The 98975-nt window shown below is 65.7% G+C and carries 95 protein-coding genes and 1 tRNA gene (1 of these 96 running past the window's edge); 49 read left to right on the top strand and 47 right to left on the bottom strand.

All coding sequences use genetic code 11. The features are described from left to right. Positions 1-28, top strand: partial view of an MFS transporter gene (locus HCZ97_RS05755; protein ID WP_254871372.1) — the final stretch only. 1316 nt of this gene lie to the left of the window's left edge; only the last 28 of its 1344 coding nucleotides appear in the window; the start codon falls outside the window, past its left edge; the stop codon is at positions 26-28. A 75-nt stretch (positions 29-103) separates the two neighbouring features. Beyond that, positions 104-862 (top strand): carboxylesterase, encoded by a 759-nt coding sequence (locus tag HCZ97_RS05760; RefSeq protein ID WP_167687729.1) that lies wholly within the window; start codon positions 104-106, stop codon positions 860-862. 46 nt (positions 863-908) lie between these two features. Here HCZ97_RS05760 and HCZ97_RS05765 read toward each other — a convergent pair whose 3' ends face one another. The 4 genes from HCZ97_RS05765 to fsa all read right to left on the bottom strand — a co-directional run bounded on the left by HCZ97_RS05765 (position 909) and on the right by fsa (position 4242). Then, complete coding sequence (locus tag HCZ97_RS05765; RefSeq protein WP_167687821.1) at positions 909-1616, bottom strand: CDP-alcohol phosphatidyltransferase family protein; 708 nt, start codon at positions 1614-1616, stop codon at positions 909-911. Between the two features lie 102 nt (positions 1617-1718). After that, positions 1719-2651 (bottom strand): tyrosine recombinase XerC, encoded by a 933-nt coding sequence (locus HCZ97_RS05770; protein WP_167687730.1) that lies wholly within the window; start codon positions 2649-2651, stop codon positions 1719-1721. Continuing rightward, positions 2648-3358 (bottom strand): DUF484 family protein, encoded by a 711-nt coding sequence (locus HCZ97_RS05775; protein WP_167687731.1) that lies wholly within the window; start codon positions 3356-3358, stop codon positions 2648-2650. The genes HCZ97_RS05770 and HCZ97_RS05775 overlap by 4 nt, the downstream gene beginning before the upstream one ends. 230 nt (positions 3359-3588) lie before the next feature. Beyond that, positions 3589-4242 (bottom strand): fructose-6-phosphate aldolase, encoded by a 654-nt coding sequence (gene fsa / locus HCZ97_RS05780; RefSeq protein ID WP_167687732.1) that lies wholly within the window; start codon positions 4240-4242, stop codon positions 3589-3591. A gap of 129 nt (positions 4243-4371) precedes the next feature. Between fsa and HCZ97_RS05785 the strand changes: the two genes are divergently transcribed. Continuing rightward, positions 4372-6570, top strand: coding sequence for a primosomal protein N' (locus tag HCZ97_RS05785; RefSeq protein ID WP_175581646.1), 2199 nt, complete (start codon positions 4372-4374; stop codon positions 6568-6570). Between the two features lie 57 nt (positions 6571-6627). Here HCZ97_RS05785 and HCZ97_RS05790 read toward each other — a convergent pair whose 3' ends face one another. Next, the gene (locus tag HCZ97_RS05790) at positions 6628-6924 is read right to left on the bottom strand and encodes a hypothetical protein (protein ID WP_167687733.1); all 297 of its coding nucleotides are present in this window, start codon (positions 6922-6924) and stop codon (positions 6628-6630) included. A gap of 300 nt (positions 6925-7224) precedes the next feature. Between HCZ97_RS05790 and HCZ97_RS05795 the strand changes: the two genes are divergently transcribed. Next, positions 7225-8220, top strand: coding sequence for an META domain-containing protein (locus tag HCZ97_RS05795; RefSeq protein ID WP_167687734.1), 996 nt, complete (start codon positions 7225-7227; stop codon positions 8218-8220). Between the two features lie 29 nt (positions 8221-8249). Here HCZ97_RS05795 and HCZ97_RS05800 read toward each other — a convergent pair whose 3' ends face one another. Beyond that, positions 8250-9464 carry an MFS transporter gene (locus HCZ97_RS05800; RefSeq protein WP_167687735.1) on the bottom strand — a complete coding sequence of 405 codons (1215 nt, stop codon included), beginning with the start codon at positions 9462-9464 and terminating at the stop codon, positions 8250-8252. A gap of 263 nt (positions 9465-9727) precedes the next feature. Between HCZ97_RS05800 and HCZ97_RS05805 the strand changes: the two genes are divergently transcribed. Beyond that, a complete protein-coding gene (locus HCZ97_RS05805; RefSeq protein ID WP_167687736.1) occupies positions 9728-10984 on the top strand; it encodes an MFS transporter in 1257 nt (418 codons plus the stop codon). 99 nt (positions 10985-11083) lie between these two features. Further along, complete coding sequence (locus HCZ97_RS05810) at positions 11084-11956, top strand: 50S ribosomal protein L11 methyltransferase (protein ID WP_167687737.1); 873 nt, start codon at positions 11084-11086, stop codon at positions 11954-11956. Positions 11957-12123: 167 nt separating this feature from the next. On the opposite strand, the gene HCZ97_RS05815 is transcribed toward HCZ97_RS05810, so the two are convergent. Continuing rightward, on the bottom strand, positions 12124-12318 hold the full coding sequence (locus tag HCZ97_RS05815; RefSeq protein WP_167687738.1) for a DUF1127 domain-containing protein: 195 nt from the start codon (positions 12316-12318) through the stop codon (positions 12124-12126). 347 nt (positions 12319-12665) lie between these two features. Between HCZ97_RS05815 and ruvC the strand changes: the two genes are divergently transcribed. From ruvC to HCZ97_RS05890, 15 genes are all read left to right on the top strand, one after another. Then, complete coding sequence (gene ruvC / locus HCZ97_RS05820) at positions 12666-13175, top strand: crossover junction endodeoxyribonuclease RuvC (protein WP_167687739.1); 510 nt, start codon at positions 12666-12668, stop codon at positions 13173-13175. Further along, entirely contained in the window at positions 13172-13843 is a 672-nt protein-coding gene (gene ruvA / locus HCZ97_RS05825; RefSeq protein WP_167687740.1) for a Holliday junction branch migration protein RuvA, read from the top strand. The genes ruvC and ruvA overlap by 4 nt, the downstream gene beginning before the upstream one ends. 120 nt (positions 13844-13963) lie before the next feature. Further along, positions 13964-15001, top strand: a complete 1038-nt coding sequence (gene ruvB / locus HCZ97_RS05830) for a Holliday junction branch migration DNA helicase RuvB (RefSeq protein WP_167687741.1) — start codon at positions 13964-13966, stop codon at positions 14999-15001. Positions 15002-15074: 73 nt separating this feature from the next. Continuing rightward, a complete protein-coding gene (locus tag HCZ97_RS05835) occupies positions 15075-15722 on the top strand; it encodes a hypothetical protein (RefSeq protein ID WP_167687742.1) in 648 nt (215 codons plus the stop codon). 60 nt (positions 15723-15782) lie between these two features. Next, positions 15783-16172, top strand: a complete 390-nt coding sequence (gene ybgC, locus HCZ97_RS05840; RefSeq protein ID WP_167687823.1) for a tol-pal system-associated acyl-CoA thioesterase — start codon at positions 15783-15785, stop codon at positions 16170-16172. Positions 16173-16310: 138 nt separating this feature from the next. Next, entirely contained in the window at positions 16311-17006 is a 696-nt protein-coding gene (tolQ, locus tag HCZ97_RS05845) for a protein TolQ (protein ID WP_167687743.1), read from the top strand. 1 nt (position 17007) lies between these two features. Further along, a complete protein-coding gene (gene tolR, locus HCZ97_RS05850) occupies positions 17008-17517 on the top strand; it encodes a protein TolR (protein WP_167687744.1) in 510 nt (169 codons plus the stop codon). Between the two features lie 7 nt (positions 17518-17524). Continuing rightward, on the top strand, positions 17525-18763 hold the full coding sequence (locus HCZ97_RS05855) for a cell envelope biogenesis protein TolA (RefSeq protein WP_167687745.1): 1239 nt from the start codon (positions 17525-17527) through the stop codon (positions 18761-18763). Further along, on the top strand, positions 18763-20115 hold the full coding sequence (gene tolB, locus HCZ97_RS05860; protein WP_167687746.1) for a Tol-Pal system beta propeller repeat protein TolB: 1353 nt from the start codon (positions 18763-18765) through the stop codon (positions 20113-20115). Before HCZ97_RS05855 ends, tolB begins: the two co-directional genes overlap by 1 nt. Before the next feature lie 80 nt (positions 20116-20195). Then, the gene (pal, locus tag HCZ97_RS05865) at positions 20196-20741 is read left to right on the top strand and encodes a peptidoglycan-associated lipoprotein Pal (protein WP_167687747.1); all 546 of its coding nucleotides are present in this window, start codon (positions 20196-20198) and stop codon (positions 20739-20741) included. 19 nt (positions 20742-20760) lie between these two features. After that, positions 20761-21636: a tol-pal system protein YbgF gene (ybgF, locus tag HCZ97_RS05870; RefSeq protein ID WP_167687748.1), complete on the top strand. Its 876-nt coding sequence runs from the start codon at positions 20761-20763 to the stop codon at positions 21634-21636. Further along, positions 21633-22886 (top strand): tRNA lysidine(34) synthetase TilS, encoded by a 1254-nt coding sequence (tilS, locus tag HCZ97_RS05875; protein WP_167687749.1) that lies wholly within the window; start codon positions 21633-21635, stop codon positions 22884-22886. Before ybgF ends, tilS begins: the two co-directional genes overlap by 4 nt. Before the next feature lie 80 nt (positions 22887-22966). Continuing rightward, positions 22967-24883, top strand: coding sequence for an ATP-dependent zinc metalloprotease FtsH (gene ftsH / locus HCZ97_RS05880; RefSeq protein WP_167687750.1), 1917 nt, complete (start codon positions 22967-22969; stop codon positions 24881-24883). A 130-nt stretch (positions 24884-25013) separates the two neighbouring features. Next, positions 25014-25640 (top strand): MOSC domain-containing protein, encoded by a 627-nt coding sequence (locus HCZ97_RS05885; RefSeq protein ID WP_167687751.1) that lies wholly within the window; start codon positions 25014-25016, stop codon positions 25638-25640. A 316-nt stretch (positions 25641-25956) separates the two neighbouring features. After that, positions 25957-27633, top strand: coding sequence for a formate--tetrahydrofolate ligase (locus HCZ97_RS05890; RefSeq protein WP_167687752.1), 1677 nt, complete (start codon positions 25957-25959; stop codon positions 27631-27633). On the opposite strand, the gene pdeM is transcribed toward HCZ97_RS05890, so the two are convergent. From pdeM to HCZ97_RS05905, 3 genes are read right to left on the bottom strand one after another with little or no spacing between them, the layout of a single operon-like run. Then, entirely contained in the window at positions 27630-28280 is a 651-nt protein-coding gene (pdeM, locus tag HCZ97_RS05895; RefSeq protein WP_167687753.1) for a ligase-associated DNA damage response endonuclease PdeM, read from the bottom strand. The genes HCZ97_RS05890 and pdeM overlap by 4 nt on opposite strands. 31 nt (positions 28281-28311) lie before the next feature. Then, positions 28312-30729, bottom strand: coding sequence for a ligase-associated DNA damage response DEXH box helicase (locus HCZ97_RS05900; protein WP_167687754.1), 2418 nt, complete (start codon positions 30727-30729; stop codon positions 28312-28314). 37 nt (positions 30730-30766) lie between these two features. Beyond that, the gene (locus tag HCZ97_RS05905) at positions 30767-31342 is read right to left on the bottom strand and encodes a MarR family winged helix-turn-helix transcriptional regulator (RefSeq protein WP_167687755.1); all 576 of its coding nucleotides are present in this window, start codon (positions 31340-31342) and stop codon (positions 30767-30769) included. A gap of 185 nt (positions 31343-31527) precedes the next feature. Here HCZ97_RS05905 and HCZ97_RS05910 point away from each other — a divergent pair, with 185 nt between their 5' ends. Then, the gene (locus HCZ97_RS05910) at positions 31528-33069 is read left to right on the top strand and encodes an MDR family MFS transporter (RefSeq protein WP_167687756.1); all 1542 of its coding nucleotides are present in this window, start codon (positions 31528-31530) and stop codon (positions 33067-33069) included. A gap of 90 nt (positions 33070-33159) precedes the next feature. Here HCZ97_RS05910 and HCZ97_RS05915 read toward each other — a convergent pair whose 3' ends face one another. From HCZ97_RS05915 to tldD, 7 genes are all read right to left on the bottom strand, one after another. Continuing rightward, positions 33160-33783: a 3-oxoacid CoA-transferase subunit B gene (locus HCZ97_RS05915; protein WP_167687757.1), complete on the bottom strand. Its 624-nt coding sequence runs from the start codon at positions 33781-33783 to the stop codon at positions 33160-33162. 24 nt (positions 33784-33807) lie between these two features. Next, the gene (locus HCZ97_RS05920; RefSeq protein WP_167687758.1) at positions 33808-34842 is read right to left on the bottom strand and encodes a PAS domain-containing protein; all 1035 of its coding nucleotides are present in this window, start codon (positions 34840-34842) and stop codon (positions 33808-33810) included. Positions 34843-34873: 31 nt separating this feature from the next. Then, on the bottom strand, positions 34874-35572 hold the full coding sequence (locus tag HCZ97_RS05925; RefSeq protein ID WP_167687759.1) for a CoA transferase subunit A: 699 nt from the start codon (positions 35570-35572) through the stop codon (positions 34874-34876). A gap of 123 nt (positions 35573-35695) precedes the next feature. Next, complete coding sequence (locus HCZ97_RS05930; RefSeq protein ID WP_167687760.1) at positions 35696-36280, bottom strand: L,D-transpeptidase; 585 nt, start codon at positions 36278-36280, stop codon at positions 35696-35698. 202 nt (positions 36281-36482) lie between these two features. Continuing rightward, complete coding sequence (gene topA, locus HCZ97_RS05935; RefSeq protein ID WP_167687761.1) at positions 36483-39185, bottom strand: type I DNA topoisomerase; 2703 nt, start codon at positions 39183-39185, stop codon at positions 36483-36485. A 177-nt stretch (positions 39186-39362) separates the two neighbouring features. Continuing rightward, positions 39363-40526, bottom strand: coding sequence for a DNA-processing protein DprA (dprA, locus tag HCZ97_RS05940; RefSeq protein ID WP_167687762.1), 1164 nt, complete (start codon positions 40524-40526; stop codon positions 39363-39365). Between the two features lie 124 nt (positions 40527-40650). Continuing rightward, entirely contained in the window at positions 40651-42072 is a 1422-nt protein-coding gene (gene tldD / locus HCZ97_RS05945; protein ID WP_167687763.1) for a metalloprotease TldD, read from the bottom strand. Between the two features lie 193 nt (positions 42073-42265). On the opposite strand from tldD, the gene coxB reads away from it, so the two are divergent. From coxB to HCZ97_RS05995, 10 genes are all read left to right on the top strand, one after another. Beyond that, positions 42266-43099: a cytochrome c oxidase subunit II gene (gene coxB / locus HCZ97_RS05950; RefSeq protein ID WP_167687764.1), complete on the top strand. Its 834-nt coding sequence runs from the start codon at positions 42266-42268 to the stop codon at positions 43097-43099. 96 nt (positions 43100-43195) lie between these two features. Further along, positions 43196-44134, top strand: coding sequence for a heme o synthase (gene cyoE / locus HCZ97_RS05955; protein ID WP_167687765.1), 939 nt, complete (start codon positions 43196-43198; stop codon positions 44132-44134). Next, positions 44134-44319, top strand: coding sequence for a cytochrome C oxidase assembly protein (locus HCZ97_RS05960; RefSeq protein ID WP_167687766.1), 186 nt, complete (start codon positions 44134-44136; stop codon positions 44317-44319). The genes cyoE and HCZ97_RS05960 overlap by 1 nt, the downstream gene beginning before the upstream one ends. Then, entirely contained in the window at positions 44319-44912 is a 594-nt protein-coding gene (locus HCZ97_RS05965) for a cytochrome c oxidase assembly protein (RefSeq protein ID WP_167687767.1), read from the top strand. The genes HCZ97_RS05960 and HCZ97_RS05965 overlap by 1 nt, the downstream gene beginning before the upstream one ends. A gap of 25 nt (positions 44913-44937) precedes the next feature. Continuing rightward, positions 44938-45738, top strand: coding sequence for a cytochrome c oxidase subunit 3 (locus HCZ97_RS05970; protein ID WP_167687768.1), 801 nt, complete (start codon positions 44938-44940; stop codon positions 45736-45738). Between the two features lie 91 nt (positions 45739-45829). Beyond that, positions 45830-46516: an SURF1 family protein gene (locus tag HCZ97_RS05975; protein ID WP_167687769.1), complete on the top strand. Its 687-nt coding sequence runs from the start codon at positions 45830-45832 to the stop codon at positions 46514-46516. Further along, positions 46513-47901: a threonine synthase gene (gene thrC, locus HCZ97_RS05980; protein WP_167687770.1), complete on the top strand. Its 1389-nt coding sequence runs from the start codon at positions 46513-46515 to the stop codon at positions 47899-47901. The genes HCZ97_RS05975 and thrC overlap by 4 nt, the downstream gene beginning before the upstream one ends. Further along, the gene (locus HCZ97_RS05985; RefSeq protein WP_167687771.1) at positions 47898-49160 is read left to right on the top strand and encodes a pitrilysin family protein; all 1263 of its coding nucleotides are present in this window, start codon (positions 47898-47900) and stop codon (positions 49158-49160) included. The genes thrC and HCZ97_RS05985 overlap by 4 nt, the downstream gene beginning before the upstream one ends. Then, positions 49160-49744: a GNAT family N-acetyltransferase gene (locus tag HCZ97_RS05990; protein ID WP_167687772.1), complete on the top strand. Its 585-nt coding sequence runs from the start codon at positions 49160-49162 to the stop codon at positions 49742-49744. The genes HCZ97_RS05985 and HCZ97_RS05990 overlap by 1 nt, the downstream gene beginning before the upstream one ends. Positions 49745-49894: 150 nt before the next feature. Then, positions 49895-50782, top strand: coding sequence for an MBL fold metallo-hydrolase (locus HCZ97_RS05995; RefSeq protein WP_167687773.1), 888 nt, complete (start codon positions 49895-49897; stop codon positions 50780-50782). A 36-nt stretch (positions 50783-50818) separates the two neighbouring features. Here HCZ97_RS05995 and HCZ97_RS06000 read toward each other — a convergent pair whose 3' ends face one another. Together HCZ97_RS06000 and HCZ97_RS06005 are read right to left on the bottom strand one after the other, a co-directional pair. Then, entirely contained in the window at positions 50819-51577 is a 759-nt protein-coding gene (locus HCZ97_RS06000) for an EcsC family protein (protein ID WP_167687824.1), read from the bottom strand. A gap of 206 nt (positions 51578-51783) precedes the next feature. Beyond that, positions 51784-52269, bottom strand: coding sequence for a GNAT family N-acetyltransferase (locus HCZ97_RS06005; protein ID WP_167687774.1), 486 nt, complete (start codon positions 52267-52269; stop codon positions 51784-51786). A gap of 89 nt (positions 52270-52358) precedes the next feature. Between HCZ97_RS06005 and HCZ97_RS06010 the strand changes: the two genes are divergently transcribed. Next, entirely contained in the window at positions 52359-52964 is a 606-nt protein-coding gene (locus HCZ97_RS06010) for a flavin reductase family protein (protein ID WP_167687775.1), read from the top strand. A gap of 105 nt (positions 52965-53069) precedes the next feature. After that, on the top strand, positions 53070-53717 hold the full coding sequence (locus HCZ97_RS06015) for a CatB-related O-acetyltransferase (protein ID WP_167687776.1): 648 nt from the start codon (positions 53070-53072) through the stop codon (positions 53715-53717). Between the two features lie 97 nt (positions 53718-53814). Here HCZ97_RS06015 and HCZ97_RS06020 read toward each other — a convergent pair whose 3' ends face one another. Beyond that, positions 53815-55443, bottom strand: coding sequence for a SulP family inorganic anion transporter (locus HCZ97_RS06020; RefSeq protein WP_167687777.1), 1629 nt, complete (start codon positions 55441-55443; stop codon positions 53815-53817). Between the two features lie 215 nt (positions 55444-55658). Between HCZ97_RS06020 and HCZ97_RS06025 the strand changes: the two genes are divergently transcribed. From HCZ97_RS06025 to HCZ97_RS06040, 4 genes are all read left to right on the top strand, one after another. Next, positions 55659-56582, top strand: a complete 924-nt coding sequence (locus tag HCZ97_RS06025) for an S-methyl-5'-thioadenosine phosphorylase (RefSeq protein ID WP_167687778.1) — start codon at positions 55659-55661, stop codon at positions 56580-56582. 120 nt (positions 56583-56702) lie between these two features. After that, complete coding sequence (locus HCZ97_RS06030; RefSeq protein ID WP_167687779.1) at positions 56703-57548, top strand: M15 family metallopeptidase; 846 nt, start codon at positions 56703-56705, stop codon at positions 57546-57548. A gap of 45 nt (positions 57549-57593) precedes the next feature. Next, a complete protein-coding gene (locus HCZ97_RS06035; RefSeq protein ID WP_167687780.1) occupies positions 57594-58163 on the top strand; it encodes an adenine phosphoribosyltransferase in 570 nt (189 codons plus the stop codon). A 113-nt stretch (positions 58164-58276) separates the two neighbouring features. Beyond that, positions 58277-58474, top strand: coding sequence for a hypothetical protein (locus HCZ97_RS06040; RefSeq protein WP_167687781.1), 198 nt, complete (start codon positions 58277-58279; stop codon positions 58472-58474). A 6-nt stretch (positions 58475-58480) separates the two neighbouring features. On the opposite strand, the gene HCZ97_RS06045 is transcribed toward HCZ97_RS06040, so the two are convergent. The 9 genes from HCZ97_RS06045 to betI all read right to left on the bottom strand — a co-directional run bounded on the left by HCZ97_RS06045 (position 58481) and on the right by betI (position 70715). Next, positions 58481-59887, bottom strand: a complete 1407-nt coding sequence (locus HCZ97_RS06045) for an FAD-binding oxidoreductase (protein WP_167687782.1) — start codon at positions 59885-59887, stop codon at positions 58481-58483. Further along, complete coding sequence (ptsP, locus tag HCZ97_RS06050; RefSeq protein ID WP_167687783.1) at positions 59884-62130, bottom strand: phosphoenolpyruvate--protein phosphotransferase; 2247 nt, start codon at positions 62128-62130, stop codon at positions 59884-59886. The genes HCZ97_RS06045 and ptsP overlap by 4 nt, the downstream gene beginning before the upstream one ends. Before the next feature lie 507 nt (positions 62131-62637). Further along, complete coding sequence (locus HCZ97_RS06055) at positions 62638-63876, bottom strand: aspartate kinase (RefSeq protein ID WP_167687784.1); 1239 nt, start codon at positions 63874-63876, stop codon at positions 62638-62640. Between the two features lie 238 nt (positions 63877-64114). Beyond that, a complete protein-coding gene (locus HCZ97_RS06060) occupies positions 64115-64534 on the bottom strand; it encodes a DUF1178 family protein (protein ID WP_167687785.1) in 420 nt (139 codons plus the stop codon). A 219-nt stretch (positions 64535-64753) separates the two neighbouring features. After that, positions 64754-65224 (bottom strand): NUDIX hydrolase, encoded by a 471-nt coding sequence (locus HCZ97_RS06065; RefSeq protein WP_254871377.1) that lies wholly within the window; start codon positions 65222-65224, stop codon positions 64754-64756. A gap of 251 nt (positions 65225-65475) precedes the next feature. After that, positions 65476-67149, bottom strand: coding sequence for a choline dehydrogenase (gene betA / locus HCZ97_RS06070; protein WP_167687787.1), 1674 nt, complete (start codon positions 67147-67149; stop codon positions 65476-65478). Continuing rightward, entirely contained in the window at positions 67149-68612 is a 1464-nt protein-coding gene (gene betB, locus HCZ97_RS06075) for a betaine-aldehyde dehydrogenase (protein WP_167687788.1), read from the bottom strand. Before betB ends, betA begins: the two co-directional genes overlap by 1 nt. A gap of 2 nt (positions 68613-68614) precedes the next feature. Then, a complete protein-coding gene (betC, locus tag HCZ97_RS06080; RefSeq protein WP_167687789.1) occupies positions 68615-70132 on the bottom strand; it encodes a choline-sulfatase in 1518 nt (505 codons plus the stop codon). Further along, positions 70125-70715: a transcriptional regulator BetI gene (gene betI / locus HCZ97_RS06085; RefSeq protein WP_167687790.1), complete on the bottom strand. Its 591-nt coding sequence runs from the start codon at positions 70713-70715 to the stop codon at positions 70125-70127. Before betI ends, betC begins: the two co-directional genes overlap by 8 nt. A 125-nt stretch (positions 70716-70840) precedes the next feature. Between betI and choX the strand changes: the two genes are divergently transcribed. The 3 genes from choX (at position 70841) to choV (ending at position 73697) form a co-directional block, all read left to right on the top strand. Continuing rightward, positions 70841-71740 (top strand): choline ABC transporter substrate-binding protein, encoded by a 900-nt coding sequence (gene choX / locus HCZ97_RS06090; RefSeq protein WP_254871379.1) that lies wholly within the window; start codon positions 70841-70843, stop codon positions 71738-71740. Positions 71741-71814: 74 nt separating this feature from the next. Then, entirely contained in the window at positions 71815-72651 is an 837-nt protein-coding gene (gene choW, locus HCZ97_RS06095; protein ID WP_167687792.1) for a choline ABC transporter permease subunit, read from the top strand. Next, entirely contained in the window at positions 72648-73697 is a 1050-nt protein-coding gene (gene choV, locus HCZ97_RS06100) for a choline ABC transporter ATP-binding protein (RefSeq protein ID WP_167687793.1), read from the top strand. The genes choW and choV overlap by 4 nt, the downstream gene beginning before the upstream one ends. Before the next feature lie 373 nt (positions 73698-74070). Here choV and HCZ97_RS06105 read toward each other — a convergent pair whose 3' ends face one another. The 8 genes from HCZ97_RS06105 to HCZ97_RS06140 form a co-directional block, all read right to left on the bottom strand. Further along, entirely contained in the window at positions 74071-74442 is a 372-nt protein-coding gene (locus HCZ97_RS06105) for a hypothetical protein (protein WP_167687794.1), read from the bottom strand. 38 nt (positions 74443-74480) lie between these two features. Beyond that, a complete protein-coding gene (locus tag HCZ97_RS06110) occupies positions 74481-75320 on the bottom strand; it encodes a metallophosphoesterase (protein WP_167687795.1) in 840 nt (279 codons plus the stop codon). After that, on the bottom strand, positions 75317-76333 hold the full coding sequence (locus HCZ97_RS06115) for a diacylglycerol kinase family protein (RefSeq protein ID WP_167687796.1): 1017 nt from the start codon (positions 76331-76333) through the stop codon (positions 75317-75319). Before HCZ97_RS06115 ends, HCZ97_RS06110 begins: the two co-directional genes overlap by 4 nt. A 110-nt stretch (positions 76334-76443) precedes the next feature. After that, a complete protein-coding gene (locus HCZ97_RS06120) occupies positions 76444-77631 on the bottom strand; it encodes a GAK system CofD-like protein (RefSeq protein WP_167687797.1) in 1188 nt (395 codons plus the stop codon). Between the two features lie 383 nt (positions 77632-78014). After that, complete coding sequence (argE, locus tag HCZ97_RS06125) at positions 78015-79232, bottom strand: acetylornithine deacetylase (RefSeq protein ID WP_167687798.1); 1218 nt, start codon at positions 79230-79232, stop codon at positions 78015-78017. Beyond that, the gene (locus HCZ97_RS06130) at positions 79229-80719 is read right to left on the bottom strand and encodes a tripartite tricarboxylate transporter permease (RefSeq protein WP_167687799.1); all 1491 of its coding nucleotides are present in this window, start codon (positions 80717-80719) and stop codon (positions 79229-79231) included. Before HCZ97_RS06130 ends, argE begins: the two co-directional genes overlap by 4 nt. Positions 80720-80731: 12 nt before the next feature. Next, positions 80732-81226 (bottom strand): tripartite tricarboxylate transporter TctB family protein, encoded by a 495-nt coding sequence (locus HCZ97_RS06135; RefSeq protein WP_167687800.1) that lies wholly within the window; start codon positions 81224-81226, stop codon positions 80732-80734. A gap of 122 nt (positions 81227-81348) precedes the next feature. Beyond that, complete coding sequence (locus HCZ97_RS06140) at positions 81349-82320, bottom strand: tripartite tricarboxylate transporter substrate binding protein (RefSeq protein WP_167687801.1); 972 nt, start codon at positions 82318-82320, stop codon at positions 81349-81351. A 119-nt stretch (positions 82321-82439) separates the two neighbouring features. Between HCZ97_RS06140 and HCZ97_RS06145 the strand changes: the two genes are divergently transcribed. Continuing rightward, positions 82440-83351 carry a LysR family transcriptional regulator gene (locus tag HCZ97_RS06145; protein ID WP_167687802.1) on the top strand — a complete coding sequence of 304 codons (912 nt, stop codon included), beginning with the start codon at positions 82440-82442 and terminating at the stop codon, positions 83349-83351. A gap of 341 nt (positions 83352-83692) precedes the next feature. Here the strand turns inward: HCZ97_RS06145 and HCZ97_RS06150 are convergent. Both HCZ97_RS06150 and HCZ97_RS06155 read right to left on the bottom strand, forming a co-directional pair. Beyond that, positions 83693-83766 (bottom strand) — tRNA-Cys (locus HCZ97_RS06150). Positions 83767-83980: 214 nt separating this feature from the next. Next, positions 83981-84916, bottom strand: a complete 936-nt coding sequence (locus HCZ97_RS06155) for a GSCFA domain-containing protein (protein ID WP_167687803.1) — start codon at positions 84914-84916, stop codon at positions 83981-83983. Positions 84917-85179: 263 nt separating this feature from the next. Here HCZ97_RS06155 and HCZ97_RS06160 point away from each other — a divergent pair, with 263 nt between their 5' ends. From HCZ97_RS06160 to HCZ97_RS06170, 3 genes are all read left to right on the top strand, one after another. Next, positions 85180-85833 carry a protein-L-isoaspartate O-methyltransferase gene (locus tag HCZ97_RS06160; protein WP_167687804.1) on the top strand — a complete coding sequence of 218 codons (654 nt, stop codon included), beginning with the start codon at positions 85180-85182 and terminating at the stop codon, positions 85831-85833. Between the two features lie 115 nt (positions 85834-85948). Next, complete coding sequence (locus tag HCZ97_RS06165) at positions 85949-87343, top strand: TolC family outer membrane protein (protein ID WP_368484328.1); 1395 nt, start codon at positions 85949-85951, stop codon at positions 87341-87343. A 69-nt stretch (positions 87344-87412) separates the two neighbouring features. Further along, entirely contained in the window at positions 87413-87820 is a 408-nt protein-coding gene (locus HCZ97_RS06170; protein WP_167687806.1) for a hypothetical protein, read from the top strand. Here the strand turns inward: HCZ97_RS06170 and HCZ97_RS06175 are convergent. Next, entirely contained in the window at positions 87817-89265 is a 1449-nt protein-coding gene (locus tag HCZ97_RS06175; protein WP_167687807.1) for a cobyric acid synthase, read from the bottom strand. The genes HCZ97_RS06170 and HCZ97_RS06175 overlap by 4 nt on opposite strands. Between HCZ97_RS06175 and HCZ97_RS20710 the strand changes: the two genes are divergently transcribed. Continuing rightward, the gene (locus HCZ97_RS20710; RefSeq protein WP_303048696.1) at positions 89264-89398 is read left to right on the top strand and encodes a hypothetical protein; all 135 of its coding nucleotides are present in this window, start codon (positions 89264-89266) and stop codon (positions 89396-89398) included. The genes HCZ97_RS06175 and HCZ97_RS20710 overlap by 2 nt on opposite strands. Here HCZ97_RS20710 and HCZ97_RS06180 read toward each other — a convergent pair. Continuing rightward, positions 89395-89715, bottom strand: a complete 321-nt coding sequence (locus HCZ97_RS06180) for a DUF6280 family protein (RefSeq protein WP_167687808.1) — start codon at positions 89713-89715, stop codon at positions 89395-89397. The genes HCZ97_RS20710 and HCZ97_RS06180 overlap by 4 nt on opposite strands. 237 nt (positions 89716-89952) lie before the next feature. Here HCZ97_RS06180 and efp point away from each other — a divergent pair, with 237 nt between their 5' ends. Beyond that, the gene (gene efp / locus HCZ97_RS06185) at positions 89953-90516 is read left to right on the top strand and encodes an elongation factor P (RefSeq protein WP_167687809.1); all 564 of its coding nucleotides are present in this window, start codon (positions 89953-89955) and stop codon (positions 90514-90516) included. A 488-nt stretch (positions 90517-91004) separates the two neighbouring features. Here the strand turns inward: efp and HCZ97_RS06190 are convergent, their stop codons facing one another. Continuing rightward, entirely contained in the window at positions 91005-91829 is an 825-nt protein-coding gene (locus HCZ97_RS06190; RefSeq protein ID WP_167687810.1) for a fructosamine kinase family protein, read from the bottom strand. A gap of 4 nt (positions 91830-91833) precedes the next feature. Continuing rightward, positions 91834-92595, bottom strand: a complete 762-nt coding sequence (locus HCZ97_RS06195) for a folate-binding protein YgfZ (protein ID WP_167687811.1) — start codon at positions 92593-92595, stop codon at positions 91834-91836. Between the two features lie 68 nt (positions 92596-92663). Between HCZ97_RS06195 and HCZ97_RS06200 the strand changes: the two genes are divergently transcribed. Then, positions 92664-93158: a glycosyltransferase gene (locus tag HCZ97_RS06200; protein WP_167687812.1), complete on the top strand. Its 495-nt coding sequence runs from the start codon at positions 92664-92666 to the stop codon at positions 93156-93158. Here the strand turns inward: HCZ97_RS06200 and HCZ97_RS06205 are convergent. From HCZ97_RS06205 to HCZ97_RS06220, 4 genes are all read right to left on the bottom strand, one after another. Beyond that, positions 93142-95010 (bottom strand): ABC transporter ATP-binding protein, encoded by a 1869-nt coding sequence (locus HCZ97_RS06205; RefSeq protein ID WP_167687825.1) that lies wholly within the window; start codon positions 95008-95010, stop codon positions 93142-93144. The genes HCZ97_RS06200 and HCZ97_RS06205 overlap by 17 nt on opposite strands. A gap of 167 nt (positions 95011-95177) precedes the next feature. Continuing rightward, positions 95178-95876: a tyrosine-protein phosphatase gene (locus tag HCZ97_RS06210; RefSeq protein WP_167687813.1), complete on the bottom strand. Its 699-nt coding sequence runs from the start codon at positions 95874-95876 to the stop codon at positions 95178-95180. A gap of 127 nt (positions 95877-96003) precedes the next feature. Continuing rightward, positions 96004-96456: a thermonuclease family protein gene (locus HCZ97_RS06215; RefSeq protein WP_167687814.1), complete on the bottom strand. Its 453-nt coding sequence runs from the start codon at positions 96454-96456 to the stop codon at positions 96004-96006. Between the two features lie 526 nt (positions 96457-96982). Beyond that, positions 96983-97468, bottom strand: coding sequence for a fasciclin domain-containing protein (locus HCZ97_RS06220; protein ID WP_167687815.1), 486 nt, complete (start codon positions 97466-97468; stop codon positions 96983-96985). Positions 97469-97856: 388 nt separating this feature from the next. Here HCZ97_RS06220 and HCZ97_RS06225 point away from each other — a divergent pair. Continuing rightward, positions 97857-98975 (top strand): alanine--glyoxylate aminotransferase family protein (locus tag HCZ97_RS06225; RefSeq protein ID WP_167687816.1); only part of this gene is annotated, 1119 nt, incomplete at its 3' end.

Below are 98975 nucleotides of genomic sequence, written 5' to 3' on the forward strand. Positions count from 1 at the left end.
GACCCTGCGAGAGGTCGAGTCCGCCTGATATTGCACCCCTTGGCGGCGCATGCCAATCATCGTGCAACGCATGATTGGGACCAGACGCCGGGGGACGCCGCAGATGACAGGACCACAGACGATCACCACGCCGCAGGGCCGCACACTTGCCTACCACCGGACCGAAGGGACAGGGGACGGCCGCCCCGGCGTGGTCTTCCTTGGCGGGTTCAAATCGGACATGGGCGGCACGAAGGCGGTCTTCCTGGAAGACTGGTGCAAGGCCCAGGGCCTGTCCTTCCTGCGCTTTGACTACTCCGGGCACGGCGAAAGCTCCGGCGCCTTCGTGGACGGCTGCATCGGCGACTGGGCAGAGGACGCAGAGGCCGCGATCACCGAGCTGACAGAGGGGCCGCAGATCCTGGTGGGCTCTTCCATGGGCGGCTGGATTTCCCTGCTGATGACCCGGCACCTGCCGGAAAAGGTCGCCGGCCTGGTGACCATCGCCGCCGCGCCCGATTTCACCGAAGACAGCATGTGGGCGGGTTTCGACAAGGCCCAGCGTCTGGCGCTGGAAATGGTGGACCAGGTCTCTCTGCCGTCAGACTACGGAGAGCCCTACATCATCACCAAGCGCCTGATCGAGGATGGCCGCGATCACCTGGTCCTGCGCGACCCTGTGTTGCTGCCCTTCCCGGTGCGGATGCTGCATGGCACGGCCGATGCGGATGTGGAGATGTCCGTCGCCCTGCGCCTGCTGGATAAATCCCGGGGCGAGGATATCCGCCTGACCTTCGTCAAGGACGCCGATCACCGGTTCTCCACCCCAGACTGCCTGGACATGGTGGGCGCGGCCATCACCGAGGTGCTCTCCCGGCTCTAGGGCCGGGCAGGGCCCCCGCGAAGGGGCCCTCGCGCTACGGCTCCCGTCAGGCCGTGCGCGCTTCGGCGCGTTGGGGGATGACCTGCTGGGCGATGCCCACGAAGAGCAGGTAGAAGCTGACCACGATCAGCAGGCTTTCAACCCAGTCGGCCATGGAGAAATTCGTCAGCGTCGCGTAAAGCGCCAGTGCCACCCAGAGCATCGCCAGCGGCAGCGACAGCTTGCGCCAGCGCCGCGTGCGCACCGGGTGGATGAACTTCAGCGGCAGGAACATGGCGACGGTCAGCAGGATGATGACACCCACCATGATCGGCCAGGGCGGCTCCACCGCGAAGAAGACCAGCACCACCATGTTCCAGCACCCCGGAAAGCCAGAGAAGCTGTTGTCCGAGGTCTTCATGCGCGTATCGGCGAAATAGACCGAAGAGGCGAAGGCGATCAGCAGCACGCCGAACCACCCCGTCCATCCCGGCAGCAACCCGGATTGGTAGAGCGCGAACGCGGGGATGAAGACATAGGTCAGGTAATCGATGATCAGGTCCAGCAGCACGCCGTCGATCTGGTTGGCGTATTTCTTGACCTCGAAGCGCCGGGCCAGCGGCCCATCCACCCCGTCGACGGCAAAGGCCACCACCAGCCAGAGGTACATGACCTCCCAGGATTCATTCGCGGCGGCAATGATCGCCAGCATGGAAAAGATGGCGCCGGTGGCCGTCAGGAGGTGGACCGAGAAGGCCTGGATTTGTTGTCTGATCATCCGCCGGATTTACGCACAGCGCCGGGGGGCGCGCAAGGGCTCCGACCGCGGCGTTGCAAACCGGCCACCGGGTTTGGCCCCGCGGGCCAGCCCCTCGGGTCAGCCCCTCGGGTGGGCCTTGCGGTAAACCTCCATCAGCCGGGTGGAATCCACGGCGGTGTAGGTCTGGGTCGTGGACAGGCTGGCATGGCCCAGCAACTCCTGGATGGCGCGCAGGTCTCCGCCGGCGTTCAGCAGGTGGGTGGCAAAGGAATGGCGCAGCGCATGGGGCGTGGCCGAAGAGGGCAGGCCCATCTGCGCGCGCGCCGTCGCCATGGCTTGCTGGATCACGCGCGGGGAGAGCGCGCCGCCCCGGATGCCGCGAAAGATCGGTACACCCCTTTCCATCGGGTAGGGGCAAAGCGCCAGGTATTGCTCCACCGCGACCCGGGCCGGGGCGATCACCGGCACCAGGCGTTCCTTGTTGCCCTTGCCGGTGATGCGGATCATCTCCGCCAGGGGAAGGTCCTCTCCCTTGAGCGACAGCGCCTCCGAGATCCGCAGCCCGCAACCGTAAAGCAGGGTCACCACCGCCACGTCGCGGGCAGAGACCCATTGCCGGCCGTCCTGCTCGCCCACCTGCTTCAGGATCTGGGCGGCATCGGCCTCGGCCAGGGGGCGGGGCAGCTTGCGCTGGTACTTGGGCGTGCGCGCCAGCAGGACGGCGGTGGGATCGAACCCCTCGCGGTCTGCCAGCCAGCGGTAGAAGCTTTTCACCGCCGAAAGCTTGCGCGCCAGGGACCGGGCCGCCACGCCGCTGGCCCGCATATGGGCCATCCAGCTGCGCATGTCGGTGGTATTGACCCGCGCCAGCCGGGCGATGCCCTGGGTCTCGCCCTCGTGCAGGGCCATGAAGGCCAGGAAATCCACGAGGTCGCCGCGATAGGCATCGACCGTCTTGTCGGACCAGTCGTTCAGCGCGCTCTGCCCGCTCAGCCAGCTTTGCAGCGCATCCCGCGCGGCGGGGGAAATCGCCAGCTCCGCGGCGCTCATGTCAGGAAACGGCGCATGCTCCGTTCGACCACGCCGCCGAAGAAGCCCAGCAGCTCCGTGCCCTGGGACGGAGAGAATTGTTCCGGATCGACAGAGCCCAGCACCAGCAGGCCGGGCAGGCGCCCGGTGCCGAAGTCCAGCCGCAAGCAGGCTTCCGAGCGCATCTCATGGGCGCGGAACCCGTAGATCCGGTCCGGGGAGTCGTTGAGGTGGCGCAGCACCACAGAGCGTTCGGCGGAACTGCGCGGGCCTTCCACGTAATCGGCCACGAAGCCGGGCTTCACGATCTTCAGCGCAGAGCCGAGGCGGCGGATGTTGGGATCTTCCTCCTCGTGGCGCACGGTTTCCAGCACCAGCTTGATGAAATCGATGTCCAGGATCTCCAGCACGTCCTTTTCCAGCACGCCCAGGAATTCCGCGAAGCTTTCGGTTTCCAGCAGGCGCAGGATGGCGCGGTGGATCAGGTTGGTGCCCGCGACGTTTTCATAGGCGGCGGCGATGACGGTGCGATGGGCGTCTTCCAGCCGGTCCAGCCGGGCCTCCAGGCGCTCCATGGCGATCCCGCGCAGATCGACGACGTTATTGCCCACCGCGCGGTCATTGGCGGCCATCAGGGCGCCCATCAGGTCCCGGTCATCCAGGATGGTTTCGGGACGGCTCAGGATTTGGCTCCGCAGGCGCGGGTCCAGGTCTGGATTGCTGCTCATGTCTGCCTCTTCGTGCTTTTCCCGCAGTTTAGCAGAGTTTGTTCATGTGCGGCGGGAAAATTTCGGATGGCCGCGCTGGGGGTGTCACTTTTCCGCCACCCGAAGGCAGCGCACCGGCCAGCGGGCGCCGATGCGCGCGCCGTCCGGGCGGCCCTATCAAAAGACCAGCCAGCGCGAACGCAAAAGGCCGGGGTCTCCCCCGGCCTTTCCAGATGTCTTTCTGCGATCGCTTACAGGATCTTGATGCCCGCGCTCTCGATATCGGCCAGGAAGGTGGCCAGGCCCTTGTCGGTCAGCGGGTGGTTGGCCAGCGCCTTGATCACCGCCGGCGGGGCGGTCATCACGTCCGCGCCGATGCGCGCGCAGTCCAGCACGTGGTTGGGCGTGCGGATGGAGGCGGCCAGGATCTCGGTGTCATAGCCGTAGTTGTCGTAGATCGTGCGGATGTCCTCGATCAGCTCCAGCCCGTCCAGGTGGATATCGTCCAGCCGGCCGATGAAGGGGCTGATGAAGGTCGCGCCCGCCTTGGCTGCCAGCAGCGCCTGGTTGCCAGAGAAGCAGAGCGTCACGTTGACCATCGCGCCGCCGTCGGACAGCTCCTTGCAGGCCTTCAGACCGTCGAAGGTCAGCGGCACCTTGACGGCGATGTTGTCCGCGATCTCCAGCAGCTTCTTGCCTTCCTTGACCATCGTCTCCGCATCGGTCGCGGTCACTTCGGCAGAGACCGGGCCGTCGACCAGGTCGCAGATCTCCTTGGTGACTTCCAGGATGTCACGGCCGGATTTCTTGATCAGGGAGGGGTTGGTGGTCACGCCGTCGACCATGCCAAGCGCGTTCAGCTCGGAAATGGCCTCGATATCGGCGGTATCAACGAAGAATTTCATGGGCAGCCTCGCTTGCGCTGGATTTCAGGGTTGGAAGTTCCTTGCCCGGGATTTACCTCATAGTCCGTGGTTCCGAAACCCCATTCCGTTAACGCAATCAGACCGGATCCTTCCCCATTGTCCCCAGCCATGGCCGATATTCCCCCCTGGTTCGCAGAAGGCGAACTGGTCGCGGTGCTGACAACGCAGCCGCTTGACCGCACGCTGGATTACCGCGCGCCCGAAGGCGGCGTGGCGCTGGGGGCCTTCGTGCAGGTGCCGCTGGGCCCGCGCCAGGTGATCGGCGTGGTCTGGGGCACCGGGCAGGGCGGCTTCGACCTGAAGAAGGCCCGCGCCATCACCCGCGTGCTCGACGTGGCCCCGATGCAGGAAGAGATGCAGGACTTCATCGTCCGGGCCGCCGATTACACGCTGACGCCGCTGCCCGCGATGCTGCGGCTGGCCACCCGCGCGCCGGGGCTGTCGGATCCGCCTTCCATGCGCAAAGTCTATCGCCTGGGCGATGCCACGCCGGACCGGCTGACCGATGCCCGCACCCGCGTCCTTGCCGTGCTTGAGGATTTCGGCGGCGCGGCCTTCACGCTCAAGGAACTGGCCGATGCGGCCGGGGTCTCTTCCTCCGTGGTCAAGGGGCTGGCGGCGCAGGATGCCGTGCGCGAAGAGGAAGCGCCCCGCGACACGCCCTATCCGCGCCTTGATCCGGGGCTGCCCGGCAAGCCGCTGACCGAAAGCCAGGCCAGCGCGGCCGAAAGCCTGCGCGCTGGCATCGCCTCTGGCCGCTACGGCACCACGCTGCTGCGGGGCGTCACCGGGTCCGGCAAGACCGAAGTCTACCTTGAGGCCGTCGCGGCCTGCCTGGCGCAGGGCCGCCAGGCGCTGGTCCTTCTGCCTGAGATCGCGCTCTCCGCCGAATTCCTCTCCCGGGTGGAGCGCCGCTTTGGCGCGCGCCCCGCGGAATGGCACTCCGGCGTGACCATGACCGAACGCCGCCGCGCCTGGAAGATGGTCGGGCAGGGCGGCGCGCAGCTGGTGGTGGGCGCGCGCTCTGCGCTGTTCCTGCCGTTTCAGGACCTCGGCCTGATCGTCGTGGATGAAGAACACGACAGCTCCTACAAGCAGGAAGACGGCGTGCTCTACAACGCGCGTGACATGGCGGTGCTGCGCGCCTCTCTGGCGCAGGCGCAGGTGGTGCTGGCCTCTGCCACGCCCAGCCTGGAAACCTGGGTGAACGCCAAGGCCGGCAAATACGCCCGCATCGACATGACCGACCGCTTCGGCGATGCCATCCTGCCCGACATGCGCGCCATCGACATGCGGGACGAGGATCTGCCCCACGGGCGCTGGATCTCTCCCACGCTGAAGCAGGCGGTCCATGCGCGGATGGAGGCCGGCGAACAGGCGCTTCTGTTCCTCAACCGGCGCGGCTTTGCCCCGCTGACGCTCTGCCGGGCCTGCGGGCACCAGCTGGAATGCACCCATTGCTCGGCCCGGCTGGTCGAACATCGCTTCCTCAAGCGCCTGATGTGCCACCAGTGCGGAGAGGAATACCCAATCCCGGATACCTGCCCCTCCTGCGAGGTAGAGGGCAAGCTGGCCGCCATCGGCCCCGGTGTCGAACGGCTGACGGAAGAGGCGATGGAGGTCTTTCCAGAGGCCCGCATCGCCACGCTGTCCTCGGACCTCTTCAGCTCTGCCCGGGCGCTGAAACAGGCGGTGGAAACCATCGCTACCGGCGGCGCCGATATCATCGTGGGCACGCAGCTGGTGGCCAAGGGGCACAATTTCCCGCTGTTGACGCTGGTGGGGGTGATCGATGCGGACCTCGGCCTGCATGGCTCTGACATGCGGGCGGCCGAACGCACCTTCCAGCTGATGCGGCAGGTCTCCGGGCGGGCCGGGCGGGCCGACCGCCCCGGGCAGGCGCTGTTGCAGACCTTCCAGCCCGATCACCCGGTGATCCGCGCGATCCTGTCCGGGGAGGAAGAATCCTTCTGGAACGCCGAAGCCCAGGCCAGGGAAGCCGCCGGGATGCCCCCCTTCGGGCGCATGGCCGGGATCGTGCTGTCCTCGGAGAAAGAGGCAGATGCCTTTGCCGTCGGTGCGGCGCTGGCGCGCAACAACGCGCCGCTCTTGCGGGCGGGGGCGATGGTCTATGGCCCCGCCGCCGCGCCGATTGCCCGGGTGCGCGGCTGGCACCGGGTCCGAATGCTGGTCAAGGCGCCCAAGGGCGTGGCCCTGCAACGGGCGCTGAGCGAATGGATCGACGGGGTGCGCCTGCCGCGCAACTTCCGCCTTTCCGTCGATATCGACCCGCAAAGCTTCTACTAGCGCAGGTGTCTGCCAGGGCAGGCCGTCCGGGCCAGGGTGGGGACGGCCCGCACCGGTTCAGATATAGGCGTCGTCGGTCACCGGCGTGATCTGCCCCACCGTGCCATTGTCATAGGCGATGCAGCGCCAGGGCGTGGCCTGGTTGCCGACCGACAGCAGGACCGCCGAGCCGTTCAGGATCAGGTCCGATCCGGTCACCTCGACCTCTGACGTGCCGGTTCGCGCCTTGACGGCGTTCAGGCAGATCTGCTCCGGCGGCATGGTGGGCGATAGGCTCACCACGGTCGGTTCCTCGCATCCGCTCAGCAAGAAGGCCGCGGCGATGCCGCCCGCCAAGGTAAGTGTCACACGCATGATAATCCCTTCCGGTTTCTGGATCCGGCCCGGGTCCCGGCCCTTGCGGGCGCGTCCTTTCGGTGCCGGATTGGCGCTAAGGCCGGCCACGTTAAGGGGGCCGCTCACCCGATCTTAGCAAGAATTCCCAGCGATGGCAGCGTTTTGGCAGACCCCGGCCAGGATCCCCGCGCCCCTGCCGCCTGCGCAGGCAAACCGGCGCCCGGGCTATCCACGCAATCTGGACGCTGGCGGCCCGCGCCCTATGGTTGCCTTCGCCGCATCCCGCGCGCCTGATGACCCGAAGCAAAGGTTCCCCGCATGACAGCCCGCTCCCGCCCGGGATCCCTTCTTCTGCTCTGCCTGCTCATGGCCCTGCCCAGGGCCGCCACCGCCGGAGAGTGGCGCGTGCTCTCGGTCAATGGCGTCGCGCTTGAAAACGGCCCCGTGCTGAAGATCGCCGCCGATGGCACCACCCAGGGCACCCTTGACTGCAACACCTTCAGCGGCCGCCTTTTCGGCGATTCAGAGGCGCTGAGCATCCCGGTCCCGATGATCCGCGCGCTGAAACGCTGCTCTGGCACCCCGGAGGCTTTGGACCCCGCCGCCGGCCTCGCGGATGTGCTGCAAGGCAGCCTCGACTTCACCCATGATCCGCTTGCCGGGGTGCTGACACTCACCGGGCCTGCGCAGGCGTCGGGGGACAGGGCCGAGGCCACCCTGACCCTGCTCAGCGCAGGAGAGGCCCCCGATCCCCTGCAACGCGCCATCCGCAGCCGGGCGCTGAAATCGGCGCCCCATGTGCAGGTCCGGGACAGCGCCGGCGCGCTCAACATCCGCGATGCGCCCTCGGCGCGCGATTCCGCGGTCGTCGCGCGCGCCTCCAGCGGCCAGATCCTCACCAGCCGGGGCTGCATCGCCGGAGAACGCCGCGACTGGTGCCTTGTCCGCTTTGCGCAGGACCCCGCGCTGGGCGGCTTCGCGGCTGCCGACTTCCTGGAGCCGGCCCCGGCCCGCGCGCGCGCCCTTGCCGAGCTCTTCGATGAGACGGGCCAGATTGCCTGCACCCCCGAAGGCGACCAGCCAGCCGGCCAGACCTGCGATATCGGCATCGCGCGGGACCCGGACGGGACCGGCGCGGTCACGCTCTTCACCCCCGATGGGGAGCCGCTGCACCTTGATCTCTTTGCCGGGGCGCTCAGCCCGGCGGAACCCGACAGCGGGATCCAGATCGATCCCGGCCCCGAGTCCTTGAACATCAGCGCAGGCGGCATGGGCTATACCCTGCCGTTGCAAAGCCTCACGCCCGCCGACTGACGCGGCGCGCCCCCTCCGGGGGACGGCCCCTATCCATCCTGTGCCACGGCCCGCCGCGCGCCCATGTCGCGCGCCAGCACCGGGGACAGGAGCGCCACCAGCACGGCAAAGCCGCCCAGCAGCGCAAAGGCCAGCCGAAGCGAGCCCAGCTCAGAGATCTGTCCGATCACCGGCGGGCCCAGCAGCATCGCGCCATAGCCCAGGGTCGACACGGCCGCGATCGCCTGCCCGGGCGGCACATGCGGATCAGAGGCCGCCCGGCTGAAGGCCAGCGGGATCAGCGCCGCATAGCCCGCGCCCATCAGCACGAAGCCGATGAAGCTGCTCGTGGCCGTGGCCGGGCCGGTCACCAGCAGGATGCCAAGCGCGGCCGTCAGCGCGCTGACCCGCGCCACGGCGACAGGGCCGGCGCGCGTGATGGCCCCGTCGACCACCAGCCGGACAGACACCATGGAGATCGAGAACAGCGCGTAGCCAAGCGCTGCGCGGGCCTCCTCCAGCCCGACGACATCGCGCAGGTAGACCGCGCTCCAATCGGCCATGGCGCCTTCGCCCAGGCCCGATGACAGGGCGATCAGCCCCACCAGGATCAGCGCCCCGCGCGGCAGGGCCAGCACCGGCTGGCGCCTGCGCCGGGCACTCTGCGGCTTGGCGGTCTCTGCACCGGGTTTGACCTCGGGCGCGGTCACGGCGCTGGCAGAGGGGCCGATGAAGGGCCAGGCCAGCCCCAGCCAGACCACCGCGATCACCGCGAAATGCACAGCCACGGACAGGCCCAGGGCGCTGGCCACATAGCCGCCCGCCGCCCCGGCCCCCGCGCCAAAGCTCCACATCGCGTGGATGGAGGACATGGCAGACCGCCCCAGGCGTTTCTCCACGTCAGAGGCCCAGGCGTTCATGGTCACATCCATCGCCCCGTGGCTGGCCCCGAAAAGCATCAGCACAAGGCCCAGCATCCAGACCGAAGGCGCCAGCCCGATGGCCACCAGCGTCACCGCATAGGCCAGCGCACACCAGCGCGTCACCCGCGCCGCGCCCAGCCGGTCGGCCAGACCCCCGGCCTGCGTGAAAGAGGCCAGAGCGCCCAGCCCTATCAGAAGGAACAGCAGGCCCAGCTGGCCATTGTCCAGCCCGTGGCGGGCCATGACCGCCGGAATGCGGGCCGCCCAGGAGCCGATGAAAACCCCGTTCAGGGCAAAGGCGGCCGCAACGCAGCGCCAGGGCGTCAGGAAGGATGCCGTCATGTCTGGCTCCGCTTTGGTGTTTCGGTCCTGGGGTGCAGGTCAGCCCCGCGGTCGTGTCCGGAGGTCCGGCGCAGGGGGCGGCCCCGGGCGCTGCGCTTCCTGCGTGACAGGTCCGGCAGGCCGGGGGCGTCCCACTTGCGCGCTTTAGCGTCTTGGGACATTGCTAGGCCAGACGGCGAACGATCAAAACATGCGACCCGGTTGTTCATTTTTGCAACAATAAAGGCCTGTGCGGATTTTCGACCGCCCGGTACTGACAGATCATGACCAAGTCCACACCCCTGGCCGCGGCGGCCTCCCAGCCGATCTGGCGCCGTCCCGTGGCGCTGCTGGTGCTGATGGCGGCGGCCATGCCGATCTCCTTTGCGACCTGGTCGGCCCTGCTGAACAACTTCGTCATCGAGGCCGCGCAATTCGACGGCCATGACATCGGCTGGCTGCACACGGTGCGCGAGATCCCCGGCTTCCTGTCCTTCGGCGTGGTCTTCGTGCTGATCTTCGTGCGCGAACAGGCGCTTGCGGTGATCTCTCTCTGCCTGCTGGGGATCGCCACGGCGATGACGGCCTATTTCCCCTCGCTCGGCGGGATCCTGACGATCACCTTCCTGTCTTCCGTGGGGTTTCACTACTACGAGACGGTGAACCAGTCGCTCCAGCTGCAATGGCTGAAAAAGGAAGAGGCCCCCCGCATCCTGGGCAAGCTGCTGGCCGTGGGCTCCTTCGCGACGCTGATCAGCTACGGGCTGATCGTGCTGCTCTGGGATTCCCTCGGGCTGACCTACAACACGGTCTTCATGATCGCCGGTGCGGTGACCACCAGCCTGGCGCTGGCCGCCTGGTTCCTCTTCCCGCATTACGAGGCGCCAAATCCGCAGCGCAAGCACCTGGTGCTGCGCAAGCGCTACTGGCTCTATTACCTGCTGCAATTCATGGCCGGGGCGCGGCGGCAGATCTTCGTGGTCTTCGCCGGTTTCATGATGGTCGAACGCTTCGGCTTCGACGTGCACGAGGTCACCTCGCTCTTCATGATCACCCTGCTGTGCAACATGGTCACCGCGCCGATGATCGGTCGCGCCGTGGGGCGCTTCGGGGAACGCAACGTGCTGATCTTCGAATACACCGGGCTTGTCGTGATCTTCTCCCTCTACGGCGGGATCTACATGTTCGGCTGGGGGCTGGCTCTGGCCGCCACGCTCTACGTGATCGACAACCTGTTCTTCTTCCTTGCCATGGCGCTCAAGACCTACTTTCAGAAGATCGCCGATCCCGGGGATATCGCCCCCACTGCCGCCGTGGCCTTCACGATCAACCATATCGCGGCCGTCTTCCTGCCCGCGGCGCTTGGCTACCTCTGGCTGGTCTCGCCGGGCGGGGTCTTCGTGCTGGCGGCCGGCATGGCCGGTGGCTCCCTTGTGCTGGCGCTGCTGATCCCGCGCCACCCCGTCCCGGGGCATGAGACGATCTTTGCCCGTGGCCTGCCCGCGCCCGCCGATCCCGCGCCGAATTCCCCCGCCGAATAAGCCGCGACACACCCCGCCCGCGCGGCCCCGCCACCCGTCCAGCTTGACCTTGGCGGCACTTGCGACTACGCCGCAGGCTCATTCAGCCCGAGGACAGCCATGCCCACTTTCACCGCCTTTACGACGCTCACGGCCAAGACCGATGCGGAAGCGCTCGGCGAGGCGATGGAAAACCTGATGCCCGAACCCTACGGGATCGGCGTCTTCGAAATGGAAGACGGCTCCGGCCTCTGGGAAGTGGGCGGCTATTTCAACGAAGCGCCCGACGTGGCGGGGCTGGCCCTGCTTTCGGCGATGAACAACGCCAAGCCCTTCGTGATCTCCGAACTGCCCGACACCGACTGGGTCGCCAAGGTCAAGCGCGACCTCTCCCCGGTGCAGGCCGGCCGCTTCTTCGTCTATGGCTCCCATGATGCGGACAAGGTGCCCCAGGGCGCCGTGCCCCTGCTGATCGAGGCCGCGATGGCCTTCGGCACCGGCCACCACGGCACCACGCTGGGCTGCCTGCGCGCGCTGGACCGGCTGGACGAAGAAGGCTTCCGCACCGAAAAGACCGCCGATATCGGCTGCGGCACCGCCGTCCTGGCCATGGGCGCTGCCGCCATCTGGCCCGGCAAGCCCATCGCCAGCGATATCGACCCGGTCGCGGTCGACGTGGCCGTAGCCAACCTGACCGCCAATGGCATGGACGGCTCCGTCCATTGCGTGGAGGCCACCGGCTTTGACCACCCGGACCTGAAGGCCGGCGCGCCCTATGGCCTGATCTTCGCCAATATCCTGATGGGCCCCCTGATCGGCCTGGCCCCCGATATCGCGGCGCACCTGGAACCGGGCGGCTACACGATCCTGTCGGGGCTGCTGAACGAACAGGCCCCCTCGGTGCTCGAGGCCTACCAGGCCGAAGGCTTCACCCTGCATTTCTCTGAGCAGATCCGCGAATGGACCACGCTCACCCTGAAGAAATCCGGCTGAGCTGATTATCCCCGCTTGATCCCCTGCCGGGCGCTCCGGGCAGGGGCCTTCCGGCGCCTTGAACCTTCACCCCGAAACCTGACACCCGGACATGAAAAAACCGCCCCGGAATATCCGGAACGGTTCTTCCTGTTTCCCCATGAGCGACCCTTGGGCCGCGAGACGCCTTAGCGGCGTGCGACGGAGTCGATATCCCCGCGGACGAGGCCGATGTCGTTCAGTTCACGGTCGGTCAGGCGGGACAGCGCCTTGCGGGTCAGGCGGGCATCGTTCCAGTCGGCAACCGCGGCGATCAGGCGGTACACGGCGCTGGCGGTGGAGATGTAGAGGGCGGAGGGGGCGTTGGTGTTCGAAACGGTCATCGGAATATCCTTTCAGGGGAGTCAGGCGGCCGGAGCCAGCATGTTCTGGAAGGGCAGGTAGAGTTTTTATTTTGCCCAAACAAGCAGCAAAACTGCATGGGATGCATGCTCAAAACGCATGGCTTGGGGAAATATTCACCAAATCTTCAAAAACCCGAAAAAACCCTTTGTTTGCATGTCGGAAACGGGTCGCGAATCGCCTGCCAGCGACATCTTCTGGGGCCTTTCCGACACGCGCTGCCGGATTTCGACGATTTTCAAAGGGCTTGGTAAATGTTCCCCTTTCGTGCTATCCCCGGAAAAACCCCTCCTAGAAGGGGAAATCTGGCGAAAAGGGCAGGGCGACCATGCGCATTTTGGGCATCGACCCCGGATTGCAGAACCTGGGATGGGGTGTGATTCGTGTTGAGGGCAGCAAGATCACCCACCTGGGCAACGGAATCTGCCATGGCACGGGCGATGGGCTTCCCGCCCGGCTTCTGGCCCTGCATGATCAGCTGACAGAGGTGGTGGAACGGTTTCAGCCCGAAGCGGCGGCCGTGGAACATGTCTTCGTCAACCGCGACGGGGCCGGCACGCTGAAGCTGGGGCAGGCCCGTGGCATTGCCCTGCTGGTGCCCGCGCGCTACGGGCTGGAGGTGGGCGAATACGCCCCCAACAAGATCAAGAAGACCGTGGTCGGCGTCGGCCATGCGGACAAGACGCAGATCCAGCACATGGTGAAGCTGCAATTGCCCGGCGTGAAACTGGCCGGGCCGGATGCGGCGGATGCGCTGGCCGTGGCGCTCTGTCATGCCCATTACATGGCGTCGTCCTTCGCCGCCTCGGTCTCTAGAGCGGTGGAGAAACAGGGATGATCGGAAAGATATCCGGGATCGTCGATTACAAGGCGCTGGATCACGTGCTGATCGACGTGCGCGGCATTGGCTATATCGTCCATTGTTCGGACCGGGTGCTGGCGGGGATGCCTGGCCCGGGCCAGCCGGTGGCGCTTTATACCGACATGCTGGTGCGCGAGGATCTGCAACAGCTCTTCGGCTTCCCCACGCTGGTGGAAAAGGAATGGCACCGCCTGCTGACCTCTGTCCAGGGCGTGGGGGCCAAGGCTTCTCTGGCGATCCTGGGCGCGCTTGGACCTGACGGCGTGTCCCGTGCCATCGCGCTTGGCGACTGGAACGCGGTCAAGGCGGCCAAGGGCGTCGGCCCCAAGATCGCGCAGCGCGTGGTGAGCGAGCTCAAGGACAAGGCGCCCACCGTCATGGCCATGGGCAGCGGTCCCACCGCGCTGGCCGATGCGGTGGTCGAACCCGATACCACCGTGGCCCGGCCCGCGCCCAAGCCCGCTGCCTCCTCCGCGCCGGCCACCAACAACGCCCAGGGGGATGCGCTTTCCGCGCTCACCAACCTTGGCTACCAACCAGGAGAGGCCGCCTCTGCCGTGGCGACCGCCCTGGGGGAGCAACCCGATCTTGACACCTCTGCGCTCATCCGCACCGCCCTGCGCCTTCTTGCCCCCAAGGATTAGGCAGGCGAAGGTTAACACCGGCTACCGCAGCGTGCGGAGCGCACCGACGTAATACCGACGTGATACCGACGCGAAACAGACGTCGGACAGACGTGGATTTCAGGCCCCGAAAGGCCCCCGATGACAGAGCCCGATCCGACCCTCCGTGCCAGCCCTTTGCCCGAAGATGCCGCCGCCGATACGCGCGCCCTGCGGCCCCAGGGGCTGGGCGAATTCATTGGCCAGGCAGAGGCGCGCGCGAACCTGTCGGTCTTCATCCAGTCCGCCCGCCAGCGGGGCGAGGCGATGGACCACACGCTGTTCCACGGCCCCCCGGGCCTGGGCAAGACGACCCTGGCCCAGATCATGGCGCGCGAGCTTGGCGTGAACTTCCGCATGACCTCCGGCCCGGTGCTGGCCAAGGCCGGGGACCTCGCCGCGATCCTGACCAACCTGGAAGCGCGGGACGTTCTTTTTATCGATGAAATCCATAGACTTAACCCCGTCGTGGAAGAGGTGCTCTACCCCGCGATGGAGGATTTCGAGCTGGATCTCGTGATCGGCGAAGGCCCCGCCGCGCGCACTGTGCGGATCGAATTGCAGCCCTTCACCCTGGTCGGGGCCACGACCCGGCTGGGCCTGCTGACCACGCCCCTGCGCGACCGGTTCGGCATCCCGACGCGGCTGCAGTTCTACACGGTCGAGGAACTGCATGAGATCGTCACCCGCAACGCCCGCCTGCTGGGCGCGCCCGCCGATGACGAGGGCGCGCGTGAAATCGCCCGCCGGGCCCGCGGCACGCCCCGGATCGCCGGCCGCCTGCTGCGCCGCGTCGTCGACTTCGCCGTGGTCGAAGGCGATGGCACGATCACCCGCGAACTGGCCGATTCCAGCCTGACCCGCCTCGGCGTCGACCACCTGGGCCTGGACGGGGCGGACCGGCGATATTTGCAAATGATCGGAGAGGGTTACCAGGGCGGCCCCGTCGGGATCGAGACGCTCTCGGCGGCGCTTTCGGAAAGCCGGGACGCGCTTGAAGAGGTGATCGAACCCTTCCTTCTGCAGCAAAGCCTGATCCAGCGGACCCCGCGCGGACGGATGCTGACGGCCCGCTCCTGGAAGCACCTGGGCCTCACGCCGCCCCGCGCCCCCGGCACCGCCGACCTGTTCGAGGATTAGCCTTCCGCCGCCTTTCGCCTTGCGCTCCGGGCCCCTTGCTGAGAAGCAATTGCCCCACGAAAAGGAGAGAGCCATGGCCGGATTCGCCCCCGACGCCGATCAGATCGCCGCGCTTTTCACGGATGCATCCGGTCAGTTCCGCTTTGCCCGCTGGTCCCGGCCCATCGTGCCGGTGATCTTCGGAGCGGCCGAGGAAAGCCTGCCGCCCCTCAAGGGCGCGATAGAGACCGTGGTCATGGCCTCCGGTCACAAGATGTCCGACAGCGATGCCGATCTGGGCGCCAACCTCATGATCTTCTTCCTGCGCGACTGGCAGGAGTTGGCAGAGGTTCAGAACATGGACCAGCTGGTGCCCGACCTGGACAACCTGCTGCCCCGCCTGCAGGCGGCCGATGCCGATCAGTACCGGTTTTTCCGTTTTGAATCAGATAACTCCATCCGCGCGGGCTTTGTCTTTCTGCGCATGACAGGGGGGCTTGCGAAGATGTCCGCGGCGGACCTGGGGCTGGAACAGACGCTGAAATCCATGCTGCTCTGGTCGCCCGGGGCCTTTGCCGAAAGCTCCGCCCTGGCGCGGGATGCCGAAAGCGGGCAGGGGCTTCTGCGCCCGGACCTGGCCGCGCTGGTCAACGCGGCCTACGATCCGGTCCTGCCCAGCTACAGCGAAGATCCCAGCCTGGCGTTGCGCCTCGCGGCCCGTGCGGCGCGCTTTTACAACTAGGCTTGCCGCGCGCCCCTTCGGGTGCTTCAGTAACCTGGTACAAGAGGATCCCGGATGCCCATCACCCACCGCCTTTCGCTGCGTGTCTATTACGAGGATACCGACCTTTCCGGTATCGTCTATTACGCCAACTACCTGAAATTCATCGAAAGAGGCCGCACCGAATGGGTCCGGGACCTGGACATAGACCAAGTCCTTCTGAAGGCAGAGGAGGGGGTCGTCTTTGCCGTGCGCCGGCTTGAGGCGGATTACCTGGCCCCCGCCCGCTTCGACGATGAGCTGACGGTAGAGACCACGCCCGAATCCGTCTCTGGCGCGCGTATCAACCTCAGGCAGGACGTGCTGCGCGCGGGCGAGCTTCTCTTCAGCGCCCAGGTCACCCTCGTGGCCCTGTCAGAGACCGGTCATCCGGTGCGTCTTCCGGCGAAGATCCGCCTGAAGTTGCACTAGCGCCGGATGAACTGAGGTCACACCCCCGTGTAAGACGGGCAGTTTTACGCCAATTCATTGGCGTTTCGCATCCCACTGCTATATTTTGCCAGGCAATCAGGTCGCACAAGAGACGGCCGAAACGGCAAGAGCAGGCATATGGATCCAACAACCCTCGCAGCGGCGCAGGAGCTCGACTTCTCGATGCTCGGCCTCGTGGCACGCGCCACCCCAACCGTGAAGCTCGTCATGCTCCTTCTGGTGCTGTCGTCCTTCTGGAGCTGGTCGATCATCATCCAGAAGTTCGTCACCTACCGCCGCGCGCGGGCAGAGGCGGCGCGTTTCGATCGCGCCTTCTGGTCAGGTGAGCCGCTGGATGAGCTTTTCGATGAGATCGGGCCGGACCCCTCGGGCCGCTCGCAGCGCGTCTTTGCCGCCGGCATGACCGAATGGCGCCGCTCCCACCGTATGGATGGCCAGATGATCGCTGGCGCGCAGGCGCGGATCGACCGCTCCATGGACGTGGCCGTGGCGAAAGAGGCAGAGAGCCTTCAGTCCGGCCTGCCGGTGCTGGCCACCGTCGGGTCCACCGCGCCTTTCGTGGGGCTGTTCGGTACCGTCTGGGGCATCATGCACGCCTTCGTCGGCATTGCCGAAAGCCAGAACACCAACCTGGCCGTCGTCGCCCCCGGCATCGCAGAGGCCCTTCTGGCCACCGCGCTTGGCCTGCTGGCCGCCATCCCGGCAGTGATCTTCTACAACAAGTTCTCCACCGATGCGGACCGGATCGTGGGCGGCTACGAAGCCTTCGCAGACGAATTCTCCACCATCCTGAACCGCCAGCTGGAGAGCTGAGATGGGTGCTTCCCTCCAGTCTTCCGGAAAGAGCTCGGGTCGCAGGGGGCGCCGCCATGGCGGGCGCGCCCGGCCCATGGCAGAGATCAACGTCACGCCCTTCGTCGACGTGATGCTGGTGCTGCTGATCATCTTCATGGTCGCCGCGCCGCTGATGGTCGTGGGCGTGCCCGTGGAGCTGCCAAAGACCGCTGCCACGTCGCTGCCCTCCGAACAGGAAGAGCCGCTGACCGTCACGGTCACCGCCGATGGTACGATCATGATCCAGACCAGCGAGACGCCGCGCGATGAGCTGGTGTCCAAGTTGCGCGCCGTGGCCTCTGAACGCGCGTCTGACCGGATCTACCTGCGCGCGGACGGGGCCGTGCCTTATGAGCAGGTCGTGCAGGTGATGGGCGCGCTCAACGGGGCGGGCTTTGCCAACATCGGTCTGGTGACGGACACCGGCGGGCCGGACTTCGACGAGGCAGGCGCTGGCGGGGACGCACCGGCTACCGGCGCAGAGAACTAGGAAGAGAATGCACGCGGGTCACGTCATATCCGGCGCAGGCCACCTTGGCCTGATCGGCTGGCTGCTTTTCAGCGGCCTGTTTCAGCCTGCCCCGCAGGAGGTGGAGTTCACGCCTGTCTCCATCATCTCGTCCGAGGAATTTGCGGCCCTGCAGAACCCGCAAGAGGCCCAGCCCGAAGAGCCCGCGCCCCAGGCCCCGGATGCCATGACAGACCTGCCGGAACAGGAAGCCCCCGCGCCTGAGCCAGAACCGGAGCCCACGCCAGAACCGCCGACACAATCCGTGACGCCCCGGCCGCGCCCCGAGCAGCCCCAGCCGGAAGAACCCGTGGCCGATGCCACGCCTCCGGCGCCCGAACCCGTGCCAGAGCCCCCCGCGCCGGAGCCCGCGCCCGAAGAGCAGGCCGCCGTTCCCCCGCAACCCGAGCCCGTTCCGGCCCCCGTCCGCCCGGATGCAGAGCCGACCCCGCAGGATGCCCCTCGCGTCAGCCCGGAGCCCGTGGCACCGCGCGAAGAGGACCTGCCGGTCGATGATGTCGCCCGTGAAGAGGTCGCGCCCTCTGACGAGCCCGCAGAGGTCGTCGAGGAAGAACAGGACGCCGCCGCGCCGGAAGACAGCACCACGCGCATCGTGACAGAGGCAGATGAACCAGCCGCTGCGCCGCCGCCGCGCGCGCCGGAGCAGTCCGTGCGCCCGAAGACCCGCCCGGAACGCCCCGCGCCCCAACCGGAGCCCGAGTCGGAACCTGACACCCAGACCGCTGCCGCGCAGCCCGAGCCGGAACCCGAACCGGCGCCCGAACCCGAGGCCACCCCGGAGCCGGAGCCTGCTCCGGAGCCGGAGGAGGACAACCAGCAGGACCTGATCGACCAGGCCCTTGCAGAGGCCCTTGGCGGGTCAGGGACCAGTCCCGAGCCCCAGGTGCAGCCCCTGACGGCCGGAGAGATGAACGTGATGCGCCTGTCGGTGGAAGCCTGCTGGAAGGTCGATCCCGGTTCGGCCTCTGCCCAGGTGACGGTCACGCTTGCCTTCTCGATGGATCGCAACGGGCGCGTTCAGCCCAATTCCATCGAAATGGTGGCGTCCGAGGGGGGCGAACCCTCTGCCGCGCGCGCAGCCTTCTTGGATGCGCGCCGCGCCGTGCTAGCTTGTGAGAATGGCGGCTACCCGCTGCCGGCTGAGAAATACGACCAGTGGAAAACGATCGAAATGACGTTCAACCCGGAAAACATGCGGAACCTGTGATGATTTCATCGAAACGGCCCAGATCCCTTCTCTCTGCTGCGCTGGCGGCCTTCGCGCTGCTTGGCGCGGCCCTGCCGGGCGCGGCCCTGGCGCAATCCGACGGCCCGCTCCGGATCGAGATCACGGAGGGCGTCATTGAGCCGATGCCCTTCGCCGTCCCCGATTTCGTTGCCGAAACGCCCCAGGCCACGGACATCGCCTTCCGCATCGGGCGGGTGGTGGCCTCTGACCTGAGCGGCACCGGCCTGTTCCGGGAAATCCCCTCCGGTGCGCAAATCGGCAAGGTCAGCTCCTTCACCGCGCCGGTGCAATTCGCCGACTGGAAGGCCGTGAACGCAGAGGCGCTGATCACCGGCGCGGTCAGCGTGCAGGGCAACCAGGTCAACGTGAAGTTCCGCCTGTTCGACGTTTTCGCGGGCCAGGAGATGGGACAGGGGCTGCAGTTCTCCGGCACCACGGAAGGCTGGCGGCGCATGGCCCACAAGGTCGCGGACGAGGTCTATTCCCGCATCACCGGCGAGGGGCCCTATTTCGACAGCCGCGTGGTCTATGTCTCTGAAAGCGGGCCAAAGGACGACCGGCGCAAGCGGCTGGCGATCATGGATTACGACGGCGCGAACGTGCAGTACCTGACCGACAGCACCGCCATCGTGCTCGCCCCGCGCTTTTCGCCCACGGGGGACCGGGTGCTTTACACCAGCTACGAAAGCGGCGTGCCGCGGATCTACGTGCTGGACGTGCGCACCGTTTCTCGGCGGGTGGTCAACACCGGCACCGGCGACATGAGCTTTTCGCCCCGCTTCGGGCCGGATGGCCGCACGGTGGTCTATTCGCTGACCAACGGCAGCAACACGGATATCTACCGCATGGACATCGACAGCGGGCAATCGGTGCAGCTGACCTCTGCCCCCTCGATCGAGACTGCGCCCAGCTTTTCCCCCGATGGCCAGTCCATCGTCTTTGAAAGCGACCGCTCCGGGACTCAGCAGCTTTACATCATGCCGGTCAACGGCGGAGAGGCGCGCCGCATCTCCTTCGGAGAGGGGCGCTATTCCACGCCGGTCTGGTCCCCGCGCGGCGACATGATCGCCTTTACCAAGCAATCCAAGGGCCGCTTCCACATCGGCGTCATGCGCACCGATGGCTCTTCCGAACGCCTGCTCACCGCCTCTTTCCTGGACGAGGGGCCCAGCTGGTCGCCCAATGGACGCGTGATCATGTTCGCGCGTGAAACCCAGGGCGCGACCGGGTCTTCCTCGCTCTATTCCGTGGATGTCACCGGGCGGAACCTGAAGCGGGTGCAAACCGAAGGCGGGGCCAGCGATCCGGCCTGGTCGCCCCTGCAGAAATAAAGCCATGACCACGGGGCATTCCGTGGTTCATTTCCCCGTGCTAAGCTTGCGCAAAGCAATAAACCCTGAGGCAGTTACCCATGATCCATCTGGCAAAAGCCGTTCTTCCCAAGGCCGCTCTTCTCTGTGCCGGGCTCGCGCTCGCCGCGTGTACTGATCCGGACCGTTTCGATTACCTCGACGGGGCCAACGGCGGCGTCGGTGGCGCGGCCGGTGCCAATGGCCCCGTGGTGCCGGGCAGCGCGAATGACCCAAGCTCGCCACTCTATTTCCAGCAGACGGTGGGCGATCGCGTGCTCTTCACCGTTGACCAGTCGACCCTGAACCCGCAGGCCGAACAGGTGCTGCGTGGCCAGGTGGTCTGGCTGACCAACAACCCGGATTTCAACGCGGTGATCGAAGGTCACGCGGATGAACAGGGTACGCGGGAATACAACCTTGCCCTGGGCGCGCGCCGTGCCAACTCCGTCCGGGACTTCCTGGTGGCCAATGGCGTGGCGCCTGGCCGGGTGCGCACCGTCTCCTACGGCAAGGAACGCCCGCTGGCGATCTGCTCCGATGAATCCTGCTACGCCCAGAACCGCCGCGCCGTGACGGTGCTGGCTGCCGGCGGCGCCGGCGTCTGAGACAGGGAGTAACCGGGTCATGCGCCGCATCCTGATCGCCCTTACTTGCTCCGTGGCTCTGCCATGGGGCGCGGCGCTGGCCCAGGACCAGCAAGAGACGCTGGCGGATATCCGTCAGCAGCTCACCATGCTGCACGTCGAGATCCAGACCCTGAACCGCGAGCTTTCGACCACCGGCACCACGGGATCCGTGGCGGCCGGGTCGGCACCGCTTGACCGGATCAACGCCATCGAGGGCGAGCTGAGCCGCCTGATCGGCAAGACCGAAGAGCTGGAACACCGCATCGACAGCATCGTGGCCGATGGCACGCGGCGCATCGGGGACCTGGAATACCGGCTGGTAGAGCTGGAAGGCGGTGATGTCTCCAAGCTGGGAGAGACCTCGACGCTGGGCGGCACAGCGGCCAGCGGTACCACCGGGACGGCCACCGCACCCGCAACGGGGCAGGGCGGCACCGCGCAGCCCGCCGATCCCCAGCAGGGCGATGCCCAGCCGGCCAATCCGCAACTGGCTCAAGGAGAGGCCGCGGATTACCGCGCGGCCCGTGCGCTTCTGGACCAGGGCGATTACGCCGAAGCCCTTGAAGGGTTTACCGCCTTCGCCGCCAATTACCCCGGCAGCCCGCTGAGCGCTGACGCGGCGCTTGGCCGGGCGCAGGCGCTTGAAGGGCAGGGAGAGACCGACGCCGCCGCCAAGGCCTACCTGGATACCTTCACCCTGGCCCCGCGCGGCGATACCGCGCCAGAGGCTCTTTACGGGCTGGGCACACAGCTTTCCGGGCTGGGCGAGACGGCCGCGGCCTGTCGCACCTTCATCGCTGTGTCGGACCGTTTCCCCGGTACCTCCTTTGCCGCGCAGGCGTCGACGGCGGCTGGCGAAGCAGGGTGCTCGTGAACGAAACAGGCGCGGTGCTGCGTGAAGTGGTTGCCGGGCATTTTCTGCCCGGCCCCCCGCAGAAGATCGGCCTGGCCGTCTCTGGTGGGGGCGATTCCCTGGCGCTGATGCACCTCATGGCGGAGATTGCCGCGAAGGAAGCTATTAGCCTGCACGTGGTCACCGTGGATCACGGGTTGCGCCCCGCCGCCCGCGCAGAGGCCGAAGAGGTGGCGCGCCAGGCGGCGAACCTGGGGGTGCCTCACGACATCCTGACCTGGACCGACTGGGACGGAGAGGGCAATCTGCAGGACCAGGCCCGCCGCGCGCGCTACGCGCTGATGTGCAACTGGGCCGAGGCCAAGGGCATCACCCAGATCGCCCTGGGCCATACCGCCGATGACCAGGCAGAGACCTTCCTGATGCGCCTGTCCCGCTCCGCCGGGGTCGACGGGCTGTCCGGCATGTCCGCGCGGCGGCGCATGGGGGCCGTGACCTTCGTGCGCCCGCTTCTGGACACGCATCGCGATTGCCTGCGCCACTACCTGCGCGCGCGCGGCGTCAAATGGATCGAGGATCCGTCAAACGAGGATGAGCGCTTTGACCGTGTCCGCGCGCGACAGGTTCTCAAGGCGCTCGAACCACTGGGAATTTCCGCCCAGGGCATCAGCGAGACGACGAAGAACCTGGCCTCCGTGCGCTCCACCCTGGCCTGGTACAGCTTTTGCGAAGCCCAGAAGATCGTCGAGTTCGATCATGGCGATATCCTCTTTTCCCGCGCCGGCTTCCGCGTGCTCCAGCCCGAGATCGCCCGCCGCTTGCTGATCCAGGCGCTTCTCTGGGTCTCAGGGGCGGACTACCCGCCGCGCCGCCGCGCCATGGCCATGGCGCTTGAGGCCGTGCGGTCGGGCACCGGCATGACCCTGCATGGCTGCGCGATCACCCTTGATGCCTCGCGCATCCGGGTCGCCCGGGAAGCCGAGGCCGTGGCCGGACATTGCGTGACCTCGGGGCAGCCCTGGGATGGTCGCTGGCAGCTTGTCGGCCCCGTTCTGGAAGGGGCAGAGGTGCGCGCGCTTGGCAAGGCGGGGCTGGCGCAATGCCCCGATTGGCGCGCCAAAGGCCTGCCACACAGGTCTTTGGCAGGCTACCCTTCCCTCTGGCAGGGTGATACACTTGTCAGCGCACCTCATGCGGGTGTTGGTAAAGGCTGGTCTGCGAAACTGCTCCGGGATGGGGACGCGTTCTTCTCTGCGCTGCTTGCACATTGAATACGCGTCAATGAAACTTATTTTATCCCCGACGGCCTTATGATAGGCGCAAGATCACAAGTTTCGATGGGAGAGCTCACGTGGGCACCGCAAAAAACCTCGCTTTCTGGGCCGTGCTGCTGCTGCTGATCGTGGCGCTGTTCAACCTGTTCAGCGGGTCCGGCAACACGCTGCAAAGCACCAGCCGTCCTTATTCCACCTTCGTATCCGAGGTGAACGACGGCTTCGTGACCTCTGTCACGCTGGATGGCGAGAAAGTCCTGTACCGCGGGTCGGACGGGAAAGACTACGTAGCGATCAAGCCGGAAGACGCAGAAGTCACCAACCTGCTTATCGATCACGATATTCCGGTTTCCGCCAAGAGCCAGGAAGAGAGCGGCTTCCAGGCCTTCATCATCTCTCTCCTGCCGATCCTGCTGCTGATCGGTGTCTGGATCTACTTCATGAACCGGATGCAGGGCGGCGGCAAAGGCGGGGCCATGGGCTTTGGCAAGTCCAAGGCCAAGATGCTGACCGAAAAGCACGGACGCGTGACCTTTGACGATGTCGCCGGGATCGACGAAGCCAAGGAAGACCTTGAGGAAATCGTCGAATTCCTGCGCAACCCCCAGAAATTCTCGCGGCTTGGCGGCAAGATCCCCAAGGGCGCGCTTCTGGTCGGCCCTCCGGGCACCGGTAAGACGCTTCTGGCCCGTGCCGTTGCAGGCGAGGCCGGTGTGCCCTTCTTCACCATCTCCGGCTCCGACTTCGTCGAGATGTTCGTGGGTGTCGGTGCCTCCCGTGTGCGCGACATGTTCGAACAGGCCAAGAAGAACGCCCCCTGCATTGTCTTCATCGATGAGATCGACGCGGTCGGTCGCCATCGTGGCGCCGGCTACGGCGGTGGCAACGACGAGCGCGAACAGACCCTCAACCAGCTGCTGGTGGAGATGGACGGCTTTGAAGCCAACGAAGGTGTCATCATCGTCGCGGCCACCAACCGCCGTGACGTCCTGGACCCCGCGCTGCTGCGTCCCGGTCGTTTCGACCGCCAGGTGACCGTGCCCAACCCCGATGTGAAGGGCCGTGAGAAGATCCTGGGCGTCCATGCGCGCAAGACCCCGCTCGGCCCCGACGTCGACCTGCGCATCATCGCGCGCGGCTCGCCCGGCTTCTCCGGTGCTGACCTGGCGAACCTGGTGAACGAGGCCGCGCTGATGGCCGCCCGTGTCGGCCGCCGCTTCGTCACCATGATCGATTTCGAGAACGCCAAGGACAAGATCATGATGGGGGCCGAACGGCGCTCCATGGTGATGACCCCGGCGCAGAAGGAAATGACCGCCTACCACGAAGCGGGCCATGCCATCGTCGGCATGTCGCTGCCCAAGTGCGACCCGGTCTACAAGGCCACCATCATTCCCCGTGGCCAGGCCCTTGGGATGGTGATGTCCCTGCCGGAAATGGACCAGCTCAACTACTTCAAGGACGAGCTGGAACAGAAGATCACCATGACCATGGCGGGCAAGGCGGCTGAGATCATCAAGTACGGCGAAGGCACCGTGTCCAACGGTCCTTCCGGTGACATCATGCAGGCCTCCAACCTGGCCCGTGCGATGGTGATGCGGTGGGGCATGTCCGACCGCGTCGGCAACATCGACTACCAGGAGGCGGCCGAAGCCTTCCGTGGTGGCGGTGCCGGTGGGTTCTCGATCTCGGCTCACACGAAGGAGCTGATCGAGGAAGAGGTGAAGCGCATCATCGATGACGGCTACGCCCATGCCTACAAGATCCTGACCGATCGCCACGATGATTGGGAACGCCTGGCGCAGGGCCTGCTGGAATACGAGACCCTGACCGGCGCAGAGATCGAGCGGGTGATCCGGGGCGAGCCGCCGCAGTCCGAACCGGACGAGGACGACAAGCCCGATGCGGGTTCTGCCCCCTCGGTCGCGGCGATCCCCAAGACCAAGCCGCGCAACAAGCCCGAAGGCGGGATGGAGCCCGAGCCCTCCGCCTGATCCCGGCAAAGATCCAGAAGTCACAGAAACCGGAGCCCCCAGCGGCTCCGGTTTTTCTTTGCGGCTGGGCCTCTTGCGCGCTGAGGCCCGCCGGGCCATCCTGCGGTTGAGCTAGCCGGAGGAAAGCCAGATGCCTGCCCTGATCAAGACCGCCTATACCGCCCGTGTCACCTGGCTTGGCCTTGTCTCTGATCGTGAGGCCGCGCTGGCCTCTGGCGCGGTGCCCTCTGTCAGCGCCCTGTTTTCCGGGCCGGTGGGCGAAGACCACGGCGGGCTGACGCGCCCCTCGTGTTCCCGCGTGCTGAACCAGTATCCCAAGCGCGGCACGGAGATCCGCAATACGCGCCAGTTCTCGATCCTGTCGGCAGAGGAGCTAACCCAGATCGCGGACCGCATGGGTCTGGAAAGCCTGGATCCGGCCATGCTGGGCGCGACGCTGGTGCTGGAGGGGATCCCCGATTTCTCGCACGTGCCGCCCTCTGCGCGGCTGCAGGGGCCGGATGGCGTGACGCTGACCGTGGACATGGCCAACCGACCCTGCACGCTGCCCGCCCGCGTCATCGAAGATGCGCTGCCGGGCTACGGCAAAAAGTTCAAACCCGCGGCGAAGGATCGGCGCGGGGTCACGGCATGGGTAGAGAAAGAGGGGATGATTTCCCTTGGGGACGAGCTGCGGCTGTTCGTGCCGGATCAACCCGTCTGGTCGGAATACGACAAGGCCCGCCGAGGGAAGCCGGACCTTGTCGAGGCTGGTTGATCAGCCCAGGAGCAGAGCGGCAAGCAGAAGGGTTGCGGCAAAGCTCGAATGAATAACGATGGTGGCGGCACTCATGGTCAACTCCTTGGCAGCAGGACAAAATCTGTTCTCGTGATATCAACGCCGAAAGCGGCTGCGGGTTCCATAAAGGTATTCCATTCTTTCGATGGGGCGTATCTTCGACCATGCACAGCCGCCCGCCATGCCCGCCCGTTGCCCAGTGTCGCAAGCCTGAGAACATTGTCGCAAGCCAAAGAAGGGCGCAGGTTATCGCCGCCGCACGCGCCAGACGGAAGAAGAAAAGGACCCCGCCGGAATGACTTTCCCCACGGATATCGAGATCGCCCGCGCCGCCAACAAGAAGCCCATTCAGGAGGTCGGCGCGCGGCTGGGCATCCCGGCGCAGGCGCTGCTGCCTTACGGGCATGACAAGGCCAAGCTGTCGCGGGACTACCTGGAAGGGCTGGCAGAGCGGCCGCAGGGCAAGCTGATCCTGGTGACCGCCATCACCCCGACCCCGGCGGGGGAGGGGAAGACCACCACCACCGTGGGTCTGGGCGACGGTCTGAACCGGATCGGCAAGAAGGCGGCGATCTGCATTCGCGAAGCCTCGCTCGGGCCCTGTTTCGGGATGAAGGGCGGCGCGGCAGGGGGCGGCCATGCCCAGGTCGTCCCGATGGAAGAGATGAACCTGCATTTCACCGGGGACTTCCATGCCATCACGAGCGCGCACAACCTGCTGTCGGCGATGATCGACAATCACATCTACTGGGGCAATGAGCTGGAGATCGACCAGCGCCGGGTGACCTGGCGCCGGGTCATGGACATGAACGACCGCGCTCTGCGCGACGTGGTCACCTCGCTGGGCGGTGTCACCAACGGCTTCCCGCGCCAGACCGGCTTTGACATCACGGTCGCCTCCGAAGTCATGGCGATCCTCTGCCTGGCCGAGGACCTTGCCGATCTTCAGGCCCGGTTGGGCGATATCATCGTGGCCTACCGCCGCGACAAGACCCCGATCCGCGCGCGGGACCTCAAGGCCGATGGCGCAATGACCGCTCTGTTGCGCGAGGCGGTGTTGCCCAACCTTGTCCAGACGCTGGAGAACAACCCCGCCTTCGTCCACGGCGGCCCCTTTGCCAATATCGCCCATGGCTGCAATTCGGTCATCGCCACCAAGGCCGCGCTTGGGCTGGCGGATTACGTCGTCACGGAGGCCGGCTTTGGCGCGGACCTCGGGGCGGAGAAATTCATGAACATCAAGTGTCGCAAGGCGGGCCTGGCCCCCGATGCGGCGGTCCTGGTGGCCACGGTGCGCTCTCTCAAGATGTCCGGCGGCGCCGCGAAAGAAGAACTGGGCCAAGAGAACCTTGCCGCCGTGGAGGCCGGGCTGGGCAACCTGCTGCGCCACCTTGAGAACCTGCGTGGCTTCGGCGTGCCCGTGCTGGTGGCCGTGAACCGCTTTACCGGCGATACGGAGGCAGAGCTTTCCCTGTTGCAGGAAAAGGTGGAGGCCGCCGGCGCAGAGGTCTTCCTGTGCTCCCACTGGGCCGACGGATCCGCCGGGATCGAGGCGCTGGCCACGCGTGTGGCCGCCCTGGCCGACAGCGGCGCGGCGCAGTTCGGCATGAGCTATCCGGACGAAATGCCCCTGCTGTCAAAGATAGAAAGCGTGGCCCGCCGTATCTATCGCGCCGAGGGGGTGGATGCCGATGACCGGATCCGCGCCCAACTGGCCGAATGGGAAGAGGCCGGGTTCGGCGACCTGCCGGTCTGCATGGCCAAGACCCAGTACAGCTTCTCTGCCGATCCGACCCTGCGCGGCGCGCCGGAAGGCTTCCGCCTGCCGATACGCGAGGTCCGGCTTTCTGCCGGTGCCGGCTTCATCGTGGCGATCTGCGGCCAGATCATGACCATGCCGGGCCTGCCGCGCCACCCCGCAGCGGAAAGCATCGGCCTGAACGAGGACCTTGAGATCGAGGGGCTTTTCTAGCGCGGCATCGGCAGGACCTGCGTGCGCCTTCCCGTCAGGATCGCGCGCGCATTCGCCTGCATCAGCCCGGCCAGCACCGGATCCCGGCTACGCAGGCCGCCCGTGTATGTGCCAAAGGCCGGCAGGATCAGCCGGCTGTCATCCAGCAGGAAGCAGGGGCGCGCCGCCCCGCGCAGCCCGGCCTTGGGGTGGTAATGGCCTGAGATTTCGCCCTGGGCACCCGGTTCAGCGATATGGCGGAAGGTCAGCGGGCCCAAGGCAAGCTCACCCAGATGCGTGCCGCCCAGGGCGATTGGGCCGGGATCGTGGTTGCCCTCGAGCCAGATCCAGCGCCGCCCGGCTTGCAGGCGGGCCAGCCAGTCCAGCTCTGCCTGGCTCAGCGCATCGGCGGCCGCAAGGTCATCGAAGCTGTCGCCAAGGCAAAGGACGGTCGCCGGCGAAAGCGCCTCAATCTCTGCTTCCAGACGGGTCAGGGTATCGCGGATCTCATAAGGGGGCAGGGCCGCGCCGCCCCGGCGGGCCATCCGCTCTGCCTTGCCCAGGTGCATGTCGGACAGGCAAAGCAGGCCCTCTGCCGCCCACCAGAGCGTGCCTGAGGCCCGCGCGGTCAGGCGGGCCCCGGACAATGAGAAATCGTAGCCGTTCATGGCGCTGTCGTGGCGCGGCGCGCGGAGAAGTTCAAGGGGAGAGGCCTGCTTCCCGCATCAGGCGCTCTGCCTCCAGGGCCTCCAGCCTGGCGCGGCCTTCGCCCTCTACCGGGACCTTGCCGACCTCTAGGAACAGCGGTGCGGCCAGCGGGGTGATCCGGTCCAGCCGCATGTGATCAATCCGGCCCTGCACGCGGGCGGCCATTTCCTCGATCCGGCCGAAGTCGACCAGGCCGCGCATGGCCTCTTCGCGGGTGATGCGCATCAGCAGGTGGTCGGGGTCGTATTTCAGCAGCGTGTCGTACAGGATGTCGGAAGAAAAGGTCGCCTGCCGCCCGGACTTGCGGGCCTGCGGCGTGTTGCGATTGATCAGCCCGGCGATGGTGGCGGCAGCGCGGAAGGTGCGCTTCATCACCGCGTTGCCGGCCAGCCAGCCATCCAGCCCGTCGCGCAGCGCCTCCATCCCGAAAAGCGGCGCCGGATCGTGGACCGCCTCCAGCCCCCAGATCAGGACGGCATAATCGGTGGAGACGAAGCCGAGCGGGGCCAGGCCCTCTTCCTCCATCCGCTTGGTCAGCAGCAGCCCCAGGGTCTGCATGGCATTGCGCCCGGCGAAGCCATAGACCACCAGGTGCTGCCGACCGTCATGGGGGAAGCTCTCGAGCAGCAGGCGTCCGGGTTCGGGCAGGCGAGAGACCTCTCGCTGCAGGGTCAGCCATTCTGCGGTGTGGGCGGGCAATTCGGGCCAGCTGTCCTGCTGGAACATGCGCAGCACGCGGTGGGACAGCTGGGTGGAGGTGGCGAACTTGGTGCCGGAGAAGACCGCGACCTTGGGCTTGCGGCCCGGATCGCGGCTGACCTCGACCGTCAGTTCACGCAGGCCTTCGTAGCGCACGATCCGGCCTCCGATCAGGAAGGTGTCGCCGGTCGTGAGAGAGGCGGCAAAGCCTTCTTCCACTTCGCCCAGGGGCTTGCCGCCGCCGCGCTTCAGGCGGACCTTCAGCGTGTCGCTGTCCTGGATCGTGCCGATGTTCATGCGGATCAGCTGGCTCGCGCGCGGGTCGCGCAGCTGCCACATGCCATCGTGGCGCTGCTTGAGCCGCTGCCACTGGTCGTAGGCGCGCAGTGCGTAGCCCCCCGTTGCCACGTAATCGAGGCATTCATCGAAGGCAGCGCGCGTCAGCGCGGCATAGGGACCGGCGCTGCGGACCTCTTCGAACAGGGCGGTGGCTTCGAAGGGGCCGGAACAGGCGGTGATCAGGATCTGCTGGCAGAGCACGTCGCGCGGCCCCGGCCCGCGTGGATCGCCGTCCAGGTCGTTTTCCTTTACCGCCTCAAGTGCGGCGACGCATTCCACCACCTCGAACCGGTTCGCCGGCACCAGCAGGGCCTTCGATGGGGCGTTGTAGCGGTGGTTCGCGCGCCCGATCCGCTGCACCAGCCGCTTGACGTTCTTCGGCGCGCCGACCTGGATCACCAGGTCCACGTCGCCCCAGTCGATCCCCAGGTCCAGGCTGCCCGTGCAGACAACGGCGCGCAATCGGCCCTGCACCATGGCCTTTTCCACCCGCTCGCGCTGCACCCGGTCAAGGGAGCCGTGATGGATGCCGATCGGCAGCCCGTCCGAATTGGCCATCCAGAGGTGATGAAAGAAGATCTCTGCCTGGGCGCGGGTGTTGTGGAAGATCAGCGTGATCCGGTGCTTGCGCACCTCTTCCAGCACTTCCTCGATCGCATAGGCCCCGCCGCCGCCCGACCAGGGGGGCGGAGCTTGCGTGGACAGCATCTGGATGTCCGGGGCAGGGCCGGGATCGGCGTTGAGCACGGCGCAGGGCTCTGGATGGCGGGCCAGGAAACGGGCCAGTGCCGGCGGATCCTCGACGGTGGCGGACAGGCCCACACGGCGCAGGCCGGGGCACAGGCTGTCCAGCTTCGCCAGCGCCAGCATCAGCTGATCCCCGCGTTTGTTCTCCGCAAGCGCGTGGATCTCATCCACCACGACCCGCTTGAGGCCGGCGAAGATCCGCGGCGCATCCTCGTAAGAGGTAAGCAGCGCCAGGCTTTCGGGTGTGGTGAGCAGGATATGGGGCGGGTCGGCCCGCTGGCGGCGTTTCTTCGTGTAGGAGGTGTCGCCGGTGCGGTCCTCGATCCGGATGGGCAGGCCCATTTCCTCAACCGGGGTTTCCAGATTGCGGCGGATGTCGGCCGCCAGCGCCTTGAGCGGAGAGATGTAGAGCGTATGCAGACCCTTGTGCTGACCGTCGGCCAGCTCGACCAGCGTCGGCAGGAACCCGGCCAGCGTCTTGCCGCCCCCCGTCGGCGCAATCAGCAGCAGTGCGGGATCGGATGCCCGCGCCAGCATCTCTGCCTGGTGCGGGTGCAGGGACCAGCCGCGCTTGGAAAACCAGGTTCGCAAGGGGGCAGGCAGGGGGCTTTGAGGGGCATTCATGGCTGAAATCTAGTCCCGCACCCCGCAGGAGGCGAGGCTATTCGGAGAATTTCTCAAGCCCTTCGCGCAGCTCCGCGATGGTGGAGGCCAGGCGCGTCTCTGCCTTGGAGAAACTCTCGTCCGACCAGCTGGAGAAACGATCGAGCAGCGGCAGGAAGGTCTCGATCTCTTCGGTGGTCCAGCCGTTCAGGTAATCGCCCAGCACCAGGAACTTGATGGTGCGCACGGCATTGACGGTGGCGCGCCCCTTGGGCGTAAGCTCCACGATGGTGCGCCGCGCGTCCTTCTGACTGACACCACGGGCCAGCAGCCCCTGGCCGATCATTTCGGACACGATGCGGGAGGCCCGCGAGGGATCGATCCCCAAGCGGGCGGCGATGGTCGAGACCATCGTCTCTCCCTTGTCCTTGCCGAACTCGTTGGACGGCGCCCAGGTGGCGATAAGCACATCCAGTTTCGGCAGGTCGATCTCCAGCCCCAGCTGGGTCAGCGCCATCTGTCCCAGCTCACGCTTGTCGCGCCGCCGCCGCCAGTCCTGGAGGATGGCGTCGATCGCCAGCGCCCTGTCGGTCACGTCCGAGGGGATACCCGCATGTTCAAGGAATTCCGCCATGTCTTCGTCGCGCGTCCCGATGTCTCAATCCTCCTACATGTCCGGTAGCTTGTACCAGAAAAAGCGTGCCATTGACATGCAATTGTGATGGGCACATATTTGTCGCAACCCAAAGTATCAAGCCTGAGCATCCGATTCCAACGTGGCATGCAAGAAAGGCGATCAATTCCGAGAGACTGTTGCCGATGACTTCCACTGAACCGGCCTCTGCCGAGCGAAGGGGCACCGGGCGCAAAACGCCTGATCTGAACAACCCGCGCGTGCTGATCCTGACCGTTGCGCTGACGCTTTTCCTGGCCTCGACCGGGCAGAGCATCGTCTCGACCGCGCTGCCTGAGATCGTGAGCGATCTTGGTGGCTTGTCCTATATCGCCTGGGTGGTGACCGCCTATCTGCTGGCCTCGACCGTCGGGGCGCCCATCGCGGGCAAGCTTGGCGACATGTACGGGCGCAAGATCGTCCTGCAAAGCGCCATCGGCGTCTTCCTGGTGGGCGGCTGGATCGCGGGCATGGCCTGGAACATGCCGATGCTGATCTTGGGACGGGTCGTGCAGGGGGCCGGGGGCGGCGCGCTCATCGTGGTGTCCATGGCCGTGGTCGCGGATATCCTGCCGCCGCGGGAGCGCGCGAAGTGGCAGGGGGCCTTTTCTGCCGTCTTCGGTGTCTCCACCGTGATCGGCCCGTTGGTGGGCGGCTTCCTAGTGCAGACGGTCGGATGGCACTGGATCTTTTTCGTCAACATTCCCTTCGGCATCGCGGCCTTTGCCGTGTTGACGCGGAACCTTCCGGCCCATTCCGGGCAGCAGAAGCACACGCTTGATTACGCCGGCGCGGTTTGCCTGATGTCCTTCCTGAGCGCCCTGGTGCTGCTGGCCAACCTTGGCGGGACGATCCTGCCCTGGACCTCCCTTCCCTTGCTGCTTCTGATCGCGCTGGTCATCGCGGCGCTGTGTCTTTTCCTCTTTGTGGAATCCCGCGCGGCAGAGCCCGTCATCCCCCTGTCGCTCTTCAGCGTGCGCAACTACCAGGTGGCCAATGGCGTCAACCTTCTGGTGGGCATGGTGATGTTCGGCACGCTGTCTTTCGTGCCGATGTTCCTGCAGGTCGTCAAAGGCATGACGCCGGCGGACAGCGGCGTCTGCCTGATCGCGATGATGGCGGGGATCATGACGGCCTCCGTGCTGTCCGGGCGCTTCATGAACCACACGGGACGTTACCGGATCCTGCCCACACTGGCGACCGCCGTCCTGTGCGTGTCGATGCTGGTGCTGTCCCGCATCGGGGTGCAGACGCCGATCTGGACCATCGCGCTGATCCTCTACTTCATGGGGCTCGGGATCGGGCCGAACCTGGCGGTCGGGGTCGTGGCGATCCAGACCTCCATTCCAAGGGAGCACCTTGGCGTCGGCACGGCCTCGGCCAACATGTTCCGCCTGACGGGCGGGGCCGTGGGGACCTCCATCTTTGGGGCGATCTTCAACCACGGCATGATCACCCATGTCTCTCCGCTTCTGCCCGGGCTTGAGGACGTCAGCAGCATCACCACCTCTTACCTTGCAGAGCTTGAGGTGGGCGTGAGGGCGCATGTGATCGAAGGGTTCTCCAACGCGATCACGCCGATGTTCCTGCTGGGGGCCTGTTTCGCGGCCCTGGCCTGCCTTGTTTCCCTGCGTCTTGTGGAACTGCCGCTGTCCGGCGCGCCGGGCCGGCAGGCCCCGGCAGAGTAGGGCGCCGCGCCTTTCGAACCCTGAAACCAAAAAGGCGCCCCAGAGGGCGCCTTTTGCATTCTTCCTGAGCAGTGTGACCGCCCCAAGGTCTCAAACGATGGTGGCCTCGGTGGCTGCGCGCATCTCGTCCTCTGAGACGCCATCGGCCAGCTCGACGATCGACAGGCCGCCTTCGACCACGTCCAGCACGCCAAGGTTGGTGATGATCCGGTCCACGACACCTGCGCCGGTCAGCGGCAGGGTGCAGGCGTTCAGCACCTTGCTTTCACCATGCTTGTTCTGGTGATCCATCACCACGATGACACGGCCAACACCCGCCACCAGGTCCATCGCACCGCCCATGCCCTTGACCAGCTTGCCCGGGATCATCCAGTTCGCCAGGTCGCCGTTCCCGGCCACTTCCATCGCGCCAAGCACGGCCGCGGCAATCTTGCCGCCGCGGATCATGCCGAAGGAGGTGGCGCTGTCGAAATAGGCGGTCTTGGGCAGTTCGGTGATGGTCTGCTTGCCGGCGTTGATCAGGTCCGGATCTTCCTCGCCCTCGATGGGGAAGGGGCCCATGCCCAACATGCCGTTCTCGGACTGCAGGGTGATATCCTTGTCACCGACATAGTTGGCCACCAGCGTCGGGATGCCGATGCCGAGGTTCACGTACATCCCGTCTTCCAGTTCCTCGGCGGCACGCGCGGCCATCTGATTTCTGTCCCAAGGCATGGGGGGTCTCCTCCTGTTTTTACATCAACCCTGCAAGGCAAGGTCGGGCAGATCCAGCGTGACCACCGTTCCGGTGGAGCCGGTATTTACAACGAGTTTGCCGGAAAGCTGCGTGATCAGACCGTTGATCACGCTGCCGCCGACGCTGGTCTTGTCGGGCCAGCTGACGCCTTCAGGCATGCCGACACCGTCGTCCGAAACAGTGACCCGCAGGGCCTGCCCGGAGAGCCGTTGCAGGCGCAGTTCCATCAGCCCGGTCTCACGCCCCTCGAACGCATGCTGTAATGCGTTGGTCATGACTTCCGAAACGACCAGGCCAAGGTTGATGGCCTCATCCGTGGTGACCTCTGCCTCGTCGACCAGCACGTTCACGCGGATGCCGGCCCGGCCATCCAGCGCCTGCGTCGCCGCCGACAGCCGGGACAGGTAGGCGCCCAGGGACACGGTATCCATGTTGCGCCGCCGCTCCGGGTTGGACAGCTCCTGGTAAAGCACCTGAAGGCTCTCCACGCGGCGCGACAGCAGCTCGAACTGGTCGCGGGCATCGCCGGCCGCACGTCCATGGAGGCGAATCAGCGACACGATCATCGACAGGTGGTTCTTGACCCGATGCTGCACTTCGCGCATGGCGCTGCGCACGGCATTGGGCGACATGAGGTCTTCGACTTCCGACAGAGGCTTCTGGATGCCCAGGAAGTACCGCAGGGTGCCGTCTGCCGCGAAGATCGGCGTGAGCATCAGACGGTTCATGAAGGGCGTCCCGTCGGCACGGTAGTTCTGGATGTCGACCGTCACGTCGACCCGGGAGGCCACGGCCTCACGGATGCGCTTGATATCGTCCGGGTCGGTATCCTTGCCTTGCAGGAAACGGCAGTTCCGGCCAACCGCCATTGGGGCGGTGTAGCCGGATACCAGTTCGAAGGCACGATTGACGTAGACGATCGGGCAATCCGGCAGAGCGGGGTCGCATAGCACCATGGCGATATTCGAACCGCTGAGCGCCTCGAAAGCCTGTGCATGAGAGATAGGTGGCGGGCTCGGCCTGTGTTCCGTGTCCATGTCGGTCGTTCCTAAGCTTCCTGAAACTCTGTCAGGCCGCCGGGCGCGTGGTGCGCTGCTCGATCCGTTTCTCGTGTTCCCCCTGGATGATGCGATGTACGTACACCCCGGGAAGATGGATGTGATCGGGATCGAGGCTACCGGTCGGCACGATCTCTTCTACCTCGACAACGCAGATCTTGCCACACATCGCCGCAGGAGGGTTAAAGTTACGTGCGGTTTTGCGGAAGACAAGGTTGCCCGTGTCGTCAGCCTTCCACGCCTTGACGATGGAAAGGTCGGCAAAGATGCCCCGTTCCATGATGTAGGTCTCGCCGTCGAAGTCCTTGTGCTCCTTGCCCTCGGCGATCACCGTGCCCACACCGGTCTTGGTGTAGAAGCCCGGGATGCCCGCGCCGCCGGCCCGCATCCGCTCGGCCAGGGTGCCCTGGGGATTGAACTCAAGCTCCAGCTCGCCCGACAGGTACTGGCGCATGAACTCCGCGTTCTCGCCCACGTAGGAAGAGATCATCTTCTTCACTTGCCGGGTCTGAAGCAGGATGCCGATTCCGAAATCATCGACGCCCGCGTTGTTGGATGCGAAGGTCAGATCCTTGGTTCCGGCCTCCTTGATCGCCTGCAACAAGAGCTCAGGAATGCCGCAAAGACCGAAGCCGCCAGCGGCAATCTCCATGCCGTCGAACAACAGCCCGTCGAGCGCCTCGGCGGCCGAGCCGTATACTTTCTTCATCTGGATCCTCCTCAGAATTTATTCCCCCTGTCATGACGCCGCAGCGCAGCGGTGTCAAATTGTGGAAAATACGTAATATGCCCTGCCAGAGGGGCACTGAGGGCAATTTCGGGGCTGTTTGGGTCAGATGATCCGCACCTGGGTGCCGATGGGCGTGACGGCAAAGAGTTCTTCAATGGCGAAGTTGTAGAGCCCGATGCAGCCGTCGGAACTGCGCCGCCCGATCTTGCGCGTGTCATGGGTGCCGTGGATCAGGTAGGCGGGCCAGGACAGGTACATCGCGTGGGTTCCAAGCGGGTTGTCGGGGCCCGGCGGCATGTAATGCAGCTCCGGATTGCGCTCGACCATGGAGGCGGTGGGGGTCCAGTCCGGGCCGACCTTCTTGCGCACGATCTTGGTATAGCCGCGCTTTGTCAGCTCGTCGGATGCGGGAACGGAGGTGGGATAGACGCGGTAGTCCCCCTCTGCGTTCCAGTAATGCAGCGCGCGGGACGAGGTATCGGCGACGATACTGGCCACGCCCAGGCTGTCGAAGTGGTCCTGCCAGCTCTGGCTGGAGAAGGAAGAGATGTTGTGACGCGTCGCGGGGGCCGCCAGGCGGGCCGGCCGTTCGGCCATGGGCACCTGGGCCTCCTGCGCGCGCAGGGCTGTGGGCAGAAGAAGGGCCGAGGCCCCGGCGGTGATCAGGTTCCGTCGCGTGATGGTCATGCTCTGCTCCTTTTTTCGGCAGCGTCTCTCTGGCGCTCGCGCGGAGACTGCTCCAAGGCGGGCCCTGCGTCCATCGCCACGCCTGTAAAGACGGGTATGGTCATCTATATGCCACCACGCGAATGTGACGCCCGGAGAGCACCGCGTGAGCACGAAAAAGGGGCCGCCAGGGCCCCTGTTCCGGTTCTGCCTCGCCTATGGCTCAGCCGGTGGTTTCATCCGACGTGTCTTCATCGGACTTGCTGGCCGCGGATTTCTTCGCCCCGGTCTTGGCGGCGGTCTTCTTGGCCGGAGCCTTCTTTGCCGGGGCTTTCTTCGCCGCTGTTTTCTTGGCCGGTGCCTTCTTCGCGGCGGCCTTCTTGGGCGCCGCTTTCCGCGTGGTCTTCTTGCCGGACTTGGCGGCGCGTTCCTCGATCAGGGCGACGGCCTGTTCCATGGTCAGATCACCGGGCTCCACCTCCTTGGGGATGGTGGCGTTGATCTTTTCCCATTTCACGTAGGGCCCGTATTTCCCGTCGTAGATCGCGATCGGCCCACCGCTGTCGGGGTGTTCGCCCATCTCGCGGATCGGGGTCGCAGCAGCGCCCCGTCCCTTGCGGGAGGCAACCTTTTCCGCCAGCAGCTGGACCGCGCGGTTCATGCCAACGGTCCAGACGTCCTCGATCCCCTCGAGGTTGGCATTGGTGCCACCCCGGTCGGACGTCGTGTCGGCGTGTTTCAGGTAGGGCCCGTAACGCCCGATATTGGCCCAGACATTCACCCCGTCTTCCGGGTGCGTGCCCAGCAGGCGCGGCAGTTCCAGCAGCTTCACGCCCTGTTCCAGCGTCAGCTCTTCGGGCTGCCACTCCTTGGGTACCGACTGGCGGGGCGGCTTCTTGACCTCTTCAGTCACGGGACCGCGCTGTACATAGGGGCCGAAGCGGCCCTTGAAGATGCGGATCTCATCGCCCTGGTCTTCGCCCAGCAGCTTGCCCTCGGGCGGGATCGCGCTGGCCTCTGCCTCTGCATCGGGGGGACCGAAGGGGCGGGTGTAGCGGCATTCGGGGTAGTTCGAGCAGCCGATGAAGGCGCCGCCCGACCGCGCGGTGCGCATCGACAGGCGACCCTTGCCGCAGTTCGGGCACAGGCGCGGGTCGCCACCGTCCGGCAGCGGGGGGAACAGGTGCGGTTCCAGGACCTCGTTGATCTTCTCCAGCACATCGGTGATGCGCAGTTCCGAGGTCTCCTCGATCGCGGCAGAGAAATCGCGCCAGAAGCGCCGCAGCACTTCCTTGTAATCGCGTTCACCGGCGGAAACGTCGTCCAGTTCTTCTTCCAAGTCGGCGGTGAAGTCGTATTCGACGTACTTCTTGAAGTAGTTCGACAGGAAGGCAATCACCAGCCGCCCCTTGTCTTCGGGGATCAGGCGGTTCTTGTCCTTGATGACATAGCCGCGGTCCTGGATCGTCGTGACGATGGAGGCATAGGTCGAGGGGCGGCCGATGCCCAGCTCTTCCATGCGCTTGACCAGCGTCGCCTCTGTGTAGCGTGGCGGGGGCTGGGTGAAGTGCTGCTCCGGCGTGACCTTGCGCTTCTCTGCGCTTTCGCCCTGGCTGACCTGGGGCAGGCGCTTGTCATCGTCATCGGTGACCGCGTCATCGCGGCCTTCCTCGTAGACCCGCAGGAAGCCGTCGAACAGGACCACCTGGCCGGTGGCGCGCAGTTCCACCTGGCCATCGGAGCTGCCGACATCCACCGTGGTCCGCTCAAGGCGCGCGCCTTCCATCTGGCAGGCCAGCGTGCGCTTCCAGATCAGGTCATAAAGCTTGCGCTGGTCCGCGTCCTGGATCTTCAGCGCGGCGGCGTCCTTGGTCATGTCCGTCGGGCGGATACATTCGTGCGCTTCCTGGGCGTTCTTGGCCTTGTTCTTGTAGACTCGCGGGCTGCCGGGCACGTATTCCGCGCCGTAGCGGTCCTTGATCGCCTCGCGTGCGGCCGTCACGGCCTCGGGGGCCATGTCGATACCATCGGTCCGCATGTAGGTAATGTAGCCTGCCTCGTAGAGCCGCTGCGCGGTGCTCATGGTCTGACGGGCCCCCATGGAGAACTTGCGGCTGGCTTCCTGCTGCAGGGTCGAGGTCATGAAGGGCGGGCTGGGATTGCGGGAGGCAGGCTTTGCCTCGACCGATTTGACGCTCAGGTCACGGCTGTTGATCGCCTGCACCGCAAGGCTGGCGGTGGTTTCGTTGTCCAGGTCGAAGCGGTCCAGCTTCTTGCCGCCGAAGACGGTCAGGCGGGCTTCATATTCCTGGCCGCGCGGCGTGGCCAGGATCGCCTTGACGGACCAGTATTCCCGGGCCTTGAAGGCCTCGATCTCCATCTCGCGCTCGACGATCAGGCGCAGGCAGACCGATTGCACGCGGCCGGCGGATTTCGCGCCGGGCAGCTTGCGCCAGAGCACCGGCGACAGGTTGAAGCCGACCAGGTAGTCAAGCGCGCGGCGGGCCAGGTAGGCCTCGACCAGCGGGGCGTCGACCTGGCGGGGGTTCTGCATGGCTTCTGTGACGGCGGCCTTGGTGATCGCGTTGAAGACAACCCGGCTGACCGGCGTGTCCTTCTTGATCGCCTTGCGCTTGCGCAGCGCCTCTTCAAGGTGCCAGGAAATCGCCTCCCCCTCGCGGTCGGGGTCAGTTGCGAGGATCAGCGCATTGTCGTCCTTCAGCGCATCGGCGATGGCCTTCACGTGTTTGCGAGAGTCGCTCGCGATCTCCCAGAGCATCTCGAAATCATGCTCTGTATCGACGGAACCATCCTTGGGCGGCAGGTCCCGAACGTGCCCGTAAGAGGCCAGGACGGTGTAGTCAGAGCCCAGATACTTGTTGATTGTCTTGGCCTTGGCAGGAGATTCAACAACAACGACGGGCATCCGGGTTCCTTTCGCTTGGCGTCTCACGACTGAGTTCACGCCTTGGCGGCGGAACATGTGGGGTCGGGGACCCGGTTGTCAATGGAGCCATTTTGCGGCGGGTGCAAGAGAGGTGAAGCGCTTGTGAGCTGTGGGAGGGCCCGGAAGAGCCTGTGAAAGTGGCAGGAATACGCGCGCTCAGGGCACGACGGCGATGAAGCCGCCGGGCTGCCGTTCGATCCGGCCTTCAAGTTCCAGGTCGGTCAGCACGGGCGTCAGGGTGCTGGCCGGGACCGCGACGTTGCGGATCAGCTCATCCTCCTGCAGCGGGTAGGGGCCCAGCTTTTCCAGGATCTGCGCATGAAGCGCGAGGGAGCGCTCCAGCGCGGCTTCCGGGGGGACCTCTGCCGGTTTCTGCGGCGCGGGCTGCGGCGCCCGGCGGGCAGGGGGCCTTGGCTCGGGCAGGGAGTATTGCTCGGGGCCGAGCGCCTCGATCACGTCGCTGGCGTTGCGCACCAGGACGGCCCCGTCCCGGATCAGCATGTTGCAGCCCGCGGCTCGCGGATCGAAGGGGTGACCGGGGACGGCCATCACGTCCCGCCCCTGGTCCAGGGCAGTGCGCGCGGTGATGAGGGAACCGGACCGACCGGCGGCCTCGATCACCACGACGGCGCGCGAAAGCCCGGCCACCAGCCGGTTGCGGGCCGGGAAATGGCGGGCCGCGGGGGCGAAGCCCATCGGCTGCTCAGAGATCCGCAGCCCGTTCCGGGCGATCCGGGCAGAGAGGTCCGCGTTTTCCTTGGGATATATCGTGTCGACGCCGCCGGCCTGAACGGCGACGGTGCCGCTGCGCAGGGCGGCCTCATGGGCTTCGGCATCCACGCCGCGCGCCAGACCCGAGACCACGACATAGCCCGCGTCCCCAAGGTCCCGCGCCAAGGCCTTGGCCATGCGCAGCCCCAGGGAAGAGGCCGCCCTTGCGCCGACGACGGCGATCATCTGTGCATTCAGAAGCTCCGGTCGCCCCAGGACCCAGAGCATCGGAGGCGGGTCGTTCAGATCCAGAAGCTGCTTGGGATAGCCCGGCCCGCCGACGAACAGCAGATGCGCCCCGTTGCGGTGGCCACGCGCCAGTTCCTGTTCCGCGACCGACATGGGGCAGGGGCTGTACTTCTCTACTCCGGCGGCACGGGCGATTTCGGGAAGGTGATCCAGCGCGGCCTCCGCGCTGCCGTGCTCTGCCATGAGCCGGTAGAAACTGGAGATGCCGATACGCCTGGATCGCAAGAGACGGAGCCACGCCAACCGGGCATCTTCCGTGGTGGGTGGGAGTGGGGGGTGAGTGGAAGGATGTAAATCCACGACCGTCGTGACTCCGCCTGCTTGCAGAACCCTTGTACGGCTTTGTTGGTTAAATAACGGTAAAGACTATACGGCACCGGCTTGCGCCCCCTGCGATGTCCGGTCGCAGGGGGCGCACCTAGCGTCAGGTGCCCGAACCGCCGACGGTCAGACCGCCGATCAGGACGGTCGGCTGGCCGACGCCCACGGGCACCCACTGGCCCGCCTTGCCGCAGTTGCCCATGCCGGGATCCAGCGCCATGTCGTTGCCTAGGGCGCGAATCCGCTTCATCGCCTCCGGTCCGTCACCGATCAGCGTCGCGCCCTTCACCGGGGCCACGCGCTTGCCGTCCTTGATCAGGTAGGCCTCCGTGCAGGAGAAGACGAACTTGCCCGAGGTGATGTCGACCTGGCCGCCGCCGAATCCCACCGCGTGGATGCCGTCCTTCATGTCGGCCACGATATCATCGGGGTTGGTATCGCCGCCCAGCATGTAGGTATTGGTCATGCGCGGCATCGGCGCATGGGCGTAGCTTTCGCGCCGTCCGTTGCCGGTGGCCTCAACCCCCATGAGCCGCGCATTCTGACGGTCCTGCATGTAGCCCACCAGCACGCCGTCTTCGATCAGGACGTTCCTGCCGCTTGGCGTGCCCTCGTCATCCACGGTGATGGAGCCGCGGCGATCCGGGATCGTCCCGTCATCCAGCACGGTCACCCCGCGGGAGGCCACCTGCTGGCCGATCAGCCCGGAAAAGGCCGAGGCGCCCTTGCGGTTGAAATCGCCCTCAAGCCCGTGGCCGACGGCTTCGTGCAGCATGACGCCGGGCCAGCCCGGCCCAAGGACCACGTCCATGATGCCGGCGGGGGCGGGAATCGCCTCAAGGTTCACGAGCGCCACGCGTAGGGCCTCGCGCGCCTTGGACTGCCAGTCCGCTGCTTCAAGCAGCCCGTCCAGCGCGATCCGCCCGCCGCCGCCCGCGGTGCCGGTCTGGCGCTGCCCGTCCTGCTCCACGATGACAGAGACGTTCACGCGGGTCATCGGGCGCACATCGCGTACGATTCCGCCTTCGGGGCGCAGGATCTCTACTTCCTGGCAGGAGGCGGCGATGGTGGCGCTGACCTGCACGACACGGGGGTCCAGGTCACGGCAGAAGGCGTCGATTTCCCTCAGGGTGTCGACTTTTACCGGAAAGCTGTGCCCGGCGATGGGATCGAGGTCAGCATAAAGGTGTCGGTTCGTGGCGCGGGGCGGGGGGGCCATGACGCCGCCGCCACCGCCAACGGCAAGGCGCGCGGTCTCCACCGCCCGCTTCAGCGCACTTTCGGAGATGTCGGTGGCATGGGCATAGCCGGCCACCTCTCCGCGCACGGCCCGCAGGCCGAATCCCTCTGCCGCGTCGTAAGAGGCGGTTTTTACGCGACCGTCATCAAAATGCAGCATTTCGGAGCGCCGACGCTCCAGGAAGAGTTCGCCGTCATCGGCGCCTGCCACCGCGTCACGCAGCAGGGAAAGGGCCTTTCCCTCATCAAGCATGCTCTCGAAGGGGCGAAAAGGGGTGTCTGGCATGGTTTGGGCAGCCTTTCTGGTCATGGCGAACAGGTCACGGGTAAGATATTTCTTGATCTAAATCAAAAAAGCGTCCGTTTGCCGCAAGACCGATTGTTGTTCTGCGTGCGAGAATATGGTTTTAAACGGCGACAGACAACGGGAGCGATCCCGGCTGACCAAAGCGACACGCAGCAATTGATCAGGGTGACCGATGCGACTCTTGAAACCTTTCCTGGCCTTTCTGGCCGCGTTCACGGCCCTTCCCGCTTTCGCGCAAGAGCTGGAGACCATCGGCAAACCCCATTCGGGTGGAATCGGCTTCCAGCCGGCCGCAACCGAATTGGCCCGTGACCTTCACTGGCTCGACGGGATGCTGCTGGCGATCATCACGATCATCGTGGTTTTCGTCACCGGCCTGCTGGTCTTCTGCATCGTGCGGTACAACAAGCGCGCGAACCCGACCGCGGCAAAATTCACCCACAACTCCCCGCTGGAGATTGCATGGACGATCGTTCCGATCGTGATCCTGCTCTTCGTGCTGGCCTTCTCCCTGCCCACGCTGTTCAAGCAGCAGGAGATCCCGGATGGCGACATCCATATCAAGGTGACCGGCAACCAGTGGTACTGGAGCTACGAATACACAGATGACGACATCGCCTTCGACGGCTTCATGCTGCCCAAGGAAGACCTGGCCAGCTACGGCTACGCCTCTGACGAATACCTGCTGGCGACCGATACCGCCGTGGTCGTGCCCGTCGGGCAGGTCGTCGTGATGACCGTCACCGGCTCTGACGTGATCCACTCCTGGACCATCCCGGCCTTCGGCGTGAAGCAGGACGCGGTGCCAGGCCGCCTGGCGCAACTGTGGTTCGCCGCGGAACGCGAAGGCGTCTACTTCGGCCAGTGTTCCGAGCTTTGCGGCAAGGACCACGCCTATATGCCGATCACGGTGAAAGTGGTGGACCAGGCAACCTACGACGCCTGGAAGGCCGCCAGCCAGGACGCCGGTCAGTTCGTGCCGCTGTCCCAGCTGACCACCAGCTGATCCGCGCTTCCCGGCGCTGCCGGACAAGGATATCCTTCGGGGGCCCTGAACCTGTGACAGGTAGGGGCCCCTGAATCCGAACAGAAAGACCCAACGATGAGCGACGCAAGCATCACCCCAGAGGTTACCGGAGGCGAGGCCGAGTTCGGCGATTACATCGCCTTGCTGAAGCCTCGTGTCATGTCGCTTGTCGTCTTCACCGCCTTCATCGGCCTGATCGCGGCGCCGGTGCCCGTGCACCCCGTGATCGCCTTCTGCGCAGTGCTGTTCATCGCCATCGGGGGCGGGGCCTCCGGCGCGCTGAACATGTGGTATGACGCCGATATCGACGCGGTGATGAAGCGTACCTCTGGCCGCCCGATCCCATCGGGCCGGGTGGGCGCGCATGAGGCGCTGGCCCTTGGCCTGACGCTCGCGGGTTTCTCCTGCGTGATGCTGGCGCTGGCCGCCAATGTCTTTTCCGGGCTCTTCCTGGCCTTCACGATCTTCTTCTACGCGGTGATCTACACCATGTGGCTCAAGCGTTGGACGCCGCAGAACATCGTCATCGGCGGTGCCGCCGGGGCCTTCCCGCCGATGATCGGCTGGGCCGTGTCGACCGGGGGGGTCAGCCTCGAATCGGTGCTGATGTTCCTGCTGGTCTTCATGTGGACGCCGCCGCACTTCTGGGCGCTCGCGCTGTTCATGAAAAGCGACTACGACGCCGCCAAGGTGCCCATGCTGACCGCGACCCACGGTCGTCGCGTCACGCGCCGCCACATCCTGGCCTACACGCTGCTGCTGGCTCCCCTCGCGATCGGCACCGGCTTCACCTCCATCGGCGGGCCGTTCTACATGGCCGTCGCCGTGGTGCTGAACGGGCTCTTCCTGCTGGGCGCGCTGCGCATCTGGCGCCGGGATGAAGAGGCCGCCGCAGCCGATGGCTACAAGGTCGAAAAGAGCTTCTTCAAGCTGTCGCTGATCTACCTCTTTGCCCATTTCGCAGCCATCGGCGCCGAAGCCGGCCTGCATCATTTCAACGTAGGAGGCTGGTAATGCCTCTGGCCCATGAACATGAGATCCACGCGCGCCGCCGGTCCCGGAACTTCGGGCTGGGCGCGGTGCTGGTCGCTTTCGTCGTGCTGATCTTCCTGCTGACCTTCGTCAAAGTCACGCAGCAAAGCATCGCCTTCCCGGACCAGCCCGTGGCCTCGGGCAAGCCTGACGCAGGGGGGAACTGATGGATCCCAAGAAGAAGACCCTTCTTCAGACCGTCGGCACCATCGTCGTCATGGGCTCTCTCGCCTGGGCGGCGGTGCCGGCCTACAACCTGTTCTGCAAGGTCACCGGCTTCGGCGGCGTGACGCAAGAGGCGACGGCGGGCTCCGATACGGTACTCGAGCAGACCATCAAGGTCCGCTTCGATGCCTCCCTCGACCGCAACATGCCCTGGAGCTTCAAGCCCGTGCAGCGGGAAATGGAAGTGAAGATCGGTGAGACGGCCCTGGCCTTCTACGAGGCGCATAACCCCACCGACCGGCCCGTTGCAGGCTCTGCTGCCTACAACGTCACGCCCTATGAGGCGGGTGGCTTCTTCACCAAGATCGAGTGCTTCTGCTTCACCGAACAGGTGCTGAAGCCCGGTGAAACGGTGCAGATGCCCGTGACTTTCTACGTGGACCCCGAAATCGTGGAGGATCGTGACGCGAAATACGTGCATACGATCACCCTGGGATACACATTCTACGAGACCGATCTGCCCGAGGGCTACGCCGTTCCGCAGGAACAAGCGAGCCTTCTGGAAGAGACCCCAACTGCAACCGATTTGAATTAACGCGGCCGCGGCGAGGAAGAGCGATATGGCGCACGAAAAGAACCACGACTACCACATTCTCCCACCCTCGATCTATCCGTTCCTGGGATCGGTGGGCACCTTCATCATGCTGTACGGTGCCGTCCTGCTGATGAAGGACAGCGGCCCCTGGATGTTCCTGCTGGGCCTGTTGATCGTGCTCTACACGATGTGGGGCTGGTGGGGCGAGACCATCGCGGAAAACAAGGCCGGCGATCACACGCCCGTCGTCCGCATCGGCCTGCGCTACGGCTTCATCCTGTTCATCATGTCCGAAGTCATGTTCTTCGCCGCATGGTTCTGGAGCTTCTTCAAGAACGCCATCTACCCGATGGGCCCCGAATCCCCCATCGTGGACGGCGTCTGGCCCCCCGCCGGGATCGAGACCTTCGACCCCTGGCACCTGCCGCTGATCAACACGCTGATCCTGCTGTGCTCCGGTGCGGCGGCGACATGGGCCCACCACGCCCTGGTGCATGAAGACAATCGCAAGGACATCAAGTCCGGCCTGATCATCGCCGTGGCCCTGGGCCTGATCTTCACCGCCTTCCAGGCCTATGAATACAGCCACGCGGCCTTCGGCTTCGGCGGCAACATCTACGGCGCCAACTTCTTCATGGCGACGGGCTTCCATGGCGCGCACGTGATCATCGGGACCATCTTCCTGTTCATCTGCCTGATGCGCACCTACGCGGGTCACTTCACCCCGGACGATCACGTGGGCTTCGAAGCGGCGGCCTGGTACTGGCACTTCGTCGACGTGGTCTGGCTCTTCCTCTTCGCCGCGGTCTATATCTGGGGCGGCTGAACGTGACCGGCCCGGATCCTTCCGGGCCACCGAAGGATCATTCGGAAAAGGCGCGGGCGTTCCGCGCCTTTTTCGCTGAGAGGGGGACACCATGCGGGCAAGGCTGATCGGGGCCATCGTGATCGGGATCGCGGGGACTGCGATCCTCGTATCGCTGGGCAATTGGCAGGTGCGGCGCCTGCACTGGAAACTTGACGTCCTGGAGCAGATCGAATCGCGCATCGACGGACCGGTGGCGGATCTGCCCGCTTCGCCCGATCCCGAGCGGGATGAATACCTGCCCGTCGCGGTGACCGGCCGCTTCCAGGGAGAGCCGCTGCGGGTCCAGTCCGCGATGGAGGGGCAGGGCGCCGGCTACCGGATCATCCAGGGCTTTGATGCGCCCTCCGGCCCGCTGCTGATCGACCGCGGCTTCCTTTCGCAGGGACGCCCCCTGCCGCCCACGCCGGACGGGGAGGTCACCGTGATCGGTAACCTGCTCTGGCCCGATGAACAGGACGGCTTCACCCCCGATCCCGATCTTGACGAAGGCCTGTTCTACGCCCGCGACCTGCCCCGCATGGCAGAGGTCCTTGAGACCCGGCCGCTTCTGGTGGTGCGCCGCGAAGGGCCCGGCGGCGGCGGTGACCTGGTCGCCTTCCCCGTCGGAACCAGCGGAATCCGCAACGATCACAAGGGATATGCGGTGACGTGGTACTCGCTGGCCGCCGTATGGCTGGTCATGTCGGGCTTTCTGATTTATCGCATGTCGAAACAGTCGAAAGGCAAAGTGACGTGACTTACATCTCGACACGGGGCAAGGCGCCCGAGTTGACCTTCGAAGAGGCCATGCTGACGGGTCTCGCCCGCGACGGCGGCCTTTACGTGCCTGCCGAAATTCCCACCTTCTCCGCAGAGGAAATCGCGGCGCTTGGCGGGGTCTCCTACGAAGAGGCCGCCTTCCGCATCATGTGGCCCTTCCTGGGCAATGCCTTCGGGGCGGACGAGTTCCGCGCCTGCATCGCGCGCGCCTACGCCGGCTTCGGCCATGCTGCACGCGCGCCGCTGGTGCAGCTGGAACCGAACCACTTCCTGGCAGAGCTCTTCCATGGCCCGACGCTGGCGTTCAAGGACTTCGCCATGCAGCTCATCGGGCAGCTCTTCCAGGCGGCCCTGAAGAAATCCGGCAAGCGCGTGACCATCGTCGGCGCGACCTCCGGCGATACCGGATCTGCCGCGATCGAGGCCTTCCGGGGGCTGGACAACGTGGATGTCTTCATCCTTTTCCCCCACGGCCGCGTCTCCGAAGTGCAGCGCCGCCAGATGACCACGCCGGATGATGCCAACGTGCACGCCCTGGCGGTCGATGGCGATTTCGACACCTGCCAGGCGCTGGTGAAGGACATGTTCAACGATTTCGCCTTCCGCGACGAAGTCGGGCTGGCGGGCGTGAACTCCATCAACTGGGCACGGGTGCTGGCGCAGGTCGTCTACTACTTCACCACTGCCGTCAGCCTTGGCGCTCCCGAGCGCAAGGTCAGCTTCACCGTGCCCACCGGCAATTTCGGCGATATCTTCGCCGGCTACATTGCCCGCCGTGCCGGTCTGCCGATCGAAAAGCTGATCGTGGCCACGAACCAGAACGACATCCTGCACCGGTGCCTGACCACCGGCGAATACCGCCCCGATGGCGTGACGCCCTCGATCAGCCCGTCGATGGATATCCAGGTCAGCTCCAACTTCGAACGCGCGCTCTTCGATGCGCTGGACCGGGACGGCAATGCCGTCGGACAGCTCATGGATGAACTCAAGGCGGGCGGCTTTACCGTTCCGCAGGGCGCCCTTGGCGCGCTTCAGGATCTCTTTGCCTCTGGCCGCTGCTCAGAGGACGAGACCCAAGAGACGATCCGAGAGATGCTGGAACAGACCGGAGAGCTGCTTTGCCCGCATTCCGCCGTGGCCGTGAAGGTCGCGCGGGAAATGCGCGACAGCCACGTGCCGATGGTCACCCTGGCCACGGCGCACCCGGCCAAGTTCCCCGATGCGGTGGAAGCGGCCTCTGGCGTTCGGCCGGACCTGCCGCCGCGTATGGCGGATCTTTTCGACCGGCCCGAACGCGTGACCCGTCTGCCCGGCGACCTTGCCGCGGTCGAAAGCTTCATCCGCGAAAAGAGGGCTTCATGAGCGTAGAGCTGACCACCCTTTCCAACGGCTTCCGCATTGTCACCGAACATATGCCCAGCCTGCAATCGGCCTCCATCGGGATCTGGGTCTCTGCCGGCGGGCGCCATGAGCGGCCCGAGCAGAACGGCGTGGCGCATTTCCTTGAGCACATGGCCTTCAAGGGCACCAACAAGCGCAACGCCCTGCAGATCGCCGAGGTGATCGAGGACGTGGGCGGCTACATCAACGCCTATACCTCGCGTGAGGTGACGGCCTATTACGCCCGCGTGCTGAAGAACGACGTGCCCCTGGCGCTTGAGGTCATCGCCGACATCCTGCGCGACAGCATCTTCGACCCGCGTGAGATCGAGGTGGAGCGCGGCGTGATCCTGTCAGAGATCGGCCAGGCGCTGGACACGCCCGATGACGTGATCTTTGACTGGCTGCAGGAACGCGCCTACCCGGAACAGCCCCTTGGCCGGACCATCCTTGGCCCGGAAGAACGCGTGCGCGCCTTCACCCAGGCCGATCTGGCAGGCTTCGTGCAAGAGCATTACGGACCGGGCCAGATGATCCTGTCTGCCGCCGGTGCCGTGGACCACGCGGATATCGTGGCCATGGCGGAAAAGCTGTTTGGCGACATGAAAGCCCACGGTCAGCCCGACCTGGTGCCGGCCCGTTTCGTCGGCGGTGAGATCCGCCAGGTGAAACAGCTTGAGCAGGCCCATGTCACGCTTGGCTTCGAAAGCCCCGATTACCGCCATCCGGATGCCTATGCCGGCCAGATCTACGCGGCCGCCCTTGGCGGGGGCATGTCCTCTCGCCTGTTCCAGGAGATCCGTGAAAAGCGCGGCCTTTGCTACACGATCTTCGCCCAGGCCGGCGCCTATGCGGACAGCGGCATGACCACGATCTATGCCGGCACCTCCGGCGACAAGGTCGGAGAGCTTTGCAACATCGTCCTGGACGAGATGAAGCGCGCCGCCGACGGCATTTCCGAGGCAGAGGTGAACCGCGCCCGCGCCCAGATGAAGGCCGGTCTTCTGATGGGGCTCGAAGGGGCTTCCTCGCGCGCCGAACGGCTGGCCCGCATGGTCGAGATCTGGAACCGCGTGCCGCCCTTGGAAGAGGTCGTCGCCCGGATCGATGCGGTCACCCCCGAGGAGATCCGCGCCCATGCAGAGAAGATGGCGACCCGCGCGCCCATGGCGCTGGCGCTTTACGGGCCGGTTGCCAACGCGCCCGATTTCGCTGGGCTGACGGCCCGCCGCGCTGCCTGATGCTGCGCAACCGCCGCAAGGTCCGGATAGAGACGGAGCGCATGGTGCTCCGTCCGCCGGTTCATGCGGATTACCGGGAGTGGACGTCCCTGCGGCAGTCCAGCATGGATTTCCTGACACGCTGGGAACCCTCCTGGTCCGCCGACCACCTTTCGCGGCGCAGTTTCACGAACCGGGTCTACTGGGCGCAGCGCTCGATCACCGGCGGCTCTGCCGTGCCGCTGTTCCTCACGCGCCGCGACGATGAGGCGCTGCTGGGGGCCATCACCCTGGACAACATCCGGCGGGGGCCGTCCCTCTCGGGGACGCTGGGCTACTGGATCGGGGAAGGCCACGCGCGCCAGGGCTACATGCGCGAAGCGATCTCGGCCGTGGTGCATTACGCCTTCCACCGGCTGGACCTGAGCCGGATCGAAGCCGCCTGCCTGCCGGAAAACACCCCCTCGCGGCGGCTGCTGGAAAGCTGCGGCTTCAAGTACGAGGGTGTCGCGCAAAGCTATCTGCAGATCGACGGACGCTGGCGCACCCATGTGCTCTATGCTGCGCTGCGCATGGACCGGCGCGGGCGTACCGACGCGGGTTAAGCCGCTTTCTGACCAGATCGCGGGCGCTTTCCCCCTGGAAACACGCACAAACAGCGCCCAAAGGCCCGGTCACGGGCACGTGACCACCGCGGACCTGTACCCTCGGCTATCCTCAGCTGTGTCTGAAGCCATGCGGAGGAGCGTCGGACAATGCACCTGGTACGATCGAAAAACCTGCTGAGCGGGCTCGCACGGGGGCTGCGTACCCTCTGCCTGCTTGGCCTCGCCTTGCCGGGCCTGCTGGCAACCGCCCCACCGGCGGCGGCGCAGGGACGGATCAGCCATTGCATCGCCATTGCCGATGCCACCCCTGGCATGGAGTTCCTGCGCAAGGCCAGCTTCCGCGACCCGGTGCCGGACTTCTCTGTCAGGATCCGTTACCTGACCCATTCCGCCTACCTGATACAAAGCCCGGGCGGCGTCTCGGCAGTGACGGATTTCCCCGGCTACATTGGCACCGCGGATTTCCTGCCCGACGTGGTGACGATGAACCACGCCCATTCCTCCCATTTCACGGCCTATCCCGATCCGGCCATTCCCCATGTGCTGCGCGGCTGGTCCGACACTTTCGGCGAGGCGGCAAATCACCATAAAGAGGTCGGCGACATGCTGATCCGCAACGTCTCTACCGATATCCGCTCCTCCATGGGTGGGGTGGAAGAGAACGGCAATTCCATCTTCATATTCGAGGTCTCGGGCCTGTGCATTGGCCACCTTGGCCACCTGCATCACGAACCCAATGAAGAGCAGTACGCAGCCATCGGGCGGCTGGACGTGGTGATGGTCCCGGTGGATGGCGGGATGACGCTGGACACGGTTTCAATGACGAAGGTGGTGGAGCGGATTAAGAGCTCGATCATCCTGCCCATGCACTGGTTTTCCGGCGCCAGCCTGACTTGGTTCCTGAACCAGATCTCACCGGCCTTCGAGGTGAAGGTGCGGGACAGCAGCGAGATGGAGGTCTCGCTGCGCGACCTGCCTTCCCGTCCGACCATAATCGTGCTGCGCCCTGAGATCCTGTCCGAACCGCTGGAGTGAGAACCGCCTAAGCAGGCGCGGCGCAGGCTGGGGCCCTCAGGCGGCCCGGTCGGGCTTGCCGATGGGACGGCGCGTGACCTCTGCCCGCAGCGCCTCTGTCAGATCCGCCTGGGGGATATCCGTTTCTATGGCCAGCCGGCGCAGGCCAAAGTGGACCCGCGCGATCTCCTGGTAGTAATGCGAATAGGCGTAGTTCGTCGCGGCCCCGGCAGCGGCGCCCAGCACCGGCACCGTCTGTGCGGCCAGTTTGCGGCCAAGCGCCGTGGCCAGCTTCGGCGAGACGGCTGTGATCAGCCCGTGCACGCCCGCCCCAGTGACCGTCAGGCGAGAGGTCAGGAACCCGGTCTCAGCCCCCTCGTTGTGGCCCAGCGGCCCGGCAGCGGCAAAGACATGCAGGCAATCGAACTGGACGTTGGGCTCTGCGGGATCAAACCCATTCTCCGCCGCGACGCCCTGGATGGTTCGCAGCAGCATGGTCGTGGTCACGGGCAGCTCTGCCAGTGCCCCCGGCAGGCCGCCAAAGCCGCCCGCCGCCCCCAGCCCCGTGGTGACGATGCGGTTCAGCCAGTCCGGCTGGTCCTTCACCACGCCACGAGAACTTTGTGCAGCACGCAGCGCCGTCTCAAGCGCGTATTCCGTCGCGCCGTCCAGCCGGGACTTCACCCGCTTGGGCAGGCGTTCCAGCAGATCTTCGGCCCGGCCACCGATCAGGGCCAGGACCTGCAGACCCGGTCCACCCGCGCGGCGATAGCGCCGGGCCAGGACCTGGATCTCTTGGACCACTTCAGGGGGCATATGGTTGTCTTGGGTCACGTCATTCTCCGGGAAGCTTCCCTTAAGATGGGGGCGGAGCGGCCAAAGATCAAATCCAGCGTGTTCAGAGGCGATCCAACGGAGCGCGGCATGCGCCGCGCAAGCCATGCCCTGTCAGGGCTGCGCCCTCTGCCGGCCTGCGGCGGCATTCACCTGCCGGGCGCTACCCGCCCTCTGGCAGATACCTGTCAAAGCGCCCGCGTGACCTCGCCCCGCACACCGTCCCAGGCGCCGGGCATCAGCTCCAGTCCCAGCACGCGGTCCGGGTTCGTGGGCGGGGGCATCTGGACCCCGTCAAGCCGGGTGAAACCGAACCGCGAATAATAGGGCGCATCGCCCACCAGCAGCACCCGCTCCCAGCCCTTTTCGGCGGCGGCATGCAGCGACTGGTGGATCAGCAACCCGCCCAGCCCTTCGCCCTGGTGGGTGGGGTGAACGGCCACGGGACCCAGCAGCAGCACCTTCCGGTTCCCGATCAGCACCGGCCAGTAGCGGATGGCTCCGGCGACGATCTCTTGCCGATCCCGCGCGACCAGCGACAGCCCCTCGACCGGGGCCACGTCATCGCGCAGCCGGTAGGAACTGAGCGCGGTCCGCCCCGGCGCGAAACAGAGGTCATAGAGGCCCTCGACCTCCCACCAGTCGTCCTTGCATTCCGGAGTCAGTGCAAACATGCGTTTCGCTTCGCCTTTTTGGTGGAAAGCCCCCTAGCACGGGTTTAGACCACCTTCAAACGGAAGCCACCAGCACGAAGGAAGACGCAATGTTCTACAGAACCGCTGAAGGTCATCCCCTGCCGCACAACCCGTTCAAGGCCATCGTCGCGCCGCGCCCGATCGGCTGGGTCTCCACCCGTGGCAGTGCCGGGGACAACCTGGCGCCCTATTCCTTCTTCAATGCCGTGGCCGATGCGCCGCCGCAGGTGATCTTCTCCTCCACCTCGACGAAAGAGGACCGCGCCTACGGCAAGGACAGCGTGGCCCAGATCGGTGAGACGGGCGTCTTCTGTGTCAATATCGTCAGCTATGCCCTGCGCGACGCGATGAACATCAGCTCCGGGGCGCTGCCTGCCGGAGAGGACGAGTTCGCGGCCGCCGGGCTGGACAAGGCGGAATGCGACACCATCGACTGCCCGCGCGTCGCCGCGGCCCCCGCCGCGCTGGAATGCCGGATGCTGTCGATGACCACGCTGAAAGGGGACAACAATATCCTCGTCCTGGGTGAGGTCACCGGCGTGCATATCGACGATGCCTGCCTCAAGGACGGCATGATCGACGTGACCAGTTACCAGGTGCTGTCGCGCCTGGGCTACCGCGACTATGCCCGCGTGACAGAAGTCTTTCCCCTGCTGCGTCCTGGACAGAAATAGACGCCGCGCGCAATTTGGGATAAACTTGCCCGGCAAACGATGGAGGCTCCGATGGACAAGACCCTTTGAAAACCTGACGCACAGACGTTTTCAAAAGGAGGTCCCATGCCCTTTGCCCTTCCGGATGCACGCACCATCCATCCCATCACCCTGCAGGACGGCACGCCCCACGCCGGCACCGTCTTCCTGAAAGCCGTCATCGACCATCCGCAGATCACGGTGGGCGATTTCACCTATGCCTCGGATTTCGACCCGCCGGAGCCCCACGGCTGGGCCGCGCGCCTCGCGCCCTATCTCTTCGACTTCTCCCAAGACCGGCTGGTGATCGGAAAGTTCTGCCAGATCGCCCATGGCACCCGCTTCCTGGGCGCCTCGGCCAATCATGAGACACGCGGCCTCTCGACCTTTCCCTTTTCGGTCTTCGATCCCCAGACCCTGCCGGGCTACCAGCCCGACACCCGCGACATGATCATCGGCAATGACGTCTGGTTCGGCCATGGCGCAACCGTGCTGGCCGGGGCGCGGATCGGAAACGGGGTGATCGTGGGGGCAGGGGCCGTGGTGCGGGGAATAATCCCCGATTACGCGGTCGTCACGGGTAACCCGGCCCGCGTCGCGAAAATGCGCTTCTCACCGCAAGAGGTCGCGACCCTCAACAACCTGGCCTGGTGGGACTGGCCGCCCGAGCAGATCGCCCTGGCCCGACCGGCCCTGGGAGAGGGCGACGTCGCGGCGCTGGCCAAGCTCGCCTGATCTTCTTCTTGCCGGAAAAACTCAGGGGGGAAGGCAGGCCGCCCCCCAGGGGGGGACGGCCTGGCGGGGGGGGCAGCCCCCCCCTTCGCCCCTGTCTTCAGTGACCGCCCAGGATGCCGGTGCGCACGCCGTAGTCCACGGCAAGCTCGTATTCCGGGTCATCGGAGCTGTCGATCATCAGGTGACCGGCCTTCTTCAGCAGGTCATGGCAGTTGCGGCTGAGGTGGCGCAGCTGGATCCTCTTGCCTTCGGCCTCGTATTTCGCGGCCACGGATTCAATGGCCTGCAGGGCCGATTGGTCGACCACGCGGCTGGCCTGGAAATCGATGATCACCAGCGCGGGGTCGCCGCTCACGTCGAAGAGCTCCGCGAAACCGTCCGAAGAGCCGAAGAAGAGCGGGCCGTTCACCTGGTAGACCTTGGCACCCTCGGGGCTGACGTAGGTCGTGGCGTAGATGCGGCGGGCGTTGTTCCAGGCATAGGCCAGGGCAGAGACGATCACCCCGATCACCACGGCCGTGGCCAGGTCCGTCAGAACTGTCACGATGGTCACCAGCACGATTACCACCGCATCGGTCAGCGGCACGCGGCGCATGATCTTGAAGGAGTTCCAGGCGAAGGTCCCGATCACCACCATGAACATCACGCCCACCAGCGCTGCCAGCGGGATCTGCTCGATCAGCGGCGCGGCGAACAGGATGAAGCCCAGCAGACAGAGCGCCGCGAAGATCCCCGCGATCCGCGTCCGCCCGCCCGAGTTCACGTTGATCATCGACTGGCCGATCATTGCACAGCCGCCCATGCCGCCGAACAGGCCGGTCACCACGTTGGCCGCGCCCTGGGCCACGCATTCCTGGCTGGCCCCGCCGCGCTGGCCGGTGATCTCACCCACCAGGTTCAGGGTCAGCAGGCTCTCGATCAGGCCGACTGCGGCCATGATCAGCGCATAGGGCAGCACGATCTGCAGCGTCTCCAGGGTGAAGGGCACCATGGGGATGTGGAAGCTGGGCAGCCCCCCGGCGATAGAGGCCATGTCCCCCACGCGCGGCACGTCCAGCCCGAAGACGATCACGATGAAGGCGGTGATGGCGATACCGGCCAGCGGGGCCGGGATGATCCGCGTCACGCGCGGGATGTAATGGATGATCGCCATGGTCAGGGCGACAAGGCCCAGCATGATCATCAGCGGCCCGCCGGACAGCCATTCGCCCCCCGTGGCACCATGTCCGCCCACTTCGGCGGTGCCCGGCACCTTGAACTGGGTCAGCTGCGCCAGGAAGATCACGATGGCCAGCCCGTTCACGAAGCCCAGCATCACCGGGTGCGGCACCAGCCGGATGAACTTGCCCCATCGCATGAAGCCCACGAAGATCTGGATGATCCCCATGACCACCACGGCGGCAAACAGGTATTCCACCCCGTGCTGGGCCACCAGCGCGACGATCACCACCGCGATGGCCCCCGTCGCCCCGGAGATCATGCCGGGCCGGCCGCCCAGGATCGCCGTGATCAACCCGATGATGAAAGCGGCATAAAGCCCGACCAGCGGGTTGACCCCGGCGACAAAGGCAAAGGCCACGGCCTCGGGCACAAGGGCCAGAGCCACAGTCAGGCCGGAGAGCAGCTCGATCCGCACCCGATCAATGCTCAGCCCCTCCGTCGGGGAGAGCCGGAGATCCGGCAAGGTGATCCGTTCGGCGAAGGCCGAGAAGCTAGGCTTGGGCATAATGGGTCCTGGGGGTTGTCTTGCTGATTTCCTGATCGTGCCGCCCGGATAGCCTGTTTGCCGCATCGCGGCAAGTTTACCGGGCCGTTTCGCCCCTTCCGTTGCCCTGAAACCCCTTTCCTGCAAGCGGTCGGGCAATTCCGTTGCGGCCCGGCACTCGCCACGGCACAAATGCATCACGGCAGGCAAGACAGCAGGGAAGGCAGGGGCGCGTCATGGCAAAGTTGAAGCTGGCGGTGATCGGCGGATCGGGCATCTACGATATCGACGGGCTGGAAGGGGCCGCCTGGCAGCAGGTCGATACGCCCTGGGGCGATCCCTCTGACCAGATCCTGACCGGGCGCCTGGGTGGGCTCGACCTGGCCTTCCTGCCACGCCACGGCCGAGGCCATGTCCACGCGCCCACCGATGTGCCCTACCGCGCCAATATCGACGCGCTGAAACGGCTTGGCGTGACCCATGCGCTCTCCGTCTCGGCCTGCGGGTCGTTCCGGGAAGAGATGGCGCCGGGGGATTTCGTGCTGGTCGACCAGTTCATCGACCGCACCGTGAACCGGGAGAAAAGCTTCTTCTCCTCGGGCCTCGTCGCCCATGTCTCCATGGCGCATCCGGTCTGCGCGGACCTCGCGGCGGCGGCGGCCCGGGCCGCCCGTCAGGCCGGTGTCACCGTGCACGAAGGCGGCACCTACCTGGCGATGGAGGGGCCGCAGTTCTCCACCCTGGCGGAAAGCCGGATGTACCGCGAAAGCTGGGGCTGCGACGTGATCGGCATGACCAACATGCCCGAAGCCAAGCTCGCCCGGGAAGCAGAGCTGCATTACGCCTCTGTCGCCATGGTCACGGATTACGACAGCTGGCACCCGGATCACGGCGCAGTGGATATCAAGGACATCGTGAAGGTGCTGCAGGGCAACGCCGCCCGGGCGCGCCAGATGGTCCACAACCTTGCGGCGATCATGATGGGGCATGATCCGGCAGCGGAGGCGGAGCAAAGCGCCCCCCTCAACCCGGTCAGCTGCGCCACGGGCTGCGGCACGGCGCTGGACTACGCCATCCTTACCGCACCGGACAAGCGCGCCCCCAAGCTGAAGGCAAAGCTGGACGCGGTGGCCGGGCGGCTGCTCGACAAACCCCGCTGACAGGACCCGCTTCAGGCCCTGCAACGGGCACCGTGACGGGCGCCTGACGCAGCGTTAATCTGTGGCCCGAAGTATGCTACCCTGACGTGCATTCGTTCATGCATTTACAGGAGAGAGCACATGACCAAGGGCCAGATCCGCGTCCTGCAACGCAAGCTTGCAGAGCTCAGCCTTTACACGGGCAAGATCGACGGCATCGTCGGAAACAAGACCCTGGGCGCCATGGCCCGGGCCTTTGCCAAGCTGGACATCCCCTTGCCGCCGTCCTTCGAGGGCTGGAACAAGACCCGCCGCACCACCGCCTTCCTGCAAGCCTACGCCCTGTCCGAAGGGATCGAGGCGGGCGTGGTCGATGGCCTCTGGGGGCCGCAGACCGATTTCGCCTGGGTCTCCCTTGAGATGAAGCTGGCAACCGGCAAGATCCGCCAGTTCCGCGACGAGACCCCCGAGACCATCGGCAATCCGGGCGGCTTTCCCACCGAAACGCGATCGCAACAGGATCTGGTGAAGTTCTACGGCAAGCCCGGCACCCCGGATCGCAAATTCCAGCCCCCGATGGTGCGGGTCAGCCTGCCCTGGAAGATGAAGCTCGCCTGGGACAAGCGCAACAGCCGTTCCTTCCTCTGGGCGCATGAGAAATGCGCCGACAGCTTGGGCAGGGTCCTGCAACGGATCGACGGCGCCTATAGCGACGCGCAGAAAAGCGAGCTGGGGATCGACCTTTTCGGAGGGGATTACGCCCCGCGCAAGATGAAGGGGGCCAATCGCGCCTCTCTGCATTCCTGGGGCATCGCCTATGATTTCGACCCCGAGCGCAACGGCTTGGACGCCACCCGGCTGACCGCGCGCCTGGCCCAGCCCGATGCCATCCCCTTCTGGGAAGCCTGGGAGGCAGAGGGCTGGTATTCCCTCGGACGGATGCGGAATTTCGACTTCATGCATGTCCAGGCGGCCCACAGGCTATAAACGGCGTGACATTCGGCCCCTGTCTTGGCACCAAGGCCCGGTTTGATGTTGCACAGCCGAAAGGACGCTGCCGTGAAGGGCCAGGTGAAGACAGTCAGGGACTATATCCGCACCATTCCGGACTTTCCGCATGAAGGGATCCTGTTCCGGGATGTCACCACGCTTCTGGCCGACCCGCGCGGGCTGCGCCTGGCGGTCGACCAGCTGCTGCATCCCTATGCCGGCCAGCCCATCGACAAGGTCGTCGGGCTTGAGGCGCGCGGATTCATCCTGGGCGGCGCCATCGCGCACCAGCTGGGCAAGGGCTTCGTGCCGATCCGCAAGAAGGGCAAGCTGCCCGGCGCGACCATCGGGGAAAGCTACACGCTGGAATACGGCGAAGCCTCGGTCGAGATCCACAATGACGCCATCCAACCCGGAGAGAAGATCCTCCTGGTTGATGACCTGCTGGCGACCGGCGGCACGGCAGAGGCCGGGATCAAGCTGATCGAGCGCCTGGGCGGAGAGATCATGGGCTGCGCCTTCATCATCGACCTGCCGGAACTGGGCGGCAAGCAGCGGCTGACCGACATGGGCATGGATATCCATATCCTGTGTGAGTTCGAAGGCCTTTGACGTCGGAGTGCCGCGCGGAATTTTCGCGCGGCGGCCGGAAAACAGCCAAGACGTAAGGAAGCCTTAAGTCCTCTGGGGCTAGACATGGGTACCGGCTTTCAAGCCGGGCCTGCTTGCACAGTTCCCTCGGGGACAATCATCGCGTCCTGCCACTTCCCCCCTCGGCAGGGCGCGATTTTTTTGGCCTGCGCCACGGGTGGCCGCGCCCGATCACCCCCCTGGCGCGGGAACGCGCGGTCAGCCTGGCCCTGGACTTCGCGCAAAAGGTCCAGGCCCTGCTGGCAGAGATCGCGGCAATGACGCCGGGCTGACGGGGTTCAGCCCAGCACGGCCCCGGGGTTTAGCACGCCATGCGGGTCGAAGACCTGCTTGATCCCGCGCATCAGCTCCAGCTTCACCGGATCGCCGTATTTCGCAAGATCCGCCGCCTTCAGCCGCCCGATCCCGTGCTCCGCACTGATGGAGCCGCCATGGGCTACCACCAGGTCGTGGATCACCCCCATGACGGCCAGCTTCTGATCCGCGAACTCGGCCTTCTTGCGCCCCTTGGGCGGGAAGACGTTGTAATGCAGGTTGCCATCGCCCAGGTGCCCGAAGCAGTTCAGCCGGTAGGGGCCAAGCGCCGCGATGGCCTCCATGCCCTCGTCGATGAAACGGGGCAGGGTGGCGATGGGAACAGAGATATCGTGGCTGGAAATCGCCCCGATCTCGCGGTTGGCCTCCGGGATCATCTCCCGCAGGTTCCAGAAATCCTCCGCCTGGGCCTCGTTCTGGGCGATCAGCCCGTCGCTGACCAGCTCGGCCTCGAACCCGGCGGCAAAGATCTCTTCCATGATCTCGCCCGCGTCGGCGGCCAGCCCCAGATCCACCAGCACCATCCAGTCGGGGTGCGGATCGAAGGGGCGGCGGCGGTCCGGGAAGGTCTCTGCCAGGAAATCCAGCCCCACGCCGGAGATCAGCTCGAAGGCCGTGACCCCGTCGCCCACCCGGTCGCGGGTCAGCGCCAGCAGCTCCAGCGCCGCTGTGGGAGAGCTCACGACCATCAGCGCTACCGCCCGGTCCCGCGGCTGCGGGAAGATCTTGAAACTGGCGGCGGTGATCACCCCCAGCGTCCCTTCGGAGCCGATCAGCAGGTTGCGCAGGTCATAGCCGGTGTTGTCCTTGCGCAGCCCGGTCAGGGTGCGCATGATCCGCCCGTCCGCCAGCACGGCCTCAAGCCCCAGGCACAGCTCGCGCGTGTTGCCGTAGCGCAGCACGTTCGCCCCGCCCGCATTGGTGCCCAGCACGCCGCCCAGCCGGGCCGAGCCATGGGCCCCGAAGCTGAGCGGGAACAGCCGGTCGACCCCCCGCGCGGCATTCTGCAGCTCTTCCACGATGACGCCGGCCTCGGCGGTGATGACATTGCCCTGGGGGTCGACCTCGCGGATGCGGTTCATCCGTTCCAGCGACAGCACCAGCGGGGCAGGGCCATCGGGCATGATCTGCCCTCCGACCAGCCCGGTGCCCCCGCCATAGGGGATGACGGGCACGCGGGCCTCGTTGGCCGCGGCCAGGACCAGGCTGACCTCTTCGGTGCTTTCCGGGGCCACGACCAGCTCTGCACGGCCCTGCCAGGCGCCGCGCGGCTCGCGGTTGTAGGGGGTGGTGTCCTCGCGGAAGGCACGGGGGGACAGGCGCGCGCGCAGGCGCTCGGCAAAGGCGGCATCGGCTGAGTGGAGTGTCATTTGTCCAGGGTCTTCAGGTATTTCATCACGGCCGCGCGCACGGATTGCTCGCCGTCTTCGGCGGCGCGCTCGATTTCTGCGCGCACGACCCTCAGGTCGACTTTCATCAACAGGCTCTTCACCGGCCCGATGGAGGCCGGGCGCATCGACAACGCCCGCAGGCCCATCGCGGCCAGGCAGACCGCCTCGACCGGGCGGCCCGCGTCCTCTCCGCAGAAGCTGAGCGGGGTCTCGGTTTCCTTGCAGCGCTCGACGATGCTTTGCAGGAAAGTCAGGAAGCTGACGTTCAGCGTGTCGTAGCGCTTGCGCACGCGTTCGTTTTCCCGGTCGGCGGCAAAGAAGAACTGCTTGAGGTCATTCCCCCCGATGGAGATAAACTCCACCTCCTCGAAGAAGCGGCGCGGGGCAAAGGCCAGGCTGGGGGTTTCCAGCATGGCGCCGACCTCGATGCAGGAGGGGATGGGATGGCCAAGGATGCGCTCGCGCTCCAGGGTCTTTTCCATCTCCGCACGGGCCTGGCGGTATTCCTCGTATTGCGCCACGAAGGGGAACATCACGGTCAGGGGGCGCCCGTTGGCCGCCCGGATCAGCGCCTGAAGCTGCATCCGCATGACGCCGGGCTTGTCCAGCCCCACCCGGATCGCCCGCCAGCCAAGCGCCGGGTTGGGCTCATCGTTGGGCTTCATGTAGCTCAGCACCTTGTCCGACCCGATGTCGAGCGTGCGGAACACCACGCGCTTGCCCTTGGCATTGTCCAGCACGTGGGAATAGAGCGCCGAAAGCTCTGACCGGGTGGGCATCCTGCTGCGGACCAGGAACTGCAGCTCCGTGCGGAACAGGCCCACGCCCTCTGCGCCGGACCCTTCCAGCGAAGGCAGATCGGCCATCAGCCCGGCATTCATCGTCAGCGTCATGCGGGTGCCGCACTTGGTGATCGCCGGCTTCTCGCGGATAGAGGCATAGACCTCCTGCGCCTGGGCCTGCATCGCGATCTTGTCGCGGAAGGCGCTCAACACGGTTTCCTCTGGCCGCAGGTGGGCCATGCCGTTGTCGCCGTCCACCATGATCAGGTCGCCGTTCAGCGCCTCGGTGGTGATGTTGTTCGCATGGATCACCAGCGGGATGGCAAGGGCGCGGGCGACGATCGCGGCATGAGAGCCGACAGAGCCTTCCTCAAGCACGATGCCCCGCAGGGAGCGCCCGTAATCCAGCAGCTCGGCCGGGCCGATGTTGCGCGCCACCAGGATCGGATCGGCGGGAATATCCGCGCCGGTTTCCTTGCCCTGGCCGGTCAGGATGCGCAGCAGGCGGTTGGACAGGTCGTCCAGGTCATGCAGCCGCTCGCGCAGGTATTGATCCGTCGCGCCGCTCAGCCGGGTGCGGGCGGCGGTCTGTTCCTTTTCCACCGCGGCCTCGGCGGAGAGGCCCCGTTCGATGTCCTCTTCCATGCGCCGCATCCAGCCCTTGGAATTGGCGAACATCCGGTAGGTTTCCAGCACCTCAAGCTGCTCTGCCCCGCCTTGCGAGGCGGTGGCCAGCATCTTGTCCACGCCCACGCGCAGGTGTTCGACGGCCTCGTGCAGGCGCTCGCGTTCCTTGACCGGATCGTCGGCGATCGGGTTGGTGATCACCACGCGCGGCTCATGCAACCAGACGTGCCCCTCTGCCGCGCCTTCCTGGACGCAGGTGCAGCGGAACATCACCGGCTTGGTGTGGCGCGCGGTCATCGGGGCGTTGTCGCCCACGAAGGCGCCCAGCTCTGCCATCTCGGCCAGCACCATGGCGACGACTTCCAGCGCGTAGATTTCGTCTTCGGAGTATTTCCGGGCATTCTTGGATTGCACCACCAGCACGCCAAGGGTCTCTCCCAGGCGCTGGATGGGGACACCGGCGAAGGCGGAATAGATCTCTTCACCGGTTTCGGGCATGTAGCGGAAGCCGTGTTCCTTGGGGGCGTCGGCGGTATTGACCTGCTTGCCGGTGCGCGCCACGCGGCCCACAAGCCCTTCGCCCAGGCGCATCCGCGTCTGGTGCACGGCCTCTGCCTTCAGGCCCTCGGTTGCGCAAAGCTCCAGCGTGTCGGCATCGCGGAACAGGTAGACAGAGCATACCTCGGTCCGCATCTCCTGCGCGATCAGCGCGGTGATCCGGTCAAGCCGCGCCTGCCCATGGCCGTCCTCGGCCATGACTTCGCGCAAGCGCGCCAGCATCTGGCGGCTGTCGGTCTGAAAATTATCGCCCATCCCCTGGGACGTGCCTCCCTTGCGATCCGAAGCGAATAGATCACAGGCGCGGGTTGAGAGAAACTCCTTTTAAGCGCGGCAAGCCGCAAGCCGCCATCGAAAGCCCCTGTTCCGTGGGGGCTTTGCGCAGGGTGAAGGCAGGCGGGCAGGCAACAAGGACAGGTGGCCGGCGGGCCTGCGCAGGGGGGCAAAGGGCATCGGTGCGACACTTTCGGCACGAAAGCCCCGGCGGCGGGCAAGGCCGCTTGTCCGGGCGTTTCTGCTCGCAAAGGTGAGGGGAAGACTGACTGTCGGACCCGCACAAAGGGAGATCCGCTTGGACACTGGCGTCCCACTGCACCCGATGGCCCACCATGCCCTCCTGTTGCGCATCCAGATGCTGCTGCCCCTGGTGAAGGACCTGGTGCTGAGCGGCCACTGACCGCAGCCCCCCGAAAACCGAAAGGCCGGCCCCGCAAGGGACCGGCCTTTGATATTTGGCAGGGGATGTCTGGCAGGGGGCCTGGCTCAGGCCGCGTTTTCCAGCCCGAAAGCGTCATGCAGGGCCTGCACCGCCAGCTCCAGGTACTTCCGGTCCACGATGACAGAGATCTTGATCTCAGAGGTGGCGATGACCTTGATGTTGATGCCCTCGTCCGACAGCGTCTTGAACATCTTGGCGGCGACACCCGATTGCGACCGCATGCCGATGCCCACGGCGGAAACCTTGCAGCACTCGGTGTCCACAGCCAGTTCGTCGAACTCGATCATGCCGCTGGACTTGGCATCGAACAGCGCCTTCTCGGCGCGTTTCACCTGGTCCACGGGGCAGGAGAAGGTCATGTCCGTCACGCCCTCTTCAGAGACGTTCTGGATGATCATGTCCACGTTCACCCCCGCTTCGGACAGCGGCCCGAAGATCGACGCGGCCACGCCGGGCTTGTCGACGATGGTGACCAGGGTCATCTTCGCCTCGTCGCGGGAAAAGGCGATGCCGTTAACGACGTTGGATTCCATGATGTCCTCCTCGGCACAGACAAGGGTGCCGGCAGTGTCGGATTGTTCCTCGAAGCTGGAAAGCACCCGCAGCTTCACATTATAGCGCATCGCCAGCTCGACCGAGCGGGTCTGCAGAACCTTGGCGCCCAGAGAGGCCAGTTCGAGCATCTCTTCAAAGGCGATCTTGTCCAGCTTGCGCGCCTTGGCGCAAACGCGCGGATCGGTCGTGTAGACCCCGTCCACGTCGGTGTAGATATCGCAGCGCTCCGCATCGAAGGCGGCGGCAAAGGCAACGGCGGTGGTGTCGCTGCCGCCCCGGCCCAGCGTGGTGATCCGGCCCTCGGGCGAGACGCCCTGGAAGCCTGCGACCACGGCCACCTTCATGCCTTCGCCGAACTTGGCCATGATGTTGTCGGTCGGGATTTCCTCGATCCGGGCCTGGCTGTGGGCGCTGTTGGTCTTCAGCGGCACCTGCCAGCCCTGCCAGCTGCGCGCGGGCACGTCCATTTCCTGAAGCGTCAGGGCCATGAGACCCGCGGTGACGTTCTCTCCGGAAGAGACGACGGCATCATATTCGCGGGCGTCATACATGGGAGAGGTCTCTCCCACCCAACCCACGAGCTCATTGGTCTTTCCCGACATGGCAGAGACGATGACGATCACGTCATAGCCCTTGGCCACTTCCACGCCCACGCGTTTTGCAGCGCGGCGGATGCGGTCCAGATTGGCGACGGAAGTGCCGCCGAACTTCATCACGAGAACAGGCATATGCGTCCTTCGGCCTAGCCCCAAGTCATTTTGGCACGCGCACGCCATGCGCGGGCCCCAGTCAGAATGCCGGTCGGTTTAGGCGCGATTTGCGGGGGGTGCAAGCGCGGAAAAGCCCATGGGCAAAGGGCGGAAGGCCGCCCGTGCAAACTTGTGCAGCGCGCTTGAACGGCGGGCCGGGACAACAGGCGGGGCAGGGGGGCGTCGCGGCCAAAGGGCGCGCGCCGCAGCGCTGGCCTCAGTTGGTCTTGCGTCGGGGGGTGAAGGGCAGGGGCAGTACCGGCACGCCGTCTTCCAGCAGCGCGCGGGCCTCTTCGGGCCTGGCCTCTCCGTAGATCGGGCGATCCGGGGTCACGCCGTCATGCATGTCCCGGGCTTCGCGGGCAAAGTCCTTGCCAACGTAATCGGCGCTCGACTCGATCTTGCGGCGCATCTCCGCCAGCGCGCGCTCCACCTCTGCCTGGGTCTTCTCCGGCTTGGTCTGCTCTGCACGGGATGTCCGCACGCGCGGCGCCATGGGGGCCTTTTCCACTTGGGACGAGCCGCAGATCGAACAGGTGACCATGCCCGCGCCCAGCAGCTTGTCGAAAGCGTCCGAGTTCTGGAACCAGCTGTCGAACCGGTGGTCGTGGTCGCATTTCAGGGAAAACTGGATCATGGCGCGTTGGGGCCTGCTGCTCTGCCTGTGACGGATCTGTTCTGTTTCCGGCAGCGCGATCCGCGGGGCGGTGCGCGCCAAAGGGTAGCTATTACATAATCCGGGTCGCAGGGGATGCAAGAACTGCTTGCAGGGGCAGCGGCCGCTCGGGCGGTCAGCAGGCACCTCCATGTCCGCGCTAAACGGGCGGGAAAGCCGCCGTGAAATGCGCGGAAACGCTCAGAAAACCAGCGTCTCGGGGTCGAAGGCCAGCAGGATCCTGGCAAGCTCGGGCTCATCCACCAGCCTTGCGGCCTTCTTGCGCGACACCCATTTGCGCCGCCGCTGGCCAGCTTCGGGATACTCCGTCTCAAGATGATCCAGCCGCACGGCAAAGACATGGCACAGGCAGGGGATCACCGCGCCATCGTCCAGCACCTTGTCATAGGGAAAGCAGCCGATCGGGGTGGTGGCGACCTGGCCCGTCACCCCGGCCTCTTCATAGGCTTCGCGCAGGGCGGCTTCGGCAGGGGGCAGGGATTTCATCGGCCAGCCCTTGGGCAGGATCCAGCGCCCCGTCCCGCGCGAGGTGATCACCAGGATGCGCGGCTTGTCCCGGTCCATGCGGTAGGTCAGCGCCGCGTATTGATCAAAGATCTTCTCCCGTTGCGCCGCCTTCGGTGCGCCCCATGCACGTAGTTGGATTCCCAAGGTCCCGTTACCCTTTTGCCTGCTCCGGTTCATCACTGTCCTGTCCCGCCTCTGCCGGCCCTGTCAGCAGGGCGCGCGGGTCAGACTGCGCGCGTCTCGCGGCGAGGTTGGGTCAATTTTATGAAGAATTTACAAACAAGATACGGCCATCCCCGGCGCGCCCCCGCTCTAAGGGCCCTGGCGCGAAAAAGCAGCGCCCCGATCCCGCCTTGGGACCGGGGCGCTCAATTTTGCAGCGCTCGGCGGATCGCCTAGCGGTCAGAGGTCTGCCAGCGCGGGTTGATCCAGGGCTCTGCGTTCTCCGGCGCGAGCGGCGCGCGGCCCAGGATGTGATCGCTGGCCTTCTCGCCCACCATGATCGAGGGCGCGTTGAGGTTGCCATTGGTGATCCGCGGGAAGATGGAGCTGTCGGCAAGCCGCAGCCCCTCCACCCCGATCACCCGGCATTCCGGGTCCACCACGGCCATGGGATCGTCCGCGCGGCCCATGCGGGCGGTGCCGCAGGGGTGATAGGCGCTTTCGGCATGTTCGCGGATGTGATCGTCCAGCTCCGCATCGCTCTGGGCGGCGCTGCCTGGGCTGATCTCCTTGCCGCGATAGGGGTCAAAGGCCTTCTGGCCAAAGATCTCCCGCGTCAGGCGGATGCAGTGGCGGAAGTCCTCCCAGTCGCTCTCTTTCGACATGTAGTTGAAGAAGATGCGCGGCGCCTCGCGCGGGTCGGCCGATTTCAGCGTGACCTCGCCCCGGCTTTCCGATCGCATCGGGCCGACGTGGGCCTGGAAGCCATGGCCCTCGGCCGCCGCCTTGCCGTCATAGCGCACGGCGATGGGCAGGAAGTGGTACTGGATATCGGGGTAATCCACGCCCGGTTTTGACCGCAGGAAGGCCGCGCTTTCAAACTGGTTCGACGCCCCCAGCCCGCGCTTGGTCAGCAGCCATTGCGCGCCCGAGATCGCCTTCCCCCAGAGGTTCCAGTGCTTGTAAAGCGTGATCGGCTGGATGCTGGCCTGCTGGATGTAAAGCTCCAGGTGGTCCTGAAGGTTCTGGCCCACGCCGGCGCGATCCGCGACAACCTCTATCCCGTGTTCGCGCAGATGCGCCGCCGGGCCGATGCCCGAGAGCATCAGGATCTTGGGAGAGTTGATGGAGCTGGCCGCGATCACCACCTCGCGCCGGGCACGGATGACCTCGATCCGGCCGCGCCGCTCGATCTCCACGCCCACGGCGCGCCCGTCCTCGATCACCACCTTGCGGGCGAAACAGCGGATCATCTCAAGGTTTTCGCGCTTCAGCGCCGGCTTCAGGTAGGCATTGGCCGTGGACCAGCGCCGGCCCTGCCAGACCGTCTGCTCCATCGGGCCGAAGCCTTCCTGCTTCTCGCCGTTGTAATCCTCGGTCAGCTCGAAGCCCGCCTGGGCCCCGGCCTCCACGAAGGCATGGAACAGCGGGTTTTCCCGCGGCCCCCGGCTGACATGCAGCGGGCCATTGTGGCCCCGCCAGGAGGGATCGCCGCCATGACCGCCGTCGTGCCAGTTCTCTGCGCGCTTGTAGTAGGGCAGCACGTCGGCATAGCCCCAGCCCGCCGCGCCCTGTTCGGCCCAGTGATCGAAATCCCGCGCATGGCCGCGCACGTAGACCATCCCGTTGATGGAGGACGACCCCCCAACGACCTTGCCGCGCGGCGTCACCAGCCGGCGCCCGCCCAGGCCCGGCTCCGGTTCGGACTGGAAGCCCCAGTCGTAGCGGGACATGTTCATCGGGTAGCTCAGCGCGGCCGGCATCTGGATGAAGGGACCGGCATCCGTGCCGCCGAACTCCAGCACCACGACACGGTTCTTGCCGTCTTCGCTCAGGCGCGCGGCCATCACCGCCCCGGCAGAGCCGGAGCCGATGATGACGAAATCCGCTTCCCGAAGGTCGGCCATCAGAAGGGTGCCTCGACATCGCCGGTCGCCACGTAGACCGATTTCACCTGGCTGTAATGCTCGATCGCGGCGCGCGAATTCTCACGCCCCACGCCGGACAGCTTCACGCCGCCAAAGGGCGCTTCGACCGGCGTCAGGTTGTATTCGTTGATCCAGCAGGTGCCCGCCTCAAGCCCGGCGACCATGCGGTGCGCGCGCTTCATGTCGGCGGTGAAGACACCGGCGGCCAGGCCGAACTCTGTCGCATTGGCGCGCGCCAGCACCTCGTCCTCGTCGCTGAAGGACAGGATCGACATCACGGGTCCGAAGATCTCTTCCTTCGCGATGGTCATCTCATCCGTGACCCCGCCGAAGATCGTCGGTTCGATCCAGAAGCCGGGGCCCTCGGGGCAGGTGCCGCCCAGCAGCAGCTCCGCGCCCTCCTGCTGGCCGATGCGGATGTAGTTCACCACCTTCTGGCGCTGCTCGTCGGTGATCATCGGGCCGATGGTCACCTCCGGATCCAGCGGATCGCCGATGCGGGCGGTGCGGGTGCGTTCCACCAGCCGCTCGGTAAAGGCCTGCACAAGCCCGTCCTGCACGAAGACGCGGGTCCCGTTGGAGCAGATCTGCCCGGTGGAATAGAAGTTGGCGTTGATCGCCGCGCTGACCGCGTTCTCAAGGTCCGCATCATCGAAGATGACCAGCGGCGACTTGCCCCCAAGCTCCATCGTGACGTGGCGGATGTTCTCTGCCGCTGCCGCATAGACCTTGCGCCCCGTGGGAACGGAGCCGGTCAGGCTGACCTTGTCCACCCGGGTATCGGTGATCAGGGCCGCGCCCACGTCGCCATAGCCGTTGACCACGTTGAACAGGCCCTTGGGCGCGCCGGCCTCGATGAAGATCTCGGCCAGTTTCAGCGCGCAGAGCGGCGTGACTTCAGAGGGTTTGAAGATCATGGCATTGCCGCAGGTCAGGGCAGGGGCGGCCTTCCAGCAGGCGATCTGGGTGGGGTAGTTCCAGGCCCCGATGCCGACGCAGACGCCCAGCGGTTCGCGGATCGTGTAGACGAAATCCCCGCCCGCGCCGCCGAAATGCATCGTCTCTCCGGTGAGAGAGGCCGCGATGCCGCCGAAGAACTCCAGCGCATCCGCGCCGGAGGTCGCGTCCGCAACGGTGGTTTCCTGGATCGGCTTGCCGGTGTCGATGGTCTCGATCTCCGAAAGCTCCTGGTTGCGGGTGCGCAGGATGTCGGCGACCCGGCGCAGCACGCGGCCGCGCTCCACCGGGGGCGTTGCCGCCCATTCAGCCTGCGCGCGCCTGGCAGAGGCCAGCGCCTGTTCGATCACCGCCGGTGTCGCGGAATGCAGGGTCGCCACGACCTCTCCGGTCGCGGCATAGGTGCAGGTGATTTCACGACCCGCCGTATCCTCGACATAAGCACCGTCGATGAAATGGCTGCCTGTCGGCTGGACATTCTTCATGGTCACTCTCCTCGGGGATAGCGCTGGTTTTCCTCCAGCACGTTCAGGTCCATGTGGTTGCGCATGTACCGTTCAGAGGCTTTCTGAAGCGGCTCGAAATCCCAGGGGAAGTAATCGCCGTTGCGCAGCGCCTCGTAGACGATCAGCCGGCGGGCCTGGCTTTGGCGAACCTCGGCGTCAAAGGCCTTCAGATCCCAGAGGCTGCCGGCCATGTTTGCAAATTCTGCCTCGACAGTTTGCAAATCTGCCTGGCCGCATAGGTTCTCCATCTCATGCGGGTCGGCCTCAAGATCGAACAGCAGCGGGGGATCCAGCTCGCAGGCGATGTACTTGTACTTGCCCAGGCGCAGCCCGACGAGCGGCGCATAGGACCCCTCGGCGGCATATTCCATCCGCACCGGCGTCACCCGCTCCGCCCCGTTGGCCAGGCTCACCAGGCTTTCGCCATCGGTCCAGGGCGCGATGTCAGAGATATCCACCCCGGCCAGTTCGGCCACGGTCGGCGTCACGTCGATGGTGGAAACCGGCGTTTCCACCAGCCCCGGCGCCATGCCGGGTGCGGCCACCATCAGCGGCACGCGGGCGGAACCTTCAAAGAAGGTCATCTTGAACCACAGGCCCTTGTTGCCCAGCATGTCACCGTGATCAGAGACGAAAAGCACAACGGTGTTGTCCAGCTGGCGGGTCATCTCCAGCGCCTCCATGATCTCTCCGATCTTGTCATCGAGGTAGGAGATATTGGCGAAATAGGCCCGGCGGGAGCGCTTGATATCCTCTTCGGTGATGTCGAAGTTGCGCCAGTCGTTGGCATCGAAGATGCGCTGGGAATGGGGATCCATCTCTTCGTAGGGCTGGGCCGGGACCTCGGGCAGCAGGTGCTCGCAATCCTCGTAGAGATCCCAGTATTTCTTGCGCGCGACATAGGGGTCATGTGGGTGGGTGAAGCTGACGGTCATCATCCAGGGGCGATCGTCCAGCCGGCGGCCCAGGTGGCGCACCTTGGCCGTGGCCTGGAAGGCGACCTCGTCATCGTATTCCATCTGGTTGGAGATCTCGGCCACGCCGGCGCCGGTGACCGACCCCATGTTGTGATACCACCAGTCGATCCGCTCGCCCGGCTTGCGGTAATCCGGGGTCCAGCCGAAATCGGCAGGGTAGATATCCGTGGTCAGGCGCTTTTCGAACCCATGCAGCTGGTCGGGCCCGACAAAGTGCATCTTGCCCGAAAGATAGGTCTGGTAGCCCGCCCGGCGCAGGTGGTGCGCATAGGTGGGGATGTCGCTCGCGAACTCGGCGGCGTTGTCATAGACCTGCGTGCGGCGCGGCAACTGGCCGGACATGTAGCTGGCCCGCCCCGGTGCGCAAAGCGGGCTGCCGGTGTAGGTATTGGCAAAGCGGGTGGAGCGCGCCGCCAGGGCCTTGAGGTGGGGCGCGTGAAGCCAGTCGGCCGGGCCGTCGGGGAACAGCGTCCCGTTCAGCTGGTCCACCATGAGAATCAGGATATTGGGTTGGTCAGCCATGTGACACCTTCTCGAGCCAGAAATTCAGGTAATCCCCCACCATCGACTTGATCCGCTCGCGATCGGGCACATCATCCTGCAGGGCGGCGCGGATGTAGAACCCGTCGATCAGTGCAGCCAGGCCTTGGGCGGCCATCTCGGCACTGTCGGAATCCATCAGCTTTCTCAGGTCGAAAAGGAGGTTCGATTGCAGCCGTCTTGCATAGACCTGCAAGAGCCGGCGTGTTTCGTCAGAGCGCAGGGCGCGGACGTAGAAGTTCAGCCAGGCACCGATGACTTCGCGCTCGAACTGGCTGGAATCAAAGCTGGAATCCGTGATCGCCCGGATCCGCTCCTGCGGGGTGCGCGCGGTCTTCAGGTTGCTGCGGACCGCCTTGCCGTATTGGCGCAGCACAAAGCGCATCGTCTCCAGGAACATCTTTTCCTTGGAGCCGAAGTAATGGTGCGCCAGGGCAGATGACATGCCCGCACGCCGCGCTATCTGGCTGACGGTCACCTCAAGAGTGCCCGCCTCGCCGATCTCCGCTATGGTTGCGTGGATGAGTGCATTCTTTCGCACCGCTTCCATACCGATCTTGGGCATTCCCGTGATCCTCTCCGCCACAAGCCTTTACTTTTCAGGCCCACTCGTTTTTGATTAACCCGTCAATCAACAAAAACGCAACCCAAGACCAAGCAACAGGAAAACCAATGACGAAATCTTTGCTCATGATGACGAGTGCTTTGGCAATGTCGGCCTCCGCCGCTCTTGCCGATTGCGGTGAAGTGTCCTTCTCGGATGTTGGCTGGACCGATATCACCACGACGACCTCCGCCACCAAGCAGGTTCTTCAAGCCCTGGGTTACGACGTGGACGTGAAGGTTCTCTCGGTGCCGGTGACCTTCGCCTCGCTGGAAAGCGATGACGTGGACGTCTTCCTTGGCAACTGGATGCCGGCGCAGAACGGCGCCATCTCTCCCTACCTGGAGTCCGGCGAGATCGAATCCGTCGCCACCAACCTGACCGGCACCAAGTACACGCTGGCCGTGCCCGCCTATACCTTTGAAAAGGGCCTGCAGTCCTACGACGATATCGCGACCTTCCGCGATGAGCTGGACGAAAAGATCTACGGCATCGAGCCAGGCAACGAAGGCAACGCCTACCTCGTGTCCCTGACCGAAGAGAACACCCATGGCCTGGAAGGCTTCGACGTGGTGGAAAGCTCCGAACAGGGGATGCTGTCGATGGTGCGCCGCGCCTATGACAAGCAGGAGGACATCGTCTTCCTGGGCTGGGAACCCCATCCCATGAACGCCAACTTCGAGCTGAAGTATCTGCCCGGCGGCGAAGACTTCTTCGGCGGCGAAGGCGTGGTGAACACCGTGACCCGCAAGGGCTTTGTCGAGGAATGCCCCAACCTGGGCACCTTCCTGACCAACCTCAAGTTCTCCCTGCCGATGGAAAACTCCGTCATGGGCAAGATCCTCAACGATGGTGAGGATGCCGATGACGCGACCATGGAATGGATGAAGGCCAACCCCGATGACGTCCTGGCCTGGGTCGAAGGCGTGACCACCGTTGACGGTGGGGATGGCAAGGCTGCCGTCCAGGCCATGCTGGCCGACTGACCCCGAACCACCCCTGATCGGCCCGGTCCCAGACCGGGCCTTTTCACTTGCGCCTTTTCACAAAGGAGACCGCCTTGGAGTGGCTGGAAAATAACAAGATCCCCGTAGGGGACTGGGCCGCCGATTTCTTCGACTGGCTGAGGGACAATTTCTCCGGAGTCGTGGACCTGCTGGCCGAGGGTGCCGAAAGCCTGATCGACGGACTGCTCTGGCTTCTGCAGACCCCGCATCCCTTCCTTGTCATCGCCGTCTTCGTCGCGCTGACCTGGGCCCTGCAACGCAACTGGAAGATCTGCCTCTTCGTGGCCCTGGGCTTCCTGTTCATCATCAACCAGGATTACTGGGAAGAAACCACCGAAAGCCTGACGCTGGTGGTGTCCTCCTGTATCGTCTGCATGGCGATCGGGGTGCCGGTGGGCATCGCGGCAGCGCACCGCCCGCGGCTTTACCAGGTCATGCAGCCCGTGCTGGACCTGATGCAGACCCTGCCCACCTTCGTCTACCTGATCCCCGCGATCGTCTTCTTCGGCATCGGCATGGTGCCGGGCCTGATCGCCACGGTGATCTTCGTCGTGCCCGCCCCGATCCGGCTGACCTACCTTGGCGTTTCCTCGACGCCGACCCCGCTGCTGGAAGCCTCGGAAGCCTTCGGCGGCACGCCCACCCAGACCCTGACCAAGGTCGAACTGCCCTATGCCCTGCCGCAGATCATGGCCGGGCTGAACCAGACCATCATGCTGTCGCTGTCGATGGTTGTCGTCGCCGCCCTTGTCGGGGCCGATGGCCTTGGGGTGCCGGTGGTGCGCGCGCTGAACCAGGTGAACACCTCGCTTGGCTTCGAGTCGGGCTTCGTCATCGTCGTCGTCGCCATCATCCTTGACCGGATGCTTCGTATCGGAGGCCGCAAATGACGGACCAAAAGATGACCTCGAAACCGGCCGTCACCTTCGACAACGTCTCCATCGTCTTCGGCGAAAAGCCCAAGAAGGCCCTGCCGATGATGGACGCGATGAAGGACCGGGCAGAGATCCAGAAGGAAACCGGCCAGGTGCTGGGCGTCCACGATTGCTCCATCGACGTGGCAGAGGGAGAGATCCTGGTGCTGATGGGGCTGTCGGGGTCCGGCAAGTCCACGCTGCTGCGCGCCGTCAACGGGCTGAACCCCGTGGTGCGCGGCAAGGTGATCGTGCGCGCCAGCGGGCATGAGATCGACGCGGCCTCCTCCAAGGGGGATGAGCTGAAGAAGCTGCGGCGCGAAATGGTCGCCATGGTCTTCCAGCAGTTCGGCCTGCTGCCCTGGCGCAACGTGCTGGACAACGTGGCCCTTGGGCTGGAGCTGTCGGGCATGTCGCGCAAGGACCGCGAGGAGAAGGCGCGCGAGCAGCTTGACCTGGTCGGGCTGACCGACTGGGCCACCAACAAGGTGGGCGAGCTGTCGGGCGGCATGCAACAGCGCGTCGGCCTGGCCCGCGCCTTTGCCACCGAGGCGCCGATCCTGCTGATGGACGAACCCTTCAGCGCGCTCGATCCGCTGATCCGCACCCGGCTTCAGGATGAGCTGCTGGAGCTGCAACAGAAGCTGAAGCGGACGATCATCTTCGTCTCCCACGACCTCGACGAGGCCTTCAAGCTGGGCAACCGCATCGCGATCATGGAAGGCGGGCGCATCGTGCAATGCGGCACCCCGCAAGAGATCATCGCCAAACCGGCCAATGCCTATGTGGAGGATTTCGTCACCCACATGAACCCGCTCAACGTGCTGCTGGCCTCGGACGTGATGTCCGATTCCATCGCCGCCGATGCGCCGGTGACGGTGGAACGAGACACGCCGGTCAACGACGTGATCCAGAGCCTCTCGACCGGGGCGGATGTCGTCTCAGTCACGGAAGGGGAGGATGCCGTGGGCTCCATCACGCGCAAGGACATCATCTCGGCGCTCCACGCCAAGAACTCCTGAGCGCAGGCTTTCAGGGACGGCCGGGGACCCCATCGAGGGGCCCCCGGCCGTTGTCGTCTGCGCCTCCCGGATCCACGGCACTGCCGGTCTGCCCGCTTCGGCGAAGGGGCTGTGGCGAGGCGCGGAAAGCCACCTCTACACCAGCGCACATAAGGAAAAGTGACCCCAGCGTGCGCTGCGCACCGACGTGATACCGACGCGATACCGACACAATACAGACGTCCCACCGACGGCCCAAACCAGGGGTCATTCCCTGTGCAACCCTGCACAATGAAGGGGAATTTTCGGGTCCGGACAGGAAAAAGGGGCCTCGCCCCCCGGCAAGACCCCTTCATAACTCCACCCGCACCGTGTTCCCCGGATCGGGGCGTCTTCAGAACCCCGGAAGCTCCGTTTCCCCGCTCTCACAAGCCGCATCGCCTTCCGCGCAATCCGGCTCCCCGATCTCTCCGATATCCATGACGCAGGCGCCCGGCGCATCGCGCAACCCATCCAGCGGGCCGCAGGTGCTGCCGCCCTCGGCCGGCCAGTCCGGCGTGACCTCGCCCACCGTCTGCGCCATGACCACCTGAGAGGCGTGCTGGGCGCAGGACGCGGGCGCGCAGCCCGAGGCTGACCAGGCCTCTGCCAGGCCAGCCTGCGCCTGCGGGATGGGGCGCAACAGGACCAGCGCCAAGACCAGGGCAACCGGCAGAAGCAGGGCAAGGGCGTGTCGCCGGTTTGGACGGGGCCGGGGGGATCGCATCGAAAATCCTTTTGTACTCGTGACTTGCAGGGGGAGTCTTACCCCTCCTGCCGGTCGTCTTTGTCTTTTGCGGGGGCCGCGGCCTCTTCACGCTGCCAGCCCAGCTCTTCGCGCTGGAAACAGGCGCCATCGCGTTTCACGAAGCCGCTCTCCCGTGCCGCCCAGGTCGAGATCTCTACCCGGTCGCGCGCGCAATCGAGCAGGTTGAAGGTGTTCTGTTCCCCGCGCAGCCGGGTCGACAAGCCGGTGCCGGCCTGGACGAACAGCAGGCCCGGCGCGGTGGTGAAGGGCTGGCTGCGCGCCATGTGCAAATGGCCTGACAGCACCACGTCCGCACCGGCCTCTGCCAGCTGGTGCAGCACCTCTGCCGCGTGGCGCATCTGCGGCGCGCCATGATCGGGGGGCATTTCCAGCGGGTGGTGCAGAACGGCGATCTGCAGCGGCGCCTTCTCATCCTGCTCGCCCTCGGCAAAGCAGCGTGTCAGGCGGCGCAGGGTGCCGCGCGACAGGCGTCCGCTTTTCCAGGCATAGGGGTTCACGCTGTTCACGCCGCGCACCACCACCGGCCCCTTGCGAAAGACCGGCTCAAGATCACGGGTGATGAACCGCTTGTAACGCGAGAAGGGCTTGAAAAACCGTACGAAAATATTGTCGAGCGGGGTGTCGTGATTGCCCGGAACCGCCAGCCAGGGCACCCGCAGGCGATCCAGGAATTCCCGCGCCTGGGTGAACTGGCTTAGCCGCGCCCGCTGGGTGAAATCGCCCGACACGACAACCAGGTCGGGCGCCAGCGCCTCGATCCGTTCCAGCAGCGGCTCCTCAAGCGCAGGGGTGCTGCGCCCGTAATGCAGGTCCGACAGGTGCAGGATCCGCGTCATGCCCCTTCCCCGCGGGGAAGAAGCAGGGGCAGGGCGTTGTCCTGCATGCGGAAGTCAAAGGGGCTGTCCTCGCGGCGTTTTTCCCCGTCATAGGCCAGCAGGGAGCGGCGGCTTGCGGTTTCCACCCGCAGCCGGCTGGCCTGGATCAGGTCGTAATCCCGGCCCTCCTTCATGGAGCGCGTCACCAGCCGCCAGGCCAGCTTGAACAGGGTCGCCCGGCTGCCGCCGCGCCCCAGCAGGACCGCCATCTTGTCGTGGTGGATCGCATCGCCCCCCGAGAGCCCGAAAATCTCAAGCTGGTAGGCAGAGCGGGCGACGAAAAGAAGCGGCGTGCGCACCTCCTGCACCTGGCCGTCGGCCTCCACCCGCAGCTTCAGCGGGCGCTGGAAGCGCAGGAAGGTCTTGACCACGGACCAATGCGCCATCAGCCGGCGGCGGCCCCAGCGGGCATAGATCCTTTCGCGCTCCTTCAGGATGTCGGGATAGATGCCCAGGCTTGCATTGTTCAGGAAAACCCGCCCGTTGACGGAGCAAAGCGCGATGGTCTCGGCCCGCCCGCGTGTCAGCTGCGCGGCGGCCTCTTCCGGCACTTCGGACAGCCCCAGACCACGCGCGAAGTAATTGAAGGTGCCCAGCGGCAGCACCGCAAGGGCAGGGCGTCGGGGCAGATCGGCACTGACCAGCGCGCCGGCCACGGCCATGGCCGTGCCATCCCCGCCCGCCGCCAGGATGGTCCGCGCGGCCTGTGCTTCGGGGGTTTTCAGCACCTCGGCCAGGTCGCCTTCATTGTCCCAGTAGACAAGGGAGACATCTGCCCCGGACTCCTCCAGCACCTTGCGCGCGCGGGAAATCGCGTCGCTGTCGCGGGCATTGGTGCCGGATTTGCGGTTGGCGATGATGGCCACCGGGCCGATGTTGCCCGACGCGTCATTGCCTGACGTATCCGGGCCTGCCGCATCCGGGCCTGCCGTCGTGCCGCCATGCGCCGGGTCGGTCGCCTCGCTCCTGTCCATGCCTGTGGTCCTGTCCCATTCAGTTCCAGAACCAACGCGCGAGCCGCCGAAAGGTTGCCGCCGATGGAAGAGATCGCTGGCCCATGCGACGAAAGGCGCCGCGCCCCGGCTCAGTTCAGCGACACCAGCACCCGGCACACCGCATCGACGTCATAGATCGGCCGCGCCAGATCCTTCAGCGGCAGGCGCAGGCAGGGGATGCCGTGCCGGGCGGTCACCGCGTCGCAGCTTGCCTGGGGCACGCTGGTGTCACAGAGGACATGGGTCATCAGGGCCCGCGCCGTAACCTGCCCGCCCGCGTCGCGCAGCATAGGCGCCAGGATCGCGCCGACCTGGTCGGCCAGGCTGTGCCCCATGGCCTCCGGATCCGGGCCAAGGCTGGGCAGGTAGACCTTTGGCACCATGGCCCGCGCCACCGCCCGACCCACGCCCACCGGCAGCAGGTTCGCCACGACACTGGAATAAAGGCTGCCCGGCGGGTAGCAGATCACGTCGGCCTGCTCGATCAGGCGGCGGTTCCGCTTGGGCAGGGTGACCTCGACCGGGGTGCCGGTCTCAAGGCTGTCGATCAGGAACAGCTCGCGGATCGGACTGTCGAGCGGCGCGACCTCCTTGCCGGTCAGGGCGCGCTGGCCCAGCACCAGCCGGCCATCCTGAAGCCGCACGGCAAGGTGCAGGTTCTCATCGACGATGGCGCGCACGGTGCCGCGCACGTCCACCATCTTGGACATCATGAACAGAACGGGCTCCAGCGCGCGGCCCTGGCCCAGGTAGCCGCCAGCCAGGATCAGGTTGCCGATGCTGGCGTTGCGATAATCGAAATCCGCCCCGGCAGCGGCGGCGAAACTGTCGATCTGGGTGCGGATGAGCTGCCGCATCGGCTTGGCGATGGCGGCAATCAGCGGATGCCTGCTGCGGCGCAGCTGCTCGACCTCCGCGCGCAGGGCCTCCGGAGTGCCCTCTTTCGGCAGGCGGTGGCTGAACAGCGCAAAGATGTCGGGCTGGCCCAGCACGCTTTCATCCGCCAGGGCCATCAGGCGGGAGCGCAGATCCCCCACCGCCGGCATGTCGAAGGCCAGCCGCAGCTGCTGCGAACTTCCCCCGCTATCAAAGGGCGTGATCAGGTGGATCGAGTTGAAGGTGTAGCGCTTGAGCCGGCGCGCGATCCCGTTCAGCGCGCTGCCCCCGCTGAAGAACAGCAGCCGCGGACCCAGGTGCGGCGCGCTTTCGGCCCGGGCCACGCGCAGATCGTCGGGCAGCGTCACCTGCCGGCGCAGGGTGATCGTGCAAGCTTTCATCGTCGTCTCCCCAGGGGGCTCCTTGCAATCCGGGCCCAAGGCGCAATTCGGTCTGCACAATGAGGTACTCTGCCCCCATAGGGCAAGCCTGGGACAAGGTCAGCCGGGCGCGTGAGCGCGCAACGCCGCAGGACTGCGCAGGAAGGCTGAAAACGCACCTCTGCTCGGCAAGGCCGCCACCCCGAGGGGGGTGCAAGCGCTTGAAAGTACTGGCGGTGAGGGAGGGAGGTGATCCGGTCTACACGGATCTGAAATTCGGGACGCAGGCGCATCTTGGAAAGCCAAAAGCCTGTAAACCGCTTTTCCCGCCATCCGCCCCCGACAGAGGGGGCAGGATGGCCTGTCAGTCAGGAGAGGGGCCGCGACCGGCCACCTCTCTTTACTCAGCTATCCGTCCGGGTCGTGGCGGCGCTCAGCTCTGTCACGATACCGCCGAGGAAGGCGATGCAGGCATCGAGCTGGTCGAGCGTCACGAATTCGTTCGGCTTGTGGGCCTGCTCGATCGAGCCGGGCCCGACGATGACCGAGGGGATGCCGCCGGTCAGTTCGAAGATGCCGCCCTCCGAGCCATAGGAGACCTTTCCGCCCCAGTCCTCGGGCATCTGGCGGGCATAGCGGTTGAAGCCGGTCGTGTTGCGCGCCTCGCCCATCGGCGGGTAGGAAAAGATCCGTTCGAAGGCAATGCCGGTCCCGGCGGTCTTGGCGGCCATCTCGGCGCTGACTTCGGTCTCGATCCGCGCCAGCAGCTCTGCCATGTCCGCTTCCGCATCCATCCCGGCGATCGAGCGCAGCTCGAAGGTGAAGCTGCAGCCGTCCGGCGTGACGTTGGTCGCCACACCGCCGTTGATCATCGTGGCCAGCATGGTCGCATGGGGTACGGTGAAATCGTGGTCGAAGGGCCCCTCGCTCTCGTACCGCTTGCCACGGTCCGCGATCATCGCAATCGCACGAGAGGCGTATTCGACGGCGTTGACGTGCTCCGGCGCAAAGGAGGAATGCCCCGAGGTGCCGGTGACATGCGCCCGCATGGCGATCTTGCCCTTCTGCCCCGTCACCAGCTGCATCATCGACGGCTCACCGATGATGGCAAACTCGGGCGGCACGGGAAGCGCGGCCAGATACCGTGCGATCGCCGGCGCGCCAAGGCAGCCGACCTCTTCGTCATAGGAGAAGCAAAGATAGACGGGACGGGCCAGGTTGGCCTGCGCCAGCTGCGGGGCGACGGCCATGACGCAGGCGGCAAAGCCCTTCATGTCACAGGCCCCGCGGCCGAAAAGCTTGCCCTCACGGATCTCGGCGGTGAAGGGATCGCTCTGCCATTCCGGCTCATCCGCGGGAACCACGTCGGTATGGCCTGACCAGACCACCCCGGCGACCTCCTCCGGCCCGAAGGCGGCCACCAGGTTGGCCTTTTCGCCGGTCTCGTCGGGCAGGATGGTGATCCGCGCGCCAAGACCTTGGAAATAGGCCGCCATGTGGTCGATCAGGGCACGGTTGCCGTTTCGGGACACCGTGTCGAAGCTGATCAACTCCGAAAGATGCTGCACGGCGCTGGCCTGCCGGTCTGAGGCGGCGGGCTGGATCTCGCTCTGCAGGGTCATTGCTCAACTCGTCTTTCTGTTTTGAGTTTTTGGACTTCGCGGCGCACCGTGATGAACAGGACGAACGCGATGAGGGCGGCAAACAGCCAGGTGATCGGCGAGGACAGCAGGACCGAGAGATCCCCGCGCGAAATCGCCAGAGCGCGGCGCAGGTTCTCTTCCAGCATCGGGCCCAGGATGAAGGCGATGAGGAAGGGCGCCGCCGGGATGTTCAGCAGGAACATGGCAAAGCCCACCACGCCCATGACCAGCAGCACTGCTACGTCGAAGGGGCTCGAGGCGATCGAGTAGATGCCGAAGACGCAGAGCAGCAGCACCAGCGGCGTCAGCAGGGTCTGCGGGATATGCGAGACCTTGGCGAACATGCGCATGGTGATCTTGCCGGCGAAGAACAGCAGGACCGAGGACACCAGCATGCCGATCAGCAGCATGTAGACCTCGTGGATGTTGGTCTGGAACAGCAGCGGTCCGGGCGTCAGGCCCTGGATCATGAAGGCACCCAGCATCACGCCGGTGATCACGTCGCCCGGCACGCCAAGCGCCAGGAGCGGGATCATCGTCGCGCCGCAGGCGCCGTTGTTGGCGGATTCAGAGGCAGCGATGCCCTCAAGCTCACCCTTGCCGAAGTTGGCGCCGTTCTTGGAACTGCGCTGCGCCTCTCCGTAAGAGAAGAAGGCCGCAGAGGACGGGCCGATGCCGGGAATGGCGCCAAGCACCGAACCGATCACCGAGCCCTTGAGGATGCTTTTCAGAGAGCCCATGAATTCCTCACGGGTCACGTGTTGCTGGCCCAGCTTGGCAGCTTCCTCTTCCTTGGTGGCGCGCATCACGACCAGCTTGATCAGCTCGGGCAGGGCGAAGAGCCCGATCAGCACCGGCGCGATCGACAGGCCGGCCTGCATGTCCGGCGTGAAGGCGAAGCGGAAAGAGCCGTACATGTCTTCGCCCACGGTCGCCAGGAGCAGACCGAGCGCCGCCGAGACCAGCCCCAGAAGCAGCGAACTGCCCGAGACACCGGCCACGGTGGTCAGCGCGAAGAGCATCAGCATGAAGAACTCGGGCGGGCCGATGTGCAGCGCCAGCACCGCAAGCGGGGCGGCGAAGAAGATCAGCGACAGGTTCGAGATGAAATCGCCCGTGACCGAGGAATAGAGCGCCATGTTGAGCGCCTTGCCGGCCTTGCCCTGCTGCGCCAGCGGATAGCCGTCGAGCGCGGTGCAGGCGGCCGAGGCCGTGCCGGGTGTCTTGATCAGGATGGCCGAGACCGAGCCGCCATAGGTCGACCCCTTGTAGAGCGCCACAAGCAGCAGGATCGAGGGGACCGGAGCCATGTAGAAGGTGAAGGGCAGCGCAAGGGTCACGGCCATGGTGCCGGTCATGCCGGGGATGGCGCCAACGATGACGCCGCCCCAGATGCCTGCGACCATGATCAGCAGGTTCGGCAGCGTCGCCACGGCAACCAGTGCGGAGAGGATTTCTTGAAGCATGGAGGTCTCCGATCAGAAGCCGAAGGGACGTGTCAGCACGCCCTTGGGAAACTGCGTGCCAAGCGCGGAATGGAAGAAGAGCTGCAGCAGGATCGGCGCGCCGAAGGCGATCAGGGCGATCCAGATCCGGTGGCCGCGCTCGCCGGTCATCAGCACGATGCAGAGCGTAAGCAGCATCGTCGAGACCAGGAAACCAAGCAGGGGAATGGCCACGAGGAACAGCACGAAGGCCAGCATCAGCCCGGCGAAGCGGCCCACCATGCGGGCACGGCTGCTGCCATCGGTTTCAATCGGCGCTTCTTCGGGGTGGGGGCGGGACACCGCGAAAAGCAGCGCAAGCACGCCAAGGGCGATACCCGCAAGCGAGACGGTGCGCGGCCACATGTCCGGCGGCGGGGCGAAGCCGGGAATGAAGGCCGGGCGCGGCACATAGGCTGGGACAAGGATGAAGGCGGTCAGCGCAAAGAAGGCGACAATGATCAGCCCCCGCAGGACGGGTTTGGGCATGCGACACTCCGGGAAAGGGGGGCCCCGTCGGCGCGGGGCGGGTCGGTGGCGCGGCCCCGGTCGGATGGGGGCCGCGCAGATCGTTCGTCAGGTCAGCCGGGCCGCGGCGCGGCCCGTGGCGCTTAGTTCGGCAGGTAGCCGAAATCTTTCGCCAGACCGTGGAACAGTTCGTACTGGCTTTGCGCATAGTCGCCCATGTCGACGTCGCCGATGGTCGAGATCGACCCCCGCTTCGCTGCAAGCTCCAGCCATTTCTCGTCGGTGGCGACCTCTGCCAGCACGGACTGCCACTTGGCGGTCACCTCTTCCGGCAGGTCCTTGGGACCGTAGAGCGCGCTCCAGCCGGCGATCTGGCCGGCCTTTTCATAGCCAAGCTCGGCCGCGGTCGCGACGTCGGGCAGGGTGTCCATGCGCTTGGGCGCGAAGACCATCAGCGCCTTCAGGTCACCGCTTTGGATATGCGGCATCAGGGAGCCCGCCGCCATGGCGACGAAATCAACGTGACCGCCCAGCAGGGCAGTGGCCAGCGCGCCGCCACCCTTGTAAGGCACCAGCGTCGCAGCGGTCAGCGGGTCAAGGTCGTTGTCGGCCAGCAGCGCCTGCGTGGTGAAGCCGTCGATCGCGGTCGCGCCCGAGGCAGCATAGGTCATGCGCCCGTTGCTGTCCGAGATGGCCGTGATCAGCTCTTCGACGTTTTCATAGGGCGCATCGGCACGCACGGCGAGGATCATCGGCGTGGCTTCCAGCGCGCCGAGGAAGCTGTAGGCGTCCCAGTCCACGGCATTGTCGGGGGTCACGGCGGGCGAGAGTGCCATGCCGACGCGGGCCAGCAGCAGGGTGTAGCCGTCCGGATCCGCTTCGGAGACAGAGCGCGCACCGTTCATGCCACCTGCACCGGGCTTGTTCATAACCGTCACCGGCTGGCCCAGGAAGGGCTGTGCGGTTTCCGCCAGCGCGCGACCAGCCAGATCCGAGGCGCCGCCGGGGCCGTAGGGAACGACGAGGGTCACCGCCTGGTCGGGGTAGGTCTGGGCCATAGCGGGCCCGGTTGCTGTGATCGCGGCCAGGGCGATCGTTCCAAGAAGTTTTTTCATGTTTGCCTCACGTCTACTCCGGCAGCGCCGGTCTGTTGGATGCGCCGCAGCATTCACAGTATGCGAAGATTGACAATAGACGGGTTTGTCTTGCATAAAATGCATACTGAGGGGTGGCCATGTTCAAGACACGCGAATTGGAGGCTTTTGACGCCTATATGCGGCTCGGCGGCGTCAAAATGGCGGCCGAAGACCTGGAAACCAGCCAGCCGATGATCAGCCGCCTGCTCTCGGCGCTTGAGGAAAAAACCGGCTTCGAGCTGTTCTTGCGCAAACGGAACCGCCTCGCCCCGACGCCGGAAGCCTTCCGGTTCCACCAGTCTGTGGTGCGCCATCTCGCCGGCTGGCGCAGCCTGGAGCAGGAAGCGCTGGCCATCGCGAACGGGCAGGTCGGGCATCTGGTGATCGCCGCCCAGCCGATCTTCTGCGACACCTTTCTGCTCGATGCGCTGGAAAGCTTCCGCGAGACCCACCCGCATGCGACGGTGCAGATCGTCGATGTCGGCATGGCCGAGCTGCTGCGCATGATCAGCGAGCAGCGCTGCGACCTGGCCTTCGGGATCACGCTCAACGCCGAGGCTTTCGGCGGCAATGCCCGGGTGCTTGCCCATTGCGCCGCGCGCTGCATCCTGCCGGCCGGGCATCCGCTTGGCGGCGTGGAGGAGATTCCGCTGCCGCGTTTGCGCAAGGAATGGTTCATCGACCTTGCGGAGGGCAGCCCGTTGCGCCAACGCGTCGATCACATGATGGAAACCATCAACGTCGATCGCACCATCGCCGCCGAACTCCGCACGCTGCATGGCGTGGTGCGACTGGTCGAACGCGGCGTCGGTGTCGCGATCGTCGATCCCGTGGCAAGCCAGCTGCTCGATCCGGAGAAGATCACCTCGCACAGGTTGATGCCGGCAATCACCTGGGACATAGCCCAGTTCGTGCCGCGCGATCGTCCCCTCAGCGCCATGGGGCAGGCCTTCGCGCGAGCGGTCTCCTCCGAGATCGACCAGCTCAAGCAGGCCGGCGTGGTGAGCTGAAACCCACGCCGGTTTCGTTGCGCCAGTGCGCAAGGGAATTCACCTCGTGGATCCGCGGGTGATGCCGGCGCTCTTCACAGGCGGGGCAGGGGGGCCATCGCGGAATGGAGCAACGCGCGCGCCGCGCCTTGCCTTGAGATCCTGGCTATGCGCTGCTCTATTCCGGTCGGCAGCCGGACCAGAACCGCGCTCCGCCACGTTTCAGGGCCTGGTCTGGCCGTCTGATCGGGTACATCGCTGACACGACTGAGACAGGGCGGGCTTTTAACCGCCCTGCAAATCCGGCAATTCCCCTCCCCACTGACGAGGCGGCAAATTCCGAAAATCTAAGTAAAGTAAGGTGGAGGCGAGTACCGGAATCGAACCGGTGTACACGGATTTGCAATCCGCTGCGTCACCACTCCGCCAACTCGCCATCCGTGGTGTGGCCGGACACTGTCTGCCGTCCTGGCCGGTCGAACCTGCGCCGTGGCGGTCTGGGTGACGCGCCGGGCCTCAGCTCGGGCCGCTTTATTGCCGCTTTTGGATGGCTTGTCCAGTGGCCTGCGCAAGATTGTGCGGGGCAGGGGGCTCCACGCCCGCGCAAAGGGTTGCGCGGGCGTGGTAACGTTTTGCAACAGATGAGAAAATCAGGCGAGGTAGCGTGACGTCATGTAGCCAATGACCCGGTCGACGATGGCCGGACGGACATGGACGTTGTCCTCTCCGTAGGCATTCAGGCCCAGGGTGGTGACGATCTCGTAGCTGGGAAAGTAATCCACGTCCGGGAAGCTTTGCAGGGCAAGTTCGGCCACCACGCGCAGCACCGACTTGGAATAGGCGTTGCGGGCCACGGCGTCGCCACCGGCGAAGGTCACCTGGATGGGCACAGGCGACACGGTGATCAGCACCTTGCGGCGGCCATTCTCGATCAGGCGTTCGATCATCTCGAAGATCAGGGCCTGGCTTTCGGCCATGTCGAGCTGGCGGAACAGGAACCGCCCGGGATTGGCGCTGAGCAGTTTGCGGCTGGGCGCTTCGTTTAGGAAGGTCGCCGTTTCGCGGTCATACCAGGTTTCCACCAGCCCCAGCGTGATCACCACCACGTCAGAGGCGGCCAGCCCCTCGGCATAGAGATCGCGGATCTGCTGGCGCCGCTCGCGGGCGCGGTCGGGGGAGACGGGGCGCGATCCGGTGGCGAGCAGGCAGTCGAGCACCTGGCCCCCGGCGACGGGATAGAGCCCGGCCTCGTCGACGGGCCGGTCCAGCTGGGTGACGCATTGCAGCATGGTGCCGGGGTTGTACTGGTTCAGGATCCGGTTGGGCTGGCCCGGCGCTTCTTCCTGGGGGGCGCTAAAATGGGCGGTGGGCACAGAAAGCCCGCGCGACAGCAGCGCCTTTTCAACGTTGCGTGCAAAGCAGGAGCCGATGGTAAAGACGCTTTCCCCCGGAGACAGATGAAAGCCCGGCGTGACCTCGGGAAAGATCATTCCCTCCTGGTAGCGGGCATCGGCCCGGTCGGGATACTTGCGGGACTTGTTGCGAAGGGCCCCGGAAAAGGCCTCCGGTCCGGCGATCTGGTTCATGGGCTCTCTCCGATCTGCGGCGGTTTGCGCGGCCCGGTGACCGGGGCCCCCACAGGCGGGCCGCCGGACATCTGCCAGATGCAGGCCTAAGCTGGCTTGGTTAAGAAAGCTTCAATCGCAGGTAGCGCATGCTGGGGGCGAATAGGCGGGATGCGGTGCAACATATTCCCACAAAGCGCGAATGCAGGGCATCCCGGCGTTGTCGCGGGCGGTTCGATGTGGCAAAACCTGCGCAGAGAAGATTCTGAACGGAAGAGTCTAGTATGACCGATTATGCTGCCCGGCGAACGATGATGGTCGACGCCCAGATCCGGCCCTCGGATGTCACGAAATTCCCGATCATCGAGGCGATGCTTGCCGTCCCACGGGAGCTTTTCGTGCCCCAGGACCGCAAGGAAGCCGCCTATCTTGGCGAAAACGTCAGCCTTGGTGGCCGTCGCGTCCTGCTGGAACCGCGGACCCTGGCCAAGATGCTGGATGCCCTGGACGTTCAGCCCGATGAGCTGGTGCTCGATCTGGGGGCGGGGCAGGGCTATACCGCCGCGGTCCTGTCGCGCATTGCCGAAGCCGTGATCGCGGTGGAAGAAGACACGGAACTGGCCGGCGACAGCCAGTCCATCCTGAGCGACCTTGGCGCGGACAACGTCGTCCTGCACGAGGCCGGTTTGACGGAAGGGGCGCCGGAACATGGCCCCTATGACATAATAATCATCGAAGGTGGCGTCGAGCACCTGCCAGAGGCAGTGACCGCGCAACTCAAGGAGGGCGGGCGCATCGTGGCGCTCTTCCTGGAAGGCCATCTTGGTGAGGTTCGCATCGGCTACAAGGTCGATGGAAAAATGAGCTGGCGTTACGCTTTCAACGCTGGTGCTCCGGTTCTGCCGGGGTTCGAACGGCATTCGGCCTTTACCCTCTGATCCTTCGGGACGGTGGCTGCGGGCTCGCAAGAAAAAGGCCGCCAGACCGGCCATTAGAGGTGACAAGATGGGTGACAGGCAAGTGACGCTCCCGCGTGCGGGATTGGCAAAACGGGTGAAAGCCCTGATGACGGGATCGGTGGCAGGTCTTGCGCTGATGGCATCGCCACTTGTTGCCTCGGCTGAGACGCTGGGCGAGGCGCTGGCGGATTCCTACCGCAACTCCGGCCTGCTGGAGCAGAACCGCGCGGTACTCAAAGCCGCCGATGAAGATGCCGCCCAGGCCATTGCCTCCCTGCGGCCGGTGCTGAGCTGGTCCGCCGGGGTCAACCGCAGTTTCTCCACCACCTATGCCAGCGGCGTTTCCGTGGGCACCGGCGAAACCACCGGCTCCGCCCAGCTGACCGCGTCGCTGCTGCTGTTCGATTTCGGTGCCTCCGCCCGCGCAGTGGACGTGGCCAAGGAAACCGTGCTGCTGACACGCCAGCAGCTTGTCTCCATCGAGCAGCAGGTGCTTCTTCGGGCGGTCAGCGCCTACATGGAAGTGCGCCGCGCGAATGAGAACCTTGCCCTGCGGCAGGCCAACGTGCGCCTGCTCAGCCAGGAACTGAGGGCCGCCCAGGACCGCTTCGACGTGGGCGAAGTAACCCGCACCGATGTCTCCCAGGCTGAAGCGGCCCTTGCGGCGTCGCGCAGTGGCCTGACCTCTGCCGTTGGGTCGCTGGCCCAGGCCAGGCTGGAATACGAGGCCGCCGTTGGCCATCTGCCGGGCAACCTGGCCGCGCCGTCGCGCCTGGGTTCCGTGCCCGGTTCGCAGGCAGAGGCGACCAACATCGGCCTGCGCGTGCACCCGTCCATGGACGTGGCGCGCCGCCAGGTGACCATCGCGGACATGCAGATCGACATCGCCGGCGCAGCCTACAAGCCGAAGCTGAACGCCACGGCCTCCTACGGGCTGAGCACGCCCTTCGGCCAGGACGTCAACACGCTTGGCGGCTCGGTCGGGCTGAACCTCTCCGGGCCGGTTTACAGCGGCGGGGCCATCGCTTCGGTCGAGCGCCAGGCGCTGCTGAACAAGGAAGCCACGCTGGCCAACCTGCACGTGGTCTCCGACACCGTGAAGCAGAACGTTGGCACCGCCTATTCGGCCGTGCAGGTCGCCCAGGCCGCCACCGTTTCGGGCCGCGAACAGGTCCGTGCGGCAGAAGTCGCCTTTGACGGCGTGCGCGAGGAAGCCACGCTGGGCTCGCGGACCACGCTGGACGTGCTGACCCAGGAACAGACCCTGCTGGATGCGCGCACCGATTACCTGTCCGCCCAGGTGGACGAGGTGCTGGCGCGCTACTCGCTGCTTAGCGCCATGGGGCAGTTGACCGCGCAGGCGCTGAACCTGAACGTGGAGATCTACGATCCCGCGGCCTATTACAACATGGTCAAATCGGCGCCCGCCCGCCAATCCCGGCAGGGCAGGCAGCTGGATTCGGTACTGCGGCGGATCGGGCGCGAATAGTCGCCGCTCCGGTGCTTGAGGCCTTCCTGCGTGCGGGCTAGACTTGCCCCACGCTAGGAGGGTAGCCGAATGTCCGAAAACACCGACGGGACCACGGGCGAGACCCCGGAGACAGGCGGCGATAACCGCCTTGTCCTGTCGCCGGAGCTGCGCGTGGAAGAGCCGCTTCAGGCGGATACCGTTCTGGCGGAAACGGCAGCCTGGCCGGGCGAGGCGGACAGCGATCCGCTGGTGCTGGACAACCGGCTTTACCCCTACGAGGACCGGCGCAGCCCGCTGACGGACGACGACCTGTCAGAGGAGGACGACTGGGACGAAGAGCTGCGAATCGACAAGGCCGAGCTGCGCCAGATGATCCGCGAGATCGTGCGCGAAGAGCTTGAGTTCGCTCTGAAAGACATGAACATGCGCGCCATCCGCAAGATGGTAAAGCGCGAGATTGCCAAGGCCGTTCCCGGATATTCCCGCAAGGACTAGGCGCTGACCTCGGTCGCTAGCGACAGCATCCTGTCGAGGTCGAGGTGCGCCTCAAGATGCGCGGCCAGGGCGTCCAGCACGCGGTCCACCTGTGCCTCGTATCCGGGCTGGGAAACAGCGCCAAGCTGCGCCAGATAGGCCGCCCGGAAGCTGTCAGAGGCGAAGAGCCCGTGCAGGTAGCTGCCCATGACCCGCCCATCTTCCGAGGCGGCGCCCTCGGCGCGCTCCCCGACCTGAAGCCAGGCGCGGGCGCAATCGGGGCCTTCGGTTTCGCCCAGGTGGATCTCATAGCCCGAAAGCGTGGCGCCGCTCGCGATATGGCGGGCTTCGGTCAGGGCCAGGCGCTTGGCAGGTTTCATCACCGTTTCGATCTCAAGCAGGCCAAGGCCTGTGTAGCTGCCGGGGCGTCCCTCGATGCCCTCGGGGTCGCTGATCGAACGGCCCAGCATCTGGTAGCCGCCACAAAGCCCCAGAACGTGCCCGCCGCGGCGCAGGTGGGCGGCCAGGTCGATGTCCCAGCCATTGGCGCGAAAGGCCTGCAGGTCCGCGATGGTGGATTTTGACCCGGGGATCAGCACCAGCGTGGCGTCGCCGGGCAGGGGGCGGCCGGCTTCGATGATCTCAAGCGTCACGCCGGGCTCTGCGGCCAGTGGATCAAGGTCATCGAAATTGGCGATCCGGGGCAGGCGAGGCACGGCGATCTTCAGCGCGCCGCCGGAGCTGGGCGCGCTGCGGTCCAGGTCCATGATATCCTCTGCCGGAAGGCGCCAGGCCTCTGCGAACCAGGGAATGACCCCAAGGGAGGGCCAGCCGGTGTGCGCTTCAATCGCGGTGAGGCCGTCGTCGAACAGCCGGGGATCGCCGCGGAACTTGTTGATCGCAAAGGCTTTCACCCGGGCGTTATCTGCATCGGAGATCACGGCGCGGGTGCCCACGATCTGCGCGATGACCCCGCCCCGGTCGATATCGCCCACCAGCACCACAGGCACATCGGCGGCTTCGGCAAAGCCCATGTTGGCGATGTCACCGGCGCGCAGGTTGACCTCGGCCGGGGAGCCGGCGCCTTCGATCACCACCAGGTCGACATCGGCGGCAAGGGTGCGGAAACTGTCCAGCACCGCCGGCAGGAGAGAGGTCTTGAGGCTGCCATAGGCGCGCGCGGCAGAGGTGCCAAAGCGTTGACCGCGCAGGATAATCTGGGCGCCCGTATCCGTCTCGGGCTTCAGCAGGACCGGGTTCATGTGGACCGAGGGCGCGCGCCGGCTGGCCAGCGCCTGAAGCGCCTGGGCCCGTCCGATTTCCCCGCCATCAGCGGTCACGGCGGCATTGTTGGACATGTTCTGCGGCTTGAAGGGCGCAACGCGGAGGCCTTTGTTGGCAAAGGCCCGTGCAAGGCCCGCGACCAGAAGCGACTTGCCCACATTGGAGCCCGTCCCCTGTATCATGATCGCCCTTGCTGCCATCCTGCCCTCCGCCGTTGGGATCTTCTTGCCAGATGGGCAGGGGCTGGACAATCGAAAACGCGCCCCGTTCTGGGACGCGTTTTTCTTTATTTTCTGTTTAAAAACAGATAGTTAGGCGGCTTCTGCCTGCTCGGCAGCGTGGCGGCGTTCGCTTTCTTCGCGCGACAGCGCGACAGAGGTGCGAACCCCCTTGGAGACAAAGTCCATCAGGCCTTCGACGACCCGTTCATTGGGGTCGATGCCAGCGCAGGACAGCACTTCGCGGCCATCCCGCGAACGTGCCCAGCGGGCGATCTGTTCGGGGCCATTGCCGTATTTCTTGTCGTCGGCAATCGCGTCATCCAAAGCCGCCAGTACAACAGCGGCGAAAAGTTTGCGTGCGCGGTTGCCCTGTTCGTTATTGAAGGCGGTGCCATCAACGAAATCTTTCATGATCCGTCCTTGCTTATTGCTCTTGTGTTTCGGGCGTGCCGCCCCTTATGACGAAATCGAGACGATTCGGGTAGCGTATTCACGCATCCCTGTCATGCGTCTGGTGCATGTCTAAAAGCGGCGGTCTTCGTACCCTCAAGCCCGGCGGCCCCATCCCCTGCGACCGGCTTGCCAGAGCGGCGAACCGTCTATATAGGCTGCGCGAGTTCACGTTCAACCATTCCAGGTGAGGCGATAATGCCCAAGATCAACGGAAACGAAATCCGCCCCGGCAACGTTCTGGAGCACAACGGTGGCCTTTGGGCGGCCGTGAAGGTCGATCACGTCAAGCCGGGCAAGGGCGGCGCCTTTGCACAGGTCGAGATGAAGAACCTGCGGAACGGCTCCAAGCTGAACGAACGCTTCCGCTCTGCGGACAAGGTCGAGCGCGTCCGCCTGGAACAGCGCGACATGCAGTTCCTTTTCGAGAGCGACGGCATGCTCTCCTTCATGGATACGGAGACCTTCGACCAGGTCGAACTGCCCGCAGACCTGCTGGGCGACCGTCGCCCCTTCCTGCAGGATGGCATGACGATCGTCGTGGAATTCCATGAAACCGAGGCCCTGAACGCCACGGTGCCCCAGAAGGTTACCTGCAAGATCGTCGAGACCGAGCCGGTGGTCAAAGGCCAGACGGCGGCCAACAGCTTCAAGCCCGCGATCCTGGACAATGGCGTCAAGGTCATGGTGCCGCCCTTCGTGGGCCAGGACGAAGATATCGTCGTGAACACCGAGACGATGGAATACGCCGAACGCGCCTGAGCCGCGATTGGCGCCAGCGCCCCGCATCGCCGGGACCGGGAAAAGACAGCAACGCCGTGCGGGATCCGCGCGGCGTTTTGCTTTGTCCGGCGGGGGCGAGAGGGGCTGGGCACGGTGTGGCGTCGCGCGGCGCGGGCGGGGCGGTCACCGCGACCCGACAGACCGGGCAAGGCGGCGGGCGTGGGGTGTAGAAATCCCTGTCCAACTGGTTAAATTTCAATCATTTGGGCGAAAATTCCATGAGGTCAGCGCATGGCTGGTTAAGCACCTTTTACCCCGCCGCGCGGATTGAGAAACCGTTGCCAGAGCGTCCCGAGGGGGCCGAAAGGGGCGAAATCCACGTCGGTGGGACGTCTGTTTCGCGTCGGTATTACGTCGGTATCACGTCGGTGCGCTCCGCACGGAGGGTTAATGCGTAATTAATGCGCAGGGAGCCTGCCGCCGGGGGAAGATCCGTCATGCGCCGGGTGCAAAAGCGCGTGCTGGCCTCAAATCCCGAGGGCGTTCAGGCGGGAGGCCACAAGCGGCAGGTAGCCCGACCCGAAAAGTTGCAGATGCACCAGCGCGGGCCAGAGCTGGTAGATCGACATCCGCCGTTTCCACCCTTCCGGCAGCGCACCGTAGCCCGACCAGAAGCCCTGGCCCGGTTTGCCGAAGAGGTGGAGCATGGCGATATCGACCTCTCCGTCGCCGTAACAGCAGGCGGGGTCGATCAGGTGCACGCTGCCTTGCGGGCCGAACAGCAGGTTGCCATGCCAGAGGTCGCCGTGCAGCAGGCCGGGCCGGGGACGGGCGGGCAGGTCCTCGGGCAGGCGGTGGCAGAGTGTCTCTACCTGGCGGGCCATGTCGGCGGGCAGATGGGGCAGGGCGGGCAGCATGCGGGCCTGTGCCCAGAAGCCGGGCCAGTCGGTGACCTCGGCGGGGCTGGCCGCGGGGATCGCGACCGGGCCGAAGGCATAGGGTTCGCTCCAGCCATAGGAGGGATCGTTGTCGCCGGCGGTGGTGTCATGCATCCGGCGCAGCGTGGTGCCCAGGCGGGCCCAGGTGTCCGGATCATTGGCCGCGGCTGAGGCCGCCGGCAGGTAGGTCATGATCAGAAGGCCCGGCGCGCTGGCCAGCACCTTCGGCACCGGGATGCGCGCGCGGGCGAGGGTCTGGAGCATCCGCCCCTCTGCCTGCACGAGGGGGCCGCATTTCGCCACCACCTGCCGTCCGTCCGACAGGCTGAGCAGCACGACCTTTGACAGATCACCGCCCTGCAGGGTGCGCCGCGCGGTGACGCCGCAGTCCAGCAGGGTTTCGGGATCGCTCATGGGCTTAGCCGTCCTGGGTCTCGGGCAGCGTGACTTCTGCCTCTCCGGCCTGCATGGGGGGCTGGGCGCGATCGAAGCGCAGGTAGGCGATGGCCTGATCCCCGGCGCGGGTGAAGAGCTGGCCGGCGGTCTTGCCGTTGGCCGTGATCTCTGTCCCCGGGTCCGCGGGGCCGCTGACCTGCACGGTGCGCAGGCCCTTGCGCAGCTCCGTCTTGTGTTTCATCCGCGCCGTGACCTCTTGGCCGACGTAGCAGCCCTTGCGGAAGTCCACGCCGTGCAGCCGTTCGAAGCCGGCTTCCAGGATGAAGGTGTCCGGGGTCAGCTCTATCCCGCTTTCGGGGATGCAATGGGCCACGCGGATGGCATCGAAATCGGTGCCGTCGCTGCCCTCTTGCGTGCCGATCAGGTGCCAGCCGAGCGCGGGGTGGCGCGGGTCCTGGAAGGCGCCCTCAGGCGCGGGGCCGGTGCCGCGCCGGACCTTGAGGTCCGTGGCTTCGACCGTGACCTTGGCGCGCAGCTTGTACATGGTGAGCCGTTGCAGCAGCGCCTCTGCCTGGGGGCGGGCGACCAGCAGCAGCACGTCGGTGCCGTCGCGGACCAGGATGAAATCGCTGATGTACTTGCCCTGGGGGGTCAGAAGGGCCGCGTAGACCGGCTGCTGATCAAGCTGGTCGATCGAGTTGGTCACGAGGTTCTGGAGGAAATGATGCACGTCCTCACCGCTGAGGCGCAGGATGGTGCGGGGGATCTCTGTGGTGTGTTCCATGGTGCTTTCGCTTGTGATCGAGGGCGAGTATACCGCCAGACTCGAGGGTTAACAGGGGGGCCATGCCCATGCCAGCAGCACTGTCCGTGGTGATCGCCACGCTGGACGAGGAAGCGGCGCTTGCGCGCTCTGCCGCGGCCTTGTTCGAAGGCGTGCAGGCGGGCCTTCTGCGGGAGCTGATCGTCAGCGACGGCGGATCGAAGGACGGCACGCTGGACCTGGCCGAGGAGATCGGCGCGGAAGTGGTGCGCGCCGCGCCCGGCGCCCAGTTGCAGGCCGGGGCAGAGGCGGCGCGGGGCGAGTGGCTGTTGCTTCTGAGCGCGGGCACCCAGCCGGCCCGGGGCTGGAGCGACGCGGTCCTGGCGCAGATGCAGGCCGGGCGCGCCGGGGTCTTTCGCCATGTGCCTGCCGGGCGCGGCCCCGCCGCGCGCCTGGGCGCGCTTTGGGTGAACCTGCAAAGCCGGCTGCTGGGGCGGGTCGCGCCGGGCCCGGGCCTGCTGGTCCGCGCGCGCGATTTCGGCCGGGGGAAACCCGTGCTGATGGGCGTCAGCGCCCGAACATAGCCCAGTAGAGCCGCCGCATCATCGTGGCATCCTCCGGCGGCGTGGACACGGTGCCCAGCTTCTCGGCGGCGCGCTGCGCGGCGATCTGGTCTGCCGTGGGGCCATCGGTGCGGAACTGCAGGTCATGTAGGTGGGCATAGATCCCGCCGCGCTTGAGCAGCTCTTCATGCGGGCCCTGGTCCACGGCGCGGCCCTTGTCCATCACCACGATCTTGTCGGCGCCGCGCACGGTGGAGAGCCGGTGGGCGATGACGATGGTCGTGCGCCCCTCTGCCAGCTTGTCGAGCGCGGCCTGCACCACGGCCTCGGACTTGGCATCCAGGGCAGAGGTCGCCTCGTCCAGGAGCAGGATCGGCGTGTTGCGCAGCAGGGCCCGGGCGATGGCCACGCGCTGGCGCTGCCCGCCGGACAGGTTGGAGCCGCGCGGCCCGGCCTGGGTATCCAGCCCCTCCGGCATGCGGGAGATGAAATCGGTGACATGGGCCGCATCGAGCACCTCTTTCAGGTGCGCTTCGGAGACGTCGGTGCGCCCCAGCAGGATGTTCTCGCGGATGCTTTCATCAAAGAGCAGCGCGTCCTGGGAGACGACGGAGAAGAGGTTGCGCAGGTCCGGTAGGGACATGTCGCCCACGCCCACGCCGCCGATGGTGACCTGGCCCGATTGCGGATCGACAAGCCGGGTGAGCAGGTTGAAGACGGTGGACTTGCCCGCGCCGGAGGCCCCGACAAGCGCCGTGGTCTTGCCCGGTTGCGCGGTGAAGGACAGCCCGTCCAGCACCTGGGTTTCCCCGTAGCTCAGGTTGACGTTCTCAAGCGCGATGCCGGGCACGCCTGTGGGCGCGGGGCGCGGGTTAGCCGGAGAGGTCAGCGTGGGTTCGCTTTCCATCAGCTCCTTGATGCGCTCGATCGCGGCGGCGGCCACCTGCCAGGTGCCCGTGACCCCGCCCAGGCGGCGCAGCGGTTCGAAGGCAAAGCCGATCGCCGTGAAGAAGGAGACGAACTGCCCCACGGTCTTCTCGCCCGAGATGATCTCTGAGCCGCCGAAGATCAGCACGCCCAGGAAGCCGACGCCGGCCATGATGTCGATCAGGCCGGGGATGGCGGCGGTGCCGATGGTGGCGCGGATCTGCGCCTTGACCAGCTTGTCGGTCAGCTGGGAATAGCGGCGGTACTGGTAATCCTCCAGCCGGTTGAGCTTGACCGGGACGATGCCGTGGAAGACTTCGTCCAGGCGGATGGACTGCCGCGCGCCAAGGTCACGCGCCTCGCGCGAGCGGGCGCGGATGAAGCGCTGCACGATGAGGGAGGGCGCCACCAGCAGCGGCGCGCCGACCATGGCGACCAGCGTCCATTTCCAGTCGACGGAGACCGCCACGCCCATCAGGATGATCAGCGACACGAGGTCCCGCCCCGCGCCGGTCAGGATCGCGCCCCAGACGTCGTTCACCGCGCCCACGTCGCTTTGGATCCGTTGCAGCAGGTAGCCGGGCGGGTGGGTCTGGTGGAAGGGGCCGTCCTGCCCCATGAGCCGCTTCAGCAGGTCCTTGCGCAGCTCTGCCGCGTTGTACTGGGAGATACGCGCCAGCAGCACCTTCTGCGCCACGGAGGCCAGCGCGCGGGTGATGAAGATCACGATCACCGCCAGCCCGACCCAGGCAATGGCGCCCGAGTTGCCCTGGATGAAGATGGAGTCGAACATCGGCTTCATCATCCAGCTCAGCGCGCCCAGCATGGAGCCTTCGAGCGACATGAAGAGCACGGCGAAGACCAGCCCGATCCAGTACTTGTGAAGATAGCCCTTCCAGAGCCACTTCATCAGCGCGCCGCCCTTTTCCTGTTTGCCATCAGGCATGAAACGCATGTCCGGGTCCGCGCCGACGGTGCTTTGGGGCGCCGGTGTGGGAAGGGGGGCAGCGACCTGGGAGGTCACGGGCACGGCGGGCGTGGCGGCCTTTCCAGCGCTGTCTGTCGCCGGGGCCTTGTCCTGCCGTTTCGGGGTCTTGCGGTCTTCGGAATTGCTCACGACTTGGCCTTCCTGCCCGAGCGCTGCTTGCGGCTGTCGAATTCCGCCTGCAGGGCCTTCGGGTCGTATTCTGTTCTGACCCAATCCTCGAAGCCGATAGGATCGCGGGCCGTGCGCGCGGCATAGACATCCAGGATGTGATCAAGGATCCCGGTCTTGGTCCAGCGGAAATGCACGTACTTGGGCGAGAGCATCTTCTGCGCCTCTGCAACCGGTCTGCCTTCGATGACCATCAGGTAGATGGCCGAGGCAAAGCCTGCCCGGTCGGCGCCGGACTTGCAATGCATCACGAAGGGTTTCTCGATGCTGCGGAAGGCGTCGATCACGCTCAGGATTTCCTCGGCAGAGGCGGCTTCGCGGGCGTAGAGGTTGCGGTCCACCAGGGTTAGGCCAAGCTGTTCGCAGCTTTCCCGTTCCACCAGGTAATGGGCCGCACCGCCCGCGCCGCGCAGGTTCAGGACGGACTTGATGCCCAGGGCCTTCATCTGCTCGAACCGCTTGTGGGTCGGGTGATTGGAGCGCCAGACACCGGGGGCGATCTGGAAGAAGTTGGTCCAGACCTTGCGCAGCACGGCGTGGTCGAACCAGTTGTTGTAGATATTGGCCCGCCGCCGGTTCTCTGGCGTGGACAGGTCGGTATTGTAGGAGGCGCGCAGGTCGCGTTCCCAGTTCTTGACCCGTTCAACGAGTTTCATGCCATGGATCCCTTGTCAGCAAGCCGCCCCCGCAAGGGCTGGCTCCATGTAGGGGAGGGCGGGACGCGAAGCAAGCTTGGGGGTGCGCGCGGAGGCGAGAGGGGGGCTTGGATGCCGCGCGATCTGGTCAGCTGTCCTGGGCCTGCGGTATGGCCAGTTTCCCCCGGTGCTTGGCAGCCACGCGCCAGAGCCTCTTGCGCACGCCTGCTGGCTCAAGGTGGCGGTAGCGCCCGCCGGAGAACTTCGCCCAGTCGAGCGCCAGCCCCGCTTCGACCAGCTTTGCCGCCAGGTCAGTGCCATCGGCCAGGGTGCACCGGGCGATGACACGGTCGTAGCTCATGCCTTCCTGGATATGCGCGGTGACGATCTGGCCCTTACAGAGGCCGACCATGGCGAACTTCGCCTTCTTGCCCCAGGGTTGGTCCAGCTCCGGGCAGTCAATCCCGGCCACCCGGATATGGGTTTTGTTGATGACGATGGTATCGCCGTCGATCACGTAGCACTTGCCGCTTAGGGTGCGCGGGTTGGGGGCGATCGGGTCTGCCGGCTGGGTCGGGGTCTGCGCAAGCGCAGGCTCCACCGGACGCTGGGGCTGCGGCCTGGAGCTGGGTGGCCTTGCGGTGGGGCTGCTTGAGGTGGCTGGCCTTGGTCCGTCGGCTGCGGGGCCGGGACGCCGGGAGCGAGCGGGCATGCCCCGTGAGGGCCGGGAAGGACGGAAAAGCGCGCGCAGAATTGCCAGTATCATCCGGCCCTCCTGTTCTCTGGTCTGTGTCAGTTGACAGAAGGTTTTAGGGGATACGCGATCGTATGGGGCGCGATCTTCCGCCGGGTCGAAAATATGGCGGGCAGTGTTGCGCAAAGGTCGCGCGTGGGTTGAGTTGGCCGATTTGCCCGCGGAGTAGCTGTGTTGGCTTCTGAGCGTTGCAGGGATCGCAGACCGACAGACTGGTTCAGGCGGCGTGCCGTGCAGGCAGGTCACCTTGCCGGGTGACTGATTCAGGGGCCATGCAAAAGGCGCGGCCCCTTTCGGAGCCGCGCCTGTCGTCTTCAGGGTCTGGCCTGAAGGCCGCTCGCGTCAGGGCCCGGTTGCCCGGGCCCGTGGCGGATCACTTGGGCATCAGCACGCCGTCGATGACGTGGATCACGCCGTTGGAGGCTTCGATGTCAGCCGTGGTGACGTTGATGTCGTTCACGGTGACGCCGCCCTCGGTCATGATCTCGATGCTGCCGCCCTGGACGGTTTCGGCCATCATGCCATTGCTGAGGTCGGTGGACATCACCTTGCCCGGCACGACGTGGTAGGTCAGGATCGCGGTCAGCTGATCCTTGTTCTCTTCCATCAACAGCGTGTCGACGGTGTCGTCGGGCAGGGCCGCAAAGGCCGCATCCGTGGGAGCGAAGACCGTGTAGGGCCCTTCGCCGGTCAGGGTGTCGACAAGGCCGGCGGCCTCGGCGGCGGCAAGAAGGGTGGTGAAATCGCCGGCCTCTTGCGCGGTCTCGACGATGTTCTTGCCCATGTGGTCGTCAGCCAGGGCAGAGCCTGCGAAGAGCGCGGCGGTGGCGGTGGCGGCGATGAAAGTTCTACGGATCATTATAATTTCCTCCTCTTGGGTGTCGTGCAGGGATTACGGCGGGTGGCGCAGTACGGATCACGCTCAAATCAGCCTGAGCGCGGCTTGCCGGAGGGGGCGCGCGCGCTAAGCCCGGGGGTTGCGCCGGGGCAAATGACGATGCCGTGACGTAACGTCAGCATTTCGTGACTGCTGGGCGTGATCCGGGGGCTGAGTGGCCGCTGTGAGAGGGCGGGGAACCGCTCTGATCGCCTGCGCCGGGAAAACGGGCAGCGGGGTGCAGGCGGGCCGGGTGACCTCGGGGCCGCTTCGGGCGGGGGCAGCCTGCGCATTGACCTTGTGAAAGGGCGCGCTAATGCTGGCGCGGCCCGGCCTTTGCGCTGCGCCGCCGTCACGAAAGGAACCCACGATGAGCCTTGCCCATGGCCGCCCCTACCTTGCCATTCCCGGCCCCTCGGTCATCCCCGACCGGGTGTTGCAGGCCATGCATGCGCCGGCCCCCAATATCTACGAGGGCGACCTGGTCGAGATGACCCATGGCATGGTGCCCGACCTGCTGAAGGTGGCGCGCACCGCCCACAAGGTGGCGATCTATATCGCCAATGGCCACGGCGCCTGGGAAGCCGCGCTGAGCAACGTGCTGAACCCCGGCGACAAGGTCCTGGTGCCGGCCACGGGGCGCTTCGCCTTCGGCTGGGCGGACATGGCAGAGGGCCTTGGCCTGGTGCCCCATATCGTCGATTTCGGCCGCAAGTCGAAGATCGACGCGGCCCGCGTGCAGGAGGTGCTGGAGGCCGATACCGCCCATGAGATCAAGGCGGTGATGTTCTCTCATGTCGATACGGCGACCTCTGTGCGCAACGACAGCGCAGAGCTGCGGGCGGCGCTGGATGCCGCCGGACACCCGGCGCTGCTGATGGCCGATTGCATCGCTTCGCTGGCCGTCGACCGGTTCGAGATGGACGCCTGGGGTGTCGATATCATGGTGGCGGGCTGCCAGAAGGGGCTGATGGTGCCGCCGGGCCTGTCCTTTGTCTTCTTCAATCCCAAGGCCGCAGAAGCCCGCGAAAAGGTCGCCCGCGTCAGCCGCTACTGGGACTGGAAGCCGCGCGCGGATCCCGATTTCTTCTACAACTTCTTCGGCGGCACGGCCCCCACGCATCACCTGCTGGGGCTGCGCACCTCTCTCGACATGATCCACGAGGAAGGGCTTGAGAACATCTGGGCCCGTCACGATACCCTGGCGCGCGCCGTCTGGGCGGCCTGCGAAGCCTGGGGAGAGGGCGGCCCGCTTGAGCTGAACATCCAGGATCGCGCCATCCGCAGCCATGCGGTGACGGCGCTGTCGATCGGGCTGGGCAACGGCAAGAAGCTGCGCCGCTGGACCGCCGACCAGGCCGGGCTGACCCTGGGTCTTGGCATCGGCATGGATAACGAGGCCGATCCCGATGGCACGGGCTACTTCCGCATCGGCCACATGGGGCATCTGAACGGCCACATGGTGCTGGGCGCGCTTGGCGTGATCGAA

Source organism: Pseudooceanicola sp. HF7, assembly GCF_011806405.1.
In the GTDB taxonomy this organism is placed as follows: domain Bacteria; phylum Pseudomonadota; class Alphaproteobacteria; order Rhodobacterales; family Rhodobacteraceae; genus Pseudooceanicola.

Excerpts from the sequence above, each read along its gene's own strand:
- HCZ97_RS05990 (WP_167687772.1), top strand. The coding sequence starts at position 49,160 with ATGCTGCGCAACCGCCGCAAGGTCCGGATAGAGACGGAGCGCATGGTG.
- choX (WP_254871379.1), top strand. The coding sequence starts at position 70,841 with ATGATGACGAGTGCTTTGGCAATGTCGGCCTCCGCCGCTCTTGCCGAT.
- HCZ97_RS06010 (WP_167687775.1), top strand. The coding sequence starts at position 52,359 with ATGTTCTACAGAACCGCTGAAGGTCATCCCCTGCCGCACAACCCGTTC.
- HCZ97_RS06220 (WP_167687815.1), bottom strand. The coding sequence starts at position 97,468 with ATGATCCGTAGAACTTTCATCGCCGCCACCGCCACCGCCGCGCTCTTC.
- HCZ97_RS06020 (WP_167687777.1), bottom strand. The coding sequence starts at position 55,443 with ATGCCCAAGCCTAGCTTCTCGGCCTTCGCCGAACGGATCACCTTGCCG.
- choV (WP_167687793.1), top strand. The coding sequence starts at position 72,648 with ATGACGGACCAAAAGATGACCTCGAAACCGGCCGTCACCTTCGACAAC.
- betA (WP_167687787.1), bottom strand. The coding sequence starts at position 67,149 with ATGGCCGACCTTCGGGAAGCGGATTTCGTCATCATCGGCTCCGGCTCT.
- HCZ97_RS05965 (WP_167687767.1), top strand. The coding sequence starts at position 44,319 with ATGGATCCCAAGAAGAAGACCCTTCTTCAGACCGTCGGCACCATCGTC.
- HCZ97_RS06105 (WP_167687794.1), bottom strand. The coding sequence starts at position 74,442 with ATGCGATCCCCCCGGCCCCGTCCAAACCGGCGACACGCCCTTGCCCTG.
- HCZ97_RS06170 (WP_167687806.1), top strand. The coding sequence starts at position 87,413 with ATGTCCGAAAACACCGACGGGACCACGGGCGAGACCCCGGAGACAGGC.
- HCZ97_RS06145 (WP_167687802.1), top strand. The coding sequence starts at position 82,440 with ATGTTCAAGACACGCGAATTGGAGGCTTTTGACGCCTATATGCGGCTC.
- pdeM (WP_167687753.1), bottom strand. The coding sequence starts at position 28,280 with ATGAACGGCTACGATTTCTCATTGTCCGGGGCCCGCCTGACCGCGCGG.
- HCZ97_RS05905 (WP_167687755.1), bottom strand. The coding sequence starts at position 31,342 with ATGGCGGAATTCCTTGAACATGCGGGTATCCCCTCGGACGTGACCGAC.
- HCZ97_RS05900 (WP_167687754.1), bottom strand. The coding sequence starts at position 30,729 with ATGAATGCCCCTCAAAGCCCCCTGCCTGCCCCCTTGCGAACCTGGTTT.
- HCZ97_RS06195 (WP_167687811.1), bottom strand. The coding sequence starts at position 92,595 with ATGGAACACACCACAGAGATCCCCCGCACCATCCTGCGCCTCAGCGGT.
- efp (WP_167687809.1), top strand. The coding sequence starts at position 89,953 with ATGCCCAAGATCAACGGAAACGAAATCCGCCCCGGCAACGTTCTGGAG.
- tldD (WP_167687763.1), bottom strand. The coding sequence starts at position 42,072 with ATGCCAGACACCCCTTTTCGCCCCTTCGAGAGCATGCTTGATGAGGGA.
- HCZ97_RS05925 (WP_167687759.1), bottom strand. The coding sequence starts at position 35,572 with ATGAAGAAAGTATACGGCTCGGCCGCCGAGGCGCTCGACGGGCTGTTG.
- HCZ97_RS05890 (WP_167687752.1), top strand. The coding sequence starts at position 25,957 with ATGACTTTCCCCACGGATATCGAGATCGCCCGCGCCGCCAACAAGAAG.
- cyoE (WP_167687765.1), top strand. The coding sequence starts at position 43,196 with ATGAGCGACGCAAGCATCACCCCAGAGGTTACCGGAGGCGAGGCCGAG.
- HCZ97_RS05915 (WP_167687757.1), bottom strand. The coding sequence starts at position 33,783 with ATGCCTTGGGACAGAAATCAGATGGCCGCGCGTGCCGCCGAGGAACTG.
- HCZ97_RS05805 (WP_167687736.1), top strand. The coding sequence starts at position 9,728 with ATGACCAAGTCCACACCCCTGGCCGCGGCGGCCTCCCAGCCGATCTGG.
- HCZ97_RS06210 (WP_167687813.1), bottom strand. The coding sequence starts at position 95,876 with ATGAAACTCGTTGAACGGGTCAAGAACTGGGAACGCGACCTGCGCGCC.
- betB (WP_167687788.1), bottom strand. The coding sequence starts at position 68,612 with ATGAAGAATGTCCAGCCGACAGGCAGCCATTTCATCGACGGTGCTTAT.
- HCZ97_RS05795 (WP_167687734.1), top strand. The coding sequence starts at position 7,225 with ATGACAGCCCGCTCCCGCCCGGGATCCCTTCTTCTGCTCTGCCTGCTC.
- ruvA (WP_167687740.1), top strand. The coding sequence starts at position 13,172 with ATGATCGGAAAGATATCCGGGATCGTCGATTACAAGGCGCTGGATCAC.
- HCZ97_RS05910 (WP_167687756.1), top strand. The coding sequence starts at position 31,528 with ATGACTTCCACTGAACCGGCCTCTGCCGAGCGAAGGGGCACCGGGCGC.
- HCZ97_RS05885 (WP_167687751.1), top strand. The coding sequence starts at position 25,014 with ATGCCTGCCCTGATCAAGACCGCCTATACCGCCCGTGTCACCTGGCTT.
- HCZ97_RS06025 (WP_167687778.1), top strand. The coding sequence starts at position 55,659 with ATGGCAAAGTTGAAGCTGGCGGTGATCGGCGGATCGGGCATCTACGAT.
- HCZ97_RS05970 (WP_167687768.1), top strand. The coding sequence starts at position 44,938 with ATGGCGCACGAAAAGAACCACGACTACCACATTCTCCCACCCTCGATC.
- HCZ97_RS05920 (WP_167687758.1), bottom strand. The coding sequence starts at position 34,842 with ATGGACACGGAACACAGGCCGAGCCCGCCACCTATCTCTCATGCACAG.
- coxB (WP_167687764.1), top strand. The coding sequence starts at position 42,266 with ATGCGACTCTTGAAACCTTTCCTGGCCTTTCTGGCCGCGTTCACGGCC.
- HCZ97_RS06055 (WP_167687784.1), bottom strand. The coding sequence starts at position 63,876 with ATGCCTGTTCTCGTGATGAAGTTCGGCGGCACTTCCGTCGCCAATCTG.
- HCZ97_RS05775 (WP_167687731.1), bottom strand. The coding sequence starts at position 3,358 with ATGAGCAGCAATCCAGACCTGGACCCGCGCCTGCGGAGCCAAATCCTG.
- HCZ97_RS05960 (WP_167687766.1), top strand. The coding sequence starts at position 44,134 with ATGCCTCTGGCCCATGAACATGAGATCCACGCGCGCCGCCGGTCCCGG.
- HCZ97_RS05855 (WP_167687745.1), top strand. The coding sequence starts at position 17,525 with ATGCACGCGGGTCACGTCATATCCGGCGCAGGCCACCTTGGCCTGATC.
- ybgF (WP_167687748.1), top strand. The coding sequence starts at position 20,761 with ATGCGCCGCATCCTGATCGCCCTTACTTGCTCCGTGGCTCTGCCATGG.
- HCZ97_RS05760 (WP_167687729.1), top strand. The coding sequence starts at position 104 with ATGACAGGACCACAGACGATCACCACGCCGCAGGGCCGCACACTTGCC.
- tolQ (WP_167687743.1), top strand. The coding sequence starts at position 16,311 with ATGGATCCAACAACCCTCGCAGCGGCGCAGGAGCTCGACTTCTCGATG.
- tolR (WP_167687744.1), top strand. The coding sequence starts at position 17,008 with ATGGGTGCTTCCCTCCAGTCTTCCGGAAAGAGCTCGGGTCGCAGGGGG.
- HCZ97_RS20710 (WP_303048696.1), top strand. The coding sequence starts at position 89,264 with ATGATCGCCCTTGCTGCCATCCTGCCCTCCGCCGTTGGGATCTTCTTG.
- argE (WP_167687798.1), bottom strand. The coding sequence starts at position 79,232 with ATGACCCTGCAGAGCGAGATCCAGCCCGCCGCCTCAGACCGGCAGGCC.
- HCZ97_RS06015 (WP_167687776.1), top strand. The coding sequence starts at position 53,070 with ATGCCCTTTGCCCTTCCGGATGCACGCACCATCCATCCCATCACCCTG.
- HCZ97_RS06060 (WP_167687785.1), bottom strand. The coding sequence starts at position 64,534 with ATGATCCAGTTTTCCCTGAAATGCGACCACGACCACCGGTTCGACAGC.
- HCZ97_RS06155 (WP_167687803.1), bottom strand. The coding sequence starts at position 84,916 with ATGAACCAGATCGCCGGACCGGAGGCCTTTTCCGGGGCCCTTCGCAAC.
- HCZ97_RS06160 (WP_167687804.1), top strand. The coding sequence starts at position 85,180 with ATGACCGATTATGCTGCCCGGCGAACGATGATGGTCGACGCCCAGATC.
- ruvB (WP_167687741.1), top strand. The coding sequence starts at position 13,964 with ATGACAGAGCCCGATCCGACCCTCCGTGCCAGCCCTTTGCCCGAAGAT.
- HCZ97_RS06205 (WP_167687825.1), bottom strand. The coding sequence starts at position 95,010 with ATGCCTGATGGCAAACAGGAAAAGGGCGGCGCGCTGATGAAGTGGCTC.
- fsa (WP_167687732.1), bottom strand. The coding sequence starts at position 4,242 with ATGAAATTCTTCGTTGATACCGCCGATATCGAGGCCATTTCCGAGCTG.
- HCZ97_RS06200 (WP_167687812.1), top strand. The coding sequence starts at position 92,664 with ATGCCAGCAGCACTGTCCGTGGTGATCGCCACGCTGGACGAGGAAGCG.
- HCZ97_RS06045 (WP_167687782.1), bottom strand. The coding sequence starts at position 59,887 with ATGACACTCCACTCAGCCGATGCCGCCTTTGCCGAGCGCCTGCGCGCG.
- HCZ97_RS06180 (WP_167687808.1), bottom strand. The coding sequence starts at position 89,715 with ATGAAAGATTTCGTTGATGGCACCGCCTTCAATAACGAACAGGGCAAC.
- HCZ97_RS06135 (WP_167687800.1), bottom strand. The coding sequence starts at position 81,226 with ATGCCCAAACCCGTCCTGCGGGGGCTGATCATTGTCGCCTTCTTTGCG.
- HCZ97_RS05835 (WP_167687742.1), top strand. The coding sequence starts at position 15,075 with ATGGCCGGATTCGCCCCCGACGCCGATCAGATCGCCGCGCTTTTCACG.
- HCZ97_RS05785 (WP_175581646.1), top strand. The coding sequence starts at position 4,372 with ATGGCCGATATTCCCCCCTGGTTCGCAGAAGGCGAACTGGTCGCGGTG.
- HCZ97_RS06140 (WP_167687801.1), bottom strand. The coding sequence starts at position 82,320 with ATGAAAAAACTTCTTGGAACGATCGCCCTGGCCGCGATCACAGCAACC.
- HCZ97_RS06130 (WP_167687799.1), bottom strand. The coding sequence starts at position 80,719 with ATGCTTCAAGAAATCCTCTCCGCACTGGTTGCCGTGGCGACGCTGCCG.
- pal (WP_167687747.1), top strand. The coding sequence starts at position 20,196 with ATGATCCATCTGGCAAAAGCCGTTCTTCCCAAGGCCGCTCTTCTCTGT.
- topA (WP_167687761.1), bottom strand. The coding sequence starts at position 39,185 with ATGCCCGTCGTTGTTGTTGAATCTCCTGCCAAGGCCAAGACAATCAAC.
- HCZ97_RS05930 (WP_167687760.1), bottom strand. The coding sequence starts at position 36,280 with ATGACCATCACGCGACGGAACCTGATCACCGCCGGGGCCTCGGCCCTT.
- betI (WP_167687790.1), bottom strand. The coding sequence starts at position 70,715 with ATGCCCAAGATCGGTATGGAAGCGGTGCGAAAGAATGCACTCATCCAC.
- HCZ97_RS05815 (WP_167687738.1), bottom strand. The coding sequence starts at position 12,318 with ATGACCGTTTCGAACACCAACGCCCCCTCCGCCCTCTACATCTCCACC.
- ptsP (WP_167687783.1), bottom strand. The coding sequence starts at position 62,130 with ATGGGCGATAATTTTCAGACCGACAGCCGCCAGATGCTGGCGCGCTTG.
- HCZ97_RS05975 (WP_167687769.1), top strand. The coding sequence starts at position 45,830 with ATGCGGGCAAGGCTGATCGGGGCCATCGTGATCGGGATCGCGGGGACT.
- HCZ97_RS06030 (WP_167687779.1), top strand. The coding sequence starts at position 56,703 with ATGACCAAGGGCCAGATCCGCGTCCTGCAACGCAAGCTTGCAGAGCTC.
- HCZ97_RS06110 (WP_167687795.1), bottom strand. The coding sequence starts at position 75,320 with ATGACGCGGATCCTGCACCTGTCGGACCTGCATTACGGGCGCAGCACC.
- HCZ97_RS05810 (WP_167687737.1), top strand. The coding sequence starts at position 11,084 with ATGCCCACTTTCACCGCCTTTACGACGCTCACGGCCAAGACCGATGCG.
- HCZ97_RS06005 (WP_167687774.1), bottom strand. The coding sequence starts at position 52,269 with ATGTTTGCACTGACTCCGGAATGCAAGGACGACTGGTGGGAGGTCGAG.
- betC (WP_167687789.1), bottom strand. The coding sequence starts at position 70,132 with ATGGCTGACCAACCCAATATCCTGATTCTCATGGTGGACCAGCTGAAC.
- HCZ97_RS06000 (WP_167687824.1), bottom strand. The coding sequence starts at position 51,577 with ATGCCCCCTGAAGTGGTCCAAGAGATCCAGGTCCTGGCCCGGCGCTAT.
- HCZ97_RS06035 (WP_167687780.1), top strand. The coding sequence starts at position 57,594 with ATGTTGCACAGCCGAAAGGACGCTGCCGTGAAGGGCCAGGTGAAGACA.
- HCZ97_RS05995 (WP_167687773.1), top strand. The coding sequence starts at position 49,895 with ATGCACCTGGTACGATCGAAAAACCTGCTGAGCGGGCTCGCACGGGGG.
- HCZ97_RS06115 (WP_167687796.1), bottom strand. The coding sequence starts at position 76,333 with ATGGACAGGAGCGAGGCGACCGACCCGGCGCATGGCGGCACGACGGCA.
- HCZ97_RS05790 (WP_167687733.1), bottom strand. The coding sequence starts at position 6,924 with ATGCGTGTGACACTTACCTTGGCGGGCGGCATCGCCGCGGCCTTCTTG.
- HCZ97_RS05800 (WP_167687735.1), bottom strand. The coding sequence starts at position 9,464 with ATGACGGCATCCTTCCTGACGCCCTGGCGCTGCGTTGCGGCCGCCTTT.
- HCZ97_RS06120 (WP_167687797.1), bottom strand. The coding sequence starts at position 77,631 with ATGAAAGCTTGCACGATCACCCTGCGCCGGCAGGTGACGCTGCCCGAC.
- HCZ97_RS05985 (WP_167687771.1), top strand. The coding sequence starts at position 47,898 with ATGAGCGTAGAGCTGACCACCCTTTCCAACGGCTTCCGCATTGTCACC.
- HCZ97_RS06175 (WP_167687807.1), bottom strand. The coding sequence starts at position 89,265 with ATGATACAGGGGACGGGCTCCAATGTGGGCAAGTCGCTTCTGGTCGCG.
- ruvC (WP_167687739.1), top strand. The coding sequence starts at position 12,666 with ATGCGCATTTTGGGCATCGACCCCGGATTGCAGAACCTGGGATGGGGT.
- tolB (WP_167687746.1), top strand. The coding sequence starts at position 18,763 with ATGATTTCATCGAAACGGCCCAGATCCCTTCTCTCTGCTGCGCTGGCG.
- HCZ97_RS05770 (WP_167687730.1), bottom strand. The coding sequence starts at position 2,651 with ATGAGCGCCGCGGAGCTGGCGATTTCCCCCGCCGCGCGGGATGCGCTG.
- HCZ97_RS06190 (WP_167687810.1), bottom strand. The coding sequence starts at position 91,829 with ATGAGCGATCCCGAAACCCTGCTGGACTGCGGCGTCACCGCGCGGCGC.